The sequence below is a fragment of the Solidesulfovibrio carbinoliphilus subsp. oakridgensis genome, assembly GCF_000177215.2.
In the GTDB taxonomy this organism is placed as follows: Bacteria; Desulfobacterota; Desulfovibrionia; order Desulfovibrionales; family Desulfovibrionaceae; genus Solidesulfovibrio; species Solidesulfovibrio carbinoliphilus.
In genome coordinates this window covers 3,107,625-3,220,779 of the sequence record NZ_CM001368.1, presented here as the reverse complement: position 1 = coordinate 3,220,779, position 113,155 = coordinate 3,107,625, and the positions used below count along the sequence as shown (strand labels likewise).

At 65.3% G+C, this 113,155-nt stretch carries 97 protein-coding genes, 3 tRNA genes, 1 other RNA gene, 1 pseudogene and 1 riboswitch (1 of these 103 running past the window's edge); of the genes and pseudogenes, 38 read left to right on the top strand and 64 right to left on the bottom strand.

Annotated elements, in window-relative coordinates; genetic code table 11:
• The 20 genes from topA to trbL form a co-directional block, all read right to left on the bottom strand.
• On the bottom strand, positions 1 to 945 hold the 5' end (the start) of the coding sequence (topA, locus tag DFW101_RS14045; RefSeq protein ID WP_009182186.1) for a type I DNA topoisomerase. Its footprint begins 1,056 nt before the window's first position; only the first 945 of its 2,001 coding nucleotides appear in the window; its start codon is at positions 943 to 945; the stop codon falls past the left edge of the window.
• 7 nt (positions 946 to 952) lie between these two features.
• Positions 953 to 1,597, bottom strand: a complete 645-nt coding sequence (locus DFW101_RS14040; RefSeq protein ID WP_009182185.1) for a lytic transglycosylase domain-containing protein — start codon at positions 1,595 to 1,597, stop codon at positions 953 to 955.
• Positions 1,587 to 3,779: a zincin-like metallopeptidase domain-containing protein gene (locus tag DFW101_RS14035; RefSeq protein ID WP_009182184.1), complete on the bottom strand. Its 2,193-nt coding sequence runs from the start codon at positions 3,777 to 3,779 to the stop codon at positions 1,587 to 1,589. Before DFW101_RS14035 ends, DFW101_RS14040 begins: the two co-directional genes overlap by 11 nt.
• Positions 3,769 to 3,957, bottom strand: coding sequence for a hypothetical protein (locus tag DFW101_RS14030; protein WP_009182183.1), 189 nt, complete (start codon positions 3,955 to 3,957; stop codon positions 3,769 to 3,771). Before DFW101_RS14030 ends, DFW101_RS14035 begins: the two co-directional genes overlap by 11 nt.
• A gap of 2 nt (positions 3,958 to 3,959) precedes the next feature.
• On the bottom strand, positions 3,960 to 4,493 hold the full coding sequence (gene traF, locus DFW101_RS14025; RefSeq protein ID WP_009182182.1) for a conjugative transfer signal peptidase TraF: 534 nt from the start codon (positions 4,491 to 4,493) through the stop codon (positions 3,960 to 3,962).
• The gene (locus DFW101_RS14020) at positions 4,490 to 6,502 is read right to left on the bottom strand and encodes a type IV secretory system conjugative DNA transfer family protein (RefSeq protein WP_009182181.1); all 2,013 of its coding nucleotides are present in this window, start codon (positions 6,500 to 6,502) and stop codon (positions 4,490 to 4,492) included. Before DFW101_RS14020 ends, traF begins: the two co-directional genes overlap by 4 nt.
• A complete protein-coding gene (locus DFW101_RS14015) occupies positions 6,492 to 7,724 on the bottom strand; it encodes a TrbI/VirB10 family protein (RefSeq protein ID WP_009182180.1) in 1,233 nt (410 codons plus the stop codon). The genes DFW101_RS14020 and DFW101_RS14015 overlap by 11 nt, the downstream gene beginning before the upstream one ends.
• A gap of 2 nt (positions 7,725 to 7,726) precedes the next feature.
• The gene (gene pilV / locus DFW101_RS14010; RefSeq protein WP_009182179.1) at positions 7,727 to 8,839 is read right to left on the bottom strand and encodes a shufflon system plasmid conjugative transfer pilus tip adhesin PilV; all 1,113 of its coding nucleotides are present in this window, start codon (positions 8,837 to 8,839) and stop codon (positions 7,727 to 7,729) included.
• Positions 8,840 to 8,842: 3 nt separating this feature from the next.
• Positions 8,843 to 9,271, bottom strand: coding sequence for a type IV pilus biogenesis protein PilM (pilM, locus tag DFW101_RS14005; RefSeq protein ID WP_009182178.1), 429 nt, complete (start codon positions 9,269 to 9,271; stop codon positions 8,843 to 8,845).
• Positions 9,271 to 10,287, bottom strand: coding sequence for an ATPase, T2SS/T4P/T4SS family (locus DFW101_RS14000; RefSeq protein ID WP_009182177.1), 1,017 nt, complete (start codon positions 10,285 to 10,287; stop codon positions 9,271 to 9,273). Before DFW101_RS14000 ends, pilM begins: the two co-directional genes overlap by 1 nt.
• Before the next feature lie 2 nt (positions 10,288 to 10,289).
• Positions 10,290 to 10,769, bottom strand: coding sequence for a type 4 pilus major pilin (locus tag DFW101_RS19140; RefSeq protein ID WP_009182176.1), 480 nt, complete (start codon positions 10,767 to 10,769; stop codon positions 10,290 to 10,292).
• 1 nt (position 10,770) lies between these two features.
• Positions 10,771 to 11,838 carry a type II secretion system F family protein gene (locus DFW101_RS13990; RefSeq protein ID WP_009182175.1) on the bottom strand — a complete coding sequence of 356 codons (1,068 nt, stop codon included), beginning with the start codon at positions 11,836 to 11,838 and terminating at the stop codon, positions 10,771 to 10,773.
• A complete protein-coding gene (locus tag DFW101_RS13985; RefSeq protein ID WP_009182174.1) occupies positions 11,838 to 13,373 on the bottom strand; it encodes an ATPase, T2SS/T4P/T4SS family in 1,536 nt (511 codons plus the stop codon). Before DFW101_RS13985 ends, DFW101_RS13990 begins: the two co-directional genes overlap by 1 nt.
• 9 nt (positions 13,374 to 13,382) lie before the next feature.
• Positions 13,383 to 13,742, bottom strand: coding sequence for a type IV pilus biogenesis protein PilP (pilP, locus tag DFW101_RS13980; protein WP_157137646.1), 360 nt, complete (start codon positions 13,740 to 13,742; stop codon positions 13,383 to 13,385).
• Between the two features lie 289 nt (positions 13,743 to 14,031).
• Positions 14,032 to 15,291 (bottom strand): type 4b pilus protein PilO2, encoded by a 1,260-nt coding sequence (pilO2, locus tag DFW101_RS13975; protein ID WP_009182172.1) that lies wholly within the window; start codon positions 15,289 to 15,291, stop codon positions 14,032 to 14,034.
• A gap of 2 nt (positions 15,292 to 15,293) precedes the next feature.
• Positions 15,294 to 16,907 (bottom strand): type IVB pilus formation outer membrane protein, R64 PilN family, encoded by a 1,614-nt coding sequence (locus DFW101_RS13970; RefSeq protein ID WP_009182171.1) that lies wholly within the window; start codon positions 16,905 to 16,907, stop codon positions 15,294 to 15,296.
• A 37-nt stretch (positions 16,908 to 16,944) separates the two neighbouring features.
• Positions 16,945 to 18,303, bottom strand: a complete 1,359-nt coding sequence (locus DFW101_RS19135) for a TcpQ domain-containing protein (RefSeq protein ID WP_198285074.1) — start codon at positions 18,301 to 18,303, stop codon at positions 16,945 to 16,947.
• Positions 18,304 to 18,374: 71 nt separating this feature from the next.
• Positions 18,375 to 19,319: a P-type conjugative transfer protein TrbG gene (gene trbG, locus DFW101_RS13965; protein ID WP_009182169.1), complete on the bottom strand. Its 945-nt coding sequence runs from the start codon at positions 19,317 to 19,319 to the stop codon at positions 18,375 to 18,377.
• Between the two features lie 10 nt (positions 19,320 to 19,329).
• The gene (locus tag DFW101_RS13960; protein WP_009182168.1) at positions 19,330 to 20,055 is read right to left on the bottom strand and encodes a VirB8 family type IV secretion system protein; all 726 of its coding nucleotides are present in this window, start codon (positions 20,053 to 20,055) and stop codon (positions 19,330 to 19,332) included.
• A 113-nt stretch (positions 20,056 to 20,168) separates the two neighbouring features.
• Positions 20,169 to 21,344, bottom strand: a complete 1,176-nt coding sequence (trbL, locus tag DFW101_RS19130; RefSeq protein ID WP_009182167.1) for a P-type conjugative transfer protein TrbL — start codon at positions 21,342 to 21,344, stop codon at positions 20,169 to 20,171.
• Between trbL and DFW101_RS19540 the strand changes: the two genes are divergently transcribed.
• Positions 21,325 to 21,555 carry a hypothetical protein gene (locus DFW101_RS19540; RefSeq protein ID WP_157137645.1) on the top strand — a complete coding sequence of 77 codons (231 nt, stop codon included), beginning with the start codon at positions 21,325 to 21,327 and terminating at the stop codon, positions 21,553 to 21,555. The two genes, trbL and DFW101_RS19540, sit on opposite strands and share 20 nt — an antisense overlap.
• Here DFW101_RS19540 and trbJ read toward each other — a convergent pair.
• The 14 genes and pseudogenes from trbJ to DFW101_RS13900 form a co-directional block, all read right to left on the bottom strand.
• Positions 21,552 to 22,358: a P-type conjugative transfer protein TrbJ gene (trbJ, locus tag DFW101_RS13955; RefSeq protein WP_009182166.1), complete on the bottom strand. Its 807-nt coding sequence runs from the start codon at positions 22,356 to 22,358 to the stop codon at positions 21,552 to 21,554. The two genes, DFW101_RS19540 and trbJ, sit on opposite strands and share 4 nt — an antisense overlap.
• Positions 22,355 to 24,775: a TraG/VirB4 family ATPase gene (locus tag DFW101_RS13950; protein ID WP_009182165.1), complete on the bottom strand. Its 2,421-nt coding sequence runs from the start codon at positions 24,773 to 24,775 to the stop codon at positions 22,355 to 22,357. The genes trbJ and DFW101_RS13950 overlap by 4 nt, the downstream gene beginning before the upstream one ends.
• Positions 24,775 to 25,053: a conjugal transfer protein TrbD gene (gene trbD, locus DFW101_RS13945; protein ID WP_009182164.1), complete on the bottom strand. Its 279-nt coding sequence runs from the start codon at positions 25,051 to 25,053 to the stop codon at positions 24,775 to 24,777. The genes DFW101_RS13950 and trbD overlap by 1 nt, the downstream gene beginning before the upstream one ends.
• 10 nt (positions 25,054 to 25,063) lie before the next feature.
• The gene (locus DFW101_RS13940) at positions 25,064 to 25,378 is read right to left on the bottom strand and encodes a TrbC/VirB2 family type IV secretion system protein (RefSeq protein ID WP_009182163.1); all 315 of its coding nucleotides are present in this window, start codon (positions 25,376 to 25,378) and stop codon (positions 25,064 to 25,066) included.
• Positions 25,379 to 25,389: 11 nt separating this feature from the next.
• On the bottom strand, positions 25,390 to 26,382 hold the full coding sequence (trbB, locus tag DFW101_RS13935; RefSeq protein WP_009182162.1) for a P-type conjugative transfer ATPase TrbB: 993 nt from the start codon (positions 26,380 to 26,382) through the stop codon (positions 25,390 to 25,392).
• Positions 26,379 to 26,804 (bottom strand): hypothetical protein, encoded by a 426-nt coding sequence (locus tag DFW101_RS13930; protein ID WP_009182161.1) that lies wholly within the window; start codon positions 26,802 to 26,804, stop codon positions 26,379 to 26,381. The genes trbB and DFW101_RS13930 overlap by 4 nt, the downstream gene beginning before the upstream one ends.
• Positions 26,804 to 27,544: a nucleotide-binding protein gene (locus DFW101_RS13925; RefSeq protein ID WP_009182160.1), complete on the bottom strand. Its 741-nt coding sequence runs from the start codon at positions 27,542 to 27,544 to the stop codon at positions 26,804 to 26,806. Before DFW101_RS13925 ends, DFW101_RS13930 begins: the two co-directional genes overlap by 1 nt.
• Positions 27,545 to 27,961 (bottom strand): hypothetical protein, encoded by a 417-nt coding sequence (locus DFW101_RS19535; protein ID WP_157137644.1) that lies wholly within the window; start codon positions 27,959 to 27,961, stop codon positions 27,545 to 27,547.
• The gene (locus tag DFW101_RS19125) at positions 27,888 to 29,003 is read right to left on the bottom strand and encodes a helix-turn-helix domain-containing protein (RefSeq protein ID WP_009182159.1); all 1,116 of its coding nucleotides are present in this window, start codon (positions 29,001 to 29,003) and stop codon (positions 27,888 to 27,890) included. The genes DFW101_RS19535 and DFW101_RS19125 overlap by 74 nt, the downstream gene beginning before the upstream one ends.
• Before the next feature lie 204 nt (positions 29,004 to 29,207).
• Positions 29,208 to 29,274: hammerhead ribozyme type II (locus DFW101_RS19120), an RNA gene on the bottom strand.
• A 188-nt stretch (positions 29,275 to 29,462) separates the two neighbouring features.
• A pseudogene (locus DFW101_RS20295) lies at positions 29,463 to 29,672 on the bottom strand (helix-turn-helix domain-containing protein); the annotation flags it as partial.
• An 11-nt stretch (positions 29,673 to 29,683) separates the two neighbouring features.
• Positions 29,684 to 30,598, bottom strand: coding sequence for a Rha family transcriptional regulator (locus DFW101_RS18670; protein WP_009182158.1), 915 nt, complete (start codon positions 30,596 to 30,598; stop codon positions 29,684 to 29,686).
• A gap of 306 nt (positions 30,599 to 30,904) precedes the next feature.
• Positions 30,905 to 30,980: transfer RNA gene (locus DFW101_RS13905), tRNA-Glu, on the bottom strand.
• Between the two features lie 11 nt (positions 30,981 to 30,991).
• Positions 30,992 to 31,067, bottom strand: a tRNA-Lys gene (locus DFW101_RS13900).
• 131 nt (positions 31,068 to 31,198) lie between these two features.
• On the opposite strand from DFW101_RS13900, the gene DFW101_RS13895 reads away from it, so the two are divergent.
• The 4 genes from DFW101_RS13895 to DFW101_RS13880 all read left to right on the top strand — a co-directional run bounded on the left by DFW101_RS13895 (position 31,199) and on the right by DFW101_RS13880 (position 34,600).
• Entirely contained in the window at positions 31,199 to 32,152 is a 954-nt protein-coding gene (locus DFW101_RS13895) for a membrane protein (RefSeq protein ID WP_009182157.1), read from the top strand.
• Between the two features lie 315 nt (positions 32,153 to 32,467).
• Positions 32,468 to 32,791, top strand: a complete 324-nt coding sequence (locus DFW101_RS13890) for an RNA recognition motif domain-containing protein (RefSeq protein ID WP_009182156.1) — start codon at positions 32,468 to 32,470, stop codon at positions 32,789 to 32,791.
• A 342-nt stretch (positions 32,792 to 33,133) separates the two neighbouring features.
• Positions 33,134 to 33,757, top strand: a complete 624-nt coding sequence (locus DFW101_RS13885) for a class I SAM-dependent methyltransferase (protein WP_009182155.1) — start codon at positions 33,134 to 33,136, stop codon at positions 33,755 to 33,757.
• Between the two features lie 261 nt (positions 33,758 to 34,018).
• Positions 34,019 to 34,600 carry an NYN domain-containing protein gene (locus DFW101_RS13880; protein WP_009182154.1) on the top strand — a complete coding sequence of 194 codons (582 nt, stop codon included), beginning with the start codon at positions 34,019 to 34,021 and terminating at the stop codon, positions 34,598 to 34,600.
• Between the two features lie 269 nt (positions 34,601 to 34,869).
• Here DFW101_RS13880 and DFW101_RS13875 read toward each other — a convergent pair whose 3' ends face one another.
• Positions 34,870 to 35,724 (bottom strand): zinc metalloprotease HtpX, encoded by an 855-nt coding sequence (locus tag DFW101_RS13875; RefSeq protein ID WP_009182153.1) that lies wholly within the window; start codon positions 35,722 to 35,724, stop codon positions 34,870 to 34,872.
• Between the two features lie 1,036 nt (positions 35,725 to 36,760).
• Here DFW101_RS13875 and DFW101_RS13870 point away from each other — a divergent pair.
• From DFW101_RS13870 to DFW101_RS13850, 5 genes are all read left to right on the top strand, one after another.
• Positions 36,761 to 37,762 (top strand): 2-hydroxyacid dehydrogenase, encoded by a 1,002-nt coding sequence (locus DFW101_RS13870; protein ID WP_009182152.1) that lies wholly within the window; start codon positions 36,761 to 36,763, stop codon positions 37,760 to 37,762.
• 95 nt (positions 37,763 to 37,857) lie between these two features.
• Positions 37,858 to 40,116 carry a hypothetical protein gene (locus tag DFW101_RS13865; RefSeq protein ID WP_009182151.1) on the top strand — a complete coding sequence of 753 codons (2,259 nt, stop codon included), beginning with the start codon at positions 37,858 to 37,860 and terminating at the stop codon, positions 40,114 to 40,116.
• Positions 40,117 to 40,350: 234 nt separating this feature from the next.
• The gene (locus DFW101_RS13860; RefSeq protein ID WP_009182150.1) at positions 40,351 to 40,521 is read left to right on the top strand and encodes a Flp family type IVb pilin; all 171 of its coding nucleotides are present in this window, start codon (positions 40,351 to 40,353) and stop codon (positions 40,519 to 40,521) included.
• 151 nt (positions 40,522 to 40,672) lie between these two features.
• The gene (locus DFW101_RS13855) at positions 40,673 to 41,065 is read left to right on the top strand and encodes a PaaI family thioesterase (RefSeq protein ID WP_043643374.1); all 393 of its coding nucleotides are present in this window, start codon (positions 40,673 to 40,675) and stop codon (positions 41,063 to 41,065) included.
• A 106-nt stretch (positions 41,066 to 41,171) separates the two neighbouring features.
• A complete protein-coding gene (locus tag DFW101_RS13850; protein ID WP_009182148.1) occupies positions 41,172 to 41,381 on the top strand; it encodes a hypothetical protein in 210 nt (69 codons plus the stop codon).
• Positions 41,382 to 41,417: 36 nt separating this feature from the next.
• On the opposite strand, the gene DFW101_RS13845 is transcribed toward DFW101_RS13850, so the two are convergent.
• From DFW101_RS13845 to DFW101_RS13825, 5 genes are all read right to left on the bottom strand, one after another.
• Positions 41,418 to 47,177: a PAS domain S-box protein gene (locus DFW101_RS13845; RefSeq protein ID WP_009182147.1), complete on the bottom strand. Its 5,760-nt coding sequence runs from the start codon at positions 47,175 to 47,177 to the stop codon at positions 41,418 to 41,420.
• Between the two features lie 211 nt (positions 47,178 to 47,388).
• The gene (locus tag DFW101_RS13840) at positions 47,389 to 47,793 is read right to left on the bottom strand and encodes a hypothetical protein (protein WP_043642922.1); all 405 of its coding nucleotides are present in this window, start codon (positions 47,791 to 47,793) and stop codon (positions 47,389 to 47,391) included.
• A gap of 286 nt (positions 47,794 to 48,079) precedes the next feature.
• Positions 48,080 to 48,352, bottom strand: coding sequence for a hypothetical protein (locus DFW101_RS13835; RefSeq protein ID WP_043642919.1), 273 nt, complete (start codon positions 48,350 to 48,352; stop codon positions 48,080 to 48,082).
• 423 nt (positions 48,353 to 48,775) lie between these two features.
• Positions 48,776 to 49,882 (bottom strand): zinc metalloprotease, encoded by a 1,107-nt coding sequence (locus DFW101_RS13830; RefSeq protein WP_009182145.1) that lies wholly within the window; start codon positions 49,880 to 49,882, stop codon positions 48,776 to 48,778.
• Positions 49,883 to 50,604: 722 nt separating this feature from the next.
• A tRNA-Leu gene (locus DFW101_RS13825) sits at positions 50,605 to 50,691 on the bottom strand.
• 185 nt (positions 50,692 to 50,876) lie between these two features.
• Between DFW101_RS13825 and DFW101_RS13820 the strand changes: the two genes are divergently transcribed.
• The 3 genes from DFW101_RS13820 (at position 50,877) to DFW101_RS13810 (ending at position 55,923) form a co-directional block, all read left to right on the top strand.
• Positions 50,877 to 51,815 carry a bifunctional riboflavin kinase/FAD synthetase gene (locus DFW101_RS13820; protein WP_009182144.1) on the top strand — a complete coding sequence of 313 codons (939 nt, stop codon included), beginning with the start codon at positions 50,877 to 50,879 and terminating at the stop codon, positions 51,813 to 51,815.
• A 13-nt stretch (positions 51,816 to 51,828) separates the two neighbouring features.
• The gene (locus DFW101_RS13815; protein WP_009182143.1) at positions 51,829 to 53,721 is read left to right on the top strand and encodes a chloride channel protein; all 1,893 of its coding nucleotides are present in this window, start codon (positions 51,829 to 51,831) and stop codon (positions 53,719 to 53,721) included.
• A 93-nt stretch (positions 53,722 to 53,814) separates the two neighbouring features.
• Positions 53,815 to 55,923, top strand: coding sequence for a SpoIIE family protein phosphatase (locus tag DFW101_RS13810; protein ID WP_009182142.1), 2,109 nt, complete (start codon positions 53,815 to 53,817; stop codon positions 55,921 to 55,923).
• A 25-nt stretch (positions 55,924 to 55,948) separates the two neighbouring features.
• Here the strand turns inward: DFW101_RS13810 and tsaA are convergent, their stop codons facing one another.
• Together tsaA and DFW101_RS13800 are read right to left on the bottom strand one after the other, a co-directional pair.
• A complete protein-coding gene (tsaA, locus tag DFW101_RS13805; protein ID WP_009182141.1) occupies positions 55,949 to 56,449 on the bottom strand; it encodes a tRNA (N6-threonylcarbamoyladenosine(37)-N6)-methyltransferase TrmO in 501 nt (166 codons plus the stop codon).
• 42 nt (positions 56,450 to 56,491) lie between these two features.
• On the bottom strand, positions 56,492 to 57,337 hold the full coding sequence (locus DFW101_RS13800; RefSeq protein WP_009182140.1) for a hypothetical protein: 846 nt from the start codon (positions 57,335 to 57,337) through the stop codon (positions 56,492 to 56,494).
• A gap of 184 nt (positions 57,338 to 57,521) precedes the next feature.
• On the opposite strand from DFW101_RS13800, the gene DFW101_RS13795 reads away from it, so the two are divergent.
• Both DFW101_RS13795 and DFW101_RS13790 read left to right on the top strand, forming a co-directional pair.
• Positions 57,522 to 60,170: a cache domain-containing protein gene (locus tag DFW101_RS13795; protein WP_009182139.1), complete on the top strand. Its 2,649-nt coding sequence runs from the start codon at positions 57,522 to 57,524 to the stop codon at positions 60,168 to 60,170.
• A 67-nt stretch (positions 60,171 to 60,237) separates the two neighbouring features.
• A complete protein-coding gene (locus DFW101_RS13790; protein ID WP_009182138.1) occupies positions 60,238 to 60,606 on the top strand; it encodes a response regulator in 369 nt (122 codons plus the stop codon).
• Positions 60,607 to 60,613: 7 nt separating this feature from the next.
• Here DFW101_RS13790 and DFW101_RS13785 read toward each other — a convergent pair whose 3' ends face one another.
• The 3 genes from DFW101_RS13785 to DFW101_RS13775 form a co-directional block, all read right to left on the bottom strand.
• The gene (locus DFW101_RS13785) at positions 60,614 to 63,070 is read right to left on the bottom strand and encodes a PAS domain-containing hybrid sensor histidine kinase/response regulator (RefSeq protein WP_232286042.1); all 2,457 of its coding nucleotides are present in this window, start codon (positions 63,068 to 63,070) and stop codon (positions 60,614 to 60,616) included.
• Between the two features lie 82 nt (positions 63,071 to 63,152).
• Positions 63,153 to 63,923 (bottom strand): SGNH/GDSL hydrolase family protein, encoded by a 771-nt coding sequence (locus DFW101_RS13780; protein ID WP_009182136.1) that lies wholly within the window; start codon positions 63,921 to 63,923, stop codon positions 63,153 to 63,155.
• A gap of 186 nt (positions 63,924 to 64,109) precedes the next feature.
• Positions 64,110 to 65,447 carry a glutamine synthetase family protein gene (locus DFW101_RS13775; protein ID WP_009182135.1) on the bottom strand — a complete coding sequence of 446 codons (1,338 nt, stop codon included), beginning with the start codon at positions 65,445 to 65,447 and terminating at the stop codon, positions 64,110 to 64,112.
• A 422-nt stretch (positions 65,448 to 65,869) separates the two neighbouring features.
• Between DFW101_RS13775 and DFW101_RS13770 the strand changes: the two genes are divergently transcribed.
• Positions 65,870 to 68,230, top strand: coding sequence for a tetratricopeptide repeat protein (locus tag DFW101_RS13770; RefSeq protein ID WP_009182134.1), 2,361 nt, complete (start codon positions 65,870 to 65,872; stop codon positions 68,228 to 68,230).
• A gap of 106 nt (positions 68,231 to 68,336) precedes the next feature.
• Here DFW101_RS13770 and DFW101_RS13765 read toward each other — a convergent pair whose 3' ends face one another.
• The 5 genes from DFW101_RS13765 to guaD form a co-directional block, all read right to left on the bottom strand.
• A complete protein-coding gene (locus DFW101_RS13765) occupies positions 68,337 to 68,906 on the bottom strand; it encodes a UbiX family flavin prenyltransferase (RefSeq protein ID WP_009182133.1) in 570 nt (189 codons plus the stop codon).
• Positions 68,907 to 68,979: 73 nt separating this feature from the next.
• Positions 68,980 to 70,323, bottom strand: a complete 1,344-nt coding sequence (locus DFW101_RS13760) for a sigma-54-dependent transcriptional regulator (protein ID WP_009182132.1) — start codon at positions 70,321 to 70,323, stop codon at positions 68,980 to 68,982.
• Positions 70,320 to 71,762: a sensor histidine kinase gene (locus DFW101_RS13755; RefSeq protein WP_009182131.1), complete on the bottom strand. Its 1,443-nt coding sequence runs from the start codon at positions 71,760 to 71,762 to the stop codon at positions 70,320 to 70,322. The genes DFW101_RS13760 and DFW101_RS13755 overlap by 4 nt, the downstream gene beginning before the upstream one ends.
• 121 nt (positions 71,763 to 71,883) lie before the next feature.
• Positions 71,884 to 72,531 carry a putative antibiotic biosynthesis monooxygenase gene (locus DFW101_RS13750; protein WP_009182130.1) on the bottom strand — a complete coding sequence of 216 codons (648 nt, stop codon included), beginning with the start codon at positions 72,529 to 72,531 and terminating at the stop codon, positions 71,884 to 71,886.
• A gap of 180 nt (positions 72,532 to 72,711) precedes the next feature.
• Positions 72,712 to 74,127 (bottom strand): guanine deaminase, encoded by a 1,416-nt coding sequence (guaD, locus tag DFW101_RS13745; RefSeq protein ID WP_009182129.1) that lies wholly within the window; start codon positions 74,125 to 74,127, stop codon positions 72,712 to 72,714.
• A gap of 370 nt (positions 74,128 to 74,497) precedes the next feature.
• Here guaD and DFW101_RS13740 point away from each other — a divergent pair, with 370 nt between their 5' ends.
• The 14 genes from DFW101_RS13740 (at position 74,498) to DFW101_RS13680 (ending at position 92,007) form a co-directional block, all read left to right on the top strand.
• Positions 74,498 to 74,926, top strand: a complete 429-nt coding sequence (locus tag DFW101_RS13740) for a universal stress protein (RefSeq protein WP_009182128.1) — start codon at positions 74,498 to 74,500, stop codon at positions 74,924 to 74,926.
• On the top strand, positions 74,923 to 75,861 hold the full coding sequence (locus DFW101_RS13735; protein ID WP_009182127.1) for a sulfite exporter TauE/SafE family protein: 939 nt from the start codon (positions 74,923 to 74,925) through the stop codon (positions 75,859 to 75,861). The genes DFW101_RS13740 and DFW101_RS13735 overlap by 4 nt, the downstream gene beginning before the upstream one ends.
• 1 nt (position 75,862) lies before the next feature.
• Positions 75,863 to 76,639 carry a TIGR02186 family protein gene (locus DFW101_RS13730; RefSeq protein ID WP_009182126.1) on the top strand — a complete coding sequence of 259 codons (777 nt, stop codon included), beginning with the start codon at positions 75,863 to 75,865 and terminating at the stop codon, positions 76,637 to 76,639.
• Between the two features lie 21 nt (positions 76,640 to 76,660).
• A complete protein-coding gene (locus DFW101_RS13725; RefSeq protein ID WP_009182125.1) occupies positions 76,661 to 79,264 on the top strand; it encodes a PEP/pyruvate-binding domain-containing protein in 2,604 nt (867 codons plus the stop codon).
• Positions 79,242 to 79,670, top strand: a complete 429-nt coding sequence (locus DFW101_RS13720; protein WP_009182124.1) for a response regulator — start codon at positions 79,242 to 79,244, stop codon at positions 79,668 to 79,670. The genes DFW101_RS13725 and DFW101_RS13720 overlap by 23 nt, the downstream gene beginning before the upstream one ends.
• Positions 79,660 to 82,020, top strand: a complete 2,361-nt coding sequence (locus DFW101_RS13715; RefSeq protein WP_009182123.1) for a PEP-utilizing enzyme — start codon at positions 79,660 to 79,662, stop codon at positions 82,018 to 82,020. Before DFW101_RS13720 ends, DFW101_RS13715 begins: the two co-directional genes overlap by 11 nt.
• Positions 82,017 to 84,581: a PEP/pyruvate-binding domain-containing protein gene (locus DFW101_RS13710; protein WP_009182122.1), complete on the top strand. Its 2,565-nt coding sequence runs from the start codon at positions 82,017 to 82,019 to the stop codon at positions 84,579 to 84,581. Before DFW101_RS13715 ends, DFW101_RS13710 begins: the two co-directional genes overlap by 4 nt.
• 217 nt (positions 84,582 to 84,798) lie before the next feature.
• Positions 84,799 to 85,022, top strand: a riboswitch (cobalamin riboswitch).
• Between the two features lie 147 nt (positions 85,023 to 85,169).
• Positions 85,170 to 87,356 carry a ribonucleoside triphosphate reductase gene (locus DFW101_RS13705; RefSeq protein ID WP_009182121.1) on the top strand — a complete coding sequence of 729 codons (2,187 nt, stop codon included), beginning with the start codon at positions 85,170 to 85,172 and terminating at the stop codon, positions 87,354 to 87,356.
• 127 nt (positions 87,357 to 87,483) lie between these two features.
• A complete protein-coding gene (locus DFW101_RS13700) occupies positions 87,484 to 88,182 on the top strand; it encodes an anaerobic ribonucleoside-triphosphate reductase activating protein (RefSeq protein ID WP_009182120.1) in 699 nt (232 codons plus the stop codon).
• A 128-nt stretch (positions 88,183 to 88,310) separates the two neighbouring features.
• Positions 88,311 to 88,748, top strand: coding sequence for an alternative ribosome rescue aminoacyl-tRNA hydrolase ArfB (gene arfB / locus DFW101_RS13695; RefSeq protein ID WP_009182119.1), 438 nt, complete (start codon positions 88,311 to 88,313; stop codon positions 88,746 to 88,748).
• Between the two features lie 199 nt (positions 88,749 to 88,947).
• Positions 88,948 to 89,364 carry an SxtJ family membrane protein gene (locus DFW101_RS13690; protein WP_009182118.1) on the top strand — a complete coding sequence of 139 codons (417 nt, stop codon included), beginning with the start codon at positions 88,948 to 88,950 and terminating at the stop codon, positions 89,362 to 89,364.
• A gap of 81 nt (positions 89,365 to 89,445) precedes the next feature.
• A complete protein-coding gene (locus tag DFW101_RS19825) occupies positions 89,446 to 89,595 on the top strand; it encodes a DUF5989 family protein (RefSeq protein ID WP_009106868.1) in 150 nt (49 codons plus the stop codon).
• An 11-nt stretch (positions 89,596 to 89,606) separates the two neighbouring features.
• Positions 89,607 to 91,472: a carbamoyltransferase family protein gene (locus tag DFW101_RS13685; protein WP_009182117.1), complete on the top strand. Its 1,866-nt coding sequence runs from the start codon at positions 89,607 to 89,609 to the stop codon at positions 91,470 to 91,472.
• Positions 91,473 to 91,617: 145 nt separating this feature from the next.
• On the top strand, positions 91,618 to 92,007 hold the full coding sequence (locus tag DFW101_RS13680) for a hypothetical protein (RefSeq protein ID WP_009182116.1): 390 nt from the start codon (positions 91,618 to 91,620) through the stop codon (positions 92,005 to 92,007).
• Between the two features lie 10 nt (positions 92,008 to 92,017).
• Here DFW101_RS13680 and DFW101_RS13675 read toward each other — a convergent pair whose 3' ends face one another.
• Positions 92,018 to 92,215, bottom strand: coding sequence for a 4Fe-4S domain-containing protein (locus tag DFW101_RS13675; RefSeq protein ID WP_009182115.1), 198 nt, complete (start codon positions 92,213 to 92,215; stop codon positions 92,018 to 92,020).
• An 88-nt stretch (positions 92,216 to 92,303) separates the two neighbouring features.
• Between DFW101_RS13675 and DFW101_RS13670 the strand changes: the two genes are divergently transcribed.
• Positions 92,304 to 92,630: a zinc-ribbon domain-containing protein gene (locus tag DFW101_RS13670; protein WP_009182114.1), complete on the top strand. Its 327-nt coding sequence runs from the start codon at positions 92,304 to 92,306 to the stop codon at positions 92,628 to 92,630.
• 112 nt (positions 92,631 to 92,742) lie between these two features.
• Here DFW101_RS13670 and DFW101_RS13665 read toward each other — a convergent pair whose 3' ends face one another.
• Positions 92,743 to 95,055 (bottom strand): nitric-oxide reductase large subunit, encoded by a 2,313-nt coding sequence (locus DFW101_RS13665; protein WP_009182113.1) that lies wholly within the window; start codon positions 95,053 to 95,055, stop codon positions 92,743 to 92,745.
• Between the two features lie 245 nt (positions 95,056 to 95,300).
• Between DFW101_RS13665 and DFW101_RS13660 the strand changes: the two genes are divergently transcribed.
• From DFW101_RS13660 to DFW101_RS13650, 3 genes are read left to right on the top strand one after another with little or no spacing between them, the layout of a single operon-like run.
• Positions 95,301 to 95,735 (top strand): YidH family protein, encoded by a 435-nt coding sequence (locus DFW101_RS13660; protein ID WP_009182112.1) that lies wholly within the window; start codon positions 95,301 to 95,303, stop codon positions 95,733 to 95,735.
• A gap of 23 nt (positions 95,736 to 95,758) precedes the next feature.
• Positions 95,759 to 96,835, top strand: a complete 1,077-nt coding sequence (locus DFW101_RS13655) for a PDC sensor domain-containing protein (protein ID WP_009182111.1) — start codon at positions 95,759 to 95,761, stop codon at positions 96,833 to 96,835.
• Entirely contained in the window at positions 96,832 to 99,432 is a 2,601-nt protein-coding gene (locus tag DFW101_RS13650; protein ID WP_009182110.1) for a cobyric acid synthase, read from the top strand. The genes DFW101_RS13655 and DFW101_RS13650 overlap by 4 nt, the downstream gene beginning before the upstream one ends.
• Positions 99,433 to 99,541: 109 nt before the next feature.
• On the opposite strand, the gene DFW101_RS13645 is transcribed toward DFW101_RS13650, so the two are convergent.
• Positions 99,542 to 99,895, bottom strand: coding sequence for an FmdB family zinc ribbon protein (locus tag DFW101_RS13645; RefSeq protein WP_009182109.1), 354 nt, complete (start codon positions 99,893 to 99,895; stop codon positions 99,542 to 99,544).
• Between the two features lie 379 nt (positions 99,896 to 100,274).
• Positions 100,275 to 100,673, bottom strand: coding sequence for a Ros/MucR family transcriptional regulator (locus tag DFW101_RS13640; RefSeq protein WP_009182108.1), 399 nt, complete (start codon positions 100,671 to 100,673; stop codon positions 100,275 to 100,277).
• A gap of 149 nt (positions 100,674 to 100,822) precedes the next feature.
• Between DFW101_RS13640 and DFW101_RS13635 the strand changes: the two genes are divergently transcribed.
• On the top strand, positions 100,823 to 101,146 hold the full coding sequence (locus DFW101_RS13635) for a hypothetical protein (protein ID WP_009182107.1): 324 nt from the start codon (positions 100,823 to 100,825) through the stop codon (positions 101,144 to 101,146).
• 92 nt (positions 101,147 to 101,238) lie between these two features.
• On the opposite strand, the gene DFW101_RS13630 is transcribed toward DFW101_RS13635, so the two are convergent.
• From DFW101_RS13630 to DFW101_RS13620, 3 genes are read right to left on the bottom strand one after another with little or no spacing between them, the layout of a single operon-like run.
• Positions 101,239 to 101,730, bottom strand: a complete 492-nt coding sequence (locus DFW101_RS13630) for a hypothetical protein (protein ID WP_009182106.1) — start codon at positions 101,728 to 101,730, stop codon at positions 101,239 to 101,241.
• Between the two features lie 13 nt (positions 101,731 to 101,743).
• Positions 101,744 to 102,724 (bottom strand): ABC transporter ATP-binding protein, encoded by a 981-nt coding sequence (locus tag DFW101_RS13625; protein WP_009182105.1) that lies wholly within the window; start codon positions 102,722 to 102,724, stop codon positions 101,744 to 101,746.
• Positions 102,717 to 103,736, bottom strand: coding sequence for an ABC transporter ATP-binding protein (locus tag DFW101_RS13620; protein ID WP_009182104.1), 1,020 nt, complete (start codon positions 103,734 to 103,736; stop codon positions 102,717 to 102,719). Before DFW101_RS13620 ends, DFW101_RS13625 begins: the two co-directional genes overlap by 8 nt.
• Positions 103,737 to 103,817: 81 nt before the next feature.
• On the opposite strand from DFW101_RS13620, the gene DFW101_RS13615 reads away from it, so the two are divergent.
• The 3 genes from DFW101_RS13615 to DFW101_RS13605 all read left to right on the top strand — a co-directional run bounded on the left by DFW101_RS13615 (position 103,818) and on the right by DFW101_RS13605 (position 107,119).
• Positions 103,818 to 104,531 (top strand): Bax inhibitor-1/YccA family protein, encoded by a 714-nt coding sequence (locus DFW101_RS13615; RefSeq protein WP_009182103.1) that lies wholly within the window; start codon positions 103,818 to 103,820, stop codon positions 104,529 to 104,531.
• A 323-nt stretch (positions 104,532 to 104,854) separates the two neighbouring features.
• Entirely contained in the window at positions 104,855 to 105,928 is a 1,074-nt protein-coding gene (locus tag DFW101_RS13610; protein ID WP_232286040.1) for a tetraacyldisaccharide 4'-kinase, read from the top strand.
• A gap of 9 nt (positions 105,929 to 105,937) precedes the next feature.
• Positions 105,938 to 107,119 carry an ABC transporter substrate-binding protein gene (locus tag DFW101_RS13605; RefSeq protein WP_009182101.1) on the top strand — a complete coding sequence of 394 codons (1,182 nt, stop codon included), beginning with the start codon at positions 105,938 to 105,940 and terminating at the stop codon, positions 107,117 to 107,119.
• Between the two features lie 18 nt (positions 107,120 to 107,137).
• Here the strand turns inward: DFW101_RS13605 and DFW101_RS13600 are convergent, their stop codons facing one another.
• The 7 genes from DFW101_RS13600 to DFW101_RS13570 all read right to left on the bottom strand — a co-directional run bounded on the left by DFW101_RS13600 (position 107,138) and on the right by DFW101_RS13570 (position 113,095).
• Complete coding sequence (locus tag DFW101_RS13600) at positions 107,138 to 107,800, bottom strand: peptidoglycan-binding protein (protein WP_009182100.1); 663 nt, start codon at positions 107,798 to 107,800, stop codon at positions 107,138 to 107,140.
• A gap of 198 nt (positions 107,801 to 107,998) precedes the next feature.
• On the bottom strand, positions 107,999 to 108,568 hold the full coding sequence (locus DFW101_RS13595; protein ID WP_009182099.1) for a WbuC family cupin fold metalloprotein: 570 nt from the start codon (positions 108,566 to 108,568) through the stop codon (positions 107,999 to 108,001).
• Positions 108,561 to 108,890: a hypothetical protein gene (locus DFW101_RS13590; RefSeq protein WP_009182098.1), complete on the bottom strand. Its 330-nt coding sequence runs from the start codon at positions 108,888 to 108,890 to the stop codon at positions 108,561 to 108,563. Before DFW101_RS13590 ends, DFW101_RS13595 begins: the two co-directional genes overlap by 8 nt.
• A gap of 104 nt (positions 108,891 to 108,994) precedes the next feature.
• Positions 108,995 to 110,122: a glycosyltransferase gene (locus tag DFW101_RS13585; protein WP_009182097.1), complete on the bottom strand. Its 1,128-nt coding sequence runs from the start codon at positions 110,120 to 110,122 to the stop codon at positions 108,995 to 108,997.
• The gene (locus tag DFW101_RS13580; RefSeq protein WP_009182096.1) at positions 110,119 to 111,651 is read right to left on the bottom strand and encodes a glycosyltransferase family 4 protein; all 1,533 of its coding nucleotides are present in this window, start codon (positions 111,649 to 111,651) and stop codon (positions 110,119 to 110,121) included. Before DFW101_RS13580 ends, DFW101_RS13585 begins: the two co-directional genes overlap by 4 nt.
• Before the next feature lie 198 nt (positions 111,652 to 111,849).
• Positions 111,850 to 112,239, bottom strand: coding sequence for a rhodanese-like domain-containing protein (locus DFW101_RS13575; RefSeq protein ID WP_009182095.1), 390 nt, complete (start codon positions 112,237 to 112,239; stop codon positions 111,850 to 111,852).
• Positions 112,240 to 112,249: 10 nt separating this feature from the next.
• The gene (locus DFW101_RS13570; RefSeq protein WP_009182094.1) at positions 112,250 to 113,095 is read right to left on the bottom strand and encodes a 4-hydroxybenzoate octaprenyltransferase; all 846 of its coding nucleotides are present in this window, start codon (positions 113,093 to 113,095) and stop codon (positions 112,250 to 112,252) included.
• Positions 113,096 to 113,155: the final 60 nt, after the last annotated feature.

Sequence of the window (113,155 nt, the reverse complement as noted above, 5' to 3'; positions counted from 1 at the left end):
GACCGGCCAGTTCCGGCTGCGGCAGTATTCCTGGATGGAAGCCACCGCCTCCTCGCTCAAATTTGGCGAGTCCGTACGCATGTAGGTAATGTGGCCAGCCTCATACAGCCGTTGCGCGAGTCCCATGGTCTCCTTGGGAGACATCTTCAGGGCATTCGAGGCCGCCTGCTGCAAAGTGGACGTGGTGAACGGCGCTGGCGGCGCGGCGCGGCTCTCGGATTCTTCGCAGCTCAGGACCGTGACCCTCCGTACGCCGGCCACCGTCGTGGCCAGCGCCTTATCGAGCAGATACTCCTGGCCGGGTTCCAGCCACGGCTTCACCTTCCACTCGGCTTTCCAACCCGGCGTGATGTTGTCCAAGGCGTCGAAGATGAGATCCACCCCATAATGCGTGGTCACCTTGAAGGCTCGGATTTCGCGTTCACGTTCGACCACCAGGCGCACGGCCGGGCTCTGTACCCGACCGGCAGACGATTTTCTGCCGGCCAAGCGAGACAGGGGCCCCGAAACCTTGTACCCCACCAGCCGATCCAAGACGCGACGGCCTTCCTGTGCGGCAACCAGCCGCATATCCAATTGGCGAGGCTTTAAAATCGCGCCTTTGACGGCCTGCTCCGTGATTTCGGTGTAGGTGATGCGCTGGGGATTTCGCAGGGCCAGGGCATCCGCCAGATGCCACGCGATGGCCTCCCCCTCGCGGTCAGGGTCTGTCGCCAAAAAAACCGAGTCCGCGAGTTCCACCGCCCTGGCCAGCTTGGCCAGGACAGTCCTTCCCCTCTCGGTAGGGACGTAGCGGGGCCGAAGATCCGCCTCGTCGATGCCAAGATCATGCGGGGGAAGGTCACGGACATGACCCACGCTGGCCATGACCTGCCAGTCGTTTCCCAGGAATCCCTGGATCTTTTTTATCTTGCCGGGAGATTCGACGATCAGGAGGTTTTTCATGAGACCCTCACTTCACAAGTTTGGTTTCATTGCTGGCAAGCTGGCGAAACCGCTTCACCAGCAACGGCGACGCGGAGGCCGCCGGCGACGATTTGGATTTGGACGCTGCGGAAGAATCCGCCGCCATCGAGGGCGCGGTCGATGCAGCGACAGGTCTCCCGCTCAGGCGGGCAAGCACGGCGGCGGCATAGGCCCGTCCGCGTTCCGGATTGGGGGTATGGTAGGTGGCCACGGCCTGCCACGTGAGGCCAAAGCGTTTGATCGACTGGGCCAAGATCCAGACGCCGACCTGGACGTTACCCCGAGGCTCGAACACCACCTCCAGGGGGAGGTGATAGCGCCTGATCCACCACGAATTGATTTGCATCACCCCGACATCGAAGGAGAGGCCGGCTTGGAGGGCGGCCCGGGCCACCGCCAAAGCCTGCTCCTTGGAGGCGTGCAGGATGGGTCTACCCTCGATGTTCATGGCCCAGGGGCGCAGGCCGCTTTCGTGATGGGCAATGGCCCGGGCCAAAGCCTTGGGCGCGCCGTAGCGGGCACAGGGCGCGTCAAAGAGAAGATCGAGATCTTCCGGGGATTGCGCCCTGGCCTGTCCGGCCAGGAGCAACAGACCGAGGCTGCAAACGACACACAGGAGTTTAGAGTTCACGCGACAGCTCCCGTTCCTGGTGCTGTCCCCGCGCCCGGGTCCGTCCCCGGGCCACCTGCTCTTCCACCGCCAGGAGTCCGCGCGATTGGTGCAGATCGTTGAAATCCGTCAAGCCTGCGGCTTTCTCCTCTTTATTAAAGATCGGAACGACCACACTTGCGCCCACGGCCTGAGCGGCCTGCCGGGCTTTCTCAACCCCAATGTTTCCATGCTCACGGGCATGGTCATTGTCCGCGCAGATCGTGATGGTGGCCATGGGGTACTTTTCCCGAAGCGCCTGGGCCACAGGCTCCAGGTTCCCGGCATCAAACGCCACAGCCACCGGCTTGCCCGTCGCCAGATTGAGGCTGGCGCTGGTCGCGTACCCCTCGGCCAGAAGGATTTCCCCCTCCTGTCCCGGTTCCCCGTGTTCGAGTTTCTTTTCGGGATCAATCAGGCAGAAGCAGCCCTTTTTCTCGCCGCCTGTCTGAAAACGTTTCTCCCCGCCCCAGGAGATTTCCTGGACGTTGCGGATCGTCCCCTGGGCATTGTGCAGGGGGATCAGAAGGATCGTTCCATCCGGGGACTCCTTGATGCCGCCCAGCGGAGGAATTCCTTTGCTAAGAAGATAGGGGTTGTTTATGGCGGCTATGGGCCGGATGGGAGGGAGAGCCTCGAAATCCTGGTCGCATCGGCGGGCAACCGCGTCTTGCAGGGCCACACGTTCCTGTTCCCGCTGTCGGCTGCGCTCTGCCGCTTCGAGCCTGAGCGCTGCCTTTTGCTCCTCGGTAAGGCTATGGCCGTGGGCTTTCCATGTGGCTTTCTCGCCGGTCACATGGTTTTGATACCAGCCGGCAGGATGGCCATCGAGGAAGCCCTGATAGGCCCCATCGAGCCCATTGGGCTTCCCCACGACAGGAACCCGATGGATCTTGCCATCCATGACGGGAAGGCCCTTGAGGTAGAACCCGGCCGCCTGGAGCGTTTGGGCAAATTCCTCGGCGGGTTCCATGGTCGCGGCCGGGGCCGGTTCGTTTTGAGGGAGCCAGGCCCCGAGCTTGGCCATGTCCGAACCTTCTGGCGCGTACCAGAGTTTGGCTTTGCCATCCCACCGTGCGCCGGCCGCCTTCGCTCGGTTCTTTTCCCGGTAGGGGACGGCCAAATAAGTCCGATGGTCTGGCGCCTCGGGGACACCTTGTGCCGGGACACGTTCCTGAGGCTCCATCGCCTGCGTGGGCGTCATGGATTTTTCATGGCCAGGAAGGACGGCATTTTGTTCCTGAGCGGGCGTGACTTCCTGCGTGAGATCCTGCTTCTGTTCCATGGCCACCACGTGCTGCTTGATTTTCTCCGCATCGCGACAGGCGCGAACGATCTCATAAGGATCTTTTTCCAGTGCCTTGATCCAGGAATCGACATAGGCCACGTGCTGGCCCGGATCATGGCCGATGCCCAAATCCTCTCCGAGCATCCAGGAGGCGATTTCCGCCCGGAGTTCCTCGCGGGCATAGGGTTCGGAGCCGAAAGGGCCAAATTCCCTGTCAAGGCGCGAGGGATGACCGGTCCAATGGCCCAGCTCGTGGAGCGCCGTGGCATAGTAGCCATCGCCCGAGGGAAAATGCTCTTTTGGGGGCAGGCTGATCTCATCGGTGCGCAGGCTGTAAAACGCCCGATCCCGCTGGTTGTGCTTGATGACCGCCCCGGAGTTGCCGAGGATGGTCTCGGCCTTTTCGTTGGGATCCCAGGTGGGCCTGAGCGTGGCGGGATCAAGGGGAGGCATCTCGCCCTCCAGTTGGGTCGCATGAAAGACCGAGGAGAACCGGATGATGGGGCGGGTCAGGTGGACCTGTTCCATGACCTGGTTGCCTTCCCCGTCCAAAAGAGGCTTTCCCTGATCGTCCTTGGCCGGCTCCTCCTTCGTAAACTGCCAGTACACAATGGGTTGGGATTTCTCGCCCTTTCTGACTCGGCACCCAATGGTATTGGCCTGCTTGAGCGTCATCCAGCGTGGCTCATCAAATCCTTTGCGCGAAAGCATCACCCGGTTGATGCCGCTGTAGACGGTTCCCGAGATGGGATTGAACGGTGCATGCCGCTCCCCGGGCTGCCAGGGCTTTTGCCAAGGAGCGACTCCCTTCTTGAGGTCCTCGATGATCTGTTCAGCAAACTGCTCGTGGAAGGGTTTGCGGTCTTTATGCACCATGGCCGCCCTCCCCCTCGTTTCCCTGGATTTCGTCCAGGTCATCGAGACCGACGGCCTTTTCCTCGAAAGCCCCCATGAAGTCCGCCACGTCCGGGTCAACCGGGACACCCAGACTCGGATCTTCGGAAGCCTGGGCATCCACCGCTCGGGCCGCCCTCGCAAGAATTTCTCTCTCCATCTTCAATTTCCTCCCATGGAGTCGAAGAGTTGAACGGGCCTTACCTTCCGCAGTGAGGCAAGGGGGACCAGGCCAAAATACCGCCCATCAAATCCACCGGGATGATCCTCGGATAGGATCAAGGCCATACCTGCGGGTATCCGGCCCGGATGGAGGGCCACAGGCGGCAGAGGCCGGCCGTGGCGGTCCTGGACGCATATCCGGCTCTCCGGCTGTAACCGGCTGTTGACCATGAGACCGTCCGGACCGATGTCCACGAAGTCTCCCGGCAGGCCGGCAATGCGCTTGAGCAAGGGCTCAAGGCCGCCCGGGCAGGACCCGGGCCGTAGGTAGCCCCGATCGAGGGCCAGGGCGGCGAAAGAGGCGTCTTCCAGGCAGAAGCTGACGAGATCTCCGTGCTCGATCACAGGATGGCCAGGGACAAGCCGGTAGATGCCCCTTGGCATCGAGGCGGTGGCGTTGAGCCGAAAGCCTTCCTGAAAAAGAAAGGCACCGCCGCAAACCAAGAGCAGGACAAGCAAAAAGGCGTATTTCATGCCGATTCCACCTGCTTGTCCTGCTTTTTGAGATAAGCGGCATAGCCGCTTTCGGCCTCCGGCTGTTCCGTCTGCATGGCGGGCTTGGCTTCCTGGCCAGCGACGGCCGGGCATAGGGAATCGGATTTGGCGGGAGCCGGCACCTTGACCCGTTTGGAGAATACGGGGTCCAGGAAGTAGAGAATTTGCCGTCCGTAAATCGCGGACCGGCCGGCCACAAAAATGAGCACGTCGCCAGCCTTGACCACTCGGTCCCCCTTCTTCTGGAGTCCTGGCAACCGCAGGCATTCATCGGAAGTCAACAAAGGGCGGGCTGTTTCGGAAAGGCTTACGGAAGCATTTTTCAAGTGCCCGCTCCGGGAGCCAGACAATGAGGTCTTCTCGCTCACGACGGTGGTCTTCCCGGTCATTTCCGAGAGTTCCCGGGCCGTCTCAAGGGTATTTGGGGCATATGCAACCCGCACATGGCAATTGCCCTTGATGCCGTTTTCCTTTCCATACGTATCGTTTAACTGCTCAATATTCTGGATAACAATAAGATAATTAATTCCGTAGCCGGCAGTATAGGCAATGGATTTGTTGACAATTTCCATTTTACCGATGCTCGTAAACTCATCGAGCAGCAACAGCAGGCGGCGTTTCGGTTTTACCTGGACGCCTTCTATGAATTCCATCTTCTCGCAGATCCGCGAAATAATGAGATTGAGGATTAATCTGATAAGAGGGCGCAGCCGGTTGACGTCGGCCGGACTCATGACGAGATAAAGGCTCACAGGAGTCTCATGATTCATGAGGTCCTGAACTCGGAAATCACTTCTTGAAGTATTAAGGGCAACGACAGGATCACGATAAAGAGCCAAGTTGACCAGAGCGGTAGAAACGACTCCGCTTGCTTCATTGGGAGCTTTGTTAAGCATTTCCCTCGCAGAAGAAGCGATAAAGGTATGAATTTCATCTCCCCCGGTCGGGTCTTTCGGAAAGCACTCCTTCACCTTCGCGGCATGATCCGTTTTGAGCATCTCTTCAAAAAGATCATCAATGGACCGGCTTTCGTCAGCCAACATCGTCCCAAGATCGTGAAGGGTGGCCGTGCGCTTCTCACGATGGCGCACCATGACCAGACAATGCAACAAGGCTCCGGCGATAAAAGCAAATCCGGCCTTGCTCCAATGGTCCTGAAGACCCTTGCCTTCCGGGTCGACGACCATGGTGGCGATATTTTGGACGTCGGGGATGGCGAGCAAGGTATCGAGACGAACCTCATCCAAAGGGTTGAAGCTCACCGATCCTCCTCCGGCATCGGAAGGATCGAATTGGAGGACTTTTTGTCCCTGCGATTGCCGCCAGCCCGACGTCAACGCCCAGTTTTCACCTTTGATGTCCAAAACCACTACGGAATCCGGGAAAGAAAGGAGCGTGGGAAGAATGACGCCTACACCCTTGCCGGACCGGGTAGGCGCATAAAGGAGGACGTGCTCCGGACCATTATGGCGTAGATAGCGTTGTGTTTCGGAAGCATATCCACAGAGCCGTCGGTACAGGGCGGAAATTCCCTCAAAGCGTTTGACCCAACCGCCGAGGTACACCCCACGGCCGTCCAGGAGTCCCATCTCCTGAATTTCCTGCTCGGTCGCCCAATGGGCCGACCCGTGTATATCTCTCCCTGCCTTTGGTTTACGCATGCCGAGCAAGGCAAATCCCAGCACCACGAACTGCGGCACCAGAAACAGCATCTGCGCCTGGGATTCGGCCTGCTTCACGGCCTCGTGCTCGACACCCCACGAATGCCAGGACAAGATTTTCCACGGTGCATACCATGTGATTCCCAGCGCCTGGCCCCAGGGCTGCCCCAGGGCCGCCTGAGGCCCGAAATGGGAGGCCACGAGCTGCGTGGCCCGGCTCATGCTGGCCAGGGCCAGGACAACCATGAAAAATAGATAGCCCCAGCGCAGGGTACGTCGGCGGATCTTGCTGCCACCGAGGCCGTATTGCACCACGTCATGGTTCATGACGCTGCTCCCGATAAGGTGCCCTGAAGACCAGATCCTTGGTCACGATGACGTTGAAGCGGTACCCAGGACGAATTTCCAGCGTCGGCTTGATGGACATGTTTTTCGAGAGGAGCTGCGAGGTGGTCTGGCCAAGCTGGGTTGCCAGAGAGGACGACATCTGTTGTTGCAGCGTGGGAGACCCATTGTTTGAGTTGTCGCTTGGCGTGACGGAATCGACGGCCCAGGAAGCGCCACCGGAGACGAGCGACATGAGGAGCGCACCGCCAAAGATGCGGAAATAGTGGTTATTGACCTGATCCTCGAAGCCGCTATAGCCGGCGCTGTCCGCACCGGGCATGGATTCGAGGGTAATGGCCGAGCCATCGGGAAAGATGATGCGGTTCCAGGCAACAAGGACTCGGGACTGCCCATAGATGATCCTGGAGTCATAGACCCCATAGAGGCGCGCACCCTGCGGGATGAGCAGGTAGCGCCCATCCGCCGTGTCGTAGACGTTCTGGGCCACCTGGGCGATGATCTGGCCGGGCAGATCCGAATTGATGCCGCCGATCATCAAGGCCGGGATCACTGTGCCGGTTTTCGCTTCGAACCGGTGCCCCGCCATCCGGGTGTTGGGCGAGATCCACTGACGATCCGAAACCTTGGCCCGGTCGAAAAATGCCTCCTTGTCCCGGTCGGCAGCGGGATTATACTCCCCGCCTTTCGTAGCGCCCGCGAGACGTTCAAGACGATCCAGCTGGTCAAGCCGGTCGGAAGGCCTCTCGCGCGAGTCCGGACGTGAGCCGTCCATCGTCTTCTCGACCAGTTGTTTGCCGTCTGATTTTTTATCTTCCTTTTCCGAAACCTTACGGATCACGAGCGGAGAGGAAAGCGCGGTCATGGCGGCCTGAACTTTCTGCCGGCGCAGATCGTCCAGCTCGCGCGACGTGTCGCGGGGGTCCTTGTCCTTGACCACGACAATCGGCTTTGGCTCGACCGGGGCCGGAGCAGGTGCCGGCGCTGGCGGATTGGCCAACCCCATCCCCCCGTCCGTGCTGACAAGGGGCTTGTCGTCGCGCATTTGAATTTCCGGCTTTTTGGCTTCTTCCGCTTTTTTCTTCCCGGAATGTTCAATGGCAAAGACCATGATGCCTATCCCGAGCGTTATCCCGGCAATCGCCACGTAGAGTGGCCATTTTCGCATTCTCTTTGTTTCGATGTACTGATTTGGATCTTCCATGATCAATTTCCTTTGCCGCACAACGTGCAAACCATGATGCGGCCATAATCCGAGCCAGGATTGATCCAGCCCAAGTTATCGTCCGTGGTCAAAAGCCGCAGATGCACCTCCCATTCTGTTTCGCTTTTGCTGATGGCCCAGGCCTGGAAGGCGGTGATGGGAGGAGCTTCCGCGCCGGCAGCGGCAAGTGACGGAGCGACAAAAATCTGAGGAGCAGTCTCGGTCCCGGGCGCACAAACGGGCTTTGTGATGAGGTCGCCATCCTTGGCCAAGGTGGCATTTTTCAGCAAAAAACTGTTTCCGCTATCGCCTATGACCTCCAACTTGCCGTTGCGACACAGGTACAACCCCTGATCTTTGTCCAAAAACGTCCGTCCTTCAGTTGATTCATCACAGGTTTCACCATCAAGCGTCCGGACAGTAAATTGAAGCTCATGGACGTTTCGAATCGAATGATCCGTCATATCCAGGTCGGTTTGCATGGCGTTGAGTTCGGCGTGGCCGGGCACGGCTACCCGATAAAGAAAGTCCTGACCGAGACTGCTGGAGTCGAAGGTGGTCAAGGCCCCGAGGTGGCCGGCACCAGGTGAGGCGATCCCGAAGTTGGCCAGGGTGACTATCCATCCGCCAAATGCGCCCCGCAGGGAGTCCGGCGACTGGCCTGGGACATCACCGGTAGGAATATAGCCGCCACTTCCGCCGACCATCGCAGCCGCTGAAGGAACGAGGGCAGAGGCGAATCGCGGGTCGTTGGTGTCCTGGCCGCGCCCGCCCGTGGTCAGGATGATGGCCTGGAGGGCATTGGCTGAAGGCTGCCGAAAGCTGATCTGGTAGGTCTGCCCCCAGACATTGTGTCCCTGAAAACCATCCTGCAGGAAGCCTTCGGCCACCAACGGGTCGGTACTGATGGATGGGCCGCTGCTGGCCGTGGCCTGCGCCAGAAGATCGGTCTGGTGCTTGCGGACATAACCGGCAGCGGCCTTGGTCACCGCCGCCAGTTGGTCGGCGGCTTGGCGCTTTTCGATTTCGTTGGAACCCAGCGACCACAGATTGAAAAGCACGGGGAGCATGATGGCCAGGATCAACAAGGCCCCGATGGTTTCGATTAATTTCATGCCTTACTCCACGCTGACGACGCTCACGAGCGAGTCCGCGGCGACGAACGAGGGGATTGGGGTTGTGCCGCCGTATCCGGGATCAAGCCTGCCCCCGGCCGCGCGGCCGATGGCGTAGCTTCCCCAGTAGAGATCCCGCACGGCCGCGATCTCCTCCGGCGAGGCCTCTCCCCACACATAGAGACATCCCGCCTCGATGCGGGCCTGCCAGGGGCGCAACATGGTCCACCCCGTAGGCAGGTCCAGCGATGAGACCGCAATGTCGCCGGCAGCCTTGTGACCTTCAAATACATAGCGGTGCACCTCATTGCGGTAATGAGCGAAGTTAAGGGCTATCGCTTCTGTCCGCTGTTCATCCTGGGACGTCATGTTGCCAACGTAGATCATGGCCATGACGCCGAGAAGGATCATAAGGAATGCCATGGGTTTCATTATATAGCCTTCAGGCCGTGATCCGCGATCCGATTGCGAAGTTCACGCATGTCATCATGGAGGGAGTGAAATTGCCTTTCCCGCAATTTGGCCCGAATGCCTTTTACCCGCATGGAACTTTCCGGGTTCGGAGCCACGAAAGGGAGAAGCAGGTATTGGGAAATCTTCTGCCATTTGGGCTCACCTTCGAGGTCTTGAAGAATGATAGCCAAAAGTGAGTTGGCCAAATTTTCGCAAGCATTATTACCATCAAATTCTTGCGCCCAATTGATAAGCCGCTCCAATGCCGCGATGACATCAAGCCCGTGGATCGTAGCGACCACCAATTGTTGTTTGGAGCCGAGAGCCACGCGCAAGGCTTCCAGCGCTGCATACTTGGTGAGGATTTCTCCAATAAAAATGATATTCGGAGAGGCGTAGCGGTGGGCGCGCTTGATTTGCTCGGGCAATTCGTGCTCGCCTTGGATCTCGGTCTGGAAACAGTGGCCGTGCTCCCCCCAACTGCCGCCCAAGGGGAGTTCCGCCGGGTTCTCGAACGTGACGCCATGACCGCCATGGCGCATCAACCGGCCTGCCACCAAGGCGCTGGCCGTCGTGGTTTTGCCCGAGGCCTGCGCGCCGGCAACCAAGACGAGCCCCTGCCGTTGATCCTCCAGCAGCAGCCACTCGCAGAGGTAGGGAGGTAATCCCAATCCGGTCAGGTCAGGGACACGCTCAGCCAATCGCCGTAAAAACCATGTCCGACCCGAGTTGACATCTTGAATGTCGGCCACCCGATAATGGATGCCTTGATGGTGAAATCGAATGGTTCCAGATTCCACGCGCATTCCTGTAGCGGGGTCCATATGGCGACGAGACAACACGGCGTCCGTCAATCGATTGGGCAAATCCTTGATCTCATCCGTACAGTCCGCTGGGACGGGAATAAGTTGCTGTCCTGTTTCCGGACATCCCTTGAGCCGGGCGGACCCGTCCGGTAAAATGATCAAATCAGAAAACGACAGATCAACCAGCATAACTATCTCGCTGTAAAAAGGATCGTATTGCTGTCTTCACAAAATCCCACAATGTCGGACACCACAGTATCGGACAGACGATTCACCTCGTGACCATTCACATCGACTCCAAGCCAAGCATCTGTCTGAAACTTTGCCAACTTGGTGCATTCTTCCTGCGGGATGCTGGTAAGTTCGATGGAGAAACCAGCATCTGTGCTAACAGGTGCCAACGTAATTTCACCACCAAAAGCATTCTTCAAATATTCACCTTTAATAAATGACTTCGGAACCACTCCAGCCTTGAGGGCCAGGGCATTATCAAGACCGGCGTAATCGGCATTTCCGGAAAACATATGCTGGACCTGCATTCGAAGTGTCACAAGGTTTTGCTCCGTTTCACCTAACTTCGAGGATGAAAAAGCGGCATTAAGGCCCAATGCAGCTCCAGCCAGAACAATGAGACCAACCAGAATAGCGCCAAGTGTTTCAAGAAGAGTCATGTCAATACGCTCCAGTCGGTAAGAGTTGTGATTGCAAAGAACCGATAGCAACCGCCAAAACCGAGACAACTCCAGTAATCAAGACAATCCCCATCAGATTCATGACCCGCGATTGCCTTTGGACAAGATCGACGCCATCATACATCCACCCTTGAGCCAGTTGATGCATTTGACGATAGAAACCGGGGAGAAGAGCATAGACCCGGAGATCATCGATCAGTTCCTGGTCCGGAAAGTCCAATCCGCAATCGTACATTGCCTCACCAAGATTTTTTCCGGTTCCGTTTTCCAACGAAATGGCTTCAATTCGCTCTCTCAGATATGGTGTAATTGTATCCGAGTTTATCATGCTCTCCAGGATATGAGAGAGTTGAATACCTGAGCGCATAAGAGTCGATAATGTATAGAGCCACACAGAGCCCACGGTGATTCGATAAATTGACCAAGGAGGTATTTTTTCAACATACAGTCGAAACTTTCCCGTCCAATAAGGTAACGTAAAGATTGACGCCAAAAATAGACAAAAAAGAACCACGAGCGTGATGGTTCCTGATACGGAAGCCACAAAGGAAGTCATTTTATAAAAGAGCGCTGGTGCGCCTTGCCACTTGCGAGGATCGGACAGCATGGCGAATTTGGGCATCACCATGATGGAGACGACCAGCAATAAGACGATGCACATGCCAAAGAGAAAGACAGGATAGGCCAGGGAGCCGACCACCGCCTTGATGATTTTTTGACGGGCAGCCAGGAGATCCGCGGCCAGCTCAAGGCCTTCGGCCAACCGGCCTGAGCGCTGGCCACTTGAAATGAGCATCACCTCTTCCGACGACGCAAATTCCGTCAGGCTCGCGCCCAGGCTATGGCCGAGGCCAAGATATTCGAGGACCCGGGTATAGACGAAAGACAGGGGAGATCGTCGTGACAGGGCCCGCGATCGCATCTGCCGAAGGCTTTGATCCAGACTCATTCCGTGCCGCGTCTGGGCCGCCAGTTTTTTCCACACACGCTGGCGGACTGAACCGCTAAAGGCCAAGCGGGCCAGGAGTTCCCCATAATACCTGCGCATCAACGCCCCCCGGCCACGAAGACCTGGTTGAAATTGAGGGGCACTCCGAGACGTTCCTCGGCGATGTAGGGATCAACCAGACCACTTTGAATGAGATCGATGGCATGATCGATGTAGCTGTGGCCGCCTTTTTTCTGGAGCCAATACTCCTGGGCGCGGGGAAAGTTGCCCTCTCGCAAGTAGCCGAGCATTTCCTGATCGGTGGCAATGATCTCGGCTGCGACCGTCTGACCGATCAGACCGCGCTTCCGGCATCTTTCGCAGCCAGCACCTCGGACAAAGACGCTTTCACGATCATCAAGCGCCCGACTCAGACGAATGGCGACATCTTCCGGAAGGTAGCGTTCCCGTTCACCAACCGGAATATCGAAGAGTCGGATCTTACAGTTCGGGCAAAGCATCGGCAGGAGTCGCTGGTATTCCAGTCCGGCCAAGACATTGTGATCACACAACTGCTCCAGGGGATTTTGATAATGCGTCGCCAGGATACTGACCAAACGGGCAATGATTCCCATGGCGTTATTTGCATGGATCGTTGCCCAAACCGAATGGCCCGTGAGCGCCGCGTCGATGGCTGCCACGGCAGCCTCTTCATAACGGATTTCACCGATCATCAGGACATCCGGATCGGAACGCATTGCTCCGGCAATCGCATCGCAGTAGGCCTCAGCCCGATGTTCCCGGTCATTGGAACTGATCATCACCTGCCGGACACCCATCAAAGGATATTCCGGTGGATCTTCGATGCTGAAATAGGCTTTTTCGGGATTTCGCTGCGTCATGGATTCCATGACGTGCTTGAGGAAAGTCGATTTCCCATGGCCGGTGGGACCGGAAATAATGGAAAGGCCTGTCCGACGAGTTAAAAATTGTGCCGTATCACATTGATCTTTCGTAAAACCCAAGGCTGTCATGCGCTCCTGCAAGGACCCTTTGGCCGAGGTGGCATCATACAAAAGCCGCAGGGACATGGAAGTTCCCACGCCTCCCTCCGCCTGCGAACACTCGATCGGTTCCGAATGAACACGCACCGAGTGAACGCTCGACGGCAGGTACTCCCGCTTGGCAATGCGGCCATCCTGGCGCTCAGTCGGGGAGAAACAAGCATCCGCCGATTGGGAGAGCTTTTGATAAATGCAGGCAACGAGCCGCTTTCCCAGGTCCGCATTGAGTTGCGTATAGTCAGACAGCATGCCCAGACAGCGAAATCGAATCATGGTATAGCAACCGAAATCCATCAAATGAATATCCGATGCACCGGCTTCAAACGCATAAAGCAAAAGATCAATGGCATATTGCTGAACGGCATTCTCACCTTGGCCCGTAATCGAGGCCTGATCACGATATTTGGCGTCGAATTCATCCGGCTTGTGCCACGCGTATTCGCGTATCCCCCGACGTTGCAGTCCCCCGACAAAGGAAACCATCTCAAGGTTTCCCATAAGTTCAGCCGACATATGGAGGACACCGCCGACCAGAGCCACGCGACCTCGGAGGGTTTCCGGAACAACATCAAGAAAGCTAAATGATTCCATGATGGTAACCTACTCAAACGTTAAGGTGGTCGAAGTGTTGCCGCGACGCACCAAGACGCCCTCGCGGGTGATGGTATTGACCACGCCGCCTTCAAATGGGTCGCCAGGCCGTACCGTCTGCAATCGTCCGGAGCTGCCACGAATCGTGGCGCTGGTCCGTCCGTCCATGCCCTGCATGGACACAACGACTGGAGTCTCTTTTTTCGGTGTCGCCGGAGCTTTGGGTGGCTCCGGAGGAAGCATGATGGGTGTTTGCGGGGTCTTCGCTTGGGGCACGGCGACCGGGAGTTTGGGAGCCAATTTCTCCCTTTCCTGCTCGATGGCCACCCGGAGCTTTACCTCATCGAGGGTGGCCCGGAGTTCTGTCATTTTCCCCAGGTTCCCAGCCACAGGGACCTGAGGGACCTGAGACGTAAGATCAGGCACCGTCGCCGTCGCGGCGTGGATCTCCGGCATCTCGGCCACCTTCGGCGCTGGTCCCCCTGGAGCTTGGGAGGGTAAGGATGAGACCTCCTTGGCTTTCGCCGGAAGTTTCGACGCAGGCGCTTTCGGAGGGTCTTGCCAGCCCCAGATGGCCCATCCGCCGGCCAGGACCAGCACCAGTGTCGCCGCTGCGCATCCAAGAACCCAGAGCACTCTTTTCTTTTGGCTGTGTTGGCTAGTTGGCTGTGACATAAACGCTTCCTTTGATGACCCAGATGGTTTTCTCCAAAGCGAGGGTCTCCAGAATCAGCCCTGGTATCCGCGTGAAAATTTCCGGAAGGCCCCCATCGAGCATCATGGCGGATGGGATCTCACTGAGTTCCCATTGACCACGAGCCCACGGAGCCGTGACTTCCACATTCTCCACACGTTTTTTTTCCGGAACACTGTAGCTCAGCCGCAGCCGCGCCCCCAGGACCTGGGTGCCGTCATAGAGCATCCGTGTGCACTGCTCCCGGGACAGGAGAGGTCTGGCGAGACGCGGGTTGAAAGGACCGGCAAGCGGCAGGCGTGAAACGGCCTTTTGCGGCGTTTCAAGGTGAGCGGCAAAGGGGAGGTGGACATAATCCGCGCCCGATTTATGCCCCCAGGTGGCCACCACGGCCTTTCCGTCATAGGCGGCCCGATCCAGCGTCCACCCTGAGGCGGCGGTAGGAAGCTCAAGCAGAGCGGAAATACCACGCGGTACGAGATCCCCCACTTCGGGCGCTTTCACCCACGGTTGAGGAAAGTACCGTTCCGGGTGTGCTTGCAGCTCCTTTTTGCGCTGCTCTTTATTGATCATGGCGACCCGGGCCGCTTCCATGGCTTGCTGGCCGGCGCGGTGGGCCAGGAAGAGCTTGAGGCCATACCCCCCGAAAAGAAGCGTTCCTGCGATGCTCCCCATGACGATCAATCTGCCTCGCTGGCCCGGGACGGGCCGCAAAGGCTGCAAGGAACCTGTCCGGCTGCGGATACGGCCAAAGGGCCCGGTGCTGATGAGAGGAGTGAGCCAGCGCAGGCTATCCTCCACCGTCTCGCACACCACGATCTCCTCGAAGTCCGTCACGAGGAGGCCCTTGAGAGACTGAATCCATTCCTCGGCCTCGGCCCGGGCCGCGAAGACCTGGTCGCCCATGCCGACGATCAAAGCCTGGGAAACGGCATAGACCCACCAGAAGGTGCCCTCCTGCTGATCCTCCAGGCAAAAGAGTCCAAGAAAGGAGGGGGACGTCACGCGGACGGCTGCCGCCAGGGCGCGGACTCCCAACCAAGAACGAACGGCCCCACCGCTGGCGGCAAATCCATGTTGCCGTTGGCGGTAGGCCACCATGTCGAGCGTCGGATCGATCTTGGAAGCATCCTGGCGCAATTCCGCAATGGTCGGTTTGGCGGTGCCCGTCACCCACTGGAGCCCCACGGCCCATGGTCGCTGTTCAATGATTACACGGCGCATGGCTACACGTCGGCCGATTCTAATCGTATGGTGATGACCAGCAGGGTGCGACCATAATCCGAAGCACGAGAGGCATTAATGAAGCCTAACGTCTTTTTATTGCTATTCGACTCCTTTTCAAAACCGCAGAGGACTAATGTCTGCCCCAACTTCATCGTCGATCTTTGGGAAAATGCCTGGGTGGAAACTTGCGGGAGTTCGATCGTCACGTCCGAAGTCGTGAACTCTTTCATTTCGTCGAGCGACGAAAGGTTCAAGTTGTACTGGAGTATTACCCGGCGCTGATCAAGGATGTGGGGAATGACCGTCATGGCAAATCCCGTGGTCACCTCCCCTGGGGTCACTTCCGTGGTCTGGCTGTAATCCGTGGTCGATTTGCCGACGCCAGCCAGGTAGGCATGCCGCTGCACGGCCATGACCGGCACCGGCTGGCCGCTCATCACAAGGCCGCCGGCGGACGTGACTTGGCTCGCCTTGCCCCACTGCCCGAGAGCTTTGAGGACCCCGGCGCTGTCCTTCAGCTTCCCGGAAAGGATCGTCGCCGTGGCGGTGTTGATGGCCCCGACCTCACTCAAACTTCCGGCGGCTACGGTGAGGTTCGAGTCCTGAAAAAGGGCCTGGAGATTGATCCCTGCCTCGGCGTTATCCGTGACGTTAAGCGACCAGACCTGGACGTTGAGGGCCACCTGCCGCGACAGGCGAACGTTCAGATCCTCAACATAGGTCGCCACCCGGCGCACACTGTCCGGAGTGTCGCGCACCGTCATGGAGCCGGCCGACTGATTGCTGACCACCACCCCTTTGGGCGTCAGCAATGCCTTGATGTTTCTTTCAGTGTCTGCCCAGATATCATAATTAAGCGACGTGCTATTGAGCTGCGCATTCTGGGCGCTCGTGTCTTCTCGCTGAACTGTTTGATTGACATTGGAGCTGCTGACGCCGGACGAGGAATTTTCTTTGGATTTGTTCGTCAACTGATTGCGATAGCTAATGGTTCCCGGCGCGCCCGCGATCGTAAATGTCCGGACCACCATTTTCGCAAAGGTGATGATGTTCGTTTTTTGGTCATAATCCCAACCATATCCAGACTGCATGGCTACTGTATCAAGTAAACCTCGCAGTTTTCCTTCATAAGATATGGAAAGCGTTTTCCCATCACCGAGTCCCGTCGTGAGGGACTCCAATCCGTGGCCACCGCCTCCGCTCTTTTGGAGCAAGGCCTCCAGTTCCAGGTTGACCCCGGAGCCGCCCTGTCCGGCACCGGCCGCGTCCGGAAGTGCGTGGGAATGCGGCTCGGATGGGGATTTTTTGGAATTTTCGTCACTATCTGGAGCGACCTGGACCGATAAGGCCGTCAACTCGCTGATGACTGCCGCAATGTTGAGCAAAGACCCTTTTCGGCGCAGCATCACGTGCTTATCCAAAACAGGATTGGTCGGCTGCAACGGTATGATTCGAGCGCCCATATAGGGCTCATCCACAACCTGAACCGATTTAGACCGGGATTGTTCCCGAAAACTGTCACCTTGCGCTTCAATTTCCGGATTTATTCTTGCCTTTGGCGTACAGCCTGCGACAATAAGCATCGCTAATATTATTCCAAAACCGCGTATCATATCTCTCTCCTTCCCTCTTCTTTCAAAAGCTAAGCGTTTAATTATCTGCGACTTCCAAAACGTTATTTCCCTGGTAGACGGTTACCCGCAGGGCGTGCCCGCTGTGCTGCAACGCGGAGAAAAGCTTTTGAATCGCCAACACGAAGTCCGCCCCAAAGCTGGCCCGGGCCTCCAGATCAAAATCATGCGTGGCCTTCCAGATCAGTTGATATTGAGCCCGGGTGGCCCACGTTTCGAGCTGCGAATGGAGACTTCCCCGGTCGATGGCCCACTCCGGCGCGACGGGTGCAATGGGTGGCGGCGTCTGACCCGTTTCTCCCGCAGGCGCGGTCGAATGTTCCACCGGCTTGGAAGAAACGACAGGAGGAGTCGGAGCGGACACGACAGGAGCGCTCACGGGCTGAACCGGCGTCGCAGTTGCCGGGGCTGCCGGAACTGGCGCAGGCGGATTGGAGGCGGATTTGGCTGGAGCCGCATTTTCCGAAAGCAATTTGGAGACAGGGGAAGGCCCGGCAGGAGGAGAAGAAACCGCCGGAGCAGGATCGGGAGCCTTTACAGGGGCGGGAGGAGTTTCCACCGGCCTGACCGCAACCGCCGGCTGAATCGTCGGCGGCGCGTCCGCCGCTGCCAAGGTCCGGATCGGCGAGAATTTGGGCTGGCGAACTTCGGAAGGAGAGCCGGCCCGGGCCGGCTCGGGCAGTGGCGTAAGTGCAACCGCAGGCTCATGGGGCTCATGGAGAAGCACCCGCCGCCCGGCGGGAATGACCGTGTCCGGAGCCACGTCGTTGAGGCGGCAGAACTCCCCCACGGGCACCTTGTTACGTTTGGCGATCTTGGCCGCCGTGCTCTTCACGCGTACCGGCACGTCGGCACGCTCGTCCCGAGCAGATCCGGCCCTGCGCTCCAGCTTGGCCGGCATCACCGGTGCCGGCCGGGGAGCTGACACGACTACGGGAAGCGCATCGTTGAGTGGACGGGGCTCCGGAGCCAAAGCCGCTACCGAAGGCACGCCTTCGGCGGGAGCATCTCCCTTGGTCCGCCGGGTTTCACCGGTCAAAGCGCGTAACGTCCCAAACGCAACGCCATCCGACGTCCGGACCCGCACATAACAGGTCGGGGGAGTCTCATCATGGATGACGTCCAGGGTGTACGCGACACGCATTCCCGAAGCGTCCGGAGCGGCTACGGGGAAGCCCCGCTCCCTCAGGGCGGATTCGAGGTCCTGGCCGAAAGAGGAATCCGTTTTGACCAGAGCCAGGGTTGTCCGGGCCGGCGGATAACGGTGGGCCATCTCCTCGGCAACTGAAGCGGCCAGTGTCTGGGCATCACCGGGGTAATCGGCGCTCACGCCGTCATAGGCCGTCATGCCGCCGGTATCGGTGCGAGATCCGCGCATGGCGGCGCACCCTGGAAGCACCAGGAGGGTCAGGACAACAAGAAGAGGAAAAGTGCTTCGCATCGCCAGCCTCACTGCGCTTTACGGATGGTGATACGTTGCTGCTTGCTGCCCACGCCGGAGATCAGCTTCGCCTCGGGAAACACCCCGTCCACGAGCAGGGTCAGGTTCTTCATCCGGAAGTTGGCCAGGGTGTCCTGGCCGCCGTTGCGGACAAGAACCACTGGAGCGTCACCGGATTGCACTGCGGGTGGAAGCTTGATGAACATCTGGCGGCCATCGTCGAAGACTTGCAGAGGCTTCCACGGAGCATCGCCATTTATTTCGTACCCGAAGTTCAGCTTGCTCAAGTCCGTCGGCTGGCCATCGACATCGGCCGTTTTGAACTCCTTTTCCTTGGCGTCCTTGGCCTCCTTCTCACGCAGACGAGCGGCACCATCTCCAGGGTAGAGAAATGCAATATGGGGAGTGTGATCCGTGCGCTGGCTTTTGAGACTGAGGTGGTAGGCCCGGCGGTCGGTGGTAATGACGGCGCTCGTGGAAAGTCCTGCGTCCACGGGTTTAATGAGGATATGCGTAGTGGTGCCGGACTTGGCCACCTCCAGCATCCAGCGTGCCGAATCCCCGACAACCACCTCATTGACGGATTCGCCTGGCTGCAATTCCACGTCGCAAATCTGAAGCGGCGCACCAATGATCGTGGGGGTCAAAGCCCCAAACACGAACATCACCTTGCCATTGGCCTGGATAGGAGCCGGACCGGTATTCTCCCAGTCCCTGGCCAGCTGCACGGCTTGGCGATCCCGGGCCGTGAGCGGAGCATTGGAATTGGGACCAAAAACCGCCATAGGGGAGAGCGGCGCAAGGGGCTTTCCCGGTTTCGCCTCGCTTCCCATCGCATCCATCTTATAATCTTCAGGGACCCAACCCTTGCCCTTGTCGTCGGCCCAGCCTGGGCTGACGAGGAAGGCCAGGAGGGTAAGCAAGCCAGACACAGTAAGGAGCATCCTGTTCATCTGCGGCATCCTATTTGCGGGAGGTAGAGGTGGTGGGCTCCATGATCGTGGAGCTGGACATCGCCACAACGTAGATGCCCCCAGGGTTTCGGATGACCTGGGCGTCCGTGGTTGGCGGCTGCATCTGGATCGTGAGGGTTGCTTGGTAGGATTCGCTGGAAATCTGGACACCGCTGTGATTGCGGGTGACTTCATCCCATTCCACCCGCCAGGAATCGACGCTGACCGGGGAAGGGAGGCTCTTGACGTAGACCTGGACCAGACTGGTTTTGGCCCTGTCATAGGGATTGTTGATCTCGTACCACTGGCGCATCTGACCCTTTGCCGCTCCGGTGACGTAGTAGGAAAGTCGCTCCAGCAGTCGCTTTTCCAAATCCAGATCAGCAGTGACGGTGCGCCAGTTGACCACAAAATCCGCCAGCGTAGCCTGGATCACCCGGGTCGGCGTGGCCGATGCTTCCGAGGCCTGGGCCACAGCCGCGATCCGGCCCAGTTTGTCCACCTCGACGACATAGGGGACGATTTTCTGCTGCCCGGCCTGGATCACGTTCCCTGCGATCGAGATCCCCGTGATGGCGAGGCACCCAAACGCCACCAGCCGCCACTGGCGAGCCCGTTGGATATAGCTGCCATAGCGTTCAAGCCATTCCTCGCGGCCGGAGACGTAGGAACATTTCTCCGCAGGAAGGATGGCTTTTCCTACGAACTCTGCTTTGGGTTTTGATTTGCCGGGCATTTTGATATTTTCTCCTCATTCGATTTGAGATTTAACTTTCGAAATAGTGTTTGAGGGTTGAATTTTCTTGTTATAATTTCTTAGTATCGCATCTATTACGCCTGCGACTTCTTTTACGCATTTCCATCTCCTTCTTTATTTGAGTCATTCGCCATATTACGCATCTTCATTTCCTGAAGCCGCTTACCAGCATTGGCGGACATTCGACCAAAATGCCCCACTTTGCCGGCTTCATGCCGAGCCTCTTGATGTGAACCCAGAAGTGCCTTCCCGAACTGCATCGCTTTGCCGCCGACGCCGGAGGCTCCAGACGCTTGCGCGGTTTGGGCAGATTTTTTCACCGCCATGCTCCCTCCGACGCTGACGCCTAAAGCCGTCGCTGCCGCGCCGACCGCCCCGCCGGCAACCGCTGCGGCGGCTTGACTTAATGCCGAACCACTACTAACATTTGATCCATTAATTATTCCTGCGATTGCATCAGGGAGGCTCTTCACAAGAGCAAAAAGAACTATTGAAACTCCAATAACTATTATAATATCTTCAAGCTTAGCATCCGCCAATGACATATCTTCAATAAATTCCAACCCAAGCCCCATGACTAATTGCATGACAAACAATTTAAATGCGACAGACAAAACATAACGCATTACATTTATTGCATACTCTTTAAAATAAACCAGCCCACCAAGACCCAATAAAATCATACTAGCGTTCATCACCAAGGAGGCTTCGCATTTTATCAAAACGACTTGCGCCGTCATTAAGGCAAACGTTATAATTACAATAAGTGCCGATATAATATAACCAAGTGTGTCAATTGGATTGCTAAACAACGCAATTTTATCTATAATGGTTTTCGCCAAGTTATAACCCGTCACCAAGGGTTTATCTGCATTCGCACTGGCTGGCCCCAATCCACTTGCTATATCTTTCAACCCATTAATTAGATTCCAGGACCACTCTTTATAATTATGAATTACCGCTAAAATTAAACTACAAAATAAAATAGTCATTATGAATTGACCCAATACTTCATTCAGATTATTTCGATGAACCACAGCCTTGACACCAAACATAGCTATTGTTATAGTTGTACATATTCCAAAAAGATTTAATGCATATTTTTCTAGAGCACTGCTCCAGGAGCTGGACTTTTCATAAAAAATATTTACCACTTTGCTTACCACATCTGTTGAAACTCCAGACTGAGCAGAACTCACAGAGCTCATGGTAATTAATAAGACCACGAGAATAAGGAGTACCACAACCATGAATCGTTTGATTTCCATTGTATCAATTTCCTTTTTTGCTTTAATCATTTGTGTAACAATTCAGGGGTGCCAATCCGATCAAAATAAACTTGAAATAAAAAAAACACAGCTCGAGGTTGAAAAGTTAAAACGTGAATCTGCTGAAGCAGAGGCGCAAAAAAATCTTCGCAAAGAAATTTACAGCACAAACAAACTGAAAAATGCACAATCTCATCCAGACCCATTCTAAAATGGATCACTACGCGAGGTAGCTTCTTTCAATTTATCTGTTGTCAAAGAATCCTTCCACGCATCTTGTTTTATCTGCTCATTCTTTTCGTCCTTCATTCCCTTCTGGACGCTAGCCTGAACAGAAACAGCTAATAACGATCGAAGCTTTTGACTCTCCTGGAGTTGCAGCGCAGCAATTTGGTTCCCGGCCTCCAACGCTTTCATCTGCCCGTCTGGCGTCATCAAAAGGTCGTTGAGCTGGCTATCCAGTTCCGCGGCCTTTTGTTCGATGTCGTTGATTTGCATGCCTGATTCCTGAAAAGCAGCCTGATGCGACCTGTCCACCTCGTCGGACCATTTCTTTCGCATTTCATCAAACGTACTTGAGGCAGCAGCCATGTTATCCTTTGTCGATTTCGCTAAATCGCGGATACTATCCGTACTAGAGTAGCTGCTTTTAAATATTTGACTCAACGCGGAAGCATCTCCCCTTTGCAAATCCAATTGCTGCGTCAAAGAAGTCAACTTACTAAATGTCCCTTGAATTTTATTACGGATACTATCCGGTAAATTGACGGTATTTTTGACCATATTTTCATACTGTTCGATACCCTGCTGCACGAGCTGAATTTGCTGTTCAGTCTGCTTCAATGCCTCAGAAACCTGCGTATAAAGCTGCGAGAGCTGTTCAATACTCGTCACATGCTCCAACGATTGCGTAAAAATGTCGCTGCAATTGGTGCAATAAACGACTTGCGAATGCCCATCACGGATACTCAAAAAGGAAATGACCAAGACAAATCCTAAAGTAATACTTTTCATGATGCCTTCCCCCATTGTTGACGGTTGAGCCATGCGTCAGGCCATTTATCTCCCAATTGCTCTTGCAACACTTTAATATTATTCAGGCTCTCCTTGTCACTCGCTCCCACAAAACGCATCGCCTTCTTTCCGAGTGCCAATTGAATGAGGCGGCTTCCATTTGGTGTCACAACATAATAGTCGCGTTTGGCCACTGCCGAGGCGATAATTTCAATTTGTCGGCCATTGAGGCCCATCTCGGTATAGAGATTGGCCTGCACCTCCTGACGTGCCGTGATGTTTGGCAAGAAAATCTTCGTCGGGCATGATTCCACCAGGACGTCGAGGATTCCGGAGCCCTTGGCGTCGGAAAGACTTTGCGTAGCCATTATGACGGCGCAGTTGGCCTTACGAAGGACCTTCAGGAGCTCGCGCAGCTTGGCGCGAAAGACGGCATGACCAAATGCCACCCAGGATTCATCAACTACGATGATGGCCGGTTGCCCCTTGAGGGCTCGCTCAATGCGGTGGAACAGGTAGAGCAACACCGGGATCAGATTCTTCTCGCCCATGTTCATGAGGTCCTCGATCTCGAAGACCATGAAGGGGGAGAGGCCCAACTGATCGGTCTCTGCGTCGAGGAGAAACCCCATGGCGCCAGCCCGGGTGTAATGCTGGAGCCCTTCCTTGATGCGCTGATCCTGAACCAAGCTTGAGAAATCACTGAGACTGCGCATGTGGGCCGGGCTCTCGCGCAGCAGGGTCATGGCCGCATGAATGTCATTGCGGGCACGAGGGGTAACCAGGACACCTTGGAGCTCCAGAAGGGTGGCGATCCACTCCTCGGCCCAGGCCTGTTCGCTGGCGTCATCCACATGCTGGAGAGGGGCAAAGGCCAACTCCTCACTCCTGCCGATCTCGTGGTGGGTCCCCCCGACGGCCGCGCACAAGGGGAACAGGCTCATGCCCTTGTCGAAGGCAAAAACCTGGGCTTGGTCATAACGGCGAAATTGCGCGGCAATCAGGGCAAGCAGTGTGGATTTTCCCGAGCCCGTGGGGCCGAAGATCAGGGTATGGCCGATGTCGTGGACATGCAGATTAAGCCAAAACGGAGTCGATCCGTCTGTGGTGCAAACCATGAGGGCCGGCGATGACGCAGGGTAAAACGGACAAGGGCAAGTCTGGTCGCCCGACCAGATGGTGGAAAGCGGAAGCAGATCAGCCAGATTCAGCGTATTGACCATCGGCCGTCGCAGGTTTGCGAAGCCGTTGCCGGGATGGGTGCCGAGCCAGGCGTCCAGAGCATTGATCGTCTCGATCCGGCACCCGAAACCCATCGTCAGGAGTGTGCGGCGCAGTTCTCTGGTCCACTCCGCAAGCACGATCGGATCGTCATGCAGCAGGATAATGCAGGACGTCAGGAATCCAGCCCCGACATACCCGCCTTGAACCTCGACAAGAGACTCTTCGGCATCCTCAACCATCCGGGCTGCATCGCGATTGGGACGGGCGTTCGGCAAAGAGAAGAATTTATCAACGAATTTGAAAACGTTTTGCTGCCAGCCCTTTCGGTAGGAATTGATTTCCTTTGCCGCGTCCAGTTGATCCAAGCAGATGAAACGGGAGGAGAAACGATAGGGGAGCTGGAGGCCATCGAGCACCGAGAGCATGGCCGGCCAGCTCTCCTGGGGAAGGCCATCGAGCGACAGGACGGCAATCCGCTGGTTTCCGATTCGGGGAGTCAGGCCCCCAATCAGCTCTTCGCTGCCGAGGAGGGCATCAAGATACATGGGCCGGCCGGGCACCCGAACGGGCTGCTCGATTCCGGTCAGGCACAGTTGCAGATGCGAGAGCAGTTCGCTGAAGCGGATCAGGTTCCCGAACTCATCTTCCTCGACCGTGTCCCCCAGCCGAGTGAGGCGCAAAATGCCGGCCAAGGCATCCTCAAACTCCGCCAGGGCAGTCTCGAACTGCTCCAGGCTGCGTTCCAGAGTCAGGGAGCTGCCGCCGCCGGTCTGAGCCCGAGCCGCCATTTTATCAGCTCCCACGTCCGGCTTATAGCTCAGGATCAGGACGGTCTTCGTGCGGTAGCAGATTCCACCGCTGAAAAATTCACGGCGCTCCTCGTCGATAAGTTTCGAGACCGGGTCAGGGAAATGACTCTCATCGGGCCGGGAATACGCATCGTAGCGGCTGCGGACAGCATCCACATGCAGCATCCACCCGGAACCCAGTAATTTTACCGCCAGATTGAATTGTTCCGAAACGAATTCCAATTCTTCGGGGGTACTGGAAGCCATATCCCGACCATTCATGCTAAATCCACCGAGCAATGCTCCGTCCTTACAAAGGACGATCCCAGGAGCAATCAGCGCGGCATAGTTCAGTAAATCTGCCAATCCCTTGTCTCTGGAACGAAAACGCTTCAAATTGAGCATCAATTTTTCCTCCAAAGACTGGACTTTGGCGCATAGTAAACCTGTTGCTTGATATGCCGCATCCAGACCTTGGACATCAGCGGGTCATGCTTGGCCATCCGTCGTGCGAACATCAACCCGGTCAAATAGAGCAAAATCGCGGTCATGCCGGAGAACCAGGTCATGCCTCCGACGCCGACGAGAAAGGCCAGGAGGCAGATGGACAGGGCAACTTCGCGCTCGGCACCCATGACATGGTTGGGCCGATGCAAAGCTTGATGGATGGGAGTCGTCCTCATGTTGAGCCTCTTAGATCGTTGCGCCGGAAAACGTAAAAATTGTGGTCACGATGTTGGAGGCGAAAGCGATGAAGGAAATCCCAAATACGATCGAGAGGAGCAGCTTGAACCCCCCGGAAATATCTTCCTTATGCATAATGTAGTAGATGCCGCTCGCACCCATGAAGAGGATCGAAATATATTTGCCGGCATCACCTGTGATCGTGTTCATGACCTTTTCAAGTGGAGCCGAAAAATCACTGATGCCTCCAGAGGCAAAGGCATCCGAACAAAGGAATAAACCACCAAACACAGCCGCCAAGGCGAAAACATTATTCTTGCGCATGATAATTACCCCTATTGAGCTATATATTGTTTAAACCAATGTTCATCATTCGCCCTTGCCTTATTTTCTAAGATATATTCCAGATTATATTCCCTCCGTTGCCAGTCATAATCATAGACATAGGTTACTTCTGTTATCCTGCGGCCTTTTGATGTTTTTTGAATAAAGATGACGACGTTAATGGCTCGGCTGATCAAACGGTGCATTGGGGAGGTAAGACGCTCAGCAATGAGGTCTTCCAGGCGACCAAGGGCATCGACGGCGCTATCCGCGTGAAGCGTGGCGAGACCTCCGGGGTGGCCGGTATTCCAGGCCTTGAGGAGATCGAGCGCCGCGCCGTCGCGCACCTCACCGACGATGATCCGGTCTGGCCGGTAGCGCATGCAGATCTTCGTGAGACGCTGCATGTCCATGGTCTCCGACGTGCGGAAGAGCACCCGGTTGGGACTGGCCACCTGGAGCTCATTGGTATCTTCCATGCAGATGATGCGATCATGGGGGCAGAGCCGGCACAGGCTATCGATCATCGCGTTGACAAAAGTCGTCTTGCCGGATCCAGTTCCTCCGGCCACCAAGATATTGCACTTGCGCAGTATCGCTTCCTGGAGGCAGGCCAGCAGATGCGGCTCCAGGATCCCTGCCTCGGCATAGGATTCGAGCGTAAAAATCGTGCTGGGCTTTTTGCGGATCGTGAACGATGGGCCTGGGACGATGGGGTAATCCGTCCCCTCGAAGCGGCTGCCATCAAGAGGAAGTTCCCCTTCGACCACGGGTTGCTCCCGCGTGATGGTGGTGCCAAGAGCGGACGCCACCAGCGAAACGACGCGCCGGGCCTGCTCAGGAGCAATTCGGTCCACTTCGCGCATGGGTTCGCCAAACCGCTCCACCCATAAGGAGCCGCACGGGTTGGCCATGATTTCCAGCGTCATGGGATCGGACAAGGCCGTCATGACCGTTTGGCCCAGGGCCTGCTCCAGGTTGCGCGTCAACCGGGGATCGCTCATCGCAGGCTCCCCAAGACGAAAACCGCGACATTGAGCAGGGCCGAGACAACCACAATGGCCGACAACCACTTCTGGTTGCTTTGGGAAACGTGCAGTGCATTGGCGTGTTTCTGGCAGGCCTCCTGGACGATCTCGACGCCAGAGGCGACTTCCGAAGCCTGACGGGCTGCCTCCAAGAGCTTTTGAGCCTGACTTTCAAAATAAGCGGTCAATGCCTTGTTATGACGGCCAAGCAGCTTGTCGTAGTCACCCAAAAAAGCATTGTTGATGGTCACCAGCATGAGCATGGGGTCGTCATCGCTCATGGTGGTCTTATGTTTCTGGATCAGCAGGGTTCGCACCTGCTCAATGCTGAGGCCGATGCCATCCGGCATTTCCAGACCTGAATCAGCCTTGTCCGGAACCTGTGCTTCGGGAGCCATCAGGCACCCCTCCCCAGCAGGAGATTTGCCGTGTCCATGATGGTCACGACATCATCCCAGTATTTGGCCAGCCGCCGACGAACCATGACCGGCTGGGAGGAGTGGATGGCAGCCTCGAAAGACTGACGGCGGGCCAAATGGTCGGAGAGGTCTTTCCCGAAGGTGGTGCTGTTGCGGTTAGGCAGCTCGATGACGGCGTGGAATTGGCTGCCATGGTCCTCGTAGACCTTGAAATCGTAGAATCTCAGGCCATCGAGTGCGATTTCGCCGTCCTTGGGATTGAGCCAGACAACCAGGTTGGCCTGCGGGAAATGATTGGCCAGGGCAGCCAGGCCGTTGACCGTGTCCTGGATGCCCTGGCCACCTGTCACGATCGAATGCAGCACGACGGTATGTCCCTCGGCCTGAAGAAGATTTATAGCGTCATTTTCCAGCAAGTAGGAACAAAGCGGAATGAAGCTGGAGGCCCCGTTGTCGATCACCAGATGGGCGTCATCCGGCAGGCCCAAGGCTGTTTCCATCAGGCTATCAAACATCCTGGCATCAATGTTCGTATCTTTCATAATCGGCAAAACGCTGACATCAAATTCTTTGTATCCTGCAAGGGTATTGTTTACAGGATCAGTATCAATGGCATGAACTATAAATTCTTTTAATTTATAGTATTGGACGAGAAGAGATGCGATGAAGGATTTCCCGACACCGCCCTTCCCTTGCAACACAAAGTGAATAGTTGCCATTTATTCATCATCCCCGGTTATATTGTTTTTCGGTATGGTAAAACTTTTTGTTTCACATTTAGATTGTATGACAGGACTTCTTTGAATTTCCTCTTCATTTTTTGAAGAGCTTTTCTTCGCCAAGAACTCTTGTTGTCTCGGAGTCAGCGGAGCCGCTCTCGTGGTTGATGGCCTGTATTCGCTGCGTTTTGCTTTAGCGACAAGAGAATACAGCGCACGCAAAAATGTTCTATATGTATAACGCTCTTCAATAATTCCTTTCTCGATGAGCGTTTTAAATATAGCTTCCGCACTGTATTTTTCATCAAGCCATTTTTCTATCAACTCTCTGTTTGCCGTTACATCAATACGCGCAACACCCTTCCGCCTCACATATTTGCGCGGAGCTGAATCGCATTTCTTTGAATTGGTAGGCATGTAACCACCTGCTGAAGTTTTGAGTTGCCGCTTTTGCGGCTTGCAAAAGGACCTCCTGGGCGGGCAACCAGCCTCGGGAATGCAGATACATCCAGAGCCCCCTGACCCGTGACAGCTCGGCATCGGTCAGCGATCCCGGCCAAATCGCCAGGGCTGCATTGAGTTGCCGCCAAGCCCCTTCGGGAATGCGGCGAACGGTCCGGGCCGCCTCGGGTTTTTCCCCTTGGAGTCCAAGAGGCTTTGGATTTTGGTCTTCACCCTGAATCGAGGGACTTGGCCTTGGTTCACGTTCTGGAATGGCCGCGGCCGACGAGGCGGCTGGGGCAGCTGTCAGCGCAGGAGTAGGCGAAACGGCGTCTTCCCAGCGCCGTTCTTTGAGCCATGTAACCAGGAAAGGCACGAAGCCCCGAAGCCAACGGGGATTGCGGGCCTGGTTCTCCTGGATAAGGCGCAGAATCGTTTCGAGAGGCGGCAGCACACCCAAGCGCCACAGACGCATCCACCAACGAAGCGCGGCAATGCGCGCCTCTCGGATGGGCCACGCCGCCCACAGGCGATCAAAGGCAGCGAGGGCTTCGGCTTTCCAGGATCGCGGCGATTGCGACAGAGGGGCAGCGACTTCCCCCACGCTGGGGGGTAGGGGGGTATTCTTCTCTTCTTTCTTAATTACGAGCGCAGGTTTTTCGCGGGTACCCTCGGAAGCTTTTTCAGAGGCGACAGGGAGGACCCGACGGCGCGAAAGCTCTGTTTGGACGAGTGGATGTGGAAGAAGGCGATAGGTGTTGGTCTCCCCATCCCTCTCTTGAATTTTGGCGATAAATCCAAATTTCTCAAGATGATTCAGGTAGTTCTGCACAGACCGGACACTGACGCCGAGCCGGGTGGAAAGGTAGCGCTGGGAAGGCCAGCAACGATCCCCCTCCCCGCACAGCTGCACGAGAAGGGCGAACGTATACCGCTCTCCCAGATGTAGGCTTCTATGTTGCACGCAATCCGGCACAATCAGACCCCGTTGCTGTAAGTCTTTTCCAGAAAAGTTCATGATTTCATCGCCTTATGGACGACCGGGAAAAGGCAATAAATAAGCCCCCCAACACTTGACACCATTCTCTGAGTTGGGTATGAACTTCTCAGTCTTTTTCTGAAAAGTTCATCTGCCTTTGAAACCCGCTGTTGACGCAGCGGGTTTCGCCTTTTTCGGCCTACTGGTTTACGCCAACGGCAATTCTCCGTGGACAAAGTTGAAGAGCGGCTGGCTCATCAGGGCCGGACCACCACGCCCGGCCGACCGCTCCCGGGCAGCGGTTTCGCTTTTCCGAATCCAGATCATGCCCATTGCTTCAAAGCCCGCCTCGCGGTGCCAAGACGTTTCATCCCCCCGAGATTGCCGCCGAGGGAGACGGAATTCCTGCCGTTGCTGGGGCTGCCCTACCGGCCACATGAGGATTCGATAGGTCGCAGCCTTCGTTTGTTCCCCAGGGGAAACCTGGATAAAACCCGCCTTGGCCAATTCGGACAGATGGTTTTGGACCGAGCGACGGCTTTGTCCGATCCATGCGGCCAGACTCTTTTGGTTCGGGGAACAATGATCTTGGCCGGCCTCCTCCGCGACATGACACAGGATCGAAAACACCAGCTTTGCCCCGGGATTGAGATCAGGCTGGCCCAGGACAAAGCCGGGAACTACCAATCCTTCCCTAATTTGCAACATGACGACCTCCATCAAATGCTGTAGACCTTCTCTTTCTCGTTGCAGAACACATGACGAAAGATACCAAGCAAAACAGCATTGAATGCTTTTTGCAGGGAGTGCTGTTTTATGTCTTCAATCGACACAATACTGCACTTTGTGCAAATAAAATATATTATATTGTCATAGTCTTCGCCAACACACTTTTCCCAAAACTTTATCAACCCACAGAAAGCCTCTTTTTCTTTTTCAGTCAACTCAATTCCATTTTTACTTTTAATCTTAAAGAGTGACCACCATATAAAATTATACGCGCAAGTCGTATCGCTTTCTTGCAAATCATTTAAATTTTGGACTTGGAGCACAATACATAATTGCTGGATAGCCTCTTCAATGTCCAAATCATCGATGTAGCACCAATAATCAAGCCATCCTCGAATACCTTCCATCTTTTCCAGATCCATAGACATGGGCGCTTCGAACTGGAAACGTGGCCTCCCTTTTTCCTCTGGGGTGGTACCCAGCTCCGGACGTGGCCTTTCTTTTTCCCCTGCGGTAGTTCCCAGTTCGGGGCGTGGCGGGCTGTTCAGGTCCTGGAGCTTCTTTTCCATAGCGTTGAAGGCCTGGATGTACCGGACCTTCCAGGCCAGGGCCTTCTTGCCGGTAAAGCCCATAACGAGCAGCGTGAATCCATCGCGGGAAAGGTGGTAGGCGGGACGCCTTTCTCCCTTGGCGTCGAGGTATTCAACGGATCGAAAATTCGATTCGTTGAACTCGGACGGGAGACTCGCCATCAAACGGCGAATGGCTTCCAGGACATGGAGGTGTTTTTTCCGAAAGTGCTGGCCGACTTTGAGGCTGGTCACCACCGGAGCCCCATCCAAAAGGAAGACCTCCGGCACCAAATCGCCCTTGCCTCGGGAGGCTTTGCCCTGCAATTCATTCATATGGCGCAACCTCTCTGGGCATGGCTCCGCCCCCGGGCTGGAACGGGCCGAGATCCCCAGACGACTGAGGCACGGGGTCACGGCGCGGGACGGCCCTCGGAAGGCCGCCACGTAAACGCGGAGCGGCCTTTGCAGGGAGAGAGGGCAGGGAGGAGGGGCGGAAGCAATCGGAAAAGGAAAAGCCCGTGGGGTGCTGCGGCAGCACGCCCACGGGCTTTAGGAAGGACGGAAGTATAGCGACAGAGTAGGAAACAAAGAAAAGCGGCAAGACCCTGCCTTTGCAGGCCCTTGCCGCCATTGAAGTCTTGGCGTCCCCAAGGGGATTTGAACCCCTGTTAGCGGCGTGAGAGGCCGCCGTCCTAGGCCACTAGACGATGGGGACGGACGCTTTGCTGGTGGGCCGTGCTGGGCTCGAACCAGCGACTCTCTGCTTAAAAGGCAGATACTCTACCGACTGAGTTAACGGCCCACACGGGAAGAAATTCATTATGCGCCTGGCGTTCGCCTGTCAAGGATATTTCTTCGGCAAACGAAAAAAACATCCACCCGGGCCCGGACGCGCTTCCCAAAGCCACCCCCGCCGACTATACCTCCGCCTGCATGGACCTGACCCACACTTGGCACACCCTGCTGTGGCCGCTTGGCCGGCTGCTCGTTTCCCTGGCGTTTGGCCTCCTTGTGGCCAACCTGATCGAGGCCCTCAACTGGACCCGCTTCCTGGCCCGGCTGGCCGCGCCCGTCATCCGCCTGGGGCATCTGCAAGACGTGGTCGGCGCCAGCTTTTCCATGGCCTTTTTCTCGGGCATGGCCGCCAACTCGCTTCTGGCCGAAGCCTACGGCGCGGGCCGGCTGTCCGACAGGGAACTGGTGCTGGCCAACCTTTTTAACAGCCTGCCCACCTATTTCCTGCACCTGCCCCAGATGTTTTTCGTGACCGTCCCCTTTCTCGGACCGCGCCCGGCCGGCCTCTACGTCGGGCTGACCCTCTTTGCGGCCCTCCTGCGCAGCGTCGCCATCCTGGTCTACGGCCGGGCCGTCCTGCCGCCGCTCCCGGACGGCTGCGTGGTCTGCCATTTAAAGGACAACGACTTTTCCTGGGGCAAGGCCCTGCGCAAGGGTTGGCACCGGTTCACCCGCCGCATCCGGTCCATGGTGCTGTTTACGGTCCCCATCTATATCGGTATCCACTATATAACGGTGTTCGGTTTTTTCGACGCCGTGGAAAAATGGTTGTCGGCCCACCTCGGCTTCCTGTCCTTTCTCACGCCCCAGGCGATCAGCATCGTCATGTTCCAGGTGGTGGCCGAATCCACGGCCGGCCTGGCCGCGGCCGGGGCCATGCTCGGGGCCGGCGACCTGACGACCCGGCAGGTGGTCCTGGCGCTTCTCGTCGGCAACATCCTGTCCACGCCCATGCGGGCCTTCCGGCACCAGTTCCCGTATTACGCCGGCATCTTCAAACCCCGCACGGCCGCGCGGCTGATCCTCCACAACCAGGCCTTCCGGGCGGCGAGCATCCTCCTGGTCACCGTGGGCTACGCGGTCCTCGGCTGAGGCGGACGGGCCGGCGCGGGGGTCGAAACGGCGTCCGGCCGGGCCAAACGGGGACGCCTGGGCCAGGCCCTCCCGGGCCGGGCCGGGCCAAAGCCCGGGATGCGGGCGGACCGGCGACCGATCGCCTTCTTACCGCCTCAAATTTATGAAAAAAAAACCTGTGCCGCGGGCCATATATTTGTTGTGTTTGTCTTCGGTCCGTGTAAAATAGGCCATTATCATCAACGCGCATGACTTCTTTCGATTCTTGGACTTTGAGGAAGTTGACCTCCAAACGCCGAAAACAGACCATGCCAAAGACCGGAGCTACAGTACATGTCGAAGAAACTTTACGTTGGTAACCTGTCCTTCTCCTCTTCGGAAGACGATGTCCGTGACCATTTCGCCCCTTACGGCGAAGTGATCAGCGTCAACCTCATCACCGACCGGGAAACCGGCCGTCTGCGCGGCTTCGGCTTCGTTGAGATGGATGACGAAGGCGCCAACGCCGCCATCCAGGCTCTGGACGGCAAGGAACTCGGCGGCCGTACCCTGAAGGTCAACGAGGCCCAGGACAAGCCCCGCTCCGGCGGCGGCGGCGGCGGTGGCCGTCGTGGCGGCGGCGGCGGTGGTTACGGCGGCGGCGGCGGCCGCTGGTAGAACCTCTACCGGCGACGGCCACTGGCCCCGGTCCTCGCATGCCCACGGGCAGGCGCACCCCAGGGCATCCGCGATAGGACCGTAGCCGTAAGCTTGAGTGTCAAAGGCCGGGACGTTTGTCCCGGCCTTTTTTCCTCCTTCCCGGCAGCGTACCGGTTTTCCGGAGACGCGTGTCGGTTTTTTGTCCGCGCTCCTCCATTATCCCCCTGCGACCGCTGCAGAAAAGAAAAGCAGAGTCACCTTGCGCCAGGCGCCGGGGCGGCGGTATGCTGTCGGCATACCCGGTCGCCGCGCCGCCAGCCCGGCGGGTTTCGGCCCCGACACCCCGTGCAAGGAACCGCCATGCCCCAGCCCCTCGCAGACCCGGATTTCTACCGCTACGACGCCAACCACCGTTTCGCGGCCATGTACCCGCTTCTGGCCCGACAGATCGTGGACGATTTCGGCATCACGCAGGGCCTGTGCCTCGATGTCGGCACCGGCAGCGCCGCAGTCCTCATCGAACTGGCCAAGATCACCGACTTGAACCTGGTCGGCCTCGACGCCCAGCCCGAAGTGCTGGCCATGGCCCGGGAAAATGTCGCCCGCCACGCCCTGCCGCCGGACCGGTTCCGATTTCTCACCGCCGACGTGACCGACATCCCACTGGAGGACGGCTCCGTGGACCTGCTCATCAGCCGGGGCTCGATCCCGTTCTGGCCGGACCACACGGCGGCCTTTGCCGCGCTTTACCGGGTCCTCGCCCCGGGCGGGGCGGCCCTGGTCGGCTGTGGCTTCAGCCGCTACCAGCCCATCGAGGAGGTCCGGGCCATGCGCCCCACGTGGTCCGGCGACGGCCCCAAAGACGAACGCAACGCCTGGAAGGACGACGGCTATCTGCCCCGGGTCCTCGACGAGGCCGGCGTCCGGGGCGCCACGGTCCGTCGCGATCCCTACGGCGTGTGGGTGGAAATCCGCAAACCCTGAGGCCGGGAAGCGGGAGACCCGCTTGGGCCTGTGCCCCCCTCCTCCCTCGTCGCGGCCAGCGCCGGCCCACCTCCCGCCCTCGGGCCGGCCTTCTTTTCACTTTCGAATTAACTGTCTTATTTATTTAGATAAATCCATCCTTGCATCTTCTCCTTCCAGCGCCGCCCGTTTCCGGTATACTGGGGTAGGAAACACGTGCGGTACGCCTTTCAATAAGAAAGAGACCTCGGACGGACAACTGAAAAAACACAGGAAAGACGCATGCTCAATCGCAGACTCTGGTTGATAGACGCGGGCTACATGTATCGGGGACAATCCATTTACAGCCGGGAGTACAGCATCGATTATGTGAAGCTGCGAAACAGACTGGAAAGTGAAGAGCCGCTCTGGCGGGCCTATTACCTCAATTCCGTGCCCCACCCCACCCCGGACTCCCAGGTGGCCTTCTACAACTGGATGCGCAGCGCCCCGCCCCTCGGCCCGAAAATCATCACCAAGCTCTACGAACTGCGCTCGAGCGAGATCACCGACCTCTACTGCGAACAGGACCGCCGCAAGGTCCCGGTCTCCTGCCCCAACGACCGGGCCCACCGGCTGAGCCGCGAGCAGCAAAAGGGCGTGGACGTGGGCCTGGCCACCCTGGCGCTGACCCACATCGAGAACTACGACACCCTGATCCTGTCGTCCGGCGACAGCGACCTGCTCGACGCCATCGAGTACATCACCGAGAAAAACAAGCGCTTCGAGCTTTTGGTCTTCAAAAACGGCGTGTCCACGGACCTGCAATGCCGGGCCGACCGGATCTACTGGATCGACGAGTTCGCCCAGGACGTGGCCCGGTAGCGCGGATGCGGGAAAGGACGGGGGGAAAGCCTCCGGCGGCCAAAGGGCTGTCGCCCTTTGGGATCCCGGAAACGGTCCGGCCGTAAGCCCGACGGGGGACACGGGACGTCCCCGCCATCCTTCCATCCATAAAAAAGCCCCCCGGCAACGCTGCCGGGGGGCTTTTTGTCTTGTGGAAAGGGTTTCCAAAGGGCGAGAGCCCTTTGGCCGCCGGAGGCATTCCTCCGTCTCCCCTCCCCCTCCGTCCCCCTTCCTTCGTGGCGCCCGCCTCAGCGGCCGGCCATATCGCGCAGGCGGCGGATGCGCTCCTCGGTCGGCGGGTGGGTGGAGAAGAGCGAGGCCATGGACAGGCCGCCGAAGGGATTGACGATGAACATGTTTTCCGTGGCCGGATTGGCCTGCATGGGGATCTGGTGGGCGTAGCTGTCGAGCTTGCCGAGGGCCCCGGCCAGGGCCAGGGGGGTGCCGGACAGGCGCGCGCCCGTGGCGTCGGCCAGAAATTCCCGGGACCGGGAGATGGCCATCTGGATGAGCGAGGCGGCAATGGGGGCCAGGATGGCCATGGCCAGCCCGCCGAGCAGGCCCGGGCCGCCGCCCTCCTCGTCGCTGCTGCGGCTGCCGCCGAAAATGGCCGCGAACTGGAACATGTTGGCCATCATGACGATGGCCCCGCCAAGGACCGCGGCCACGGACTGGATGAGGATATCGCGGTTTTTGATGTGTCCGAGTTCATGGGCCAGGACGCCGCGCACCTCGTCGGGCGAGAGCAGGCGCAGGAGGCCTTGGGTGACGGCCACCACCGCGTGGTCGGGATTGCGGCCCGTGGCAAAGGCGTTGGGGGATTCCTGGGCGATGATCATGATCCGGGGCTTGGGGAGGCCGCCGTTTCGGGCCAGTTCCTCCACCATGGTGTGGATGCCCGGGGCGTCGGCCGGGGACAGTTCGCGGGCCCCGTACATGGCGAGCACGATCTTGTCCGAAAACCAGTAGCTGCCGAGGTTCATGACGATGGCCAGGCCAAAGGCGATGACCAGGCCGCTTCGACCCCCAAGGGCCTGGCCCACGATCATGATCAGGGCGGTGAGGAGTCCGAGTAAGAGGGCTGTCTTGATCTGGCTGCTCATCCGTGTTGCTCCTCCGGGGAATAGAAAAAACCTCGCCCGGTCCGGGATGGGCCAGGCGAGGTCAATATGATCATGTTTCTCGTTACTGCAACCGATTCCTGTTACCCTTCGTACAGGGATGCGGCTTGTTCCGGCCGTTGCGACCGGGCCGTCTCCCAGGCGCTGGCGAAAGGGCGGTTCCCTTCGCCGAGCGGGTTCCGGAGAGAACCTCCGGTTCCGCGACTGCGCGGCGAGGCATCTCGCCGGGTATTGACAGTTCTCGTTTTTTCAAGCGCTTTCGCGCTGCATTTGCATCGTTGCCGAAGTCCTGATCCTCTACCCTTTTCTGAAGCGGCCCCGTGCCCCATGGGCAGGTTTTTCTGCCGCTTCTCCCGCGATCGGGGAAGTCCTTTCGCCTTTTCGGCCCGCAGGCGGCCTTCCTGTCAGGGCGACTCGCTTCGCCGGGTATGGAACTGTAGCGCCCGTCGGCGTCAAACCTCCAGCTCGGATTACATTGCGCGTTGTCGAAACCAGGTCCTTTCCACCCAACTGTCTGCGACGGTCTGTACCGGCCCTTCGGACCGTACCGTTTTGCGCGTTCCTTGGCGATCGGATATGTCCTTTCGCTTTAAAGGCTCCGGCTTTCACCGGTTTTTGCCTTTGTGAGGGGCGACTCGCTTCGCCGGGTATGGGAGATGGCATTCGTCGCGGCTGTCCCTCCTGCTTGGGTTAACCCTCTTGTGAGGTGCCGTTGATGCTAGAAATAATCCTTCCGGGCCTTTTGTAAAGTGAAATCTTCATACAAACTTCACATTGCCTTGACCTGCGGAAACACTGCTTTTCTCCGCCCCGAACCCGGCCCGGCCCGCCCCCGGACGGACCCGGGTCGGCCCCGTTCCCGGCGCCCGCTCCGGCCGGATCGGGGAAAGGCCCGGCCCAGGCCCGCCGCCGGCTCGACACCACCACCCGGGCGGCGGTATAGAGGCGCGGGATTTCCCTGTCGGGCCAGGGCCCAACGCCACCGGCCCCCAACCGGACGAGGACAAGGAGCGCCAGCATGAACCAACGTCCCCGCGTGGTCGTTACCCGGATGATTCCCGAGCCCGGCCTGTCCTTACTGCGCGACGTCTGCGACCTGTGGGTCAATCCCGAGGACCGGCCCCTGACCCAAGACGAGCTCTTTAGCCGCATCGCCACGGCCGAAGGGGTCCTCGGCCAGCTGACCGACCGCATCGACGCCGGCTTTTTCGAGGCCGCCCCGAAGCTTCGCGGCTACGCCAACTACGCGGTCGGCTTTGACAACATCGACGTGCCGGAAGCCACCCGGCGGGGCCTGCCCGTGTCCAACACCCCGGACGTCCTGACCACGGCCACGGCCGAAATGGCCTGGGCCCTCCTGTTCGCCGTGGCCCGACGGGTGGTCGAAACCGACGCCCTCCTGCGCTCCGGCGTCTGCCCCGGCTGGGGGCCGCTCAAGTTCCTCGGCCAGGAAGTGACGGGCAAGACCCTTGGCATCTTCGGCCCGGGCCGCATCGGCACGGCCATGGCCCGGATGTCCCGGGGCTTTGCCATGCCGGTGGTCTTCTGCGGCGGCAGGAAGCCCAACCAGGCCCTGGAGCGGGAGCTCGGGGCCACCCGCCTCGACTTCGACGCCTTTCTCCGGACCGCCGACTTCATAAGCATCCACGCCCCTTTAAACGACCAGACCCGCCACGCCTTCGACGCAGACGCCCTCGCCCGCATGAAGCCGACCGCCATCCTGATCAACACCGGCCGCGGCCCGGTCATCGACGAGGCGGCCCTGGTCGGGGCCCTGCGGGAAGGCCGGATCGCCGGCGCCGGGCTCGACGTCTACGAATTCGAACCGCGTCTGGCCGAAGGCCTGGCCGCCCTGCCAAACGTGGTCCTCACCCCGCACATCGGCTCGGCCACCAGCACGGCCCGGGAAGGCATGGCGGTCCTGGCCGCCAAGAACCTGCTGGCCATGCTGGCCGGACAGACCCCGCCGACCTGCCTCAATCCCGAGGTCCTCACCCGGTCGACGGGCGGCCGGTCGTGACGGCCGCCCTCACCCCGCGCGCCAACGCCTGCGGCGGGAGGGTGGCGCACACTGGAAAATATTTCCCTATTTTTTAAAAAAACAATTATTGTAAAATGTTATTCTCCAGAACGCCCGTGCCCGGCCCCGGTCCGGACAGGCCGCCTTCCTGGCCGGGGCCGGCCTGCCGCCTGCTTCCGGCCGCCGTCCTTTTGGCCGTGGCCCTGCTCGCCTTTGCCGGGTACCTGCGCACCGGCCCGACCACCAGCGACGACCTGGTCTACGAAGAGCAGGCCATCACCGGCCGGCTCGGGGATTTCGTGGCCGAGCTGGCGGCGAACGCCGGCCGGTTTCACCACTACCTCCACGTCGGCCTGACGGCCCAGGCCTCCCGCCTGGACAGCCTGCCGGCCCGCAAGGCCCTGTCCCTGGCCGTGTTCCTGGCCGCCATCGGTTCGCTGTCGCTGCTGGTGGCCCGGGTGGCCGCGCTCCCGGCCCTGGGCTGGCTGACCGCCCTTTTTTGCCTGGCCCTTTACCAGGACAACTGGCACCACAACATCCTGTCGTCCTATCCGCTGGTCTTCGACTCAGGGCTCCTCTGCATGGCCTGGGCCGGCTTCTGCCTGTGGCGGCACGGGGCATCGGGCCGGGGAGGGTGGCTCGCGGCCGCCAACCTGCTGGCCTTTGCCGGGTTCTGCCATTACGAGCCCTTTCTCTGCTACATGCCGGTCCTGTGGGGCATCGTCTGGCTGTCCGGCCGGGGCGGGGCGCGCCTGCGGCTTCGGACCATGGCCCTGGCCAGCCTGGCCGTGCCGGTCTACCTGACCCTCTACCTGGGCTTTCGGTTCCTGCACCCCACCCGGTACGCCGGCAACGCCCTGGACCTGGCCCATCCGCTGCGCATCCTGGCGGCCATGGCCGCCTACAGCCAAAGCGCCCTGCCCCTGGGGTCCTTTTCCCTGAACCTCGAATACGTGAACCGGTTTCCGGCCATCACCACCGGGCAGGTCTTCGGCTTCGGCCAATACCTCACCGGGCTGGCCGCCAACTGGCCACGCCTGGCCCCGGCCTGGCTGGCCCTGGCCGTCCTCGCCGGCGGGCTGACCTACCACTGCCTGACCGCGGGAAACGGCCGGCCGCGTTTCCGCTGGCTGCCGGCGCTGCTGGCGGTCTACGCGGTCTATGGCCCGAATTTCCTGGTCGCCCTGTCGCCCGACTACCAGGAGCCGACCACGCGCGGCATCGACTGGTACGTCACCTCCACCTTTTCGGGCTATGCCGTGGCCGTGCTCCTGGCCCTGGCCGGGCTGTGGCTGACCGGGCGGCTGGCCGGCCGGCCCGGTCTGGGACGGACCGTGGCCGGGGGGCTGGCCGTCCTGGTCGCGGCCACAACCCTCGTCAACGCCTCGGTCAACGCCTCGGTCCTCGAAAGCAAAGTGGCCTCGGCTTCGCGGTGGCGGGCGGCGGCCCTGCTCGCCAAAAGCCCGGCCCTGGCCCAAATGCCGGAGGGCGCAGTCCTCGTGGCTCCGGACCTCTTTGCCCCGGTCAACGTGGAGCTGACCGGCCCGGGCTACTGGGAGGCCTTCCTGGCCCGGCGCAGCGGCCGCCACGTCCGGGTGGTGGAAGGGCTCGACCCCGGCCACCCGCCCGCGTTGCCCGTCTACGTCCTGCGCCGGCTGTCCGCGCCGACGGCCGAGGAAACCGTCATCGCCCTGGCCCGGGTGTCGCGCCTGGGGCCGCCGCATCCCGACCCCTATGCCGCCCGGCCGGACGCGCCGACGCTCTGGGCCGACCGGGTGGACGTGGTCGTGGACGCCACCAACCGGTTCTTCGATCTCCTGTGCCAGGACGGCCCGTCCTGGCGGGTCCTTCCCGTCAGCGCCGCCGGCCGGCGGGGGCTTGGCGAAACCGTGGTCACGGGCGCGGACATGGCGGTCGGGGCCCTGACCCTGGTGCCGGCCGGGACCCTGGCCCCGGCCCCAGACCCGGTCGGTGGAGGAGCCTCCCTGACCCTGCGCTTCGGCGACGGGTTCACTTTGCCCGAGCGGGCCCTGACCGGCCCCATGGTCTTTGCCGGCAACACCGGCGAAGTGATCCTTCACAATCCGGGCCCGGCCCCGGCCGCCGCCCGGCTGGACTTTGCGCTCATCGCCTTCTCCCCGGTGCGCCTCGCCGTCGCCGGGCCGGGGCTCGACACGGCCATCGCCTCCACGGGCCTGTCCACGCCGATCACCCTCGCCCTGCCCGATCTTCCGGCCGGCACAAGCCGGCTGGTCTTTACGGTCATCCCGCCCGAGGCCGCGCCGGGCAAACGCTTCGGCATCCTCGGGGCCACGCTCACCCCGCAGTCCGGGCCCGCGCCCGCCTTGCCCTAACCCGTCCTTCCCCACCCGCAGTCGACGCCCCGCGGCCCCCTGTTCCACAATATCGGGAACAGCCCCGCCGCCACTCCACGATCCGGGGAACGGATTTGAAGGCATTTCTTTTTTATCCATCCATTTCAAGGCAATACAGAAAAATACCCGGTTGGCACGGCCCATGCTTTAGCTGTGGCAAGACCGGAAGAAAGACAAAAGAACCATCTTCAATAAACGAAAGGGAGACACACCATGATCACCGCCATCACCAATTTCGTCCGCGACGAGGAAGGGGCCACCGCAGTCGAATACGGCCTCATGGTCGCCCTCATCGCCGCCGTCATCGTCGGCGTCGTCACCACCCTCGGCACGACCCTGCAGGGCACCTTCACCAATATCACCACTGCGATCTCCGGCAGCTAGGCCCGGCCACGGCCACGACGGCAACCGGCCGCGCCACGGGTCGCCCTCGGGAAGGGGGGGCGGCCCTTCCTTTTTTGGCGCGGCGGGGAGGCGACCCGCCAGCCGCGCTTTCGCATTGCCCCGGGCCCGGCCTTTTGGCATGGTCGGCACCATGGAAGCACACACCCATCGCGGCATCGATCCCGCCCTGTGCGGCGAGCCCGTCGCCCTCGGCCCGGGCCGGGCGACCGTCCGCCTGACGCTCCTGCCGTCCATGGCCGCCGACGACCGGGGGCTCGTCCACGGCGGCTTCGTGTTCGGCCTGGCCGACTACGCGGCCATGCTGGCGGTCAACGATCCGCTGGTCGTGCTCGGCGCGGCCGAAGTCCGGTTCGTGGCCCCGGCGACCGTGGGCCAGACCGTGACGGCCGAGGCGGTGGAAGAGGAAGGAAGTGGAAAAAAGCGGCTGGTCGCGGTCACGGTCCGGCGGGACGACACGACCGTCCTGACCGGTCGTTTCACCTGCATCGTCCCGGCCCGGCACGTCCTCGATCCCGGGGCCTGACGGTCCGAACCCAGGGGGTTCGTCCCGGGACGGGGACGCCGGCCTCCCGGCCTGCCCGCCCCGGACCCGGCCGAAGCCGCCCCCGCAGCCCGCAAGGAGCGACACCATGAGCTTCACCCTGCGAAAGCCCGCCCCCCTCGGCGCCGAGCCGGAATTCGACTGCATCTTCTGCGACAAGGAGGCCCTGCGGTCCTCCGAAGCCGCGCGCACGGAAACGACCCGCACCGTGGAGGTTTTTTGCCGCCACTGCGGGGCCCGGCAGACCGTGACCACGAAAGTGGGACCGGACGGAAAGAACTGGGAACTGGCCGAGTAGTCCGGCAAAACCGGCCACGGCCCGGCCCGGAAGGGATTACGCCCCGTCGCCGGCCGGCGTCTCCCCGGGGCCGGACCCGGTCTCGCCCCGCCCGGCCCGGACCCGCTTGAGGGCCTCCATCAGGGCGTCGAGATCCACGGGCTTGCTGACATAGTCGTCCATGCCGGCGGCCAGGAACTTCTCGCGGTCCCCGGCCATGGCATAGGCGGTCATGGCGATGATGGGGACCCGGGCCTTTTGCCCCAGGGAGGCGTCGGCCCGGATGGCCCGGGTGGCGGCCACGCCGTCCATGACCGGCATCTGCACGTCCATGAGGACGCAGTCGTACTCGCCCCGGGCCACCATGGCCGTGGCCTTGGCCCCGTCGTCGGCCGTGTCCACGCGGTGGCCGGCCTTTTCGAGCATCCGGGCGAACGAGAGCATGCTGACGGCGTCGTCCTCGGCCAAAAGCAGGCGCAGGCCCGGCCCGGCCTCGGCCCTGTCCCCGGCCGGCGCGGCCGGCGGCGCGGGCACGGCCACCCGGCGAAGCGGCAGGGAAACATACATGATCGTCCCGCGGCCCTCCTCGCTGTCCACAGCCAGTTCCCCGCCCATGAGCCCGACCAGCCGGCGCACGATGGAAAGCCCGAGCCCGGCCCCGCCGAACCGGCGCACGTAGACCCCCTCCACCTGGCCGAAGGGCTCGAAGATGGCCGCGAGCTGGTCGTCGGGGATGCCGATGCCGGTGTCGGCCACGGTGACGAGCACCCGGAAAGCCGCGTCGAAACGGCGGGAGGCGGGGCCGATCTCCAGGGTCACCTGGCCCTGGTCCGTGAATTTGACCGCGTTGCCGACCAGATTAAAAAGGATCTGGCGCAGCCGCACCTCGTCGCCCACGATTTTCTCCGGCAGGCTCTCGTCCAGGAAAACCGACAAGGCCACGCCCTTGTCCCGGGCCGGCAGGGCGAACAGGTCCAGCACCGCCGCCCGCAGGTCGGCCGGGGCGCACGGCGCCTCGCGGATGGTCAGCCGGCCGGATTCGACCAGGGACAGGTCGAGGATGTCGGACAAGAGCCTGGTCAGGCGCTGGGACGACTTGACCGCCAGGTCGGCGTATTCCTTCTGCTCGGAATCGAGCGCCGTGGTCTGCATGAGCTGGAGCATGCCGAGCACCCCGTTTAAGGGGGTGCGGATCTCGTGGCTCATGTTGGCCAAAAACTCCGACTTGGACAGGCTGGCCGCCTCGGCCGCCTGCTTGGCGGCCACCAGCCGGCGCTCGGCCCGCAGCCGCTCGATGAGCTGGGCGCAGGTCTCGACCAGGGGCCGGATGGAGGCCGCGAGCCTGTTGTCGTAGCCTTCCGGCCGGTTGGCCAGGCCGATGGAGCCCATGCATTCCCGGCCGTGGAACATGGGCAGGCCGAGGAAGTTGTCGAGAGCCGGGTGCCCGTCCGGGCGATGGCCCGAGGCGCGGGGGTCCTCGCCGGGCCGGTTGGCGATGACCGGCCCGCCGCTGGCCACCGCCGCCCCGTGGAGCCCGTCCATGGCGTGCGTCATGAGGCCCGACGGCGCGTACTGTGCGTAGAACCGGGGCGTGCCCGCCTCCCAGGCCAGGTTGGAGATGGCCAGGAACTGCTGGAAGGGCCGGCCCTTGTCGTCGGTTTCGAGCTCGGCGATGAAGCCGTAGCTACTGTCGGTCAGGCGCAGGAGCTCGCCGAGAGCCGTGCCGAAGATGACCGCCGGGGACAAGCCCGACACGTAGGTGTCGCGCACCCGGGCCACGGCCTCGGCCATGTCCGTGCGCCGCTTCGTTTCCTCGGCCACGCGCCGGCGCTCGGAAATGTCCCGGGCGAAGACCAGGCTGCCCGGGCCGCCCTGGTATTCGAACGGCGCGGCCACGGCCTCGACCGGGACGCTCGTGCCGTCCAGGCGCAGGTAGGCGAGCTCGATGCTCGGCAGCGTGGCCCGCTCCTCGTTGGCCATCCGGATGCGCTTGCGCACGGCCTCCCGCGAATCCGGATGCACGTGCGACACGATGTCCTCGCCGAGAAGCTCCTCGGCCGAGGTCGCGCCGAAAAGCCGGACCGTCGCCGGATTGACGTAGGCGAACCGCCCCCCGGACTGGATGATGATGGCGTCGGGCGCCAGGTCCACCAGCTGGCGCAGCCGCTGTTCGCTCTTGGCCAGGGCCTCTTCGGCCTTTTTGCGGGCCGTCATGTCCATGCCGTAGATGTTGGCGTAGCCCCGGACCGGGACCGGACAGACGGCAAAAACAAACATCCGCTCCCCGACGGCGGCTTCGAACTGGGTGACTCCCCCGGAGGCGAAGGCTTCGCGCACGGCCGGCCGGTAGGCTTCGGGAAAGGTCTCGCCCTCACCGCTGCCGCTGTGCCGCAAGAACTCCCGGCTGGCCGTATTGGCCTGGGAAACGGCCATGTCCGCGCCCACCCGGAAAACCGGATTGGGATTTTCGCTCGGGAACCGGGCCATGTCGCGCACGGCCTCCTCGGCCTTTTTGCGCTCCGTGATGTCGAGGGCGTAGGCCACCCGGGAGGCCGGCTTCCCGGCCGCGTCCCGCAGCACGGTCACCTCCACCAGGACCGGCATGCGGCTGCCGTCCTTGCGCAGGTGCTCGGTTTCGATCACGCCGTGGCCGGTGGCGTCAAAGCCCTGGATGGCCGCCTGGACCCGCTGGCGCGTCTCGGGCGGGAACAGCACCGAGAGCGGACGCCCGGCCAGTTCCTCGGGCGTGTAGCCCCGGTCCCGGGCAAAGGCCCGGTTGACTTCGATGAAGGTGTTGTCGGCCGCGTCGACGTGGGCCAGGCCGAACTCCGCGGCCTCGAACACCCGGCTCCAGCGCCGGGCCTGCGCCTCCAGGCGGTTTTGCTCGGTGACGTCGTTGGCCACCTCCAGGATGGACAGGGGCCGGCCGGCCGGATCGCGATTGAGCAGCCAGGTCACGGCCAGGTCTTTGGGCCGGCCGTCCCTGGTCCGCTTGCGCAACTGCCCGGACCACCGGCCGTCCTCGAGGAAGCGTTCCATGATGGCCGCTTGCGGTTCGGGGTATTCGGTTCCGAGCAGTTCGGAAGAAATCCGCCCCACCGCCTCCTCGCGGGTCCAGCCGAAGAGGCGCTGGCAGCCTTCCGTCCAGAAGAGGATGCGGTTGTCGAGGTCGCGGACCATGACGTTGGTCAGGTCGAGGAGCCGGGCCTGCTCCCGAAGCTCCTCGGTACGGCGGTCGACCAGGGCCTCGAGTTCCGCCTTGCCGCGCCGCAGCACGGCTTCGGCATCCTTGAGCATGGTGATGTCGGTAAACGTCAGCACCACCCCGGCCACAACACCGGAAGGCTCGCGGAAGGGGAAGGCCCGCTCCAGGAACCAGCGGCCGTCCTCGGCCCTAAACTCCCGTTCCACCACGGCGCCGTGGTCGAGCACCCGCCGGCAGTCGTCCAGAAGGTGGTCCGCGGCGAAGGTGGTCTTGACCTGCTCCACAGGCCGGCCGGCGTCCGTCGCAATCAGGTGGAAAAGCCCGAGGGCCGCCGGAGTGAACCGGACCACGGCCAGGGACTGGTCGAGGACGACCGTGGCCAGGTGGGTGGCGGCGAGCAGGTTCTCCACGAAGGTCCGGGCCGTGGCCACCTCCTCGATCCTGGCCTGGAGCTCGGTGTTCAAGGAACTGAGTTCCTCGTTTAACGACTGCAGCTCCTCCCGGGAGGCCTCCATCTCCTCGTTGGAGGACTGGAGTTCCTCGTTCATGCTGACGAGTTCCTCGTTGGAGGCCTTGAGTTCCTCGGTCAGGGTCTCGTAGCCGGCCACGGACCGTTCGAGCTGGTCGCCGAGCAGGTCGAGTTCCGCCTCGTAGCGGGCCACGAGGTCGGCCTCGTTCTCGCATTGCCGGACCAGGCTGTCCCGTTCCGGGGCATCGGGCGCGACCTTCTCGAAGACCACCAGCACGTAGGCGGTCTGGCCCCGGGCGTCGGGCACCGGGATGGCCCGGAGTTCGACCGGGGCCGCCCCGGCCCCGTCCAGGGGCAGCAGGCCGCTTGCGTGCTCATGGCCGTCGGCCAGGGCCGCGTCCATGAGCCGCCGCAAATGGGGCCGCAGGGCCTTGCGGGCAAGCTTGCGCACGGTCAGGCTCGGCGCGCCGCTGCCGAATTCCAGGTAGGGGTTGGTGTCCCCGATCAGGCGCAACACCCGGCCGTCCCGGTCGATCAGGACGGCCGGATGGCCGTAGCGGGCCAAGAGCAGGGTTTCGGCCATCTCCTTGGGGTCGGGGCCCGCCTGGAGGAAACGGGACGGCAGCGAGGGAAAATCCAGGCGCGGCAGGGGGGCACGCCTGGCCGGCAGGTCGGGAACGCCGGGGGCCGTGGCCTTGCGCCGGAAAAGCCGCCATTTCTTGTCCACGGTCTCGAAACGCGAGGCCCCCTCGCTGATGGCCTCGGCCGGCCCGAGCAGCAGGTACCCGCCCGGGCGCAGGGCATGGGAGAAAAGCGAAATGACCTTGGCCTGGATATCGGCGTTCAGGTAAATGAGGAAGTTGCGGCATACGACCAGGTCCATGCCGAGAAACGGCGGGTCGCGCAGCAGGTCGTGGACCGCGAAGACGATGTTTTCCCGCAGGTCCGGGGCGACGGCGCATTTCTCCCCGTGGCACCGGAACCAGGCAGCAAGCCGTTTTTTCCCCATGGTCGCGGCCGAGGCGAGGGGATAGACGCCTTTTCGGGCCACATCCAGGGCGGCGGTGTCGATGTCCGTGGCAAAGATCTTGACCGGCGGGGCCAGCCCCGCTTTCTCGCCGCACTCGGCCAGGAGCATGGCCACGGAATAGGCCTCCTCGCCCGTGGCGCAGCAGGCGACCCAGGCCCGCAGGGGCGCCCCGGGCCCCAGCTCCCGGAATATGGCCGGCAGCGCCTTTTCGGCCAGGAGGGCGAAGGCCTGCTCGTCGCGGAAAAAGGCGGTGACCCCGATCAGGAGGTCGCCGAAAAGACGGGTCCGCTCCGCGCCGTCGGCCGCCAGCCGATCGGCGTAGCCGGAAAGGTCGCTGACGCCGGCCAGGAGCATGCGCTTGTGGATGCGCCGCAGCACCGTGCTGGTCTTGTAGCCGCCGAGATCGTGGCCCGTATGTTCGAGCAAAAGCGACAGGACCCGGTCCAGGGCGGCGCAGTCCGCGGCCCGCCGGGCCTGGGCGGGATCGTCCGGCAGCGGGCAGTCCTCCCTGGGCACGGCCCTGACCAGGGCCTCGACCATGGATTCCACGGGCATGACCATGTCGGCCACGCCCGTGCGCAGGGCCGAGAGAGGCATGCTGTCATGCAGGGCGGTGTCCGGACTCTGGACCATGACCAGGCCGCCGGCGGCGTTGATGTCGCGCACCCCGAGGGCCCCGTCCGACCCCGCTCCGGACAGGACGATGCCGATGGCGTCGGGCCCCCTGTCCCGGGCCAGGGACGCCATGAACCGGTCTACGGGATGGTGGGGCTGGCCGGCCGGGCGCTCGGTCAGGAGCAGCACGCCGTCCTGGATGGACGCGTCCCAGCCCGACGGCAGGACGTAGACCAGGCCGGGCTCGGCCACGTCGCTTCCGGACAGCTCGCGCACCGGCAGCCGGGAAATCCCGGCCAGCACCTGGGCCAGATGGCTTTTCACATCGGCGGGGGTATGGGTGATGACCACCAGGGCGGCCCTGAATCCTTGCGGCAGGCCTCCCAGCAGCGCGGTCAGCGCCGGCAGCCCGCCGGACGAGGCGCCAATGGCCACGACCGGAAAATCGGCCCGTTCCGGGATCTCCGGCTGAACCGGAACAGGGGTCTCGTGCTCCATTGGCGCTCCCGTATCGGGCAAAGGGGCCTTCCGGCGGCGGGCGGCCGGAGGGCTCGGGAACCGGCGGCGGGCGCCGGCCCGGACAGAAGATGCATTCGGCGACACGTAGCATTATGGCCACGGCCGGGCAACAAGACCAGGATCTTCCGCAACGGTTTTCCCGTCCAGGCGAAGCATTTTCCTGTGGCCGAAGGGGCAAAGCCGCGGCGCCTCAACGGCCTTCGCCGCCGCCCGCATGGTCCGGGTCGTCCTCCCCGCCCGCTCCCGGAGACGGCCGGCGGGCGGCCTGGAAGAAAACCAGCGCCGCGAGCACGCTTCCCACGGCCACCACCACGGCCAGCCGCCGCCCACGGCGCAGGCTGTCCAGAAAGCGCAGCACCGCGTCGGCCAGAACCAACCCCTTGCCGCCGTAGGCCTCCATCTGCCGGGCATACTGCTTGGTGTCCTCCAGGCGGCGGGGATAGGCCACGCCGTCGATGACCTCGTAGCCGAGGGCGTCCTCGGAGGGCTGCGGCGCCCGGACGTACAGCCCGGCCGCCAGGGCAAGCCCGGACAGCAGCACCAGCCAGCCGAGGCCGCGCCAGACGTTTCGCCGGTCGAACGGAAATCCCGCCACGGTCGTTTCCTCCCTGGGCCGACGGCCCGGCCGGCCCGTGGTTCGCGGGCGGCGGGCTTTTTCCGGCCCGGCGCAACGGGCCGGCCCGTTCGTGGAAAAATCGGCCCGGCGCGCCGTCCGCGCATTCCTCCAAACGCCGAGTGTCCATGCTCCGATCCGTGTTCGTCAAGTCCTCGGACCTCCAGACCGTCAGGGGTACGACCAGGCCGACGCGGCCCTGTGCAAGGCCCGGGCGGCCACGGGCTTCGACGGCCTGGTGGCCCCGTTCACGGCCCCGTGACGACCGCTATTTCGCCTTCTTGTGGCCACTGTCCTTGGCCGCGTGGCCCTTGGTTTCGTGGCCCTTGGTCTCGTGGCTTTTGCTTTCATGCCCCTTGGCCGCCTTGCCCTTGGGCTCGTGCATCATGGACTTGAAAATGGACGTGACGTAGGCGTAGTAGTCCTTCGACGTGCCTTCCTCCTTGGCCTTTTCCTTGGCCTCGTCCCACTTCTTTTCGGCCTCTTCGATGGACATGTCGTGCTCTTCGGCCAGTTTCCTGACGTATTCGGTCGGCATCATCCCGCTCCTTTCGGTTTCGCGGCCATTTTCCGGCGCGGCGGCCAAAGGACGCCCGTTGCGCCGCCTACGGCGCCGAAACGTTTCATGCGGCGCGCCCGGACCGCCCCGGCGGGAGTCCGAGCCTTGCCAGCCTAGCACAGGTTTGGCGCCAGTCAACGGCCTTTGGCCAGGACCCCTGGGCAACACCCGCGCGGGAGGACCGCCTGCCCCGCCATGGTCGCGTCATCACCCACGCCGGGAACCGCCATCCCGCCCGTGCCCGGCGACGGGGGCGTGTGGACAAAAGTAAAAAGGCCGGGAGGTTATCCCGGCCTTTGCCTTCGAGGGTTGCCGCCCCTCCCGCCTTTCGTCCGCCATCTTCCGGCCAGGCCAGGGGCAAAACCGCCGACGCCTTCCGCCGGTTCCGGCGAGGGGCGCCCTGCCTCAGCCCACCTTGACGAAGCCCTGGTTGCCGCCGAGGCCATCGGTCCCGTACATGTATTGCAGGGCAGCGATGTCATAGGGGCCGTAGATGGAAGAACTGACGCTGTACCATGTATCGCTTGGGGCCGTGTACGACATGACGGTGTAATTGTTGTTATCCTGCGCCGTCGGAAGCTGGACGCTGCCTTGGAAGGGATGCTTCATGTCGAGGGCGTGGCCCAACTCGTGCTCGATCAATTCATGGTCCCCCGTGCCGGACCGGAGATCTGCCGTCGTGCTGTACGTGCTGTTGACGGCCACCGTGATCTTATACCTCTGGGTTCCGGCATCCGCCAATCCCGCGACATCGTTTCCGATGTCGCTCCCGAACATGTAGATGTTGGCCAGATTGGCGTCGGTCGTCTCCACGAACGTGATGCCCGTTATTTTCGACAATTCCGTCAGGGCCTCCACGGCCCCAGCTTTCTGGTTCTGATTGAATCCGGCGAATTGGGACAGGTTGGCCGCGGAAAAGCCCTGGCTTTGGACAGTGTCCGCCGAGGTGGGAAACATATAGTACAGGGTATTGCTTTGCGTCGAGGCGAGATCATTCCAGTTCCAACTCGTCGGCTGTTCGAACAGCCAGGCCGTTGTCGTCACCAAACTATCGACCCTGTTGTCATTGGAAGCCGCGATGGCATCGGCATTCGTGTACGTCACCTTGAGCGAGGCAAAATTGGTGGTCGGAAAGACGTCCTCGGAAGCACCATACAAGGCATAATGTGTGATCGGATCAATGTCCGACTGCTGGAAAACGCTCTCGACCTGGGTGCTTGTCCAGGTCGAGCCCGTCGTCGCCGTCAATTGGCTGGCCTTGGAACTATAATAGGAACTCGTATCGAACAGATCGGAGGGATTCACATCCTCGAATGCGCCATACTTTTCGTAATGCTGCAATGGCGTCAAGCCAACCGACTGAAAAACAGCATCAACAGACGAGGCCGTCCAATTCGTTATACCATTCACCGCATGCGCATTGTTATAAGAAGCCTTGTTTGTCTCGTACTGACTGGCATTGAAATAAACACTTTGATCGTATTCCAAGAGACTCGCGTACGTCGTCGCCATTTCATCACCCCCGGGTCTTTTTTAGAGTGCCTGCCACTGCGGCATGCACAGCCATGGAAATCAACTGGGTTCTGTCACGTATCGTCGCCCCAATCCGCGCCCGCTCCCCAATCAAGAATCGTTCCCGCAGCGTGCCACGATCCGGCAGCGGCCGCCCGCTTCCGGCATTTCCGCAAAAATCACACCGCACGGAAGACCGCCTGCGCTACTCCGGCTGCAATCGGAACACACGAAAGTCACTTCCCGGACGGGAAATATCCCTCAAGATCGAATTGCCAGAAAAATACCATCCCTTTCCTTTCTTTGACAAGGCTTCCGGCGTCTCCCGGAAAATTATTGCGCCGGCTGCCTGCCCTCTCCCTCGACAGTCCAACCCAACGCCTCCCCACCAGGGCCCCACAAAAAAACGACTCGCCGGGTTGCAACCCGTACGACAAAGGCAACGCCGTCAGACTCGTCCGGGAGAGGCCATGAAGCCCTGCCCCACGATGCGGGCAATACATAACGGAAAGACAAGAGCGGAAACACACGGGAGAAAGGGGAGACAAGGGCGCGACCGGCCGCCTGGAACCCTGCCCCGGTCCGTACCAGCAAAACGGACCAGCAGTTCGTACCCGTTGCCCAAATGATGGATTGCGCGGTGAAAACCGCCCTGACGGGCGGCCCTTCCGGCGAAAAAAAGCAAAAAGGCCGGGAAGTTACTCCCAGCCTGTGCTTGCTTGTGGTGCCGAAGGGGAGACTCGAACTCCCACCCCCTTGCGAGGACTAGACCCTGAACCTAGCGTGTCTACCAATTCCACCACTTCGGCGGCGCGGTGCAGAAGAAGGCTTCTACGCAAACGGACCCGGCTTGGCAAGAGAAAAATCGCCCGGCCCGCGATTTTTTCAAACCGACCCACAGGAACCCCCGGTTGAAGCCGGTCCTCTTTTGGGATAGCAACAAAGGCCCGTGGGCGAACGTCTGCCACCAGCGCCCGCCGGACCAACCACACCCATGATTGTCGTCACCCGCGTCGAGGATATCCACGAAGCCCTAAACGGCGTCTGCCTGACCATCGGCAACTTCGACGGCGTGCACATGGGCCACGTGAAGCTCCTCCAGCGCGTGCGCGACCGGGCGGCCGCCGCTTCGCTCGTCAGCGCCGCCCTGACCTTCGATCCCCATCCCCGCCGGGTGCTGCTCGGCAACGCCGCCCCGCCGGCCATCACCTCGACCGAGCACAAGCTCGAATGCATCGAGGCGGTCGGCATCCAGGTGGCGGTCGTCCTGCCCTTCACCCGGGAGCTGGCCGCCCGGGAGCCGGAAGACTTCGTGCGCGAAATCCTGGTCGAGGGCCTTTCGCTCAGGCAACTCGTCATCGGTTACGACTACGCCTTCGGCAAGGGGCGAAAGGGCAATTTCGAGCTCCTCTCGGCCCTGGGCCAGAAATACGGCTTCGGGGTCGAACGCCTGGACCCGGTCATCATAAACGGCGCCGTCGTCTCCTCCACCCGCATCCGGGACATGGTGCAAGCCGGCCAGGTCTGGGACGCGAGGCCGCTCCTTGGCCGGTTCCACCAGGTGCGCGGCACCGTGGCCCACGGCCAGAAGCGCGGCCGCAAGCTCGGCTTCCCCACGGCCAACCTGGCCCTTCGCGACGAGCTGGTGCCGCTCTCCGGCGTCTACGCCGTCTGGGTCGAGGTCGAGGGCTCCATCCGGCCGGGCGTGGCCAACATCGGCAGAAACCCGACCTTCGGGGAGTTCGAGATGGCCGTCGAGGCCCACATCCTCGATTACAAGGGCAAGATCTACGGCGAGCCGATCCGGGTCCACTTCGTCCAGCGCATCCGCTCGGAAAAGAAGTTCTCCGGCCCGGACGAACTCATCACCCGCATCCGGGAAGACGTGGGCCTGGCCCGCATGATCCTGGCCGCGCCGGACGCCCGGCCCTGACCGCCCGCGCCCCATGGCCGCCCCGCCCGAAAAGCCCGAGCCGGGCCAACCCGCCCCGGCGCCGCCTGCGGCCGCCCCGAAGCGCGGACGGCCGACGATCTTCCGCCAGCCGGCCCTTTTCTTCAAGCGCCTCACCCGGCGCTACATCCGGGTGGCCCTGGTGCGGTGGCTGGTCCTCGGCGTGGTGGCTGGCCTCGGGTCGGGCCTGCTGGCCATCCTGTTCTACCTCGGCCTCGAATCGCTTGGCCACCTGCTCCTGACGCATCTGGCCGGCCTGACCCTGCCCCACCCGTCCGGGGAATCCTTGGTCCTCGCCGAACCCGGGCCCTACCGGCCCTGGCTCATCCCGGTCTTCACCACGGCGGTCGGCCTTGTGACCGGCCTCCTCATCACCCGGTTCATCCCCGAGGCCATGGACGGCGCCACCGACGGCACCGACGCCATGATCAAGGCCTTTCACAAGAAGGCCGGCGTCATAAGGCCGCTGGTGCCGCTGCTCAAGGGCGTCACAGCCATCGCCACCATCGCCTCCGGCGGCAGCGCCGGCCAGGAAGGCCCCATCTCCCAGCTCGGGGCGGGCCTCGGCTCGTTTCTGGCCCAGAAGCTGGGGCTTACCGCCCGGCAGCGCCGCATCCTGCTTTTGGCCGGGGCGGCCGGCGGACTCGGGGCCATTTTCCGGGCCCCCCTCGGCGGGGCCATCACGGCCGTGGAAGTCCTCTATTCCGAGGATTTCGAGGCCGAGGCCCTGCTCCCTGCCGTGGTCTCGGCCGTGGTGGCCTACACGCTGTTCACCTTTTTTTTCGGCACGGATGCCATCCTGCGCACCCCGCAGTACGTCTTCAAAAGCCCGCTGGAGCTGCCCTTCTACCTGGTCCTGGCCGTGGTGGTCTCGCTTGGTGCCCGATTTTTCCTGCGCACGTTCTTTTTTTTCAAGTTCCAGGTCTTCGGCAGAATCCAGGCGCGTTTCGGCCTGACCCCCTCCATGGTCCTCGGCGGCCTCGGCATGGGGCTTTTCGGCATGGTCTATCCGCAGTTTCTGGGCGGCGGGTACGGCTGGCTGGAGCTGTCGGTCAACGGCCAGCTCGGGCTCGGGTTCCTGGCCGGGCTTTTTTGCGGCAAGGTCCTGGCCACCTCGCTGACCATCGGCTCCGGCCTGTCCGGCGGCATGTTCGCGCCGGCCCTTTTTCTCGGCGGCGCGGCCGGCGGCATGGTCGGCCAGGCCGGGCACTGGCTGCGGCCGGACATCGTCACCCAGCCCGGCGGCTACACCATGGTCGGCATGGCCACCTTTTTCGCGGGCGTGGCCCACGCCCCCATCGGGCCGCTGATCATGGTCTGCGAGATCACCCAGGGCTATGGGCTCCTGGCCCCGCTCATGCTCTGCTCGGCCGTGGCCCTCGTCCTTTGCGACGACATCCACCTCTACGAGAACCAGGAGGACAACAAGTTCACCTCCCCGGCCCACGTGGCCGACGCCACCACCAACATCCTGGAGGCCGTGCCCGTCGCGAGCGTCTTCGTGCCGGGCCGGTCCACCATCCTCGAGGAGGGCGTGACCCTCAAGGCCCTGGCCGACATCATCGCCGGCACGAGCGAACTGGTCTTCCCGGTCAAAAACGACGCCGACAAGCTGACCGGCATCCTGGCCGTGCAGGACGTGCGAAACGTCCTGTTCGAGGCTTCCCTCCACGATCTGGTCCTGGTCCGGGACCTCATGCGCCAGCCCGTGGCCGTCAATCCCGACATGTCGCTCTACGATGCGCTCATGCTTTTTATCGAGACCGACCTCAGCCAGCTGCCCGTGGTGGCCCAGGACCAGCCCGACACGGTGCTCGGCATGCTGAGTCGGCAACACGTCTTCAGGGCCTACTCCGCCACGCTCAAGGATCTGAAGAAAGAACAATGACCGTGCGGCAGGCCGGCCGGCCTGCGGCCCTTGCCCGCCGGGCCCTAACCGCCTATGCAGCACGGACATCCCCAACGCCTTGCGGAGCGTCCCATGCGTATCAGGTCAAAGTTCCTGTGTTTCCTCCTGGTGGTGGTCATCACCCCGCTGTGCGCCCTGGGGTTCTACGCCTGGCGGCAGACCGGGGAACTCGGCCGGGAACTGGCCGGCGGCGCCATGGCCGGCCTGGAGGAAATCGCCTCCAAGGAGCTGCTCCAGACCGCGGACATGCTCGGCGAGGACTGCGCCGACACCCTGGACCTGCTCGAAACCTCCCTGTCGCTCACGGCAAACGAAGCCACCCGGGAACTGCTGGCAGCGCCCCGGGAGCCGCTCGGCCCCGCCCCGCTTTTGGACACCGATTTCGACGCCGGGGCGGTGCCGGCGTCCGGGCTCGTCACCCTGCCCGGCACGGACGTGGCCGCAAGCTACGACCACCTGTCCTTCCACCTGCCCCCCGGCCGGTCGCCCCAGGCCGCCCGGACCGAGATCGCGGCCCTGGCCAACACCCTGCCCTTTTACCGGACCCTTTTCGCCCGCCACAAAAACCTGATGCTTTTCGGCTACGTGGGTCTGGCCTCGGGCCTGCACGCCGCCTATCCCGGCCACGGCGGCTACCCTTCCGGCTACGACCCCCGGCGCCGGCCCTGGTACGCCAACGCCGCCGCCTCCCCGGGCATCACCTGGGACATCATGACCGACGCCGTGACACGGCAGGTGCTGGCCACCATGGCCCTGGCCCTGCGCGCCCCGGACGGCACGGTCCTCGGCGTGGCCGGCTGCGACATTCCCATGGGAAACCTTTTTCTCGAAACCGATCTGTCCCGGGCCTGGACCGACCGGATGCGGGCCATGGTGGTCTCGGTCAACCACAACACCCTGTCCGGCCGGCCGGAACTGGTGGTGGTGGCCTGCCGGGACTATGCCCAGAAGTCCCTGGACTGGACCGCGCCGGTGGAGCTTGAGCGGATCGAATCCCCGGACGCGGCGTCCCTGGAGGCGGCCATCGATGACCTGGCCGCCGGCCGGGCCGGGGTGCGCCGCATGGCCTACAAGGGCCAGGACACGCTTGTCGCCTACGCGCCCATCGCCAAGAAGGACCTGGCCGTGGCCCTGGCCGCGCCCCGCGACGTGGTGGTGGCCGGCGCGAAAACGGCCGAAACCCGGGTCCTTGGGGCCGTGTCGCGGATGCTCGGGCAGATGGGCTGGTTCGTGGCCGCGGCCGTGGCCGTGGTGGTGGCCCTGTCCTTTGCCGCGTCCAAGACCGTCACCCGGCCGGTCAAGGAGCTGGCCGAGGCGGCCAGGCGGCTGGCCGAGGGCGACTTTTCGGTCCGCGTCGCCCCGCGCGGCCGGGACGAGCTCGGGGAGCTGGCCCGGTCGTTCAACGACATGGCCCCCCAGCTTCTGGAGCGGGTAAAGCTCAAAAACGACATGACCCTCGCCATGGAGGTGCAGCAGAACCTCCTGCCGGGCCGGCCGCCGGCCCTGGCCGGCCTCGATATCGCGGCGCTGAGCCTCTACTGCGACGAGACCGGCGGCGACTATTTCGACTTCCTGGAATTCAATCAGGACGACGCGGCCCATGCCGACATCGTGGTCGGGGACGTGACCGGGCACGGGGTGTCGGCGGCGCTTTTCATGGCCACGGGGCGGGCGCTTCTGCGCGGCCGGGCCATGGACCATCCGGGGCCGGGGGCCCTCCTCACCGAGGTCAACGGCCTCCTGTGCCAGGACACGCATCTGACGGGCCGGTTCATCACGCTTTTTTTCCTGCGCCTGGACAGGAGCGCCAACGAGCTGGTCTGGTGCCGGGCCGGCCACGACCCGGGCCTGCTCTACGATCCGGAAACGGACGGCTTCGAACAGCTCATGGGCAGCGGCATTCCGCTCGGGGCCTTCGCGGACTGGACCTACGAGGAGGAGCGCCGGCCGTGGCTGGCTCCCGGCCAGGTGCTGGTCCTTTACACCGACGGCATCCACGAGGCCCGAAGCAAGGGCGATGTCATGTACGGCAAGGAGCGCATGGAGGCCGTGGTCCGCCGCGAGGCCGGCGGCGCGGCCTCGGCCATCATCAACGCGCTGGTGGCCGACCTGCGGGAATTCAAGGCCGGCCTGCCCCTGGAAGACGACGTGACCCTGGTCGTCATCAAGGCGACGACCTAGGGTCGCGTCCGGGGGGATGCCTGGATCAGGCTGGAGAAACGAACCGGTCGTCGGCCCGGGTGGCGGCCACGGCCGCGGCCCGGCCTTCCATCCAGCCGGCGCGCACCGGCCCGGCCGGGGCGTCGAAGGCCGGGGCGTAGGGCTTGATGTCCAGAAGCGGCGTGCCGTCCAGCACGTCGATGCCGCGCACGGTCACCACGTTCCCGGCGACCGACACCACCTCCACCAGGGACAGGCCGATGGGGTTCGGCCGCCGGGGGGCCCGGGTGGCGAACAGGCCGTGGGGCGTGGTGTCGAGGTAGGGGGTCACGGTCGGGGAAAAGCCGGTGGCGGCATGGAAGCGGTAGAGAAGATAAATGTGGGAAAAGCCGTCCAGATCGGCCAGGGCCGGGGCCAGTTCCGGGTCGAGCTCCAGCCGGCCGACGGCGTCCCGGGCCCCGGCCGGCTGGATGGGCATGCCTTCCAGGGTGGCAAACGGCGTACGGATGATGCCGATGGGGGAAAAAAGCGGGGTGTTGTCTTCCATGGATGCCTCCGGGGCGCGGCCTGGAGCCTTCGGCGGGCCGGTTCAGGTGTCTTTTTCGAACACGTCGCTGGCCACGGAGACGCCGAAGGCGAAACAGATGGCCACCACGCCGAGCAGCGGCGCGTAGTAGGCCGGGGCGGCCAGGGCGAAACGGATCAAGAGCGTGGCCAGGGCGAAGCCGGAATTGCGGAAGACCGACCGGAACGACGGCTGGTAGGTATGGGACAGGAGCACGATGAAGATGTCGGTGAAGATCAGCACCGTGTAGAAGACTGAAAAAAAGTCGTGGGGCCGGCCGTCCGCGGCGCTTTGCCAGATCACCCATACGCCGAAACCGAGGAAGAAAAGGAGCAGGCAGAAGGCCAGGAACTTCTTGTTGGCCACGAACGGATAGAGCCAGGGGCCTTTGCGGGGCTGCGGCCGGTTCCGGTGGTGGCGGTAATAGAGGCCAAGGCCGCTGAAAACGAGGAGTGCCCCGGCCCCGTCGGCCAGCATGGGCAAAAGGACGTGGCCCGTCTCGATCTCGATGACCGAGCTGTGGAGGTTGACCAGCTCCTTGAAGGCGTCGCGCAACAAGATCAGGCACAAAACCTCGAACTGCTTGCCGAGCGACTTGGTCACCGAGCAGGGCAGGACGAAAATCAGGTCCACCACCTCCTGGATGAGGACCAGGGTGAAGGCCAGGCTTATGGCGTAGAAATGGGAAGTGGGCGTGATGTGGGCCAGGGCCGGCGGCAGGAGCCCGAGCCGGTTCAGCTCGATGCCGAGGATGCCGGCGAGAAAGGCCGCCACCTGGGTGATGGCCACGACCCGCCGGGTGCGGGGGTGTTCCCAGAAGGTGTGCAGGGGATCGAAAAGATGGGTGGAAAATTCGGAAAAAGTCATCATGGCCGTTTCTTCACGCCGTTATGCCAAAGGCCGGATGAAAAGGGAAGCCACCCAGACACCTTGCCATCGCTTCCCCCTTGGGTCATAGCGTAACGCATAAGCGTAGCGTCTTCCCTGGCCTCCGGTTCGCCGCGGCCCGGCAGGGCACGCTCTCCTCCAACACGCACCATGCTGGGAACGCACCATGACAAAACTCCGGGACTGGTCCATCAGCCTCAAGATCGCCATGGTCTGCATTGCCATGCTGACCACGCTGTCCGTCTTTACCATGGCTTTTTTCCTCTACCAGCTGGGCGACTACCGCGAGGCGAGCGGCCGGGAACTGGGAAAAAAGCTCTTCGCCCAGGCCAAGGACCGCCAGCGCGAAGCCGTCAAGCAGGCCTACGAGGTCGTCAACTATTTCTACGGGGTCTCCAAGGATGAGCAGGCCCTCAAGAAAAGGACCCACGACCACCTGAAAGGCGTGGTGGACGCCGTGGCCAACCAGGCCGAGGCCTACTACCGGGCCAACAAGGATACCCTCCCCCGCGAGGCGATCGAGGCCCATATCGCGGCCATGACGCAAAGCGCCCGGTTCGACGACGGCAACTACGTCTGGATCAACGACATGGCCCCCCGCATGGTCATGCACCCCACCCAGCCGGCCCTAAACGGCAAGGACCTGTCCGGCTACCGCGATCCCAAGGGCACCGCCCTTTTCCTCGACATGGTCCAGGTGGCCAAGGACAAGGGCCAGGGCATGGTGGCCTACATGTGGGACAAGCCCGGGGCCCCGGGCCAGCCCAAGCCCAAGATTTCCTATGTGCGGCTCGTGCCGGAACTCGGCTGGATCTTCGGCTCCGGCGCCTGGATCGAGGACGAGACGGCCCGGCTCCAGACCGAGGCCAAGGCGCTGGTGTCCAAGATGCGCCTGCTCGACGGCAACTACTTCTTCATCTACGACACCACCGCCCCCACGCCGCGCATGGTCATGCACCCCATCCGGCCGGACTTCGACGGCAAGGTCATGGACATGCCGGCCTTCGACCGGGCCACCTCCCTGCAGGCCGGCCAGGACGGGCCGGTGACGCCCTTCCCCTCGGGCAAAAAGAACCTGGCCCAGGCCATGCTCGAAGCCGTGTCCCAGGCCGGCGACGGCTACGTCAATTACGCCTGGACCAAGCCGCTGCCGGGCGGCGGCGAATCGGCCGAGCTTTTCCCCAAGCTCAGCTACGTCATGCTGTTTAAGCCCTGGAACTGGATCATCGGCATGGGCGACTACGTGGACGGCATCGACCGGGCCGTGGCCGCCGAAGCGGCAGAGCTCGACAGCGCCATCCGGGCCATCGTGGTCAAGCTCGTCGTCGCCTCCCTCGTGCTCCTGGCCGCCATGGCGGCCTTGAGCCTCGTCTTCGTCCGCCGGCTCCTCAACCGGCCCATCCAGGCCATCGTGGGCTATGCCGACCGGGTGGCCGGCGGCGACCTCGACGCCCGGGTCGAGGCGGACCTGTCGGCCGAGATGGCGCACCTCGCCGGCTCCATCCGGGCCATGGTGGCCAAGCTCAAGGAAGAGCTGGAATTCGCCAAGGGCATCCTCGACTCCGTGACCATGCCCTGCGTGGTGGCCGATCCCGACGGCCGGGTGATCCTGGTCAACCGCTGGCTGGCCCACTTCATGGGCGAGAAAAAAGAGCCGGAGCACTACGTCGGCCGGTCCATCGCCGACGTCTTCGCCGGCCACGGCCCGGTGGCCCGGACCCTGGGCGACGTCCTTGGCCGGCGGGAGATCATCACCAACGTGGAATACGACGGGACCTACGCCTGGGGCGAACGGTTCTTCGTCAAGATCGACGCCGCGCCCATCAGCGGCGACGACGGGCGCATGCTCGGCGTCTTCGCCATGCTGGCCACCCTGACCAAGGTCAAACTCCAGCAGGAGGCGCTGGCCGACCAGAACCGGCTGATCGCCCAGACGGCCGGCACGGCCGAGGGCATCGCCGCCCGGGTGTCGGACAACGCCCGGTCCCTGGCCCGGCTCATCGACCAGACCAGCGACGGGGTTTCCAACCAGCGCCAGCGGACCGAGGAAACGGCCACGGCCATGGAACAGATGAACGCCACCGTGCTCGAGGTGGCCCAGAACGCGGGCCTGGCCGCAGGCAGCGCCGACGAGGCCAGGGACCGGGCCCGGGAGGGCGCGGACATGGTCCGCCAGGTGGTGGCGGCCATCGAGGAGGTGCGGGGGCTGGCCGATACCCTGCGCCGCGACATGGGTGAGCTCGGGGAGCGGACCCAGGGCATCGGCCGGGTGCTCGAAGTGATTTCCGACATCGCGGACCAGACCAACCTGCTGGCCTTGAATGCCGCCATCGAGGCGGCCCGGGCCGGGGACGCCGGCCGGGGCTTCGCCGTGGTGGCCGACGAGGTCCGAAAGCTGGCCGAAAAGACCATGACCGCCACCCGCGAGGTCGGCACGGCCATCGAGGCCGTCCAGCAAGGGGCCAGGCGCGGCAACGAGGAAACGATCCGGGCGGCCGAGGCGGTCACCCGCAGCACGGCCCTGGCCGAGGAGGCGGGCCAGGCCCTGCTCGCCATCGTCGGCATGGTCGACGGCACGGCCGACCAGATCCGGGCCATTGCCACGGCGGCCGAGGAGCAATCGGCCACGGCCACGCAAATCAGCCGGGCGACCGAGGAAGTCAGCCGGGTGGCGCTCGAAATCCGGGACGGCATGGACGCCTCCGTGACCGCCGTCCGGGGGCTCAACGAAGAGGCCGAGGAATTAAACGAGCTGATCGTCCGGATGCAGGCCACCGACGCCGATGACGAGGGGCCGGGGCAACTGCCGGCCTGAGGCCGGCCCGCCTTCCCGCCCGCAATCCGGAATCCGGACGGCAACGCAAACAAGGGGAACCGCTACCGTGGCACGCATACTGGTTGTTGACGACGCGGCGATCACGCGCACCATGCTGCGCGACGTGCTGGAAAAAGCCGGGCACACGGTGGTCGAGGCCGCCGACGGCGACGCGGCCGTGGCCGTTTTTCGCGACGCCCCGGCCCAGGCCGCCTTTGTGGATATTTTCATGCCCGGCAAGGAAGGACTGGCCACCATCCGGGAGCTGCTGGAACTTTCCCCGGGCCTGCCCATCGTGGCCATCAGCGCCGGCAGCACCTTCACGGACACCGAGACCCTCGGCTGGGCCAAAAGCTACGGGGCGGCCCACACCCTGGCCAAACCGCTCAAGGCCGCCGCGGTCCTCGACACCCTGCGCCAGGCCCTCGGCGGATAAAGTCCGGTCACGGCGCGGCCGGCGCGATGCCCCTGGCGGCAAGGCCCGCCTGCACCCGGTCCAGTTCGGCCTCCAGGGCCAGGGCCAGGGCGGCGAACGCCTCCATCCGGCCTTCCCGGGCGGCCCGTTCCAGGTCCCTGGCCCGGATCGCGGCCGGCGTGGCCCCGATCACCCCGGCATTCCCCTTGAGGCCGTGGGCCAGCCGGACGGTGGCCTCCAGGTCCGCCCCCTCGAGCGCCTCGCGCAGCCGCTGCCGGTCGACCGGGGTGTCCCGCAGGAAAATGGCCGCCAGCCGGTCGTAGAGTTCCACGTCCCCTCCCAGGTTCTCCAGGGCTTCGTCCCGACCGCAGTCAAAGGCCTCCCCGGCGCCGGCCTCGCCGGGCCGCCGTCCGGCGTCCGGGCCCGGCCCCGCCTCCCCCTGCCCGGCCATCACCCGGGCCATGGTCCCCAGCAGCCGGTCCAGGTCCACGGGTTTGGCCAGGTAGGCCGTGGCTCCGGCCGCAAGGATCCGGTCCCGGTCCCGGGTCTCGCCGTGGGCGGTCAGGGCCAGGATCGGCAGGTCCGGGGCCAGGCCCGGCACCTGCCCCCGGCGGATGGCGCCGATCGCCTCCAGCCCGTCCATGACCGGCATCCGGATGTCCATGAACACGAGGTCGAACCGGCGCATGGCCAGGGTTCCGAGGGCTTCGAGGCCGTTTATCGCCCGGGTCACCCGGTGGCCCCTGGGCGTCAGGAAGGCGACCAACATCTCGGCGGCCAGGTCCGAATCCTCGGCCAGAAGGATGTCGAGGGGCGGGAGCGGCGGCGGGGCCGGCTCCCCGGATTTGGGCCCGGGAGTTCCGGCCTCGGCCTGGCGGAACCGGACGGTGAAGGTGAATTCGCTGCCGTTTCCGGGCCGGCTTTTGACCCGGATGCGGCCGCCAAGGAGCCCGACCAGGCGGCGGCAGATGGCCAGCCCCAGGCCCGAACCGCCGAACTGCCGGCTGGTTGCCTCGTCGGCCTGGCGGAACGTCTGGAAAATGGCCTTGGTTTTCTCCGGCGCAATGCCGATGCCGGTGTCCTTCACGGAAAAAAGGAGGGTCACGGCCGCCGGATCGGCGTTTTTGCCCCCCTCCTCCACCCGGCGCACGGACACGTCGATGCGGCCCTTGGGCGTGAATTTGAGCGCGTTGCCGACCAGGTTGCCAAGGATCTGGCCCAGGCGGCCAGGGTCGCCGACCAGGGTTTCGGGAACGTCCGGCCCGACCGCGGCGGCCAGGACCAGCCCCTGCCGCTCGGCCAGCACGGCGTGGCCGTCCAGGACGGCCGTCAGGACGTGGGCGGGGCTGAAGACAATGGATTCGAGGGTGAGCCGTCCGGCCTCGACCCGGGACAGGTCGAGCAGGTCGCCAAGGAGGCCCCGCAGCGAGGTGCCGGCCTCGCGGATCATCTCCAGGGCCCGGACGTTGTCCATCCGGTCCCGGCTGTCCGGCCGCAGGGCCATGTCGGCCATGCCGAGGATGATATTGAGCGGCGTGCGGATTTCATGGCTCATGTTGGCCAGGAAGACGGACTTGGCCCGGGAGGCCTCGGTCGCCTTTTTGCGGGCCTCGGTCAGCTTGCGGGCCGTACGCTCGTGCTCGGCGATCTCGCGGGACAGGCGCTCGTTGGCCGCCTGAAGCGACCGGCCGGCCGCTTCGCGCTCCTCGATCTCCCGTTCCAGCGTCTGGTTGGCCTCGCGCAGGCTGGCGGTGCGGCTGGCGATGACCGCCTCCTGGTCGCGGACGAGGTCGGCCAGGGCGAGCTCGGCCTGCCGTTCGGCCGTGATGTCGGACAGGAGGTTCAGCGAGGCCGCCCCCCCTTCCCACGCGATGCGGGTCGAGGCGGCCCGGACCCAGCGGACGCCGCCGTCCCGGGTCACGATGCGAAAGGTGTGGCCCGACGGCGCGGGCTGGCCGGCCAGCCGGCGGCGGTGGCGGTCGAGGACCTCCGCCCGGTCGTCCTCGTGGAGAAAGGCCGCAAAGGGCCCGGCGCAAAGGGTGGCCGCGTCGTGGCCGGTCAGGCGTTCCAGGAAGGGATTGACGTAGGCCAGCCGGCCATTGACGGCAATGGCCACGCCTTCCTGGGCCTCGGCGACAATGGCCGCGAACTGGCCCTCGCGCCGCGCGGACAGGCGGCGGGCCTGGTCGAGGTCCGTGACGTCCACGGCGCAGAGGAAGCGGCCGGCCACCCTTCCGGATTCTTCCCACCGGGATTCGGACACCCGGAAGCGGCGGCCCCGCCCCTCGCCGTCCCACTGCGGGGCGTCGGTCCCGACCGTGGCCGGCCGCTCCAGGGGACAGGGCGCGCCGCGGGTCTCGCCGAAAAGCTCCAGGGCCGGCCCGTTGGCCTGGCGCACCAGGCCGTCCGGGCCGACCAGGAAGGCGGGGCAGGGCAGGGCGTCGCCCAGGCGGCCAAACGGCCCGTCATCCAAATTCGTGTTCAACGCGGCGGTATCCCTGGGATTTTCCATGGAGCACAGTTTGCTCACGGCGTCACGCCCTTGTCAAGGCGGGAGCAGCCGGCCTTCAGGCGCCGCCATCCGCCAGGGCCTGGCGGATGGCAGTGTACACGGTGTCGCGCCAGACGGTGGCCGCGGCCGCGTCGAGGTGCACCCCGTCCACGGTGAAGGGGCCCGGGTGGGCGGCCTGCCGTCTGGTCAGCACGTCGTTGACGTCGGCCACCACCGCGCCGGTGCGCCGGCCGATCTCGCGGATGCGGGCATTGTAGCTGGCAAGGCTCGCCCGATCGAACATGGCGGAAGCGGCCTTGCCGTCCTCCAGGGGGGGCAGGGTGGCGAGGACCAGCTTGCGGCCGCTGGCCAGGACGAGCCGGGCCAGTTCCTCGTACCCGGCCGCAAACTGGTCGGCCGTGGCCAAGGACTTCTCCAAGGCGTCGTTGGTGCCGATGGAGAGCACGACCAGGGGACCGCGGGAAGCGGCAAGAATCCGTTCCAGAAAGGGCCTGGCCTCCAGGGCCTTGGTCCCGGAAATGCCGGTGTTGATGATGTTGCGGCCGGCGGTGGCGGGATAATACATCTGCTCGACGATGCTGTCGCCAAAGACGACAAGCAGGTCCTCATCCTGGGATTGCAGTTGCGTCAAAATGATGCTCATGCGGGTGCGGGCGTAGACGCCGCCCAGATCCTGCATCACGGTTTTGAGCATATCGATGTTGTCGGATATCTCCCGCAACTGTCCGCCAGCCAGGTCCCACCCTTTCTTGTAGTAAAGCGCCAAGAGCGACAGACAGATCAGGCTGCTGCACAGAAGCGCGAGTATGGATTTGTGGTATTTCAAAAAAGCTCGCTTGGAAAAGGGCGATTGGAAAAGGAAAAGCGTCGGTGAACACGTGATAACATGTTCGGCCTGCGCCGTAAACCGGGTGCCCTGGCCCCGGACCGGCACCCGTGACCGACCGGCCCCCACGAAAAGGGCCGCCCGAAGGCGGCCCGAAACGGCAACACGGCAAAGAAGGCGGATCGGCTAGAGAATCGGCAGGTAGCGCTCGATCTCCCACTCCGTGACCTGGGTCCGGTAGGCGTCCCACTCGGCCTTCTTGTTCTCGACCAGGGCGGCGTGGAGGTGGTCGCCCAGGACCTCGCGCATGAGCTCGCTCTTCTCCAGGTTGTCCACGGCCTCCCGCAGGCTGCCCGGCAGGGAGGAGATGCCCTTGGCCGCCATCTCCTCGTCGGTCATCTTGAAGATGTTCTCCTCGATGGGCGCGGCCAGTTCGTAGTTCTCCTCCATGCCCCGAAGCCCCGCGCCGAGCATGGCCGCGAAGCAGAGGTAGAGGTTGCAGGCCGGGTCGGGGCTTCGCAACTCGATGCGGGTGGCCGCCTCCTTGCCGGGCTTGTACATCGGCACGCGCACGAGCGAGGACCGGTTGCGCCTCGCCCAGGCGATGTAGACCGGGGCCTCGTAGCCCGGCACCAGCCGTTTGTAGGAATTGACCCACTGGTTGGTGACGAGGGCGAATTCCGGGGCGTGGCGCAGGAGCCCGGCGATGTAGCTCTTGGCCTCGCCGGACAGGTGGTAGGCGTCGGAGGCGTCGTAAAAGGCGTTCTTGGTGCCCCTGAAAAGCGACTGGTGGCAGTGCATGCCCGAGCCGTTTTCCCCGAAAAGCGGCTTTGGCATGAAGGTGGCGTAGCAGCCGTGCTTGCGGGCCACCTCCTTGACCACCACCCGGTAGGTCTGGGCGTAGTCGGCCATGAGCAGGCCTTCCTGGTAGCGCAGGTCGATCTCGTGCTGGCTCGGGGCCACTTCGTGGTGGCTGTATTCCACGGCCACGCCCATGGATTCCAGGGCGAAATTGATGTCGCGGCGCACGTCGTTGGCCAGGTCCCGGGGCGGGGCGTCGAAATAACCGCCGTGGTCCAGGATCTGGGGCTCGGACGAGTTGGCGAAAAGGAAAAATTCGAGCTCCGGGCCGACGTAGTAGGTGTAGCCGAGGTCGGCGGCCTTCTTGAGCATGCGCTTGAGGACATAGCGCGAGTCGGCCGCAAAGGGTGTGCCGTCCGGGTTTTTGACATCGCAAAAAAGCCTGGCCACCGGACGGTCCGACGGCCGCCAGGCCACGAGCTGGAAGGTGGACGGGTCGGGGAAGGCCACCATGTCCGATTCCTGGATCTTGGTGAACCCGGTGATCGAGGAGCCGTCGAAGCCCATGCCTTCCTCGAAGGCGTTTTCCAGCTCCCGGGGCGTGATCTGGAAGCTTTTGAGCACCCCCAGCACGTCGATGAACCAGAACTGGATGAAGGAGACGTTGTAATCCTTCACGGCCCGCAGCACGTCGTCGGCGTTTTTGCAGTTGAAAACCGCCATGCCTGTGTCCTCCTTATCTCAGGTTCGCGCCAGTAACCGCCCGCCCAGGCGTCCTTTTCCCATGCCGGGACGCCGGCGGCCCCCCATGGCGAAGCGGCCCCGGCCGGCAAATTCCGGCCAGGGCTCCATCCTTCCCCCTGCTAGCCCAGTCGCGAAGAACCGTCCAGTCCAAAGGGCCGGTCCGGCCGGTCGCCACGACGGCGCGGCCAGGGCCGAATCCCGCTTGGTAACGGCCGGCGCTTGTGGTAACGGTCACGGCAATCCTCAAAAGCCGTGACCGCCGTCCCACGGAAGCGGGCCGCGGCCGGACACCCTTTTTCACCGTGCCACCAGGAGCGGCCGACGCCGCTTCCCGATCGGAGGTTTCGACCCAGGCGTGACGTGACGCACCCCCGCAGACCCTCCAGCAAGCAGGCGGCCCCATGCAGACGCAAGCGCATCCTGTCGAGATGGCGATGGTCCCGAGCCGGACGGAAAAGCTCGATGTCGTGGCCCTTTACAATGCCGGGCTCTTTGCCGAGACCGAAGAGCGGGCAACGGACCTGACGCGGCGTTTTCCCTCGGACGTCTTCGGCTGGAGCCTGCTTGGCACCCTGCACCTGCGCCTGGGCCAGAGCGGACCGGCCGTGGCCAGCCTCAAGAAGGCCGCCGCCCTGGCCCCGGACGTGTCCGACATCCACAACAACCTCGGCATCGCCCTGGCCGAGGCCGGCTGCCTGGACGAGGCGCTGACCTGCTACGGCCAGGCCCTGGCCCTCGATCCGGCCTCGGTGCGGGCCCTCACCAACCAGGGAGCGGCCTTCGAGGCCGCCGGCCGGCCGCACGAGGCCGCCGCCAGCTACAGGCAGGCCATTGCCCTCTCCCCGGACCAGGCCAGGTCCCACTACAACCTGGGCAACGCCTTAAAGGACCTCGGCCGGCTGCAAGAGGCCGAGGCCGCCTATGCCGCGGCCGTGGCCCTGGCCCCGGACTACGCCTACGCCCTGACCAACCGGGGCATCACCCTGCGCGAACTCGGCCGCCCGGACGCGGCCCTGGCCTGCGCCAGGGCCGCCCTGGCGGCCGATCCCACCCTGGCCCAGGCCCTGGACCTGCTGGCGGCCTGCCTCCTGGACCAGGGGGACGATCCCGGCGCCGCCCTGGAGCTGGTCGTCCGGTCCCTGGAACAGGGGCCGGGCCTGGAGGCCCGGCGGCTCTACTGCGAATGCCTGCGCCGGCTGCCGCCCTGGCAGGCCGACGCGGGCGTCCGGGACGCGGCCGCCCGGGCCCTGGCCGAGCCCTGGACCCGGCCGGAACTGCTGGCCGCCCCGGCCTGCCGGCTGCTCGAACACCACGAGGCCCTCGGCCCGGCCGTCACCCGGGCGGCCGCCGCCTGGCCCAACCGCCTGGACCGGGAGGCCTTGTTCGGCCCCCAGGGGCCCCAGGCCTGGGGCCGGGAGCCGCTGGTCGAAAGCCTGCTTGCCGCCACGCCGGTCTGCACCGTGCCCCTGGAGCGGTTTCTGACCCAGGCCCGCACCGTCCTGCTGGCGACCGCCGAAGGGGCCGCCGCCAGGCCGCCGGAGGCCGACGCCCTCGGCTTTTACGCCTCCCTGGCCCGGCAGTGCCATGTCAACGAATACGCCTTTGCCGTGGCCGAGGAGGAGGAAACCCGGGCCAGGGCCCTGCGCGATGCCCTGGAGGCGGCCCTCACGGCCGACCGGGACATCCCGGCCCTGCTCGTCGTGGCCGTGGCCGCCTATTTTCCGCTCCACACCCTGGAAGCGGCCGAGCGGTTGCCTGCCCGGCCCTGGCCCGGACCCGTGGAGGCGCTCCTCACCCAGCAGGTGCGCGAGCCGGCCGAGGAGCAAGGCTACCGGGAGGACACGCCGGGGCTTACGGCCATCGTGGACGCGGTGTCCCAGCGGGTGCGGCTGCAGTACGAGGAAAATCCCTACCCGCGCTGGATCAAAGCCGCGCCCGTGGACGCGCCCGTCCTTTTCGACGCCTACCTGCGCCGCCGCTTTCCCCGGGCCGTCTTCGCCCCGCTCGGCGCCCGGGACGGCCTGGACGTGCTGGTGGCCGGCTGCGGCACCGGGCAACACGCCCTGGAGACGGCCCGCCGGTTCCGGGGGGCGCGGGTCCTGGCCGTGGACTTGAGCCTCGCAAGCCTCGGCTACGCCCGCCGAAAGACCCGGGAGCTCGGCGTCGGCGGCATCGAATACGCCCAGGCCGACATCCTGGGCCTCTCGGATCTCGGCCGCCGGTTCGACGTCATCGAATCCTCGGGCGTGCTCCACCACCTGGCCGATCCCCTGGCCGGCTGGCGGGTGCTCGTTTCGCTGCTGCGCCCGGGGGGCTGCATGCGGCTTGGGCTCTACAGCGACATCGCCCGGCGCGGCATCGTCCGGGCCAGAGCCTATCTCTTCGCCCGGGGCTACACGGCCACGGCCGAATCCATGCGCCGCTGCCGCCAGGAGCTCCTTGGCCTGCCGGCCGACGATCCCCTGCGCCGGATTCTCCTCAATGATTTTTTCAGCATCAGCGGCTGCCGGGACCTCCTCTTCCACGTTTGCGAGCACTGCACCACGCCCCTTGGCCTCAAGGCCTTTCTGGCGGAAAACGGCCTGACGCTGCTTGGCTTCGACCTCGACGTCCCGGCGCTCGAGGCCTACCGGCGGCGCTTTCCCGGGGATCCGGCCGCCACCGACCTGTCCAACTGGCACTATTTCGAGGAGGACAACCCGGACACCTTCATCGAGATGTACCAGTTCTGGGTGCAGAAAACGGCCGGACCGCCGGCGTAGCGGGAGAGGGAGAGGGGGGGGGAGGAGAGGAGAGGAAGATGCCTCCGGCGGCCGGGAGGGGGTCACCCCCTCCCGGACCCACCCGACCGGGGCATGGGCGGCCGCCTCAGGCGTCGCGGCCGCCCCAGCGGGCAAAGAGGTCGTGGAGGATGCCGAACTGGTCGAGGATCTTGCCCACGGTCTGGTCCACCACGTCCATGATGGTCTTGGGGGCGTGGTAGAAGGACGGGGCCGGGGGCAGGATGATGCCGCCCATTTCGGTCACGGCCACCATGTGGCGCAGGTGCCCGAGGTGCAGCGGCGTCTCGCGCGGCACGAGGACCAGCTTGCGCCGTTCCTTGAGGGTCACGTCGGCGGCCCGGGCGAGAAGATTGTCGCCAAGGGACAGGGCGATCTGGGCCAGGCTCTTCATGGAGCACGGCGCCACCACCATGCCGGCCACCGGAAAGGAGCCGCTCGAAATGGCGGCGGCCAGATTGTCGTGGTCGTGGACCACGCCGGCCAGGGCCGCGACGCTCTCCACGGTCCGGCCGGTCTCCAGGCGCAGGGTCACGGCCGCGCCGGGGCTGATGATGCAGTGGGTTTCCACGTCCGGCGTCTGGCCGAGGACTTCGAGGAGCCTCACGCCAAGGATGACGCCGCTTGCGCCGGAGATGCCGACGATCAGTCGTTTCATGGTCCCTCCCAGGCCCGGCGGGCGTGGCGATGCGTTGTCGGAAAGGCGGCCCGCTCCCGGCCGGCGCGGCCGGTCACTCCAGGCCGTACTGCTTGAGCTTGCGCCAGAGCGTGGTGCGCGGCAGGCCGAGGACCTGGGCGGCCAGACCCTTGTTATAGCCCGTGCGTTCGAGCACCCGGGCGATGTAGCGCCGCTCCATCTCCTCCAGGGACACGAGCCCTTCCCCTTCCACGGAATCAAAAGACAGCTGGCGCAGGTCCGACGGCAGGTCCTTGACGAGGAGCGTGTCGCCCTCGGTCAGGGCCACGCCGCGCTCGATGATGTTTTCGAGCTCGCGCACGTTGCCCGGATAACTGTAGGCCGTAAGGATCGCCAGGGCTTCGGGGTCGATGGCCCTTACCACCTTGCGAAAGGCCCGGTTGTATTTCTCCAGGAAGTGCTCGGCCAGGGGAGCTACGTCCTCGCGGCGCTCGGACAGGCGGGGCAGGTGGATGGTGACCACGTTCAGGCGGAAAAAGAGGTCCTCGCGAAAGGCGCCGGTGGCGGCCTCGTGTTTCAAGTCCTTGTTGGTCGCGGCCACGATCCGGATGTCGAGGTCGATGGGCCGGATGCCGCCGACGCGAAGGATCCGCCGCTCCTGGATGGCGCGCAGGAGCTTGACCTGCATGGACAGCGGCATCTCGCCGATCTCGTCCAGGAAGACCGTGCCGCCGGTGGCCGATTCCAAAAGCCCGATCTTCGTGGCCGTGGCCCCGGTGAAGGCCCCCTTCTCATAGCCGAAAAGCTCGCTGCTGCCGAGGTCCTCGGTGAAGGCCCCGCAGTTGAACGGCACGAACGGCCGGTCCCGGCGGGCGCTTTGGCGGTGGACCGCCCGGGCCACCAGCTCCTTGCCCGTGCCGCTGGCCCCGGTCAGGAGCACGTTGCAGTCGACCGGGGCCACCTTGTCGATCATGGCAAAAACCTTGCGGAGGGCCGGCGACAGGCCGATCAGCGGTTTCTCGCCTTGCGCGCCCTTCAAAACCTGGCGCAGGCGCAGGTTCTCCTGGCGCAGCGCCGCCCGCTCCAGGGCCGTCTGGGCCAGCTGGCGGACCTCGGCCAGCTTGACCGGCTTTTGCACGTAATGAAAGGCCCCCTCCTTGACCGCGGCAATGGCCGTCTCGATGGAGCCGTAGCCGGTGATGACGATGATCTCGGTGCCCGGGGACACGGCCTTTATGGCCGGAATGTGGCTGATGCCGTCGCCGTCCGGCAACATGAGATCCAGGAAGACCAGGTCGAAGGGGGCCTCGCCGTGGCGGGCCAGAAAGGCCTGGCCTTCGGTGAAGGCCTCGACCTCGGCCCCGTCCTTGGCCAGGGCCCGGCTCAGGCGGTTGCAGACGATGGTCTCGTCGTCCACCACGGCGATGCGCGGCTTCATGTCCGGGCCTCCGGCGACGGCCCCGGGGCCGGACTTTCGGCGAGAGCGGCCGGCAGGCAGACGGTGAAGACCGCGCCGCCGGTTTCCGGGCTCTCGACCTCGATGCGCCCGCCGTGGCGGCGGGTCAGGGAATAGGCCACGGCCAGCCCCAGGCCCGTGCCCTTGCCCACGCCCTTGGTGGTGTAAAACGGTTCGAACATGTGCTGGCGGACCTCGGGGCTGACGCCCGGGCCGGAGTCGGCCACGGCGAAACAGGTCTCGCCGTTTTCCCCGGCCGCGACCGAAAGCGTCACCCGGCCGCCGCGCGGCGTGGCCTGGACGGCGTTCAGGAGGATGTTGACCAGGACCTGCTGGAGGCTTCGCAGGTCGCCCCGGATCGGGGGCAGGTCCTCCTGGACCTGCATCGCCACGGCAAGGCCGGCGCCGAGCAGCTGGTTTCTGACCAGGGCCAGGCTGGAGGCGGCCACGTCCCTGGCGGCCAGGGGCAGCAGGGGGGGGCGTTCGGTGCGGGAGAAATCGAGGAGGTTTCGCACGATGTCCGCGGCCCGGTCGGCCTGGCCGGCGATGTCGGCCACGAGCTCCCGGCCGTCGTCGTCGAGGTAATCGGCATGGTCTTCGAGCAGGGCGTCCACGGTCAGGGTGATGTTATTGATGGGATTGTTGAGCTCATGGGCCACGCCGGCCGTGAACGTGCCAAGGGCCGCCATCTTGCGGGCCTGGAGCAGGTGCTCCTGGTTGGCCTCGATCTGGTGGGCCATGAGGTTGAACGCCCCCATGAGCCCGGAAATCTCGTCGGTCAGGTCCGGGCGCAACGGCACGGGCCGGAAATCGCCGGCCCCGACCCGGCGGGTGGTTTCGCGCAACAGGGCCAGGGGCCGCAGCACCCGGGTGCTGACCAGGGCCACCACGGCGATGGTCACGGCCAGGAAGATGCCGGCAAAGGCGAAGGGCACGGCCAACGACTGCCGGATGGTCTCGTGGATGCGGTGGCGCTTGGAGGAGAGCAGACCCGTGGCATAGTCGGTCAGCGCCTTGCCCCTGGCCCTGACGGCCTCGGTCTCCTCGGCGCCCGGCCGGCCGCCGGCCGGCAGCCGGGACAGGGCCAGCCGGTAGGCCGCCAAGTCGGCCAGGAACTCCCGGTAGGCCGCGTCGCCGAGCTCCCGCTCCATGGAACCGGTCAGCCCCCCGGCCAGCCGGTCCACGGCGTCGAGATAGTCGAGCCCCTCCCGCAGACTGGCCGTGTCGTGGTAGAGCAGGTAGTTCTTCTCGAACCGCCGCACTTCCAGGATGTCGTTTAGCAGGTCCTCGATGCGTTCGCTGACCAGATAGCGTTCGCGAAGGGCCGACAGGCTGCCGAGATGGAGCGCGGCCAGGCCGAGCATGGTGAAAAGGCTGGCCGCAAAGACGAACAGCATTTTGGAACGGATGGTGCGTAACATACCCTGTCCTTCGGAGGCCGGGAATACCACGATTCCCGGCCTTTTTCCCCCAAAAAAGCGGCCCGGCTCCCGGACGGCCGGGAAACCGGGCTGCAACTCCCGTTCCAGGCGGGGCTTTTGCCTACCCGGTCACCTGCCGAAAAAGGACGGCCAAGCCGGCCAGGAGCCCGAGGATGACGGCCAGGCCGCCGGCCGAGGCAAGGCGCCGGCCCGGGCCGTTGGCCAGGAGCCAGCCGGAAAAGCGCTTGTTCAAAAAGGGCATCACCAGCCACTGGAGGATCGAGATGCTGAGCGCATTGCCGACCAGCATGGACACGGCCAGCCCGAGCGGCGAGAGGAAGGGGCCCGGGAAAAGGGCCAGCACCATGACCGTGGGATAGAGCCCCAAAAGCACGATCACGGCCATCTTCCAGGACGGCGGCGGGGCCGCCCCGGCCTCCGGGGTCAGGCAGACGAACCAGGGGCCAAAGCCCTGGGACAGAACTTTCAGGTCAAAGCCGCCGATGGCGGACTTGAGCTTTTCCACCCATTCGGCCCGGACCGGGGACCCGAGCCAGGCGTCCAGGGCCTCGGGCCCGTCGAAGTGGATGACCGCGATCCACTCGTCGCCCTGGCCCGGGGCCGGCGGGTAGACGTCCGTGCCGCGAAAGCCGCCAAAGGCTTCGGCCGCGGCCGAGACGCCGCGCTGCCACTCCAGGAACCAGTCGGCCTTTTCCGGCGGCACCCGCTGGACCACCACCGCCGAGACCTTGGACACCCGCACTTCCACGCCCGCCCTCCTTCGCCGTTTTGACCGCCGACGAACCAACCCGGGGTCCGACCATCCCGGCCCGGGCAACCACGGCCAACGGCCGTCTTTCCGCCAGCCCGGCAGTCCGTTGGAACACCGCCCCGGGTTTTCAAAGGGCCAAGCCCTTTGGCCGCCGGAGGCATCCCCCGTCCTCCCCCCCTACGCTTTGTCGTGTCCCTTCTTGTAGGCCCGGGCCCCGGCCACCCAGGTCTCGTCCACGTTGCGGTCGTCACCGGCGGCCATGATGCCGAAAAGGAGCTGGGCCGCCTGCTCGATGGTCTCCGGGCCGCCCTCTTCCACGGCCAGGGTCTGATGCCAGGCCATGGCCAGCTGGCCGGCCTTCCAGTCCAGGGCCACGAAATCGGCCTCCTTGCCCGGCTCGAAGTTGCCGAGCATGTCGTCGAGGTAGAGGGCCTGGGCCCCGCCCAGGGTGGCCAGGTAGAAGGCCCGGTAGGGCGAGAGCTTGTTGCGGTCGGCCTCGCCGAGGTCCTGGTTTCGCGGATCGATGGAGCCGTCGAGCATGGTGTTGTTGCACATGCCGACCTTGTAGGCCTCTTCGAGGACCCGGACGAGGGAGAAGGCGTTGCCGCCGCCGACGTCGCTGCCGACGGCCACCCGGACCGGGTATTCCGGGTCCTTGGCCCGGCCCAGGCGGAAAAGCCCGCTGCCGAGGAAGAGGTTGGAGAGCGGGCAAAAGGCGATGGCCGCCCCGGCCTTGGAGAAGCGGCGCATCTCGCCGTTTGACAGCCAGATGCCGTGGCCGGCCGTGAACTTCGGACCGAGCAGCCCGTGTTTTTCGTGGACCTCGGTGTAGTCCGAGCAGTCCGGGAAGTGGTCCTTGGCCGTGCGCACCTCGGACGGGTTTTCCGAGATGTGGGTGTTGACCCAGCAGTCGGCGTGCTCTTCCTTGAGCCGGCGGCAGCTGTCCATCATCTCGCCGGTGCAGCCCACGGCAAAGCGGGGGGTGATGGCGTAGAGGTTACGACCCCGGCGGTGGTACTTTTCGATCAGCCGCTTCGATTCCTTGTAGAAATCGTCCGGGGTGATGCAGAAATCCGCCGGCGCGAACCGGTCGATGCCGGTCAGGCCGGCGATGACGCGCATCTCCCGCCGGGTCGCCTCCTCGAAGAACTCCTCGGTGGAGACCGGGCTGCTCGTGGTGAAGGCCAGGCAGGTGGTGGTGCCGCCGGCCAGGAGGGCGTCGAAGAAAAGCCCGGCCGCCTTGCGGGCGTAGTCGCGGTCCCGGTACTTGAGCTCCTCGCCGAAGATCCAGGTCTGCAGCCAGTCCAGGAGCTGGTTGCCGTAGGCCCCGAGCACCCGGACCTGGGGGAAGTGGATATGGCCGTCGATGAAGCCGGGCAGGATGATCCGGTCCGGCAGATGGGTGATATCCAGGCCCGGATGGCGCGGCGAGACGTCCGCAAAGGGGCCGAAATCCGCGATGACGCCGTCTTTGACCACAAGCAGGCCGTCGGCCAAAAACCGGGCGGCCGCCTGCTCGTTGCCGGCATGGTGCCAGGGATCGTCGACGAAATCGAAAAACGTTCCACGGACGGCGCAGCTCGCTTTGGGCATGGCGGTTCTCCTGTCAAAGGGTGGGACGCGGCCGGAGCAAAGGCGGCGGACGGCCCGTTTCCGGCCAGACGGCGCCCGCCGCGAACGTTGTTCGGGTTTGGCCCGACGCTACCATGCCCTCCCGGGACTGGATAGAAAAAAGACCGTTCTCTCCGGGCATTGCCCCTCGCCCCTGGCCGGTCCCTTTCCGGGCGCGCCTGTTTCAGGTTGGAACGAAGGCCGTTCCGCTCCTGGCCAGCCCTTTTCATTTTGAAACACACCCACCCGTTCCACCCTGTCTGCCGAACGTTCTTCCCATGTCATTCCAATGCCTTGTCTTCAAAAAATCGTCTTGGCCCGCCGGTTGCTTTAGCCCGGGCCAGGAAACCCCATGGAACGCATACTGATTGGCGCAACGCCACGAAACGGAGCCTTCGCGGCCCTGACCCGGGCCATCTCCCTGGCCCGGCGCATCGGCGCCAAGGTCCACGTCCTGTTCGTGACCCCGCCGCCAAGCCCCGACGGCCGGCCCGGTCCGGGCACGGACGGCGACGGCGCACGGCTGCGGCTCATGGTGCAGCGGGCCCAGGAGCAGGGGGTCGGCATCGAGTACTTCGTGTCCGAGGGCGGGTACGAGGAAGAGGTCATCCGGTTCGCCCGCGATCGCAAGATCACGCTGCTCGTGGCCGAATCGGCCGACGGGGACGGACGCCCCGCCGAGGCCCAGTCCCTCAAACGGATCCTGCATGGCATCTCCTGCCGGGTGGAACTGGTCTCCCCGCGCCGGAGCGAAACCCAAACACAAGGTGAGGCGACATGACCATTCCCATGACCATGTACCTGCCCATCGCCGGCAATTCGGTGAACATCCTGGCCGTGCTCGGCCTTGGTGGCGGGGTGGGGCTCTTATCGGGCATCTTCGGCGTCGGCGGCGGTTTTCTCATGACCCCGCTCCTCATGATGATGGGCATCCCGGCTACCGTGGCCGCGGCGTCCGATTCCAACCAGATCGTCGGGGCCTCGACGTCGGGCACGCTCATCCACCTGCGCCTTGGCAACGTGGACGTCCGGATGGGCGTATTGCTCCTCATCGGCGGCGTGCTCGGCGGCACCCTCGGCGTCCAGCTCATCAAAATTTTGCGGGCCATGGGCAACGCCGACTTCCTCATCAGCATCACCTACGTCCTCATGCTCGGCGGCGTCGGCTCCTACATGTTTTTCGAGTCCCTAAGCTCCATGCGAAAGGCCAAGCGCCCCTCCCAGGCCCAGGCCGCGCCGGCCAGGCCCTCGGCCTACGCCCGGTTCATGGCGAGCCTGCCCTGGCAGATGGACTTCCCCCGCTCCGGCATCCGCCAGTCGGCCCTGACCCCGCTTTTCTTCGGCACCCTGGTCGGCGTCCTGTCGGCCATCATGGGTGTCGGCGGCGGGTTCATCATGGTCCCGGTCATGGTCTACATGCTGCGCATGCCCATGCACGTGGTGGTCGGCACAAGCCTTTTCCAGGTCCTTTTCACATGCATCAACGTCACCATCATGCAGTCGGCCGAGAACCACACCGTGGACTTCGTGCTGGCCCTGCTGCTTCTGATCGGCTCGGCCATCGGGGCCCAGTTCGGGGCCAGGATCGGCCGCAAGCTCCAAGGCGACCAGCTGAAGATCTACCTGGCCGGCATCGTGCTCGTGGTGATGTTCAAGATGCTCTACGAACTGCTGGCCCGGCCCGACGTCCTGCTCGCGGCCATCGGAGGACACTAGCATGCGGCGCATTCTTTCCATCCTGGCCCTCCTGGCCCTCGTCGGCCTCGCCTCCTTCCTGGCGGCCGCCCCGGCCCTGGCCGACGCCGCCGCGCCGGTCTCCGTGGAAGCAAGCCCCGGGACCATCGCCATCGACACCCTGTACAACGGCACGGACCTGACCGTGACCGGCACGGTGCCGGCGGGAAGCCAGGTGGTGGTCCGGCTGGTCGGCGACCCGACCACGTTTCCCATGAAGGAAAAGGGCAAGGTCTTTGGCCTCTTGTGGATGAACCTCGACAAGGTGGCCTTTAAGGACGCGCCCAGGGTCTTCCTGGTCGCGGCCTCGCCCGAGGTCCCGGCCGCGGACGTGTCCCGCCTCGGCGTCCCGGGCCTGGCCGACCGGATCACGGTCACGGCGAAAGACGGCGACACGGCCCCGCTTGTGGCCGAGTTTCTCCGGTACCAGACCGCGGAAAAGCTGTATAAGGAAAACGCCGGCCAGGTGACGCTTGGCGCGGACGCCGGCGCGGCCCGGCCGTTTACCGCCGTGTTGCACATGCCGTCGCGCCTGTCGCCCGGGGCCTACGCCGTGGAAGTCCTGGCCATCCGGGACGGCGCCGTCCTCGGCCAGGGCGACGCCTCGGTCACGGCCGCCTTTATCGGTGCCCCGGCCTTCCTGGCCGACATGGCCTTCGGCCACGGCACGCTCTACGGCGTCCTGGCCTCGATCATCGCCATTGTCGGCGGCCTGGTCATCGGCCAGATCTTCAGCGGCTCCAAGGGCGGGGCCCACTAGGGCCGGCCCGGAGCATCGGCCATGGGCGTACTGGACAGGATCGGCGGGGCCCTCGGCTGGCGGTCCCGGGGCAAGACCCCGGTCCCCTTTGTGGTGCTTTTCAAGAAATTCAAAAGCATCCTCGAGCGCAACAACCGCATCCTCACGCTCATGGCCGACATGGGCGACAAGCTCGGCGGCGAATATGTGTTCGACCGCCGCTACATCGAATCGGCCTGCGAGGAACTCTCGGACCAGATCTTCAAGCTGGTTTCGGACCTGTCCATTTTGAACCGCTGCCGCAACGTGCCCCTTTTCATCGCCTTCGAGGCCGTGCGCCAGGAAATCGCCGACGAGCTGGCCGGCCGGCACCATTTCCCGGCCACCGCCCCCACCCTGCCGCTCTCGGCCCTGCGCCGGGACATGGGCGAGGCGGCCGGCGGCAAGTTCGCCATGCTCGGCGAGCTCAAAAACAAGCTCGCCCTGCCCGTGCCGGACGGATTTGTCATCACCACCGGCGCTTTCGCCGATTTCATGGCCAAAAACGGCCTGCCGGATTTCATCCGCGACCAGACCGAGCTCCTGGACGCCGACGAGGAAGGCAACATCCGCCAGGTGTCCGACGTCGTACGCGAGCGGATTCTCGCGGCCGCGCTGCCCCGGTCCCTGGGCCGGGGCATACACGACGCCCTGGCCGATCTGGCCAGGCGCCTGGGCGCCATGCCGCCGAGCCTCGCCGTCCGCAGCTCGGCCTGGGACGAGGACGGCGAGACCAGCTTCGCCGGCCAGTACGAGAGTGTCATCGGCGTGGCCGCCAAAGACGTGCCCGAGGCCTTCAAGCGGGTGGTGGCCGGGGCCTATTCCCCGGAAGCCTGGCTCTACCGCCGGCGGCGGGGCTTCCGGGAGCACGAGGCGGTCATGGCCGTCGGCTGCCAGGCCATGGTCGATTCCACGGTCAGCGGCGGGCTCTACACCTACGCCCCCATGACCCGAAACGACGAGGGCATTTTCGTCAGCGCCGCCTGGGGCCTGTGCGCCCCGGTCATGTCCGGCGAGGTGGAGACCGACTCCTATCTCCTGGCCAGGCGGGCCCCGTTTGCCGCCACGTCCCGGGAAATCGCCCGCAAGTCGCGCCAGATGGTCCTGGTTCCGGGCCGGGGCGCGGAATATGCCGACGTCGCCCCGGAAAAGGCCGACGCCCCCTGCCTGACCGAGGCCGAGCTGGCCTTGCTCGGCGAGGCCTCCCTGTCGCTGGAAAAATATTTCAAGCGGCCCCAGGACGTGGAATGGACCTTTGACGCGGCCGGACGCCTGTATGTGCTCCAGAGCCGGCCGCTGGTCTTTTCCGGCGAACCGGCCCGGCGCACCGGGGCCATCGACGCGGCCACCGCCAAGGCCGAGGTGCTCTTTTCCGGCCGGGGGGACGTGGTCCAGCGCGGCGTGGCCATGGGCCGGGTGTTCGTGGTCCGCACCGACGCCGACCTCGACGACTTCCCCTTTGGCGCCATCCTGGTCGCCCACCACACCTCGCCCCGCTACTCCCGGATCATGGCCCGGGCCCAAGGCATCCTGACCGACATCGGCTCCCCGGCCGGGCACATGGCCGCCGTGGCCCGGGAGTTTCGGCTGCCGACCATCGTCGGCTGCGGTGTGGCCACATCCCTGCTCAAGACCGGCGACGAGATCACCGTGGACGCCACCCAGAACGTGGTCTACCGGGGGCTGGTCAAGGAACTGCGCTTTTTCGAGCTGACCGAGGAGGCGGTGTACGAGGATTCCTACGAATACCGGCTGCTGCGCCGGCTTTTGAAAAAGATCACGCCGCTTAACCTCGTGGACCCCCACTCCCCGGACTTCACCCCGGCCGCCTGCCGCACCTACCACGACATCACGCGCTACATCCACGAGCAGGCCGTGGCCGAACTGATCGACCTGAGCGAAAGCCGGCAGGGCATCCTGGACGCCTCGGCCCGAAAGCTCCGCTCGCCCCTGCCGCTCAACCTCTCCTTGATCGACCTCGACAACGAGGCCGGGGCCGACACCTCGCCCATCGGCGTGGAAGACCTGCACTGTCTGCCCTTGCGGGAAATCCTGACCGGGCTTACGGCTTCCGGCATGTGGGCCACCGACCCGGTGCCGGTCGACATGGGGAGCTTCATGGCCAGCCTGACGCGCACCCTCGGCGCCGGGGCCCCGGGCTCGGAAAAGCTCGGCCGCAACCTGGCCGTGGTCTCCCGGGAATACCTGAACCTGAACCTCCACCTCGGCTACCACTTCGTGCTGATCGACGCCTATGTGGGGGAAGTGGTAAACGACAATGCCCTGTATTTCCGGTTCCTCGGCGGGGTGACGGATCTGGCCCGCCGGGCCAGGCGGGCCCGGTGCATCGGCAAGATCCTGGAGCAGGCCGACTTCCGGGTGGAGCTCCACGGCGACCTGGTGGTCGGGCGGCTCAAGAAATTCGACCGGGAGGCCATGCGCGGCAAGCTGCGCCTTTTGGGCGGCCTGGTCGGCTTCACCCGCCAGCTTGACGTCCGCATGGGACGCGACGACGATCCCCACTGCTTTGCCGAGGAATTCCTGGCCGCCATCCAACCCGTACTGTCCGGAGAGGAGACCCCGCATGCCGACGCCAAACACCTCTGAGAAGAATCCGAACGCCCCCGCAAGGCGGCGCCTGCTCATTCTCGACGACGAGCCCATCGTGGTCAAACGCCTCAAACCCGCCTTCCAGAAGGCCGGCTACGACGTCTCCGTCTTCACCGACAGCGCCGCGGCCCTGGCCGCCTTCGAAGCGGCCCCGGCCGACATCGTCATCACGGACCTCAAGATGGAAGGCATGGACGGCATCGGCTTCCTCGACCGGATAAAGGCCGTGTCCCCGGGCGTCGGCGTCATCGTCATCACCGGGTTCGCCACCCTGGAGACGGCCAAGGAATCCTTCCACAAGGGGGCCTTCGATTTCGTGGCCAAGCCGTTCAAGCTGGCCGACATCCTGGACGTGGTGGCCCGCCTCGAATCCATGCTGCCAGGCGCGCCCCATGCCGGCTGAGGACGCCGCCGGCAGCCGGCTTCCCGGCGGCCCGGCCAGGGACGCGGCCCGGTCGGTCTTCTCCAAGTTCCGGGCCCTGCTCGACGCCAACACCGCCGCCCTGGCCACCATGGCCGCCCTGGAACGGATGCGCGGCGGGGAATACATTTTCGACCGGGCCTTTCTGGAACAGTCCGCCCGGCAGGTGGCCGACCTGGCCCATCAGGCCGTCTATGCCGTCAACGCCATGAGCGGCAACCGCTACGTGGCCCTCTACGACCGGTTCATGGCCATCGCCGCCAAGGTCGAGGACATCCTGGCCGGCCGGCCCGGCACCGACGACGACCGGCCCCTGCGGCCGCTTTCCCGCCTGCGCCTGGAGGACCGGGCCAAGGTCGGGCCGGACGCGGCCGCCCTCGGCGAACTGTCCGGCCAGCTCGGCCTGCCCGTGCCCCAGGGCTTGGCCCTGGCCGCCAACGCCTGGGCGGACGGGGCCCTGACGGCCGAGGCCGGGCAGGCCCTGGCCGAAGCCCTGGCCGATCCGGCCTGCCTCGGCCAGGCCCCCGCCCTGGCCGTGGCCCTGGCCGGAGAGCGGACCGACGGCACGGCCGTCCGCCGGCAGGCTTCGGGCCTGCCCCCCCGGGCCGAAGCCGTCGGCGAGGCCCTCTCGAACCTGGCCCGGGACGTCCGGTCCGAAGGCGCGGGCGGCGCCGGCCTTTTCGCCATGGTGGCCGCGGCCGGGCCGGCCGTGCTGCGCGGCCGGATGCGGACTTTCGCCCCCGAGGCCGACGGCCGGGCGTTTTTGCGCCTGGAGCTTTGGCCCGAGGGCGACCCGGCCAGCCGGGACACCCTTTTTCTCGACCGGTCCCATCCCTTCGCCCCCCGCCGCAGCGTCTTTGCCCCCAAGCCCATGGACAAAAAGCTGCCCGACGGCCAGACCCCCCTCGACGCCGGCCCAAACGGCTTCCTGCGCGGCAGCGCGCTCCTTCCCTTCGAGGCGGCGGCCGGGCTGGCCGGCCAGGGGCTGGCCGCCGAACGGCTCCTCGGCGCGCCCCTGGAGCTGGCCTTTGCCGGGGACGGCTCGGGCGGCGTGGTGTTCACGTCCGCCCACCTGCTGGCGGCCGTTTCCCCGGACGACGCCGGGCCCGCCGTTCCGGCAATCCCGGGCGAGCCGCTCCTGTCCGGCGGCGAGGCCGCCTGCCTGGGCCTGGCCTCGGGCAAGGTCGTACCCGTGGACGAGACCACGGATGTGGCCGACTTTCCTTACGGGGCCGTGGCCGTGACCCGGTCGGCCTCGCCGGTCCTGGCCCCGCTTCTGCGCCGGGCCGGGGCCGTGGTGGCCGAGGTCGGCGACGCGGCCGGGCACCTGGCGGCCGTGGCCCGGGAGTACCGGGTGCCGGCCCTTTTCGGCCTGGCCGGGGCCCTGGCCGCCTTGCCGCCGGGGCTGGTGGTCACGGTCGACGCCGGCGCGGGCACGGTCTTTCGCGGTCCGGCCGCCACCCGGCCGGCACCGGACGCCGGCCTCGCCCCGGACGATCCCGAATACCTGATCCTGCGCCGGCTCCTGCGCCGCATCGCCGCCCTGACCCTGACCGATCCGGAGTCCCCGGACTTCACCCCGGCCGGCTGCCGCACCCTGCACGACATCCTCCATTTCGCCCACGACCGGGCCGTGACCGTCCTCACCGACCTGCGCCAGGCCGGCGTGTCCGAACGCCCGGCCACGCCGCTTGCCCTGCCCGTGCCGCTGGACTTGAAGGTCCTCGACATCGGCGGCGGGCTGGTCCCCGGGACCTCGGGCCTGGCCTCGGTCCGGTCCCGGCCCTTGGCTGCCCTGCTCTCGGGCCTGACCGCGCCCGGCATGTGGGACGCCACCCCGGCCAGGGTCGGCCTGGGCGACCTCCTCGGGGCCATGGGCAAGGCCCTGCCGGCCGGCGGCGGCAATCTGGCCATCGCGGCCCGGTCCTACTGCAACGTCAGCCTGCGCCTGGGCTACCACTTCACGGTGGTGGACGCCTATCTGGGCCAGAATCCCGAGAAGAACACCATCTACTTCCGCTTCGTCGGCGGCATGGCCGGCCCGGCCGGCCGCGAGGCCCGGGCCGCCTTTTTGCAACGGATTCTCAGCCGCTACGACTTCAAGGTGGAGGTGTCCGGCGATCTGGTCGTGGCCCGGCTCAAGTTCATCGAACCGGAGACCGGCGGCGAGGCCCTGCGTCTGGTCGGGCGGCTGTGCGCCTTTGCCCGCCAGCGCGACACGGGACTGACCGGACCGGCCGACGCCGCCGCCCTGGAACAGGCCTTTTTCGAAGCCTCGGGCTTGCCGGCTACGGCCGGCCCAGGCGGCCCCGCACCGGAGGCCGGGCAATGATCGGCCGTCTCTGGAAGGCCTGGCGCGACCGGCGGGAGGCCCGAAACCGCGCCGCCCTGGACGCCCTGAAGGTCCGCTACCACACCTTCCGCATCCTCCTGGCCAACAACGAGCGGGCCCTGGAGCGTCTGGCCGGGGTGGAGGCCGCCCTGGCCTCGGGGGCCCCGGGCGGCGAACTGGCCGGACTGGTCGAGGACCTGCAGGCCGTGACCTTCGAGCTGGTCGACGGCGTATCCCGGCTGGCCGGACAAGGGGCAAACGCCCTCTACGCCCGGCAGCTCCGCCTGGAAGAGGCCCTGCGCGCCGCCCTGGAGGCGGTGGAGGACACCGGCCGGGGGCCGTCCTGCCTGCCCTTGGCCCGGCCCCTCGACGCCAGGGAAGTCGGCGGCAAGGCGGCCGGCCTGTCGGAACTCCGGCGAAACGGCTTTCCCGTGCCCGACGGCTTTGCCGTGACCGTGACCGCCTGCCGGGCCTTTTTGCGCGAAACCGGCCTCGACGCCCGCCTGCGGCAGGCCCTTGGCCGTGACGGCGGCAACGACGCCCTGGCCGCCGTCCGGGCCGACATCCTGGCCACACCCCTGCCGGGCTGGCTGGCCGGGGACCTGCGCGCCGCCGCCGGCCGGCTGGCGCCCGCCGCCCTGGCCGCCCGCAGCAGCGCCCTGTCCGAGGACCTGGCCGAGCACTCCTTTGCCGGCCAGTTCGAGACCGTACTCCACCTCTCCCCGGACACCTTGGGGCAAGGATTTCTGACGGTCATGGCCGGGGCCTTTTCCGAGCGGGCCGTGGCCTACCGCCGCGAGGCCGGCCTCCCCCCGGCCGTTCTCGACATGGCCGTGTGCGTCCAGGCCATGGTCCCGGCCGTAGGGGCCGGCGTGGTCTTCACCAGCGACCCGGTGCGGCCCGAGACCGGGCGGATGCTCGTTTCCGCCGTGCCCGGCCTTGGCGTCCTGGCTGTCGACGGCGCGGCCCCGGCCGACATCATCCGCATCCGGCGCGACGACCCCACGGACATGGACCTGCGCCTGGCGAAAAAGACCCTGCGCGCCGTGCCCGACCCGGCCGGCGGCGTCCGCCGCGAGGCCGTGCCGCCCGGCGAGGCCGACCGGCCGGTCCTGTCCCCCGCCGTCCTCACCCGCCTGGTCCGGCTCGCCCTGGCCGCCGAGAGCCTGGCCGGGACGCCGCGCGACCTGGAATACGCCGTGGACGTCACGGACCGCGTCTGGCTCCTCCAGTCCCGGCCGGCCCGCGTGGCCCACGGGAGCAGGCGGCAGACCGCGCCCGATCCCTATTACCAGGGCGGCATGACCGCCTCGCCCGGCCGGTGCCTCGGGGTGCTGCGCCACATGGCCACCGAGGCCGACCTCGCGGCCGCGACAAACGGCCCGGCCGGCCCGGTCATCGCCGTGCTGCCCACGGCCGCGCCCGAGGCGGCCCGGTTCCTGCCCGGCTGGCAGGGCCTGGTGGTCGCGGGCGGCAACCCGGCCGACCACCTGTCCACCGTGGCCCGCGAGACCGGCCGCCCGCTCCTGACCCGGGCCGCCGGAGCCGTGGAGGCTCTGCCCGACGGCGCGGCCGCCGTCCTCGATGCCGGCCGGTGTCTGGTCACGCCGGCCCACCCGGCCATCGGCGACCTGGGTGAGCTCCTCGCCTCCCCGGCCGCCGACGCCGGCAAACCCGCCCCGGCCCCCCTGTCCCCGGCCCGGGCCAGAATCCACGACCTGACCCTGCCCCTGACGCTCACCGACGCCTACGGCCCGACCTTTGCCGCCATCGAGTGCCGCACCCTCCACGACATCATCCGCTTTGCCCACGAAACCGCGATCCTGGCCCTCTTTGAGGCCGGGGACGAGGTCCTGGAGGAGTCCTTTTCCCAGGTCCGCATCCTGCGCGGGGGCGTGCCCTTCGAGGTCATGGTCATCGACCTCGGCGGCGGGCTGCGCGAGGAGGCGGCCGGCCGGTTCATCGGCCCCTCTGACGTGGCCTCCATTCCCCTGGCCGCCCTGTGGCAGGGACTGGCCACGCCCGGGCTGCGTTTCGGCGCGCCCCCGCCCGGCTCGGACATCCGGGGGGTCATGGCCAAGGGCGCGACCGACGGCCGCAGCCGCCGGCCCGTGGGCGAGCCCAACTACGCCCTGGCCGCCAGGGACTACGTCAACGTCAACGCCCGGGTGGAGTTTCATTTCGCCATGATCGACGCGGTCTGCGGCCCGAGGGCCGGCGGCAACTACGTGCGGCTGCGCTTCAAGGGCGGCGGCGCGGCCACGCCCTTGCGCCACCGCCGGGCCTCTTGTCTGGAGGAAATCCTCCAAGCCGGCGGATTTTTCGTCAACAGACAGGGCGACCTGGTCACCGCCCACCTGCTGGACGCGTCCCGGGAGGCCACGGAAAAGGGGCTGGTCCTCCTTGGCCGGCTGCTCGGCTTCACCCGTCTCCTCGACGCGGCCATGACCGACGACGCAGCCCCGCGCCGGGCTGCCGCCGCCTTCCTGGCCGGCGACTACGGCCTCGCCACCTTCGCCCCGGACCACCCGGCCGGGCACCGGGCCCTGGAGCAGGCATGAACGGCCGCCGTTTGCCTCTCCGCCCGCTGTGCCGTGCCGGCGCTTCCCTCGGAAAAAATCAGGACAAAAATCTGGTTCTTCAAATATAACAGACCCATTTGCTGTTTTTCTGGCGCGCTGCCGCATTGTGCATAACTCGGTAAGCCTCCCGTATCCCTTTTTTTCTCCGACCCGTCGCGCATCGGCTGCCCCGTTGACACCGGCGGGCCATACTCCCATATAGTCCGGCTGCGTCGGTGTTCGCTCCTCCGGCCGGCCGGAGGAGCGAACCGCAAGAAGAGAATCCGGTGCGATTCCGGAACTGCCCCGCAGCGGTGAGCGAAAACGACCCCCGCCATCACGCGCCGGACACGTGTCCGGGAAGCGGCGGGCACTAGGAAACCGGCCATACCCGGCCGCCTGTTCGCCAGTCCGAAGACCTGCCGACGCCGTCCGCGCCGACCCGCGCCGACGAAACGCCATGGGAGCCTCGCGGGAGGGCGGCCCGGCCATCCGAAGCGCCACGCGCTTTTCGGCCCATGCCATCCCCGACCGCCAACCTCACCGCAAAGGGCGCGCCCGCAATACGTCGCCCGGGAGAATATTTTTATGCTCGAGTCCATGGGAAGCTTGGCCTGCGACACCTCCGTAAACGACAACGCCCCCGGCCTGGCCGCCCCCGTGGCTCCGCCCCGGATCGCCATTGCCGTGCCCACCCGCATCCGCAAGCGCGACGGAACCATCGTTGCCTTCAACGCCGACAAGATCCGCTCGGCCATCAGCCGGGCCGGCGCGGCCACCGGCGATTTCGGCGACGACGAGGCCCTGCTCCTGACCGCCCAGGTCATGAAGGTCCTCTCCCACCGCTTCGCCGGGCAGATCCCGGACATCGAGCGCATCCAGGACGTGGTCGAGCAGGCCCTTATTTCCGCCAACCACTTCCGGACCATGCGGGCCTATTCCATCTACCGCGCCCAGCGCGCCCGGCTGCGCGAAGACAAGAAAACCGTGGTGGACGTGGCCGCCTCGGTCAACGAATACCTCGACCGCCAGGACTGGCGGGTCTCGGCCAACGCCAACCAGGGCTATTCCCTGGGCGGCCTTATCCTGAACGTCTCGGGCAAGGTCGTGGCCAACTACTGGCTCTCCCACGTCTACCCGCCCGAAGTCGGCCAGGCCCACCGCGACGGCGACCTGCACATCCACGACCTCGACATGCTGGCCGGCTACTGCGCCGGCTGGTCCTTGCGCACGCTCCTGACCGAGGGCTTAAACGGCGTCCCCGGCAAGGTGGAGGCCGATCCGCCCAAGCACCTTTCGAGCGCCGTCGGCCAGATCGTCAACTTCCTCGGCACGCTGCAAAACGAATGGGCCGGGGCCCAGGCCTTTTCCTCCTTCGACACCTACATGGCGCCCTTTATCCGCAAGGACAACCTCTCCTTCGCCGAGGTCCGCCAGTCGATCCAGGAGCTCATCTACAACCTGAACGTGCCCTCGCGCTGGGGCACCCAGACGCCTTTCACCAACCTGACCTTCGACTGGACCTGCCCCGAGGACCTGGCCGGACAGCATCCGGTCATCGCCGGCCAGGCCATGCCCTTTCTCTACGGCGACCTGCAGGCCGAGATGGACATGATCAACAAGGCCTACATCGAGGTCATGACCGCCGGCGACGCCAAGGGACGGGTCTTCACCTTCCCCATCCCGACCTACAACATCACCAAGGACTTTCCCTGGCAGTCGCCCAATGTCGACATCCTCTTCGAGATGACGGCCAAGTACGGGCTCCCCTACTTCCAGAACTTCCTCAATTCCGACCTGGAGCCCGGCATGGTCCGGTCCATGTGCTGCCGGCTCCAGCTCGACCTGCGCGAGCTCTTAAAGCGCGGCAACGGCCTGTTCGGCAGCGCCGAGCAGACCGGGTCCGTGGGCGTGGTCACCATCAACTGCGCCCGCCTCGGCCACACCCACCGCGGCGACGAGGCCGGGCTTTTAAAGCGTCTCGACGCCCTGCTCGAAATCGCCCGCACCAGCCTCGAAATCAAGCGCAAGGAGATCGGACGGCGCATGGACGCCGGCCTTTTCCCCTACACCAAGCGCTACCTCGGCACGCTGCGCAACCACTTCTCGACCATCGGCATCAACGGCGTCAACGAGCTGGTCCGCAACTTCACGGGCGACGCCGAAAATCTGACCACCCCCGCCGGCCACGCCATGGCCGTGCGCCTCCTGGACCACGTCCGGGCCCGCATGACCGCCTTCCAGGAACAGACCGGCCACCTCTACAACCTGGAGGCCACCCCGGCCGAAGGCACCACCTACCGGTTCGCCAGAGAGGACCGCAAGCGCTTCCCCGGCATCCTGCAGGCCGGCACCGACGAGAAGCCCTACTACACCAACTCCTCCCAGCTGCCGGTCGGCTTCACCGACGACCCCTTCGAGGCGCTGGCCCGCCAGGAGGAACTCCAGCGCAAATACACCGGCGGCACGGTGCTCCACCTCTACATGGGCGAGCGCGTCACCAGCGCCGAGGCCTGCAAGCAGCTCGTCAAGCGCTCGCTCACCCGCTTCGCCCTGCCCTACGTCACCATAACGCCCACCTTCTCCATCTGCGACGTCCACGGCTACCTGGTCGGCGAACACGCCACCTGCCCGACCTGCGCCGCCGAGGGAACGACCCGGGAATGCGAGATCTGGACCCGCGTCATGGGCTACTACCGGCCCAAGGCCGCGTTCAACGTCGGCAAGCAGGGCGAATACGACGAGCGCGTCTGCTTCGCCGAGCCGCAGCTGTAGGGAAGAGAACGGAAGGGAAGAGAAGATGCCTCCGGCGGCCGGGGGGGATCATCCCCCCGGACCCCCTGAAAGGGAGAAGTATGGTGAGTCCCTTGAAGGGAATGTGGGAGAGCGTGGGAGCTTTGCTATGAAAGGGCTGACCATTGGCGGGGTGACGCCGCTTTCCACGCTGGACTTCCCGGACGCCCTGGCTGCGGTCATCTACTGCCAGGGCTGCCCCTGGGGCTGCCCCTACTGCCACAACGAACCCCTTCGCGAAATAACCGACCGGACCGAACGCGACGGCGCATCGGTCCTGGCCTGGCTGGCAGGCCGGCGCGGACTCCTCGACGCGGTCGTCTTCTCCGGCGGCGAACCGACCCTGCAGGAGGGCCTCGGCGGGATGCTCGGCGCGGTGCGCGATTTGGGCTTCAAGGTCGGACTCCACACCACCGGCATGTTTCCCCAGGCCCTGGAGAGAGTGTTGCCCCTTTGCGACTGGGTCGGCCTCGACATCAAGGCTCCGCGCGCCGACTACGCCCGGGTGACGGGTGTGGCCGGCAGCGGCGAAGCCGCCTTTGCCAGCCTCGCCCTGCTCCTCGCCAGCCACCTCCCCTTCGAGACCCGCACCACCTGGCACCCCGGACTCCTCAGCGAAGCCGCCCTGGTGGCCCTGGCCCGGGAACTGGCCGAAGCCGGGGCCGGCCGCTGGGTCATCCAGGCCTTCCGGCCCGACGGCTGCGCCGACCCGGACCTGGCCGCCGCCGGCCCCACCGCCTTTCCCCCGGATCTGGTCTCCCGCCTCCTCGCCGTGGCCCCCCGCCTGACCATCACGACAAGGAGTTGAAGGAATGGACGAGAGAGATGCCTCCGGCGGCCGGGAGGGGGTCACCCCCTCCCGGACCCTCCCGAAAGGGGATTGAGACTGTCCCTGGTGCCCGGTTTTGGGTAGAATGCGTGGATTGGGAGGCGGCCATGGACGAAACGCTCGTACGCATCACCGGCAGGGTGGCCATCCCGGCCGACGAACTGACGTTTACCGCCTCGCGGAGCAGCGGCCCGGGCGGCCAGAACGTCAACAAAGTCAGCACCCGCATCACCTTGTGGTTCGACCTCGCCGCCTCGCCGAGCCTGACCGACGCCGACAAGGACCGTATCCGGCAGGCGCTCGGTTCGCGCATCGGCAAGGACGGGCTCTTGCGCATCATCTCCCAGACCACCCGCAGCCAGACCGCCAACAAGGAACTGGCCGTGGCCCGTTTCGTGGAACTCCTGCGCGACGCCCTGACCCCCCTGCCCCCCCGCAAGAAGACCCGGGCCACCCTGGCCTCCAAGCACCGCCGCCTGGACACCAAGAAGCAGCACGGCGCCCTCAAGCGCCAGCGCGCCTCGCGCCCTGCGTCAGAGGACTAGCAAGCGGGGAAACGATGCCTCCGGCGGGCCGGGAGGGCTCCTCCCTGCCCCTTCCTCGACGGGCCACCAGGGCGCACACCCGCCCACGCCCCCCGGCCCGGGGCCGCCCTTGACGCGCTCCGCCGCCCCGGGCTAGGGAAGCCTGTCCCAGCGGCCGCGTGCCGCCGGGCCCCAACGCCCGATCCGGAGCAACCACCCCATGTCCTCACTGGAACAAAAACGCCAGAAGAAGCCGTTTTGGCTTTCCGCTACCCGGGAACAGGCCAAGGACACGGGCATGGCCCTGGTCCTTGTGAGCCTGATCGTTTTTTTCGTCACCCGCGAGGTCCGCTATGCGACCATCGCGGCCGGCATCCTGCTCCTCGACATGATCTCGCCGTCCTTGTTCAAGCCGGCGGCCAAGCTGTGGTTCGGCCTGTCCCACGTGCTCGGCACGGTCATGTCCAAGGTGCTCCTGTCTCTCATTTTTTACCTGGTGCTCTCGCCCATGGGCATCCTGCGCACCCTTTGCGGCAAGGACCCCATGCGCGCCCGCCAGTTCAAGAAAGGCGAAGGCTCGGTCTTCCGGGTCCGGGACCACGCCTTTGTGGCCGCGGACATTGAACAGCCGTTTTGACGCCGCGTCCGCGCGCCGCGACCGACACGACCAATCTGCCGCCCAAGGCCCATTGCGGCCCGGGCGTCCCTTGGAGGCACTATGGAATTTCTGACTGAACTGTGGGGCTTTTTGCGGGTCCGGAAAAAATTCTGGCTGTTGCCCATCATCCTCGTGCTGCTGCTCTTCGGCGTCCTGGTGGTCCTGACCAGCGGCACGGCCGTGGCGCCGTTCATCTACACGCTCTTTTAAGCGGGAATCCCATGGCCCAATACATCCTGGGAATTTCCGCCTACTACCACGACAGCGCCGCCGCCCTGCTCCGGGACGGCGAAATCGTGGCCGCCGCCCATGAGGAGCGGTTCACGCGCAAGAAACACGACGCGGCCTTTCCCCAAAAGGCCGCGGCCTACGTGCTGGAAGAAGCCGGCATCGGCCTGTCCGAGCTCGAAGCCATCGCCTTTTACGACAAGCCCTACCTCAAGTTCGAGCGGCTGATGGAGACCTACCACGGGTTCGCTCCGCGCGGCGTGGTGAGCTTCCTGTCGGCCATGCCGGTGTGGATCAAGGAAAAGCTCTTCATGAAAAAGATGCTGCGCGAGGAACTGGCCAAGCTCGGCCAGGGCAAGCCGCGCATCCTTTTTCCCGAGCACCACCTGTCCCATGCCGCCTCGGCCTTCTACCCCTCGCCCTTTGACGAGGCCGCCATCCTGACCATCGACGGCGTGGGCGAGTGGTCGACCACCACCATCGGCCTCGGGCGCGGCAAGGACATCACGTTCCTTCGCGAGCTGGATTTCCCGCACTCGCTCGGGCTCCTCTATTCCGCCTTCACCTACTACTGCGGCTTCAAGGTCAATTCCGGCGAATACAAGCTCATGGGCCTGGCCCCGTACGGCATCGAGGGCTCGGAGCGGGTGGCGGACTACAGGCAAAAGATCCTGGACGCGCTGGTGGACCTGCGGCCGGACGGGTCCATGCTCCTCAACATGGCCTACTTCGACTACGCGACCGGGCTGACCATGTGCCGCGACGGCAAGTGGGAGGCCCTCTTTGGCCTGCCGCGCCGGGCCTCCGAGTCGGAGCTGTCCCAGGAGCACATGGACATGGCGCTCGCCATCCAGCAGGTGACCGAGGACGTGGTCCTGCGCCTGGCCAGGACGGCCCGGGAGATGACCGGCTGTAAAAACCTCGTCATGGCTGGCGGCGTCTCGCTCAACTGCGTGGCCAACGGCAAGCTTTTGCGCGAGGGGATCTTTGACGACGTCTGGATCCAGCCGGCCGCCGGCGACGCCGGCGGGGCCCTGGGCGCGGCGCTCGCCGCCCGGCACATCTGGTCCGGCCACGACCGCGCCCCCCTGCCCGAGGGGGCCATGGACCGCATGGCCGGCTCGTATCTCGGCCCGGAATTCACCCGCAAGGACGCCGTGCGCGTGGCCTCGCGCCACGACGCGCCGTGCGCGGTCCACGACGACTTCGACGCCCTGTGCGCCACGGTGGCCGATCTGCTGGCCGACGGCAAGGTGGTCGGCTGGTTCCAGGGCCGCATGGAATACGGCCCCCGGGCCCTCGGCGGCAGGAGCATCCTCGGCGATCCCCGAAACCCGGAAATGCAGAAGAAGCTCAATCTCAAGATCAAATACCGCGAGGGCTTCCGGCCCTTCGCCCCCTCGGTCCTGGCCGAGGCGGCGTCCGAGTGCTTCGTCCTCGACCGGCCCTCGCCCTACATGCTGCTGGTTGCGCCCGTGGCCGAAAAGCTCCGCCACGACCTGCCGGACGGCTACTGGGAAAAGCCGATGTTCGACCGGCTCTACGTCTCCCGCTCGGACCTGCCGGCCATCACCCACGTGGACTTCTCGGCCCGCATCCAGACCGTGCACGAGCGGACCAATCCCCGCTACCACCGGCTGATCAAAACCTTCGCCGACCGCCACGGCTGTCCGGTCATCGTCAACACCAGCTTCAACGTCCGGGGCGAGCCCATCGTCTGCACGCCCGAAGACGCCTACCGCTGCTTCATGCGCACGGAAATGGACTACCTGGTCATCGGCGACTGCCTCTTTGACAAGACCAACCAGCCCGACTACGGCGACGCCGGCGACTGGCGCGACGAATACGAACTGGATTAGACAGAATGTGCAAAGGCCGCCCGAGGGCGGCCTTCTTCGTCGGGAAGGAAGGCGACAATGCCGCCCGGCCCCAGGGCTAAAGGAAAACCGGCCGCCGACGAAAAGGACCGGGAGAGGGCGGCGGAATCGCGCCCGGGAGGCTTCTATGAAACGGTTGGCGACGCTTTGCCTGGCCGTGGCCCTGGCCGCCGTTCTCGGGCTGCCGGGACGGGCCGCCGCCTTTGACGAACAGACGGTCCTGGCCTGCGCCTTCCGCCAGGCCCTGGCCATCCTGACCTGCAAGGAGCCGGACAAGTACAGCTTTGTCGGCATCCGCGACGGAATCTACGTCTTCAATTCGTTCTTCGCCAAGGGCTTCGCGGAATTCTACGTCCAGATAAACGGCGACCACGCCATCTTCACCAGCCGTGTCTGGCACGGCCGCATGCCCTCGGGCCGCATCCACCGCGACGACACGGCCGGGTGCGTCACCGTGGCCGTGGACGCCATCGCCTGCTCCAAACAGCGCGTCGCCCGCTGCTGCGGCAGCCCCTAGCCGCGTTCCTTCAGTCCATCTCGATGCAGTCGTGGGGACAAAAGGCCATGGCCTGCTCGATGGCTGCGGCCGGGGCCTCGGCCAGCAGCAGGACCGGCTTTTCCGTGGCCTCGTCCATGGCGAAAAGCTCCGGGACCAGCGACGCGCAGGCGCCGCAGCCGTTGCAGCAGACGGGATTGACGCTGTAGCCGTGCAGGGTCGTCTCCATGGGCGTTCCTCGGTTTGTGTGGCAAAGGGAACCTTTTCCATTTATGTTTGCGGGCGGCATTGTCAACGAGGAGGTCGCCTGGCGCGGCATGCGGTGCAACAAATGCGGGGCCGAGAGCCCCGACCGGATACGGTTCTGCCCGGTCTGCGGCCACAAGCTCCAGTCCGGCCGCGAGAACCACGAAGACGCCCCGGACGAGGCCGGGACCGGGGACGCGCCGCGCCCGGCCTCCCGGCTCCTCGACTTCCAGGGCTGGGCCAGGCCCGGCCGGGGTGGCGGACGGTATGTCGAGGCCTGCGTCTATGCCGCCTTGCTCGGCGGGGGCGTGGCCTGGTTTCTGTATTCCGGCGTCCAGTGGCCGCTTTATCCCCTGGTCGCGCTGTGCGCCCTGGCCGTCTGGCTGCGCCGCCTCTAACGTGAGCGGGGACGCGGCCGGTTCCCGGCCGCGTCCCCGCTTCCCTCCGCTCCGGCGACCCGCGCGAGACGGCTGCGCCGCCACACTGGCGGAAACGCCGCCTCCTTAGTCGCTAGCCGACGGGCCTTCCCCCCGCCTCTCCGGGAACCGCCGCCGGGGTCTGCCGCATGCGCAGGTAGGTCATGACGGCGGCGATGGCCATGGGCGCGACCCCGGCCACGATGAAGACCGTATCCCCGGGCAGCCGTCCCCATTCGATGAGCCGGCTGAGGTCGCGCCCCAGGTAGTCGAGGCTCCGGGCGTGCCAATAGCCGTTGGTCAGCACGTCGTAGACCTGCAGCACGCCGCCCGGAAAGAGGCTCCCGACCACCATGAGGAGCAGCCCGAAGTTAAGCCCCCAGAAGGAGATCCGGATGAACCGCTCCGGGCCGCGCCACTGGTCTGCGGTCAGCACCTGCCGGAAGGCCAGGACCATAAGGGCCAACGCCTCCATGCCGAAGACGCCCATCAGCGCCATGTGCCCGTGATTGGGGGTGAGAATCGTCCCGACCTCGAAATAGCTGACAATGGGCAGGTTGATCAGGAAGCCGAAGATGCCGGCCCCGACGAAGTTCCAGAATCCGACGGCCATGAGGAAATAAAAGGCCCACTTGTGCGGGATGTTCACCCGCTGCCCGCAAACCGCGCACTCCGAGTCGGTCAGCTTGACGAAATCCCAGGCGTCCAGGGTCAAAAGCGTCAGCGGCACGACCTCCATGGCCGAAAAAAGGGCCGAGAGCGACAGGTTGAGGTTGGTCTGGCCGCTGAAATACCAGTGGTGGCCCGTGCCGACGATGCCGCTGCCGAGAAAGAGGATGGCGTCGAGGTAGATGACCCGGGCGGCGGTCAGCCGGGTGACGAGGCCGAGCCGGAAAAAGGTCACCGCCACCATGACCGTGACGAAGAGCTCGAAAAAGCCCTCCACCCAGAGGTGGATGATCCAGAACCGCCAGTTGTCCACGATGGTGAAGTTGGTGGCGCCGCCGAAGAAAAACGCCGGCAGGTAAAAGATCGGGATGGCCGAGGCCGCCAGCATGAAAAGCGTCGAGATCTCGCGCCGCTCCGGGTCGAGCAGGGCCGGCATGACGCTTCGCAGCAAAAGGACCACCCAGCCGATCAGCCCGATGGCCAAGAGGATCTGCCAGCCCCGGCCCAGGTCCAGGTATTCCCAGCCCTGGTGCCCGAACCAGAACCACAGGTCCCCCAGGAGCCGGTTGATGCCGGCCAGCTCCCCGAGAAGGCTTCCGACCACGACCAGGACCAGGGCCCAGAACAGGCCGTGGATGGCCATGGCCTGGCCTTTCGGTTCCTTTTCGCCAAGGGCCTGGCCCAGCAACAGCCCGCCGCCCACAAAGGAGGTGGCGATCCAGAAGATGGCCGATTGCAGGTGCCAGGTCCGCAGGATGTTGCTCGGCAAGAACGCGGCCAGGTCGAAGCCGTAAAAGTCGCCCGGCTCGGCCCGGTAGTGGGCGGTGGCCCCGCCGACCAGCACCTGGACCAGGAAAAGCAGGGAGGCGGCCACGAAGTACTTGATGATCGCCCGCTGGGTCGGCCCGGCCACGCCGGGGAGCATTTTCGGATGCACATGCTCCCCCGTGCCCTTCCAGCCCAGGTATTCGAATTTGCCAAAGGCGAAAAGCACCAGCGCGATGCCGGTCAGGAGGGTGATGAGGCTCAGCGCGCTCCACAACACCATTTGGCTGGTCGGCGTGTTGCCGAGCAGGGGATCGTAGGGGAAATTGTTGGTGTAGGAGAAGGCCTCGCCCGGCCGGTTGGCGATGGAGACCCAGGCCGTCCAGGCGAAAAAGGCCGTCAGGTCGCGCAGTTCCTTGGGGTCCCGGATGTAGCCGGCGGTCAGGCCGCCGTTTACGGCCGGGTTGGAGAAATAGTCGGTCCACCGCCGGATCTGGTCCTCGAAGGACCGGACTTCGTCGTCGGTGAAGGTGAGGACGTTTCGGGCGGCGTCGAAGCGGTTCTCCTTGAGCCGGGAGGCGACCGTGGCGGACACGGCCTGGCGCTCCTCGGCGGACAGCTCCTCGAACGGCCGGCCGAACCGGGACAAGGCCAGGCTCCGGTTGGCCGCAAGCCCCAGGTCGTGGAGGTACTGGGCCGAGAAGTCCGGGCCGAGATAGGCCCCGTGCCCCCAGATCGAGCCGTTCTCCATGAGCCCGTAGCGCAGGAAGACCTGCTGCCCGGCCGTAACGTCCGCGCCCGTGAAGACGACCTCCCCCGCAGGGCCGACCACGCGCTCGGGAATGGGTGGCGCCTGGCGATAGGCCTGGAACGTGATCAGGATCTCCAGCCCGAAGCCGATGACAAGGACCGCCAAAACGGCCTTGCGCCACCAGCCGGACAGCCTCTGCCTGGCAATCCCCTCAACCTGCATGCCCGCCTCCTTTGCGTATGAAAGACGAAAAAAGAGCCTGTCGCCCGCATACGCCTTTTTCAAAAGGAAGTAATCCTCCCTGCGGCTTCTTGCGGGACGAGACAAGGAAAAGAGGCGGCCCGGCCCCGCCGCCAAAGGCCGGCAAGGAATGGATGTCCCCGGGCCGCCTGCGCCGCCGCGGCCGGCGTTGACCGGCCCGGGCCTGGCAGGGTACTCGACCAGCCAGACGCGACCAAGGAGCCGCCATGCCCGATGCCACGCCCAAAGGGCCTGCCGACGCCCCCTACGACCTCTCCAATCCCCAGGTGCTCCTGGCCTGGCAGCGCAACCACCTGGCCAACGAACGGACGTTCCTGGCCTGGTGCCGCACGGGCCTGGCCCTTTTCGGCTTCAGCTTCGTCATCGAGCGCTTCGACTTTTTCATCCGCCAGATCCAGGACGTGCCCCTTTTTTCCGGCGTGGCCCAAAAGCACCTGCACACCGAGGCCGTGACGCTCTCCACCTTTGCCGTGGGCGTGCTCGTCATGGTCGTGGCCGTCTGGCGCTTCTGGTACATCCGCCGCTGCATCAACACCGGGGCCAAGGTCTTTTCCCCCGTGCCGGACATCGTGTTCACGGCGGCGGTGGTCGGCATCATCCTCGGACTTTTTTCCGTGTTCTGGCATCTGATCGCCCAATGAACGACGCTTGCGGAGGTCTGTCCATGCCTGTTGTCACGACATTCGTCCTCGGGCTCTTGCTGGCCGCCTCGGCCGCGTTTCCGCCGGCCCTGGCCGCCAAAACGGCCGAGGCCCCGCCGCTCGCCCGGGCCGTCGTCACCGAGGCCGCCGGCCGCCTGGACGACACCCTGGCCGCCGTGGCCCGAAGCGCCGCCTCCCTCGGCGCGGCCTACGCGGCCCTCGCCCGCGACACCGCGCCCCCGACCCCCGAGGAGCGCGGCCGGTTCCTGCAGAACTACGCGGTCAAGGACGGGGTGGTGGCCTTCCGCGACCGGCAAAGCCCCTGCGGCCCGGAACCGGCCGCCGAGGCCCCGTGTCCGGCGCTTCTTTTCTACGACGGCGAAAACTTCACGGACGAGACCTTCCGGCAGCTCTCTGTCCTGTCCCGGCTCGGCCCGGCCATGGCCGCCGCCCACGACGCCCTGCCCTTTTCCTGGGTCTACCTGACCACCCCGGGCCAGAACTTCGCCATCTACCCCTATCTGCCCCTGGCCGAGGCCGTCGGCAACTACCAGCCCACGGAAAAAGACTTCTACACCGCCGCCGATTTCAAGGGGAAAGCCTGCGGCTGGCTGTCGCCCTACCTCGACCTGGCCGGGGCCGGCATGATGGTCACGGTCTCCTGCCCGGTCTACGACGGGGAGACGCTTTTGGCCGTCTCCTCCCGCGACGTGACCCTGGCCCAGCTTTCGAGCCGCGTAATGGCCGACCTGGCCGGCATCCCCGGGGGCCGGGCGGTGCTCATGAACCGGCGCGGCAAGGCCATCGCGGCCAGCGACGCCACGGTGTCGGCCTTTATCGAGCGCGAAAACGGCAAGGCCGGGGACGCGGTGGTCTATTTCCGGGCCGACCGGGGGCTGGCCGCCCTTGGCCTGGAAAAGGGGCTGGCCTCGCCGGACGCGGCCCTCAACCAGGCCGGCGAGGAGGTGGTCGCCCGGCACGAGACCGACCGGGAAAACCCCATCGTCTTCACCCAGGGCCGGGACGCGGTGCTGGCCACGCGGCTGGCCGCCACGGGCTGGTATCTGGTGCTGCTCGTTCCCCAAAAGGCGGCCCGATGAACGAATCCTTCCCCCACGGCGGCAACCGCCTCGCCCTGGCCCGGTCCGCCGGCCGCGATCCCGGAGACCTCCTCGACGCCTCGGCCAGCATCAATCCGCTCGGGCCCCCGGACTGGCTGCGCACCACCATCAGCGCCGCCGTCTCGGACCTCGTCCACTACCCGGACCCGGACGCCACCGCCCTCCTGGCCGCGGCCAGCCGGCGCTACGGGGCCCCGGCCTCCCATTTCGTGGCCGCGAACGGCACGAGCGAAATCCTTTACGCCCTGCCCCGCTCCACCGGACTGGCCCGGGCCGTCATCCCGACCCCGTCCTATGCCGACTACGCCACGGCGGTCCACAAGGGCGGCTTCGACATCCGCCGCCTGCCCCTGACCGAACTCGACGGCTTCGCGGTCCACACCGACCGGATCGAGGGCGTGCTGCGCTCGCCGTCCCTGGTCATCGTCGCCAGCCCCAACAACCCCACCGGCCGGACCGTGCCCGCGGCCGCCATCCGGGAGATGGCCGGCCGGCATCCCCAGAGCCTGTTCGTGGTGGACGAGGCCTTTGCCGATTTCGTCCCGGGCTTCGAGTCCCTGGCCGGCGCCGACCGGCCCCACAACGTGGCGGTCCTCCTGTCCCTGACCAAATCCTTCGCCATCCCGGGCCTGCGCCTGGGGCTGCTCGCCGCCAGCCCCGACCTGGCCGACTGGGTCCGCAAGAACCTGCCCCCGTGGTCGGTCAACACCCTGGCCCAGGCCGTGGGCGCCCGGGCCCTCGGCGACGCGGCCTACCTGGAAAAAACCCGGGCCGCCCTGCCCCGGTTGCGCGACCGGCTGGCCGACGGCTTGATCCGGCTTGGCCTCACCGTCTATCCGGGCGCGGCCAATTTCCTCCTGGCCCGGCTGCCCATGGACGCCCTGTCCTCCACCGAACTCTGCCGCCGGGTCCTGGCCGAACACGGCGTCGCCCTTCGCGACTGCGCCAATTTCTCGGGCCTCTCGGACCGCTACGTCCGGGTGGCCGTGCGGCCCCTGGCCGAAACCGACCGGGTGCTCACCGCCCTGGCCGCCATCCTCGATCCGCCCCGGGCCCCGGCCTTTCGGCCCAGGCGCCGGACCCCGGCCCTCATGGTCCTCGGCACGGCCTCCAACGCCGGCAAATCGGTCCTGTGCGCCGGCCTTTGCCGGGTGCTCGCCCGGTCGGGCCTTCGGGTCGCGCCGTTTAAGGCCCAGAACATGTCGCTCAATTCCGGGGTCACGGCCGACGGCCTGGAGATGGGTCGGGCGCAGATCCTGCAGGCCCGGGCCTGCAACCTGGCTCCGGACGCGCGCATGAACCCGGTGTTACTCAAACCCACCTCCGACGTCGGCTCCCAGGTCATCGTCATGGGCCGGCCCGTCGGCGTCATGCGGGTGGGGCAGTACATCGCCTACAAGCCGACCGCCTTCGCCGCCGCCCGCGAGGCCTACGACACCCTTGCCGCCACGGCCGACGCCATGGTGCTGGAGGGGGCCGGCAGCCCGGCCGAGGTGAACCTGAAGGCCCACGACATCGTCAACATGGCCATGGCCGCCCACGCCGGGGCCCGGGCGATTCTGGTCGCGGACATCGACCGGGGCGGGGCCTTTGCCGCCATCGCCGGCACCATGGAGTGCCTGACCGAGGCCGAGCGGGCCCGCATCGGCGGCTACGTCCTCAACCGGTTTCGCGGCGACGCCGGCCTGCTGGCCCCGGCCAACGACTTCCTGCGCGACCTGACCGGCCGGCCGGTCCTTGGCGTGGTGCCGTATCTGCCCGCCCTCGGGCTGCCGGAGGAGGATTCGGTCTCCTTCAAGGACGGGAAGACGCTCGGCGAGGCCCCGCCCAGCGATCCGGACTGCCTCGACATCGCGGTCGTCGATCTGCCGCGCGTGTCCAATTTCACGGACCTGGACGCCCTGGCCGTGGAGCCGGACGTCCGGCTTCGCCGGGTGGCCGAGGCCGCCGCCCTGGGCCGTCCGGACGCGGTCCTTTTGCCCGGCAGCAAGAACACCCTGGCCGACCTGGCCTGGCTCAAGGAAACGGGGCTGGCCGGGGCCGTCGCCGCCCTGGCCCGGGAGGGGAAAACGGAGGTGGTGGGCCTTTGCGCCGGCCTGCAGATGCTCGGGCAGGAGGTGGCCGATCCCCTGGGCCTGGAATCGGGCCGGGGCACCGGGGAAGGGCTTGGGCTTTTGCCGCTCTCCACCGAGCTTGTGGCCGAAAAGACCCTGGCCGCCACCCGGGCCGTCCACACGCCGACCGGCCTGCCGCTTCACGGCTACGAGATCCACCACGGCCTGACCCGGGTCATGACCGGGGCCGGGGCCGGGGCCGGGGTGGCCGTCACCCGGACGGACGGTGCGCCCATCGGCTACGCCCGGCCGGACCTTCCTGTGTGGGGAGCCTACCTGCACGGCCTGTTCGACGCCGACGGCTTTCGCCGGCATTTCTTAAACGGCCTGCGGCAGCGGCGAGGCCTGCCGCCCGTCGGAACCCTCACAGCCTACGACCTGGAGCCGGCCCTCGACCGGCTGGCCGACGCCCTGGAGGCCGCCTGCGACATGGCGGTCATCCGCCGGCTGATGGGGCTGTAGGCCAAAAGAAGCGCGCCGCATCCGCCGGCGTCGTCCGGGCGGACCGGACGGCGCGGCGCATACGGCGCGTGAGGCAAAAAAGAAGGGTGCCGGCGAAGACCGGCTGGTCTCAGGAGCCGGAAGCCGGCGTGGCGGCCGGGGCGCTCTTGCAGGAGCCGCAACCGCCGTCCGAGGCGGCCTTGGCGCAGGGCGTGGACGCGGCGGCTTCGCCGGAAGAGGACGCGGCGTCCGTGGAGGCGGCGGACTTGCCGTTGCCGTTGCCGCCGGCGGCGCTGCAGCCGCCGTTGCCCTTGTAGTCCGTGACGTACCATCCCGTGCCTTTGAGCACGAACGACGTGTTCGACATGATGCGCCGGCCGGTGGCGCCGCAGGCCTCGCAGGCCGCTTCGTCCACGTCGAACTTTTTCTGCAAGACCTCGAAAACCTTCCCGCACTCGCCGCACTTGTATTCGTAGATGGGCATTTCGCTCTCCCCTGTCGCGCATTTGGCCGGCATGGCCGGCCGCAACAACTCATCCTTCGGCCCTTGTTTGTCAAGGGCCGGTTCCCGCCGCCGCACGGTTCCGGCAGCACTCGACAACGTCGAGCGCCAAGAAAAGTAAGCGGATTCGCCGGACAGTCAAGAGGCGCAACCGGCGGGAAAAAATCCGGACCGGCCGGACCGGCCGGGAAAGGAAAAAACGGCGGCACGCAGCCAACGGAACCGGGACGGCGGGGGCAGGCCGGAGAACGTCCCGGCCCGAAGGATCACCTGCAACAAGATCGCGCCCTGCAAGGGGAAACAAGAAGGTCCTGCCCGTCCTTCTTGCGTAAGGCGGCCCGACTGGTTTCGAAGACTCCGGCTAGGCCTTGCCCCGGCGCTCCCACAGCTTCATTTCGCGCATCTTCTTGCGCCGCTCCCGTTGCAGCGACTTGCACACCAGGGGCATGCCTTTGGGGTAGCTCCATTTTTCCCGATACTGCTCCGGCGTGAGGCCGAATTTGGCCAGATGACGCCGGGTCAGGATCTTGAACGCCTTGCCGGATTCCATGCAGGTGATGCTGCGTTCCTTGACGGCCTTTTTCGCATCAAGGGAACCGGCCGGCCCCTCCCCGCCCGGTGCGGCCGGTGCGCCGGAATCAATGGTCCGGATGCTCGTGGCCAGCTTCGACACCATGCCGGTGATCTCTTCCTCGGTCATGTTCCTGGTTTTGGCCTGCGCCTTCACAATATCCAAAGCGAGCGACAAATACGTATCCATTGCATACACCTCCCTAAAGAGCCCCTATAGCAGCTTTCCGCGAAAAAAGACAATACCCGGCCGGGTACGTTGTCGAGAGCCGAAAAAAGGTTGCGCCGGGACGACGGAGAAAATATCCCAGGGGAAATCCATCTCCCAAAGGAACACCCATGACGCCCACCGCGTTCCCGCGTCTCCTGCTGCGGCTGCTGGTGCCGGCGGCCTGCCTTCTGGCCGGCTGCGGCCACGCCTACGTCAATCCGGACATCGCCGACCCGGCCCGGGCCAAAGAGCGGCTGGCCGTGGACTCGGCCATCTGCAAACAGGAAGCCAACGACACCGTGCAGCCCACCTATGGCCTGGAACGCTTCGAATTCGATCCGACCATCGAGGCCCAGGCCGACCGGTTCGTGGCCAACGCGGCCGAGGACGACGCCAACCTCGACGTGTACGCCACCTGCATGCGCCACCGGGGGTGGCGGTTCAAGAAATAGGCGGCCGGACAGCAGATGGGAACGGCGTCCGGCAAGACCGCGCAAGCGGCAGGCCGGACGCCGGAACAAGACAGAGAGGTGCGGACGCGGCCCTAGTGCACGCTGCCGCTGGAGGGAACTTCGGGATTGCCGGCTGCGGCCAGGCTGGCGGCGAAACGGAGCACGGCCGGGTCCTGGCGCCACTGGGCAAACAGCGTGTCCCAGACGGCAAACGGCATGGGTTCGGCGTCGAGCTGGCCTTCGTGGCCGGACAGCCAGACGGAAAAAAGTCGCATCCGCATGGCAAAGGGCTTGCTGTCGAAGGCCTTGGCCATGGTGCCCTGGGGAAAGGTGCCCCCCTCGAAGGACCGGAACACGAATTCGCCGATGGCCCGGCGCGAGGACTCCATGTCGATGGGCTGGCCGTTTATGCTGGCCACGAACTCGGCCAGAAACGGGTGCTCCGCCTTGAGTTCGGCCATGGCCTCCTCGGGCACGTCCAGGAACACCACGCCGTCCTGCTCCACCGCGAAATAGAAACGGGCCCAGTGCTCGACCATGAAGACGCGAAAGATCTCTTCGCTGGCTTTCTCGATAGGATCCATGGAATGCTCTCCTTTATAGCGGCCGCGCGCAACGCGCAAAATGTCCCGGCGCGACTTCGGCCAGGGGCGGCGCGTCTTCGGCGCAGGCGGCCACGGCCCGGTCGCAGCGGGGATGAAAGGGACAGCCCGGGGGCGGCGCGGCCGGGTCCGGAGCCTCTCCGGCAAGGACGGCCGGCGCGCGTCGGCCGGGATCGAGCCCCGGCACCGCGTCCAGAAGCGCCCTGGTATACGGATGGACCGGGCCGTCGTAAAGCTCCCGCACCGGGGCCAGCTCCACGATCCGCCCCAGGTACATCACCGCCACCCTATCGCTCAAATGGCCGACCACGGCAAGGTCGTGGGAAATGAACAGGTAGGCCAGGCCCAGCCTGGCCTTGAGGTCGGCCAGGAGGTTGACCACCTGGGCCTGGACCGAGACGTCAAGGGCCGAAACCGGCTCGTCGCAGACGAGGAGCGCCGGGGAGAGGGCGAGGGCCCGGGCCACGGCCACCCGCTGCCGCTGGCCGCCCGAGAACTGGTGCGGAAAGCGCCGGGCGTGCTCGGGCAAAAGCCCGACCTGGGCCAGGAGTTCCATGACCCGCTCCCGCCGCTCCCGCCGCGACCCGACCCCCATGGCCAAAAGCCCCTCGGCCACGGTCCAGCCGATGGGCAGGCGCGGATTGAGCGAGGCGAAGGGGTCCTGGAAAATCATCTGCACCAGATGCGGCAGGCGCGCCCGGGCCGCGGCGTCCCCGGCCCAGGGGTCGAGGCCGGCCACGCGCACGCGGCCGGCCGTCGGCGGTTCGAGGCCGACGGCGAGCCGCGCCAGGGTGGACTTGCCGCAGCCCGATTCCCCGACCAGCCCCAGGGTCTCGCCCGGGGCGATAACGAGGTCCACGCCATCGACGGCCAGGGTCCGGCGGACGGCGCCCGAAAAAAAGCCCAGGCTGGACTGGTAGTGGCGCGAGAGGCCGGAGAGTTCCAGGATGGGCGACGCGCCCGTGACCTCAGCCATAGAGCCAGCACCTCACGCGCCGCCCGTCCGGCAGGTCGAAAAGGGGCGGGATGTCCCGGGCGCACGGGGCAAAGGCCCGGGGGCAGCGGGGATGGAAATGGCAGCCTGTCGGCAGGTCGGCCAGGCTCGGCACCGTGCCCGGGATGGGGGTCAGCCGCCGGCCCCGGTCGGACAGGCGCGGCAGGGAGGCGAGAAGCCCCTGGCCGTAGGGATGGGCCGGTTCGCGCAAGAAATCGGCCACGGCCCCGTACTCCACCAGCCGGCCGGAATACATGACCGCCACGTTCTCGGCCGTCTCGGCCACCACGCCCAGGTTGTGGGTGACGAGCGCGATGGCCGTGCCCGTGTCCCGGGCCAGGCCGAGCATCAGGTCGAGGATCTGGCGCTGAACCGTGACGTCGAGCGCCGTGGTCGGCTCGTCGGCGATGAGGAGTTCGGGCGAAAGGATGAGGGCCATGGCGATCATGACCCGCTGGCGCTGGCCGCCGGACAGCTCGTGGGGATAGGCCCGAAGCCGCCGGCCGGCGCCCGACAGGCCCACCCGGTCGAGCATGGCCCCGGCCGCCGCGAGCGCCTCCCGGCGCGAGGCGCGGCGGTGGACGCGCACGGGCTCGGCCACCTGGTCGCCGATGGAAAGGACCGGATTGAGCGAAGTCATGGGCTCCTGGAAGATCATGGAGGCCCGGCTGCCCCGGATGGTCCGGCGTTTGCCCTCGGGCAGGGCGAGGAGATCCTGGCCGCCGAAGACCGCCCGGCCGGACACGATCCGCCCGGGCGGCGAGACGAGGCCCAGAATGGACAGGGCCAGCACGGTCTTGCCGCAGCCCGATTCCCCGACCACGGCCAGGACCTCGCCCCGGCCGATGGCCAGATCCACCCCGTCCACGGCCCGAAGCGGGCCGGAGGGCGTGTCGAAGACCGTGGTCAGGCCCTCGACGGAAAGCAGCGGCGCAAACGCCCGCTGGCCGGCGCCGGCCGGCATCGCGGCCCCCTGGCCGTCGTCTGGCACCATCCGTCCCGCTCCCCTTGCCACCCGCCCATCGGCGCGTTATAAACCCATAAAGGACAGCCCGTCTTTTCAAGGAGGACTCTCATGAGCTATCCGTACCGCTCCATGCAAACGACGCAGTCCCGCGTCGAGGTTGTAAACGCCTTCATGCGCGGCGTCTACGGCTGGATGTGCCTGGGGCTCTTGCTTACGGCCGGCGCTTCGGCCTTCACGGTATCGAGCCCGGCCATGATGCAGGCCGTTTTCGGCAACCAGATCCTGTTTTTTGGCCTGATCATCGCCGAATTCGGCCTGGTGATCGGCATTTCGGCCGCCATCAACCGCCTGTCCGCCGGCGCGGCCAGCGGCCTGTTCCTGCTTTACAGCGCCCTAAACGGCATCACCCTGGCCGCGATCTTCGCCGTCTACGCCAAGGCTGCCATCTTCAACGCCTTTTTTGTCACCGGCGGCATGTTCGGGGCCATGAGTCTCTACGGCCTGTTGACCAAAAAGGACCTGACCTCGTTTGGCAGCTTCCTCTTCATGGGCCTTGTCGGCATCGTCATCGCCTCGGTGATCAACATCTTCACCAAAAGCGCCATGATGGACTTCATCATCTCGTGCGTGGGCGTGCTGGTGTTTTTGGGGCTGACGGCCTACGACACGCAAAAGCTCAAGGTCATGGGTGAAATGGCTCCGGCCGACGACGCTACGGCCGTGCGGCGGGGCACCATCCTCGGGGCCCTGACCTTGTATCTCGACTTCATCAACCTGTTCCTCATGATGCTGCGGCTTTTCAGCGGCTCCAACCGCGACTAGTGTTGCGAACTTTAAAAAATACGTCAGTATTTTTTAAGAAAACTTAATCATCTCTGATGGTTATCCATGAAAAAGTATGTACTTTTTCATGGGCGCGACCCTAGGACGCGCCGCCGGCCCTTTCCTGGCCGGCCGTCCGCGCGAGCCCTGGCCCGGGAACGCCTTTTGAAGCAAAACGCCATGACCGCATCGCCCGATCCCCGCGCCCCCGGACGGATGCCCGGAGCGCCGGCCTAGCGATGCGAAACACCAGACGAAAAAAGACGGAGGGGCGGCCCCGCCCCTCCGTTTCCCTTGCCACCCGCCAGCCGATCGCCGAACACGTGAAACGCGCCCTCCGGGCGCTGCTCGTGCCGCCGTCCCGGCTCTTCGCCCTGTACCAGCGCCTGCGGCGAAAGGCCCACGCCCTGGGCCTCTTGCGGACCTGCCGGCCCCAGGCGGCGACCGCCGGCGTCGGCGGCCTGTCGGCCGATTGCCGGGGCCGGGTGCTGCTCACCTCCTGGCTCCTTGGCTGGGCCAGGGCCCGGGGGGTTGGCGCGGCCGTGGCCGGGCCCCTCGGGGACGGCCACCCGCCGGCCGTGCCCTTCCAGGTGACCCCGGGCGGCGATCCGGACGAATCCGGCATCGAGGCGGCGCTGCTGGCCAGTTACGACCCGGCCGGCCGCTTCATCATCGACTCCGACCCGGCCCGGGCCGCCACGGCCGCGGTGCGCTCCTTCGCCCCGGACCTGCTGCTGCTCGAGGACGCCTTTGCCGACGCCCGCCTCAAAAAGGACATCGAGCTGGCCCTCCTTACCCCCGACGACCTGGGGCCGGGCTGGAACAAGGTCTTTCCGGCCGGCGCCTGGCGCCTGGACGCCACGGCCCTGGCCCGGGCCTCGGCCTTTTGCGTCTTTGCCGGCCCCCTGTCCCTGGACGCGGCCATGGAAGCGGCCAAGGCCCGGCTGGCTCCCTACGGCAAGCCGGTCTTCGGCCTGACCTTCTCCATCTGGCGCTGGCGGGGCCCGGACGGCCCGGCCACGGCCGAGGCCCTGGCCGAGGAGCCCTACATCGCGGTCCTTGGCGAATCCGACCGCGACATCCTGCCGGAACTCCTGCGCCGCAACCTCGGCGCCTCGCCCCGGCTGGCCTTTTTCATCCACGACCGCCACCGCTTCACGCGCCAGGATTTCGAGAACCTGCGGGCCGATGCCGAACGGCTGCGGGTCAAAACCATCCTGACCTCGCCCCGGCTGGCCTTGAAGCTCCGCCAGGGCGGCCGGGCCCTCGACGGCTACGCCGTCTGGACCTATGATCCGGAGGTCGTGTTCGGGCCGACGCTTTTCACCGACGTTCCCTTTCTTTCCTGGTGGGAGGCGGCCTATCGGGCCGTGTCCCGGGAGCGCCACACCTCGTGAGAGGACGCCATGCCGAGCCAGCCCCGCTTTCCGGCCACCATGCTGGCCCTGCTGACGCTGACCCTGGCGGCGCTTGCGGCCCTGTCCGGCTGTTTCGCCCCCAAGGGGCCGGAGGTGCGGCTGGGATTCGTGGCCACGTTTAGCGGCGAGGGATTCCGGGCCGGCCGCGACGCCCTGGAAGCGGCCCGGTTCGCCGTGGAAACCGCCAACCGCTACGGCTTTCCGGTCGTCAACGGCCGTCCCTGCCGCGTGAGCCTTTTTTTCGCCGACGACAAGGATTCGACCGACGGCGCGGCCCGGGCCGTGGCCGACCTGGTGGCCAGGCAACACGTCATGGCCGTCATCGGCCCCTACCCGAGCGAGCTGGCCAACGCCGCAGCCCTGGCCGCCGAGACGGCCGGCGTGCCGCTCATCGCGCCCTCGGCCACGGCGGCGGTGGTCACGGCCGGCCGGCCCCACATCTTCCGCATCGCCTTCACCGACGCCTTCCAGGGCGCGGTCCTCGGCCGGCTGGCCCGAAACGAACTCCACTTCGACCGGGTGGCCGTGATCGCCAACAAGGACAGCCTGTCGAGCACGTCCCTGACCGAGGCCTTCCTCCAGGCCTTCACGGCCTGCGGCGGCACGGCCCGGGTCTTTGCCTACGAGGACCGCGACCGCGACTTCGCCCCCCTCCTGCGGGAGGCCCTGGCCGGGAAGCCCCAGGCGCTTTTCCTGCCGAACGCCAGCAAGGAATCCGTGCTCCTCGGCCTGGCCGCCCGAAAGGCCGGCTTCACCGGCACGCTCTTTGGCGGCGACGCCTGGGACGGGCCGGAGATCTCGCGGCTTTCCGCCTTTGACGGGGCCTACTACGTGGACCACTGGCGCGAGGACGCGCCGGGCGGGCGGTCCGGCCAATACGCCGACGCCTTTCGCCGCGAGCGCAAACGGCCGCCCACGGAACTGGGGGCCCTGACCCAGGACGCGGTGGGCGTGGTGCTGGCCGCCGTGCAACAGGCCGGCTCGGTCGAGCCCGAGGCCGTGACCCGGGCCCTCATGGACCTGCCCGCCTACGACGGCGTCACCGGCCGCTTCGACTTCGTGGACGACGGCAACCCGGTCAAATCCCTGGTCATAAGCCGCGTCACCAGAGGCGGCTCCACCACCGAATCCCGGGAACTGCCGCCTCCGCCCCCCTGCCCCGGGCCGTGACGCCCGGCCCGGATGTCCTCAGGCCGGCCGGGCCGCCTCCCCCGCCTCCGGCGCGGGCACCGGCCTTCCGGCCCCCTGCGCCTCGGCCTCCGGCAGCCGGACCCGGCCCGTCTCCAGCAACACCCGCAAGAGCGCCATGCCCCCGCACTGGCGGCTGACGGCCGTGGCCGACCACCTGCCGTCGGCCACGTATTTTCCCGAAGCATAGGCCGTGGTGAAGCTCCACAGGTACGGGCTCGGCACGGGCGGGCGGCGGTTTCTGTAGCCAAAGCCGTTGTAGCGTTCGAGGACGTAGGCCACCCCGGCAACGGACCAGTCCCGCCACCGGTCGAGGCCGTGCAGGCCCAAGGCGTCCGCCGCGCTGTCCTCCCAGGCGAAGGGCGGGACGCCCTTTGCCGGCCGGCCCGCCGGCACCCGGACGGTGCGGCCGGACAGCGGATCGCCGTTGTGCAGGTGGCCGGCAAAGGAGCCGCCGCACTCCAGGCTGTGCAGGATGCCGACCACAGGAGCCGGCACCCCGGTCCTGGCCTCGACGGCCCGGTAGCGGGACCACCGCTCCCCGGCCACCAGCCGCCCGGCCCCGGCCCGGACCTCGGACAGGCGTTCGGGCCGGATGGCGGCCCCGGCAAAAATCCCTTCGTATTCCCGGGCCAGTGCTTCGGTAAAACGGACAGGCGGCATGGACTTTCCTCCGGTTGCAGTGGACGACTCCACAACCCTATCAGTCCACGCCGCCGGGATTGCGTCAAGCGAAGAAAAGAGAAGACCGGGGACTCTGCTCCGGTCCCCACCCGGGGGGTACTCCGCTCGAACCCTCCCCGGCCGGGAGAGAGCCCACCAGGCCGGGGAGGCCTCTTTCCGGCCCACCCCGCACCGCCGCTATGTCCAGTCGCGCGGCTCCAGTCCCATGATCTTCCGGAACCGGTCTTCGGTCTCCCGCAGGTAGTCCATGGCCGCCGGGTCGTCCTCGGCCGGGGCGAAGGGGGCGAAGTCCTTGTCGGAGAGTGGGCTGTAGGGGCCGGGTTTGACTTCGAAGAGGGCGGTGTCCGGGGCCAGCGCCAGGATGGCGTGCCAGCCGCCGGCCGGGGCGTCGAGGGCCAGGACGCCGGTGGCGCGGTCGAGGACGGCGCAGTCTTCGGGTTCGAAGCCGCCGTCGTCCTTAAAGCAGATGAAGCCCATGCGGCCGGTCAAAAGCACGAAGGATTCGTCTTTTGGCGGATCGAGGTGCCGGTGGGGGCGCACGTAGGAGCCGGGCTGGAAGGTGTTTACCATGCGGTGGAGCGTCGCCGCGTTGTCGGTGTGGAAGCGGTGGATCTCGCGCTGGCGGGGATTGGCGGCCGCGTCCCGGGCCTTCTGGGCCAGGAGCGCCGCATCCGCCACGGTGAACCGTCCGGGTTCGGACTGGGTGGCCAGGGGCGAGATGCGGCGCAGGGAGAGCGTGTTAGCCATGGAGCGGCAGGCCGGCCGCGGTCAGGCGGTGGTAAGCGGCCACGAGCTGGCCGGACAGGCACATGTCGTGGACGATGAAGGCGACGATGATAAGCCAGTAACCCCAGCAGCAGGCTTTTTTCTCCGCGCCCTCGGTCTGGCCGCGCTGGACATGGAACAGGTAGAAGCTGGCCAGGGCCAGGGGCAGCATGACCCACCAGCGGATGGTGGTGGCCTCGATGAACATGAAGACGACGTAGAGCAGGGCCAGGCCCCAGGCGGTCAGCGTCATGGCGGAAAACGAGCCCACGGGGCAGCCGCAGGCGCACTTTTGATCGGACATGGCAAACTCCTTTGCGGTTTCCCCATCCTATAGCCATGGACCCGGCCGCCTGTCCAGGCGGGACGGGAATGGCCACGGGAATATCCGGAGAGACGGTTGCGGGATCAGGCGAGACGAAGCCGGGCGTAGGCCCGGCCGAGGGCCGCGTCCACGGCGGCCCGGGAGAACCGGCCGGCCACGGCGGCCCGCCCGCCACGGCCGAGGCGGGCGCCAAGGGCCGGGTCGGCCAGGAGCCGGGAGAGGGCACGGGCCAGGGCCGGCGCGTCGCCGGGCGGGACGAGCAGGCCGGTCTCGCCGTCCGCGTTGACCCAGGGGACGCCGGAGCGCGGGATGGCTGTCGAGACCACGGGCTTGCCGAAGGCCATGGCTTCGAGCTGGACGATGCCGAACATCTCGGCCCGGGTGACCGACGGCAGGCAAAAGACGTGGCAGGCGGCCAGCCAATCGGGCAGGCCGGCGTCGGGAATGCGGCCGGGCAGGATGACCCGGTCTGTCAGACCGGCCGCTTCGATCTGGGTGGCAAGGGTCTCGGCCAGGGGGCCGCAGCCGCCGATGACCGTGACCGCGTCCTCGGGCAGGCGGGCGGCGGCCTCGACGAGGACGCCAAAACCCTTGTAGGGCACCAGCCGCCCCAGGGCGAAGACGATTTTCCGGCCGCCGAACCGCTGCCGCAGGGCGGCCACCCGGGCCGGGTCGGCCGCTTCGGGCCGGGCCATGGAGGCGTCCACGCAAAAAGGCACCACAGCACTTTTCCCGGCGAATTCCGGTGTCCGGTCCGACTGTTCCACGTGCACGGCCGTGGGACCGATGACCAGGTCGGCCCGGCGGCAGAGCCAGGTTTCGAGGGGCCGGGTAGCCGCGGCGAGCAGGCCCTTGCCGATGACGTCGCTGTGCCAGTGGAGGACCACGGCCGCCTGCGGCCGGGCCAGGAACAGGGCCAGGCCGGCCAGGGGATTGGGCAGGTGGACGTGGAGCACGTCGAAGCCCGGGGCCAGGGCCACGACCTTGCGGACGTAGGCCAGGGACAGGGGCTGGGACGCGACGGTGGCCAGGACCGGCTGCCGGTGGACCGGCCACACGGCCGCCGCGCCGTCCGGGGCATGGGAGCCGGCAAAGCAGACGACCTCGCCGGTCGCGCCGAGGCGGGCCAGCCCCTCGGCCGCCTGCCGGGTGGCGGTTTCCACGCCGCCGGCGTCCGGCGGGTAGAATTTCCCGACTTGGAGGACCCTCATGCCGTGGCGGACAGGCCGTCCAGGGCCGCGATCACCGTGCGCCGCAGGTTTTCCACCCGGCGCAGCGTGAATTCGTTCATCGGGTCCCCGGCCAGGTTCATGACCAGCCACAAGGCCCCGTAGGTCTGGCCGGATTTGCCGATCAGCGGCAGTTCGAGCTTCATGACCGTCGGCGAGCACATGAGTTCCCGGTCCGCCGCCGCCCCGCCCTCGCGCCGCCAGCGGAAGGCCGGCGCGGCATTCGGGCCGGCCGTTTCCGACGCCAGAGGCGGTCCGGGGAAGCGGCACGATCCGGCCCCGGTACCGGACAGGACCATCTCGGCCATGTCGAACTGCAGCAAATCCAAGGCCTCGGTCATCCGGGTCCACAGCTGTTCGACGTCCGACGCCTGGGAAATCTCGATCTGGTGGTGCAGGAAGGTGCGCCGGTTCCGGGCGATGCCGGTGTCGTCCGAGACGTCGCGCAGCCAGCCGAGGATCTTGTCCACGGCGAAATAGCTGAAATAGCCGGCCTTACGCACCAGAAGCACCAGGGCCGCGCCCACGGCCACCAGGAAAAGGCCCACCGGCGCGTCCCGCAGGTTGACCAGGACCAGGGCGGTCAGGGCCAGGAAAATGGTGATGCCGTAGAGGAAAAACACCACCTTGCGCTGGGACCAGCCGCGGTTCAGCAGCTTGTGGTGCACGTGGCGCTTGTCCGGCTCGAACATGTCCCGGCCGCGCATGAACCGCCGCAGCGGCGCGGTGATGGTGTCGAGGAGCGGCACGCCAAGGGCGATGAGCGGCATGAGGAGCGTCGCGCCGACCTGGCTCTTGACCGAGCCGGAAACGGACAGGGCCGCCAGCATGTAGCCCAGGAAATAGCTGCCTCCGTCGCCGAGAAAGAGGCTGGCCGGATTGAAGTTGTAGCGCAGAAACCCGAGCGTGGCCCCGGCCATGACCCCGAAGAGCGCGGCCGTGTGGAACTCGCCGCGCATGACGGCCAGGACCGCCTGCACCGCGCTGCCGAAAAAGACCACCCCGGCAGCCAGCCCGTCCAGGCCGTCGATCAGGTTGATGGCGTTGATGAGCAGCACGAACCAGAAAACCGTGACCACGTAGGACAACACGTCGAAATGGATGACGAATTCACCCGGGAGCGAGAAAAAGGCGATGCGCGCCCCGCCCCAGCAGGCGATGCTGGCGGCCGCGACCTGGGCCAGGAGCTTGAGCTTCGACGGCAGGGTCCACTTGTCGTCGGCAAAACCCACGGCAAAGATGAGCAAGGCCCCGGCGTAGATGAAGCACATGGGCCGGTTGAACAATTTGGCCACGGTCCGGGCCGGCAAAAACTCGGGGGCCAGGGCCAGGCAGGCGAAAAAGGTGAGAAACAGGGCCAGGCCGCCGCTTCGCGGCATGGGCGAAGTGTGGACCGTGCGGGCTTGCGGCATGGCCAGGATGGCGAACCGCCGCCCCACCCACCGGGCGACCGGCGTGAGCATGAGCGACAGGCCAAGCGCGGCCAGGAAAAGGGATACGATCGGCGTCATACGTTTCGGACGGCAGGCGCGGACAGACTCCGCCCGCCGACCGGCGCACCATAGGCCATGCCCGCACCGGCGTCCACCGTGCCTTGACGGAGGAAGATGCCTCCGGCGGCCGGGGGGGATCATCCCCCCCGGACCCCCCGAAAGGGGGTGGCGCAACAAACAGTCCCGGCCTCCCTGGGCGGAGGGAGGGGCGGAGGGTTATTGGGCGGAGCCGGAGCGGGTTTCGCCGCCGGCGAGCTTCCAGCCGGCCATGCCCCAGGTCAGGTTGGTGGCGGCAAGACCCTGGTCGGCCAGCCTTTTGGCCACGAAAGGCGATCGGTGGCCGGTCATGCAGACGACCACCACCGGCCGGTCGGGATCGAGGCCGAGGTCCTTGGCGTTTTTGCCGAAGGCGTCGGGCCGGTTGACCGCGCCGGGGATATGGAAGAGCGCGTACTCGGCCGGGGTGCGCACGTCGAGGAGCTGCGGACCGGCACCGTCCTTGCGCATGGTCTTAAGCCGCCAGGGCAGCGTCTGCCCCACTCCGGCCATAAGCCAGGCCACGTCCCACAACACGAGGAGAACGAGAAGGAAAAGGACGAACCGCATACCGGCCCCCTTAGTGCAGAAAAACGGCCAACAGCGTGCCAACCCCGAGCAGGGCCGCCACGATGCCGTTCAGGGTGAAAAACGCCACATTGACCCGCGACAGGTCGTTTTCGGAAATGAGCCGGTGCTCGACCAGGAGCACGGCCGAACAGACCGCCCAGAAGGCGTAATAGATCCAGGACAACCCGGCGGCATAGCCGGCCAGGAGGTAGAACAGCGCGGCATCGACATGGGAAAAGGCGGCCAAGGCCAGGGCCGTGCCGATCCCGAACCGGGCCGGCAGGGACTTGAGGCCCTGCTGCCGGTCGAACTCCACGTCCTGGCAGGCGTAGAGCACGTCGAACCCGGCCGTCCAGCAGGTCACGCCGCAGCCGAAAAGAATCGCCGGCAGGGCGAACTCGGGCCTGACAGCCAGCCAGCCGGCCACCGGGGCCAGCCCCAGCACCGAGCCGAGGACGAAATGGCAAAGCCAGGTGAACCGCTTGGTCAGGCTGTAAAAGGCTCCCCAAACCAGGGCCACCGGCGCCAGGGCCAGGCACAGGGGATTGAGCCCCCCGCAGGCGCCCACAAAGACCACCGCGCACCCGGCCGCAAACACCCAGGCCTGCCGCACTGGCACCTCGCCCGTCACCAGCTCGCGCCGGCTCGTGCGGGGATTTAGCCGGTCATAGCGCAGGTCGGCCAGCCGGTTGACGGCCATGGCAAAGGACCGCATGGCCACCATGGCCAGCGTCAGGAGCAGAAACGGCCGCCAGCCCGGCCAGCCGCCGGCCGCCACAAAGAGCCCGATATAGGCGAACGGCAAGGCGAAAACCGAATGCTCCACCTTCACCAACCGCGCCAGCGCACCGACCATGGGACCTCCGTGGGAGGAAGGAAGCCAGGAACCGGGGGAGGAAACCCCTTTTTGAAAAAA

Excerpts from the sequence above, each read along its gene's own strand:
- DFW101_RS14035 (WP_009182184.1), bottom strand. The coding sequence starts at position 3,779 with ATGGTGCATAAAGACCGCAAACCCTTCCACGAGCAGTTTGCTGAACAG.
- DFW101_RS14030 (WP_009182183.1), bottom strand. The coding sequence starts at position 3,957 with ATGGAGAGAGAAATTCTTGCGAGGGCGGCCCGAGCGGTGGATGCCCAG.
- traF (WP_009182182.1), bottom strand. The coding sequence starts at position 4,493 with ATGAAATACGCCTTTTTGCTTGTCCTGCTCTTGGTTTGCGGCGGTGCC.
- DFW101_RS14020 (WP_009182181.1), bottom strand. The coding sequence starts at position 6,502 with ATGAACCATGACGTGGTGCAATACGGCCTCGGTGGCAGCAAGATCCGC.
- DFW101_RS14015 (WP_009182180.1), bottom strand. The coding sequence starts at position 7,724 with ATGGAAGATCCAAATCAGTACATCGAAACAAAGAGAATGCGAAAATGG.
- pilV (WP_009182179.1), bottom strand. The coding sequence starts at position 8,839 with ATGAAATTAATCGAAACCATCGGGGCCTTGTTGATCCTGGCCATCATG.
- pilM (WP_009182178.1), bottom strand. The coding sequence starts at position 9,271 with ATGAAACCCATGGCATTCCTTATGATCCTTCTCGGCGTCATGGCCATG.
- DFW101_RS14000 (WP_009182177.1), bottom strand. The coding sequence starts at position 10,287 with ATGCTGGTTGATCTGTCGTTTTCTGATTTGATCATTTTACCGGACGGG.
- DFW101_RS19140 (WP_009182176.1), bottom strand. The coding sequence starts at position 10,769 with ATGACTCTTCTTGAAACACTTGGCGCTATTCTGGTTGGTCTCATTGTT.
- DFW101_RS13990 (WP_009182175.1), bottom strand. The coding sequence starts at position 11,838 with ATGCGCAGGTATTATGGGGAACTCCTGGCCCGCTTGGCCTTTAGCGGT.
- DFW101_RS13985 (WP_009182174.1), bottom strand. The coding sequence starts at position 13,373 with ATGGAATCATTTAGCTTTCTTGATGTTGTTCCGGAAACCCTCCGAGGT.
- pilP (WP_157137646.1), bottom strand. The coding sequence starts at position 13,742 with ATGACAGAACTCCGGGCCACCCTCGATGAGGTAAAGCTCCGGGTGGCC.
- pilO2 (WP_009182172.1), bottom strand. The coding sequence starts at position 15,291 with ATGCGCCGTGTAATCATTGAACAGCGACCATGGGCCGTGGGGCTCCAG.
- DFW101_RS13970 (WP_009182171.1), bottom strand. The coding sequence starts at position 16,907 with ATGATACGCGGTTTTGGAATAATATTAGCGATGCTTATTGTCGCAGGC.
- DFW101_RS19135 (WP_198285074.1), bottom strand. The coding sequence starts at position 18,303 with ATGCGCGGATCTCGCACCGATACCGGCGGCATGACGGCCTATGACGGC.
- trbG (WP_009182169.1), bottom strand. The coding sequence starts at position 19,319 with ATGAACAGGATGCTCCTTACTGTGTCTGGCTTGCTTACCCTCCTGGCC.
- DFW101_RS13960 (WP_009182168.1), bottom strand. The coding sequence starts at position 20,055 with ATGCCCGGCAAATCAAAACCCAAAGCAGAGTTCGTAGGAAAAGCCATC.
- DFW101_RS19540 (WP_157137645.1), top strand. The coding sequence starts at position 21,325 with ATGAATCGTTTGATTTCCATTGTATCAATTTCCTTTTTTGCTTTAATC.
- trbL (WP_009182167.1), bottom strand. The coding sequence starts at position 21,344 with ATGGAAATCAAACGATTCATGGTTGTGGTACTCCTTATTCTCGTGGTC.
- trbJ (WP_009182166.1), bottom strand. The coding sequence starts at position 22,358 with ATGAAAAGTATTACTTTAGGATTTGTCTTGGTCATTTCCTTTTTGAGT.
- DFW101_RS13950 (WP_009182165.1), bottom strand. The coding sequence starts at position 24,775 with ATGCTCAATTTGAAGCGTTTTCGTTCCAGAGACAAGGGATTGGCAGAT.
- trbD (WP_009182164.1), bottom strand. The coding sequence starts at position 25,053 with ATGAGGACGACTCCCATCCATCAAGCTTTGCATCGGCCCAACCATGTC.
- DFW101_RS13940 (WP_009182163.1), bottom strand. The coding sequence starts at position 25,378 with ATGCGCAAGAATAATGTTTTCGCCTTGGCGGCTGTGTTTGGTGGTTTA.
- trbB (WP_009182162.1), bottom strand. The coding sequence starts at position 26,382 with ATGAGCGATCCCCGGTTGACGCGCAACCTGGAGCAGGCCCTGGGCCAA.
- DFW101_RS13930 (WP_009182161.1), bottom strand. The coding sequence starts at position 26,804 with ATGGCTCCCGAAGCACAGGTTCCGGACAAGGCTGATTCAGGTCTGGAA.
- DFW101_RS13925 (WP_009182160.1), bottom strand. The coding sequence starts at position 27,544 with ATGGCAACTATTCACTTTGTGTTGCAAGGGAAGGGCGGTGTCGGGAAA.
- DFW101_RS19535 (WP_157137644.1), bottom strand. The coding sequence starts at position 27,961 with ATGCCTACCAATTCAAAGAAATGCGATTCAGCTCCGCGCAAATATGTG.
- DFW101_RS19125 (WP_009182159.1), bottom strand. The coding sequence starts at position 29,003 with ATGAACTTTTCTGGAAAAGACTTACAGCAACGGGGTCTGATTGTGCCG.
- DFW101_RS18670 (WP_009182158.1), bottom strand. The coding sequence starts at position 30,598 with ATGAATGAATTGCAGGGCAAAGCCTCCCGAGGCAAGGGCGATTTGGTG.
- DFW101_RS13895 (WP_009182157.1), top strand. The coding sequence starts at position 31,199 with ATGGACCTGACCCACACTTGGCACACCCTGCTGTGGCCGCTTGGCCGG.
- DFW101_RS13890 (WP_009182156.1), top strand. The coding sequence starts at position 32,468 with ATGTCGAAGAAACTTTACGTTGGTAACCTGTCCTTCTCCTCTTCGGAA.
- DFW101_RS13885 (WP_009182155.1), top strand. The coding sequence starts at position 33,134 with ATGCCCCAGCCCCTCGCAGACCCGGATTTCTACCGCTACGACGCCAAC.
- DFW101_RS13880 (WP_009182154.1), top strand. The coding sequence starts at position 34,019 with ATGCTCAATCGCAGACTCTGGTTGATAGACGCGGGCTACATGTATCGG.
- DFW101_RS13875 (WP_009182153.1), bottom strand. The coding sequence starts at position 35,724 with ATGAGCAGCCAGATCAAGACAGCCCTCTTACTCGGACTCCTCACCGCC.
- DFW101_RS13870 (WP_009182152.1), top strand. The coding sequence starts at position 36,761 with ATGAACCAACGTCCCCGCGTGGTCGTTACCCGGATGATTCCCGAGCCC.
- DFW101_RS13865 (WP_009182151.1), top strand. The coding sequence starts at position 37,858 with ATGTTATTCTCCAGAACGCCCGTGCCCGGCCCCGGTCCGGACAGGCCG.
- DFW101_RS13860 (WP_009182150.1), top strand. The coding sequence starts at position 40,351 with ATGATCACCGCCATCACCAATTTCGTCCGCGACGAGGAAGGGGCCACC.
- DFW101_RS13855 (WP_043643374.1), top strand. The coding sequence starts at position 40,673 with ATGGAAGCACACACCCATCGCGGCATCGATCCCGCCCTGTGCGGCGAG.
- DFW101_RS13850 (WP_009182148.1), top strand. The coding sequence starts at position 41,172 with ATGAGCTTCACCCTGCGAAAGCCCGCCCCCCTCGGCGCCGAGCCGGAA.
- DFW101_RS13845 (WP_009182147.1), bottom strand. The coding sequence starts at position 47,177 with ATGGAGCACGAGACCCCTGTTCCGGTTCAGCCGGAGATCCCGGAACGG.
- DFW101_RS13835 (WP_043642919.1), bottom strand. The coding sequence starts at position 48,352 with ATGATGCCGACCGAATACGTCAGGAAACTGGCCGAAGAGCACGACATG.
- DFW101_RS13830 (WP_009182145.1), bottom strand. The coding sequence starts at position 49,882 with ATGGCGACGACGTACGCGAGTCTCTTGGAATACGATCAAAGTGTTTAT.
- DFW101_RS13820 (WP_009182144.1), top strand. The coding sequence starts at position 50,877 with ATGATTGTCGTCACCCGCGTCGAGGATATCCACGAAGCCCTAAACGGC.
- DFW101_RS13815 (WP_009182143.1), top strand. The coding sequence starts at position 51,829 with ATGGCCGCCCCGCCCGAAAAGCCCGAGCCGGGCCAACCCGCCCCGGCG.
- DFW101_RS13810 (WP_009182142.1), top strand. The coding sequence starts at position 53,815 with ATGCGTATCAGGTCAAAGTTCCTGTGTTTCCTCCTGGTGGTGGTCATC.
- tsaA (WP_009182141.1), bottom strand. The coding sequence starts at position 56,449 with ATGGAAGACAACACCCCGCTTTTTTCCCCCATCGGCATCATCCGTACG.
- DFW101_RS13800 (WP_009182140.1), bottom strand. The coding sequence starts at position 57,337 with ATGATGACTTTTTCCGAATTTTCCACCCATCTTTTCGATCCCCTGCAC.
- DFW101_RS13795 (WP_009182139.1), top strand. The coding sequence starts at position 57,522 with ATGACAAAACTCCGGGACTGGTCCATCAGCCTCAAGATCGCCATGGTC.
- DFW101_RS13775 (WP_009182135.1), bottom strand. The coding sequence starts at position 65,447 with ATGGCGGTTTTCAACTGCAAAAACGCCGACGACGTGCTGCGGGCCGTG.
- DFW101_RS13770 (WP_009182134.1), top strand. The coding sequence starts at position 65,870 with ATGCAGACGCAAGCGCATCCTGTCGAGATGGCGATGGTCCCGAGCCGG.
- DFW101_RS13765 (WP_009182133.1), bottom strand. The coding sequence starts at position 68,906 with ATGAAACGACTGATCGTCGGCATCTCCGGCGCAAGCGGCGTCATCCTT.
- DFW101_RS13760 (WP_009182132.1), bottom strand. The coding sequence starts at position 70,323 with ATGAAGCCGCGCATCGCCGTGGTGGACGACGAGACCATCGTCTGCAAC.
- DFW101_RS13755 (WP_009182131.1), bottom strand. The coding sequence starts at position 71,762 with ATGTTACGCACCATCCGTTCCAAAATGCTGTTCGTCTTTGCGGCCAGC.
- guaD (WP_009182129.1), bottom strand. The coding sequence starts at position 74,127 with ATGCCCAAAGCGAGCTGCGCCGTCCGTGGAACGTTTTTCGATTTCGTC.
- DFW101_RS13740 (WP_009182128.1), top strand. The coding sequence starts at position 74,498 with ATGGAACGCATACTGATTGGCGCAACGCCACGAAACGGAGCCTTCGCG.
- DFW101_RS13735 (WP_009182127.1), top strand. The coding sequence starts at position 74,923 with ATGACCATTCCCATGACCATGTACCTGCCCATCGCCGGCAATTCGGTG.
- DFW101_RS13730 (WP_009182126.1), top strand. The coding sequence starts at position 75,863 with ATGCGGCGCATTCTTTCCATCCTGGCCCTCCTGGCCCTCGTCGGCCTC.
- DFW101_RS13725 (WP_009182125.1), top strand. The coding sequence starts at position 76,661 with ATGGGCGTACTGGACAGGATCGGCGGGGCCCTCGGCTGGCGGTCCCGG.
- DFW101_RS13720 (WP_009182124.1), top strand. The coding sequence starts at position 79,242 with ATGCCGACGCCAAACACCTCTGAGAAGAATCCGAACGCCCCCGCAAGG.
- DFW101_RS13715 (WP_009182123.1), top strand. The coding sequence starts at position 79,660 with ATGCCGGCTGAGGACGCCGCCGGCAGCCGGCTTCCCGGCGGCCCGGCC.
- DFW101_RS13710 (WP_009182122.1), top strand. The coding sequence starts at position 82,017 with ATGATCGGCCGTCTCTGGAAGGCCTGGCGCGACCGGCGGGAGGCCCGA.
- DFW101_RS13705 (WP_009182121.1), top strand. The coding sequence starts at position 85,170 with ATGCTCGAGTCCATGGGAAGCTTGGCCTGCGACACCTCCGTAAACGAC.
- DFW101_RS13700 (WP_009182120.1), top strand. The coding sequence starts at position 87,484 with ATGAAAGGGCTGACCATTGGCGGGGTGACGCCGCTTTCCACGCTGGAC.
- arfB (WP_009182119.1), top strand. The coding sequence starts at position 88,311 with ATGGACGAAACGCTCGTACGCATCACCGGCAGGGTGGCCATCCCGGCC.
- DFW101_RS13690 (WP_009182118.1), top strand. The coding sequence starts at position 88,948 with ATGTCCTCACTGGAACAAAAACGCCAGAAGAAGCCGTTTTGGCTTTCC.
- DFW101_RS19825 (WP_009106868.1), top strand. The coding sequence starts at position 89,446 with ATGGAATTTCTGACTGAACTGTGGGGCTTTTTGCGGGTCCGGAAAAAA.
- DFW101_RS13685 (WP_009182117.1), top strand. The coding sequence starts at position 89,607 with ATGGCCCAATACATCCTGGGAATTTCCGCCTACTACCACGACAGCGCC.
- DFW101_RS13680 (WP_009182116.1), top strand. The coding sequence starts at position 91,618 with ATGAAACGGTTGGCGACGCTTTGCCTGGCCGTGGCCCTGGCCGCCGTT.
- DFW101_RS13675 (WP_009182115.1), bottom strand. The coding sequence starts at position 92,215 with ATGGAGACGACCCTGCACGGCTACAGCGTCAATCCCGTCTGCTGCAAC.
- DFW101_RS13670 (WP_009182114.1), top strand. The coding sequence starts at position 92,304 with ATGCGGTGCAACAAATGCGGGGCCGAGAGCCCCGACCGGATACGGTTC.
- DFW101_RS13665 (WP_009182113.1), bottom strand. The coding sequence starts at position 95,055 with ATGCAGGTTGAGGGGATTGCCAGGCAGAGGCTGTCCGGCTGGTGGCGC.
- DFW101_RS13660 (WP_009182112.1), top strand. The coding sequence starts at position 95,301 with ATGCCCGATGCCACGCCCAAAGGGCCTGCCGACGCCCCCTACGACCTC.
- DFW101_RS13655 (WP_009182111.1), top strand. The coding sequence starts at position 95,759 with ATGCCTGTTGTCACGACATTCGTCCTCGGGCTCTTGCTGGCCGCCTCG.
- DFW101_RS13650 (WP_009182110.1), top strand. The coding sequence starts at position 96,832 with ATGAACGAATCCTTCCCCCACGGCGGCAACCGCCTCGCCCTGGCCCGG.
- DFW101_RS13645 (WP_009182109.1), bottom strand. The coding sequence starts at position 99,895 with ATGCCCATCTACGAATACAAGTGCGGCGAGTGCGGGAAGGTTTTCGAG.
- DFW101_RS13640 (WP_009182108.1), bottom strand. The coding sequence starts at position 100,673 with ATGGATACGTATTTGTCGCTCGCTTTGGATATTGTGAAGGCGCAGGCC.
- DFW101_RS13635 (WP_009182107.1), top strand. The coding sequence starts at position 100,823 with ATGACGCCCACCGCGTTCCCGCGTCTCCTGCTGCGGCTGCTGGTGCCG.
- DFW101_RS13630 (WP_009182106.1), bottom strand. The coding sequence starts at position 101,730 with ATGGATCCTATCGAGAAAGCCAGCGAAGAGATCTTTCGCGTCTTCATG.
- DFW101_RS13625 (WP_009182105.1), bottom strand. The coding sequence starts at position 102,724 with ATGGCTGAGGTCACGGGCGCGTCGCCCATCCTGGAACTCTCCGGCCTC.
- DFW101_RS13620 (WP_009182104.1), bottom strand. The coding sequence starts at position 103,736 with ATGGTGCCAGACGACGGCCAGGGGGCCGCGATGCCGGCCGGCGCCGGC.
- DFW101_RS13615 (WP_009182103.1), top strand. The coding sequence starts at position 103,818 with ATGAGCTATCCGTACCGCTCCATGCAAACGACGCAGTCCCGCGTCGAG.
- DFW101_RS13605 (WP_009182101.1), top strand. The coding sequence starts at position 105,938 with ATGCCGAGCCAGCCCCGCTTTCCGGCCACCATGCTGGCCCTGCTGACG.
- DFW101_RS13600 (WP_009182100.1), bottom strand. The coding sequence starts at position 107,800 with ATGCCGCCTGTCCGTTTTACCGAAGCACTGGCCCGGGAATACGAAGGG.
- DFW101_RS13595 (WP_009182099.1), bottom strand. The coding sequence starts at position 108,568 with ATGGCTAACACGCTCTCCCTGCGCCGCATCTCGCCCCTGGCCACCCAG.
- DFW101_RS13590 (WP_009182098.1), bottom strand. The coding sequence starts at position 108,890 with ATGTCCGATCAAAAGTGCGCCTGCGGCTGCCCCGTGGGCTCGTTTTCC.
- DFW101_RS13585 (WP_009182097.1), bottom strand. The coding sequence starts at position 110,122 with ATGAGGGTCCTCCAAGTCGGGAAATTCTACCCGCCGGACGCCGGCGGC.
- DFW101_RS13580 (WP_009182096.1), bottom strand. The coding sequence starts at position 111,651 with ATGACGCCGATCGTATCCCTTTTCCTGGCCGCGCTTGGCCTGTCGCTC.
- DFW101_RS13575 (WP_009182095.1), bottom strand. The coding sequence starts at position 112,239 with ATGCGGTTCGTCCTTTTCCTTCTCGTTCTCCTCGTGTTGTGGGACGTG.
- DFW101_RS13570 (WP_009182094.1), bottom strand. The coding sequence starts at position 113,095 with ATGGTCGGTGCGCTGGCGCGGTTGGTGAAGGTGGAGCATTCGGTTTTC.